Consider the following 114,552-nt stretch of genomic DNA (forward strand, 5'->3'; position numbering starts at 1 on the left):
GCCACCTTCATGATTTTTTTGCATTTACCCATGGCCAGGTCGCCGTGTTTCTCCTGCTGGTCGATAGCAAAAGTCGAGATGATCGGCGTATGGCTAAAAGCGAAAACCATCACGGGAATGGAGATCCAGACCTGGTGGAGCGTCTGAGTGCTGAACTGCATCTGGCTGGTGAGATGCTCCGGATGCCAGTTGCGGATTAAATAGAGGGAGAGGAACAGAAAGCAGGCAATAAGCGGGAAAACCAGAAAGCCCATCACCTTGATGGTGACCTGCCGTCCCATGAGAAAGATCAGATTGAGAACCAGCACAACCCCCAGACTCAGCAGCGCGCGCAGCGCAGGCGTTATTGGGGTGTGATGCGCCACCTGTTCGGCCAGCGAGTTGGTGATGGCCACGGCATAGATGAGCACCACCACAAAGAAGGCGAGAAAATAGAGACCGGTGATCAGGTTGCCTATTTTCTTACCATAGTAGTGATTGACCGCGCCGGTGATCCCGGTACCCGGCGCGATATTAGCCGACAGAATAAACTGGCTTAACGCTTTATGGGGCCAGTAAGTGAGCGGCCACGCGACCAGCGCGGTGATGAAAAGGACAATGGCGCCAGCCGAACCCAGTTGGATCGGTAGAAATAGCGTCCCAGCGCCTACTGCAGTGCCATATAAGGCAAAACTCCAAAGAGTTTCTTCTTTAGACCAAATTTTAGACATTATGCGACTTTATCAACCGTCAAACCAAAAAAAAGGAGTGCAATTTACCATATTTATGGTTTGCCTGTTGCGATAGTTTTTGGTGATAAAGTCGCGGCGGATCGCGCAGGATCCGCTCCGGGATTACCCGCGCGCAGCCTGGCGCGGGCGGCGATGACGGATAACGCGCTCGCGCAGCGTGTCCCAGAGCCAGTTAAAGACCATGGTGTAGGGCAGGAAGAAGAGCATAAAGCCGATCTCCAGCATAAACGCCTGCAGCAGCGACACGCCCAGCACAATCGCTACCATGGTGACGCCGATAATGACGAATCCGGTCTCGAAGCCCAGCGCATGCAGCGCACGCACTTTCAGCTGGCGGGGAAAGCGGGAGACCGGCCACAGGCGATCGAAAACCGCGTTGTAAATAATGTTCCATACCATCGCCAGAGTAGCGAGCAGAATGCTCAGCCCACCCATCTCGACCACCGAGCGTTGCATCAGCCAGGCGGCGGTGGGGGCGAGGATCAGCGTCGCCAGCCCTTCGAAGGTGATGGCGTGGATAATACGTTCCATGAGCGTCTTGCGCTGATGTGGGGTCTGTTGCATGGCGAGCTACCTCCAGTTTTAGCCTGAACAGGAAATTACCCGGCATTTTATGGAAAAATATGATAAACAAAAGATAGAATCCATCGATAAAGTAGATACTTCATGCGTTATTCACCGGAAGCCTTAACCGCCTTTGTGGAGGCGGTCGACAGCGGATCGTTCTCCGCCGCCGCCCGCCGCCTGCGCAAAAGCCAGTCGACGATCAGTACCGCCATCGCCAACCTGGAGGCTGACCTCGGCGTGACTCTCTTCGATCGGGCAACGCGCCAGCCGACGCTGACGGCGCAGGGAGAGCAAGTGCTGAGCTATGTTAAAGCGATCCTCGCCGCCAGCGAGCGGCTGGATGAGCTGGCGGTGTCGCTGTCCGGCGAGACGGAGCCGCGGCTGACCTTTGTGCTCTCGGATACCCTGCACCCGGACGTGCTGGAAGATCTGCTGGTGCAGTTTGACCGCCGCTTCCCCCACACCGAGTTTGAGTGTTTGATTGGCGAAGATGAAGATGTCATCGATCTCCTGCAAAAAGCCCGCGCTCAGGTCGGGCTGATTGAGGCGCGGGACCGCTATCCGACCGATATCGGCAGCACCCGCCTGCCGCTGCAGACGGCAATGGGCATTTATGTGGCCCCTGAGCATCCGCTGGCGACGCAGGGCAAGGTCGCCTGGGATGAGCTGCAGAGCTGGCGCGAGCTGCGTTTAAGCACCTTCCTGGCCAGCGCCACGGAGCCGGCAGGCGGTCAGGTCTGGTCGGCGCCGAACTACCTGCTGTTGCTCAGTATGGCGGCGCAGGGATTCGGCTGGTGCATTTTGCCTTGCGCGCTGGTGGCGGAGTTTGCACCGCAGGGCAGGCTGGTGGCGCTTGATATTCCCGGCTGGCCGCGCTCGATTTCGGTCGACCTGCTGTGGAATAAGAAAGCGCCGCCGGGAGCGGCCGGCAGCTGGCTACGTGAGCATCTGCAGCGGCGCTAAGGTTAATGAAAGGATATTTCTTTGTGATTGGCTTCACTTTTTTTAAACAATTACAAAGTTTTTTGATAACAATTATCTAGTATATCGCTGTTTCTTTGCGCAAAAGCATGGGCAGGGGTAGAGGATGAAGGATGTCGTGATCGTCGGCGCGCTGCGAACGCCGATTGGCTGCTTTCAGGGCGCGTTATCGCGCCATTCAGCCGTCGAGCTGGGGAGCGTGGTGGTGAAGGCGCTGGTTGAGCAGACGGGGATCGATCCGCACAGTGTGGATGAGGTGATCCTCGGCCAGGTGCTGACCGCGGGAACCGGACAAAACCCGGCGCGTCAGTCCGCTATTCGCGGTGGGCTGCCTAACACCGTATCGGCTATCACCATTAACGACGTCTGTGGTTCCGGCCTGAAAGCCCTGCACCTCGCCACCCAGGCGATCCAGTGCGGGGAAGCGGACGTGGTGATCGCTGGCGGTCAGGAGAACATGAGCCGCGCTCCGCATGTCCTTACCGATAGCCGCACCGGCGCCCAGCTGGGCAACAGCCAGCTGATTGACAGTCTGGTGCATGACGGCCTGTGGGACGCCTTCAACGATTATCATATGGGCGTCACGGCGGAAAACCTGGCCCGGGAATATGGCATCAGCCGTGAGCTGCAGGATGCCTGGGCGCTCAGCTCGCAGCATAAGGCGCGCAAGGCGATTGATTCCGGACGCTTTCGCGACGAGATTGTCCCGGTGATCACCGAGTATAACGGTACGCCACGCACCGTGGATACTGATGAACAACCGCGGGTGGATGCCAGCGCGGAAGGGCTGGCCAGCCTGCAGCCCACCTTCGATCGCCTCGGGTCGGTGACCGCTGGCAACGCCTCCAGCATCAATGACGGCGCGGCGGCGGTGATGATGATGAGTGAATCCAAAGCCCTTGAGCTGGGGCTGCCGATCCTCGCGCGGATCCGCGCCTTCGCCAGCGTCGGGGTCGATCCGGCGCTGATGGGCATCGCCCCGGTGCACGCCACCCGCCGCTGTCTGGAGCGGGCCGGCTGGCGGCTGGACGACGTCGATCTGATCGAAGCCAATGAGGCCTTCGCCGCTCAGGCTATCTCGGTGGGCCGGGTTCTGGAGTGGGATGAGCGCCGGGTCAACGTCAACGGCGGCGCGATCGCCCTCGGCCATCCCATCGGCGCCTCCGGCTGCCGGATCCTGGTGTCTCTGGTACACGAAATGATCAAGCGCGATGCGCGTAAAGGACTGGCGACGCTGTGTATCGGCGGTGGCCAGGGCGTGGCGCTGGCGGTAGAGCGCGCCTGACGCTCTGTCTTGATCTCCATGGCCTCCTGCGGGAGGCCTTTTTTATGCGCTGCGCTTTGCCGAACCCTGCTTCTTTCTCCTGTATTTCACTCTCCCACCTGCGGATTTATTGAGCTTCGTCACGTCTTGTTGTGCCACCTTTTTTGAAACAAATAACTACGATCTCGGTCACTAAAACAACGGTACTTAAAAAATAAAATAATGTTTCATAAAAACGAAATGACATTTTATTTATTGTAAGGGTACCCTATGTTAAAACGATCTCTGGTGCTTGCCGCCCTCTGCGGTATGTCTTTTGCGGCAACTGCGGTAACGATAGATTTACGTCATGAATTTATTGATGGCGGAAAAAGCGATAAAAGCAATGCCGACCGCGTCGCCGTTTCCCACCGCTTTGCCAACGGCTTAGGCTTTACCGTCGAAGCCAAATGGCGTTCGGGTGGCGACAACGGGTCGCAACCCTATTCGGACGTGGTGGGGAATGGTCATGAAGACACCATCAGCTGGCGCTGGAAAGCGACGTCGAACCTGTTCCTCACCCCCGGGTTTACCATTGAGAGCAACGACAGCCGCTCGATCTACAAGCCGCACCTGCACGTGCAGTACAGCTTCGACAGTGGCTTCTATGTTGCCGCTCGCTATCGCTATGAATACACCCGCTACCCGAACAACGCCGGCAAAGATGACGACAAAGTGAACCGCGGTGATGCGTGGGCCGGGTTTGCCCTCGGCGACTGGCGCACAGAGCTGAACTATGTCTATGCCCGCAGCTCGGAAGGGGTGAGCCGCAACGATAACAAACCTTACTCGCAGGAATATAACGTGAAGGTGGCCTATAAGCTGGATAACAACTGGTCGCCATATGGTGAGATTGGCAACGTCGGCGTGAATGACCGCAGCGATCGCCAGACCCGCTTCCGCGTCGGGGTGGCCTACTCATTCTGATAAATCACCCGACCCTCATCGTTTGTTTTCCCCGGCGCGGTCAGTCGGGGTTTTTTATGGGCGAAAAAGTGCAGGAACAAAAAAGCCCTCCGCGAAGGAGGGCAAGGCCAGTTACAGAAATAAGTGTGGCGTGGATCAGGCGTTCAGCATTGACGGATGCTCGGGTAATTTCGCGATATAGATGGCCGGTTTACCGTCTTTATCGGAGCTGAACAAAATGGCGCTGTCGTCCGGGGTAAACGAGGGGTGCGGGTGCGTCACCTGGCGGCTGTTGGCCACCGTCGCCCACGAGGTATCATGGCGCGCGACGCGGAAATAGCGCTTTTGCGCCACGTTAAAGACATACAGCCAGGGATCGTTATCAATGGAATAGCTGCCGGTGTCTTTGACATCCACCGGCGTGCCTGAGCCATCGCCCACCAGCAGCGTGCCGTCGAAATTGCTCATCAGATGCGAGCAGGCCGGCATGGTCATCAGGGCTTCGTTAACGCCGCTTTCAGGATCGAAGCGATAGATGGTTCGCCCCTGCTGGCCTTTCAGATAGGAGACATAGATCAGCGCCGAACCGTCCGGCACCCAGAATTCATGGGTGCAGCTTTCGCCCGGGGCGTGCGCTTTAACTTTGCGGACGTGGCTGCCATCTTCATTAACCAGCCACATGCGGGCGTCCACCAGATCGTGCGGCCCCTCATGGCAGAAGGCGACGGTGTGGTCGTCGAAGGGACGATAGATCGGGTGTCCCAGCCAGATTTTTTCCTCATGGATCACCTGGCTCTCCCCGCTGTGGAGGTCGACGCGCAGCAGGCGACAGTGTGGTCCTTTGTGAAAGAAGTCGTGGAAAATCTGCCAGTCGTTGAGCGGCGTCCAGTCGCGTTTCGCAATCTCAATGCCTACCAGTTTGCTGCAATCGCTGTTTGCTACCCAGGTGCCATACCCGACCCAGTCATCGCTGACGCGATACACTTCACGCTCGACGAGGGTGGTGAGGTTTACCTCCAGCAGCGTGCGGTCATTTTTCACGTAATAGAGCGACTTATCGTCCGGAGAGAGGAAGCCGCCGAAGGTGTTATCCCCTGCGCCTTCCGTCAGCTGGATGGCCTCGGCGCTGGCGATATTCAGCAGATAGTAGTTCCAGTGGCCGTCAAACTCGCCGGCGAACAGTAAATGGCTGCCATCGTTAAAAAAACACTTCTGATAGAAGTAGTTGCGATGACAGGTGACCTCCGGAGGGGTTAAGCGGGTAACTTCCGCTCCGGTATCCGGATCGTGGCTGACCTGATAATTCAGTTTGACCCGCATGCCTTTAGCCATGTAGTGCTCCTTTCTTTCCTGCGATGCCGCTGGACCAGAGGCGTGTCGCTGAGTGATGTGTTTTAAAAGATGAGTGTTAATTTATCAAAACATCGTTTCATTATTTGTGATGCTTCACGCAGTTCAGCGTAATTCCCGCATTTTCAGCGGCCTGTTGGCCTGTCTTCTGCCGTCTCTCCAGACAACCGATTGAATCATCAACCTTTTAAAATCGCTTCCGACCCGGCGCGTGCCGCCAGGTGCCTTCGCTTTTTCTTTTTTTGTAATCGCCATCATAAAAAATGAAACATCGTTTTAAATATTATTGAAAATGATAGGGGGCAGGGCTAAGATGGCACCCATCAGCAAAAACGGAACTCTGTTTTATTTTCATTATGGTGGGCTATGCCCGAGAGTTCACCCCACGCTCAGCTCCGCCATCGGCGTGGGCAGGGCCGAGAGAACCTTGCCTGCAAGCTGCAGGCTCTGAACGACAAAGGAACACATTATGATTCTTGATGCATTCTCCCTGCAGGGAAAAGTGGCCGTCGTGAGCGGATGCGATACCGGTCTGGGTCAGGGCATGGCCCTTGGGCTGGCGGAAGCGGGTTGCGATATTGTCGGTATCAATATCGTCGAACCGGTGGAAACCATTGAACGGGTAACGGCCCTGGGACGCCGCTTTCTCAGCCTGACCGCCGACCTGCGTCAGATCGACGGTATTCCCCGGCTGCTGGAGCGTGCGGTGGCGGAGTTCGGCCATATTGATATTCTGGTTAACAACGCTGGCCTGATCCGCCGCGAAGACGCGCTGGCGTTTAGCGAAAAGGACTGGGACGACGTGATGAACCTCAACATCAAGAGTGTATTTTTTATGTCCCAGGCGGCGGCGAAGCACTTTATTTCCCAGGGCAGCGGCGGAAAGATCATTAACATCGCCTCCATGCTGTCATTCCAGGGCGGGATCCGCGTGCCGTCCTATACGGCATCCAAAAGCGCAGTCATGGGCGTGACCCGCCTGCTGGCGAACGAATGGGCCCAACACAATATCAACGTCAACGCCATCGCCCCGGGGTATATGGCGACCAACAATACCCAGCAGCTGCGCGCCGATGAGCAGCGTAGCAGTGAAATTCTCGACCGTATTCCCGCCGGGCGCTGGGGACTGCCGGCCGATTTGATGGGGCCAGTGGTGTTCCTGGCCTCCTCAGCCTCCGACTACATCAATGGCTACACGGTGGCGGTGGACGGCGGTTGGCTGGCGCGCTGACCCGTTGCAATGGCCGGGGCGGGGAGTCACGCTCCGGCCGTTTGAGTAATAATTGTCCATACCGCAAAATTCTGATCGTCCATATCCATGACCCGCCTGATTAATGTTAGCGCCCTGTATTAGCAGGGTTATAAACTATGGGAAACGCATTTTTTGTTACTTTGAAAGTTTAATGTCCATCACAAAACCCGTCCTGCCAGCAATATAGTCCATATCTTTGGCTTATCCTGCCTGACTAATTTATCCACCAGTCACGTACTTTCGTCTTATGTCTTACTCTGTGTGGCAGGAAAAAAATGACTTCAATCAGTAACGACTCTACATTATCGCCGCGGACGCAACGTGATACCCGGCGGATGAACTGGTTTGTTTCCATCGCCGCGGCGGTGGCGGGGTTGCTCTTTGGCCTGGATATCGGCGTGATTGCCGGGGCGCTGCCCTTTATTACCGATCACTTCACCTTATCCAGCCAGCTTCAGGAGTGGGTGGTCAGCAGCATGATGCTGGGGGCGGCGATAGGCGCGCTGTTTAACGGCTGGCTGTCGTTCCGCCTCGGCCGTAAATACAGCCTGATGGCAGGGGCCGTGCTGTTCGTTGCCGGCTCTATCGGCTCCGCTTTCGCCGCCAGCGTGGAAGTGCTGCTGGTAGCCCGCGTGGTGTTGGGGGTAGCCGTCGGGATTGCTTCCTATACCGCGCCGCTGTATCTCTCCGAGATGGCCAGCGAGAACGTGCGCGGGAAAATGATCAGTATGTACCAGCTGATGGTGACCCTCGGCATTGTGCTGGCGTTTCTTTCCGATACCGCCTTTAGCTACAGCGGTAACTGGCGCGCCATGTTGGGCGTGCTGGCGCTGCCGGCGGTGATCCTGATTATTCTGGTCGTCTTTTTGCCGAACAGCCCGCGCTGGCTGGCGGAGAAGGGGCGCCATATCGAAGCGGAAGAGGTGCTGCGGATGCTGCGCGATACCTCGGAAAAGGCGCGCGACGAGCTTAACGAGATCCGCGAAAGCCTGAAGCTGAAGCAGGGCGGCTGGGCGTTGTTTAAGGTCAATCGCAACGTGCGCCGGGCGGTGTTCCTGGGCATGCTGCTGCAGGCGATGCAACAGTTCACCGGCATGAATATCATCATGTACTACGCGCCGCGAATCTTTAAAATGGCGGGCTTCACGACGACTGAACAGCAGATGATCGCCACCCTGGTGGTGGGCCTGACCTTTATGTTTGCCACCTTTATCGCGGTGTTCACGGTGGATAAAGCAGGCCGTAAGCCGGCGCTGAAAATCGGCTTTAGCGTGATGGCGCTGGGCACCCTGGTGCTGGGCTACTGCCTGATGCAGTTCGACAATGGTACTGCCTCCAGCGGCCTCTCCTGGCTTTCGGTCGGCATGACCATGATGTGTATTGCCGGGTATGCGATGAGCGCGGCGCCGGTGGTGTGGATCCTCTGCTCCGAGATCCAGCCGCTGAAATGCCGCGACTTCGGTATCACCTGCTCGACCACCACCAACTGGGTGTCGAACATGATCATCGGCGCCACTTTCCTGACGCTGCTTGACGCGATTGGCGCCGCCGGCACCTTCTGGCTCTACACGGTGCTCAATGTGGCCTTTATCGGCGTCACCTTCTGGCTGATCCCGGAAACCAAGAATGTCACCCTCGAGCACATTGAGCGCAACCTGATGGCGGGCGAGAAGCTGCGCAACATCGGTAATCGTTAATGTGAGGCGCGCGGCAACCACGGGCTGGCGACTTTACGCGTCTCCCGATGGTTGTCGCCGTGAATGATATGCAGGGCGCTCAGGCGCCCGATGTCGTAATGCGGTAGCTGCACCGTGGAGAGTGGCGGCAGAAACAGATCGCCAATGCCCACCATATTGTCGTATCCCACCACCGCCACGTCCTGTGGAATGCGTAACCCCTGGCCCAGCAGCGTCTGATAGACCATAAAGGCGATGCGATCGTTGCCGCAAATCACCGAGTCAAAGCCGGGTTTACCCTCGCGAATATGCGCCAGTACTACCCCCGGAATATCACGATAATGTTCATCGCCCTGGCCCATATACGCATGGATCAGATGGTCCGGTTCGATACCCGCCTCCCGGCAGGCGCGCTCCAGCCCCTGGCGACGGCGGATCGTCGCCAGCTGGCTGGCGGGTAAGTGCAGGCACAGCGGACGACGATAGCCCGCGCCCAGCAGGGCTTTTACCGCGTCGTACTGGCCCTGTTCATCGTCCGGGATATAGCTGGCCACCGGCTGGCTGAGGCTTTCGCAGTTGGCCAGCACGCAGGGCAGGGTCAGCAGTTTGTCCGGCAGCGGCACCTGACGCAGGCCCATAGTGGTAAAGATAATGCCGTCCGGACGGTGGGAGAGGAGCAGGTCGACCACGGCTTCCGGACTATCGTCCGAAAACATGTTGACCACAAAGCTGTTCCAGCCGTGGGCGCGGGCGGTTTCTTCGATCGAGAGGGTGATCTCCACCGAAAAGGGCGTGGTGACGGTATCCAGCGCCAGCACGCCGATGGTGCTGGGGGTAGCACGCGCGCCGCGGATCTTCTTCGCCGACAGGTCGGGAACGTAGTTGGTCTCGGCGATGGCGGCCTGCACGCGGGCCAGTGTCTCCGGCTTGAGCCGCTCAGGGGTGTTCAGCGCCCGCGAGACGGTCATCAGAGATACATTCGCCAGTTTTGCTACATCTTTCAGGGACGCCATTTTTTCCTCCGCCGTTGCTGCAGCGTACAGGCTATACAACTAAGTCGCTGATGTAAAAGAGTGAAACGATTTTCTGTTATCGCCGTCGAGAGCGTTGTCGCGGTTAATTTTTGATCGCGATCGCATCTTCATTATGTTAACGTTAACTTTTGTGATTAACATCATGTATCGCAGCAAATCCCCCTGCGTTTTGTTTTTTGTTAACGTTACCATAATCGCATTCCTCTAACACGAGAATGTCATGATGAAAGCGCATCACTCACACAGCTATCCCTTGCTCAGTGCCTTACTGTTTTTCTTTTTCGTGACCTGGTCGTCATCCGGCTCCCTGCTCTCCATCTGGCTTCACCAGGAGGTAGGGCTGAAAGCGGGCGATACCGGCTTCATTTACGCCGTCTTGTCGGTTTCCGCGCTGTTTGCGCAAGTTTGCTATGGCTTTATCCAGGACAAGCTGGGGCTGCGCAAACATCTGCTCTGGTATATCACCGCGCTGCTGATCCTCTCCGGTCCGGCGTATCTGCTGTTCGGCTACCTGCTGAAAATCAACGTCCTGCTGGGCAGCATCTTCGGTGGGATCTACATCGGCCTGACCTTTAACGGCGGTATCGGCGTGCTGGAATCCTATACCGAGCGCGTGGCGCGTCAGAGCCAGTTTGAATTCGGCAGGGCGCGGATGTGGGGATCGCTGGGCTGGGCGGTGGCTACTTTCTTCGCCGGTCTGCTGTTTAACATTAACCCGCAGCTTAACTTCCTCGTCGCCAGTTGTTCCGGGCTGGTGTTCTTTATCCTGCTGGCGCGGCTGCGGGTCTCCTCGGCGCCGCATGCGATGCAGGAGGCGGTATCGGGCGGTAAGGTGACGCTGGAAGATGCGCTGCGCCTGCTGACGCTGCCGCGGTTCTGGGCGCTGGTCTTTTTCGTCATCGGCACCTGCATCTACGGCGTCTATGATCAGCAGTTCCCGGTCTATTTCTCATCGCAGTTCGCGACCCTGCAGCAAGGCAATGAGATGTATGGTTATCTCAACTCCTTCCAGGTGTTCCTCGAGGCGGCCGGCATGTTCTGCGCGCCGTGGCTGGTGAACCGCATCGGCGCCAAAAACGGCCTGATTTTCGCCGGGATGGTGATGGCGATGCGCATGGTGGCCTCCGGCCTGGTGGAGGGGCCGCTACTGATCTCTATTACTAAGCTGCTGCACGCGGTGGAGCTGCCGATACTGCTGGTGGCTATCTTTAAGTACAACAGCCTCAACTTCGATAAACGCCTCTCTTCCACCCTCTATCTGGTGGGTTTCGCCTGCACCAGCTCGATCATTGCCAGCATTTTGTCGCCGCTGGCGGGCTACAGCTATGAAAAATATGGCTTCGCTCAGTCCTATCTGATCATGGGCCTGCTGGTGTTCTGCACCACCTTTATCTCCATCTTCTTGTTGCGCTCCGGTAAATCCTCCGCCGATCCGCTGGTGTCGCAACCGACTGCTATCTGAATCAAAAAGAGTGAAAATGATGACTTACACAATCTCCAGGGCTGAACAGGTCCTCCAGACACAACGCCAGGCGCTCAATCTGCGCTGGTATCCACACTATCACCTGGCGGCCCGCGCCGGGTGGATCAACGACCCTAACGGTCTGGTGTGGTTCGACGGCTGGTACCATGCCTTTTATCAACATCACCCGTACTCCACCCAGTGGGGGCCGATGCACTGGGGGCATGCGCGCAGTAAGGATCTGGTGCACTGGGAGCACCTGCCGGTAGCCCTGGCGCCGGAGGGGCCGGAAGATAAAGACGGCTGCTTCTCCGGTTCGGCAGTGGTGGATGGCGATACCCTGGCGCTGATTTACACCGGGCATAAGTTCCACGGCGATCCTGGCGACGAAGCCAATCTGTATCAGGTGCAGTGTCTGGCCACCAGCCGCGACGGGATCCATTTTGAGCGCCAGGGGATGGTGGTCGACACCCCGCCGGGCATGCACCACTTCCGTGACCCGAAGGTCTGGCGGGAAGGGGATAGCTGGTACATGATCGTCGGCGCGCGCGAAGGCGATACCGGCCAGGTGCGGCTGTACCGTTCAGCGGATCTGCGCCAGTGGCAGGATGCGGGCGTGCTGGATGAAGCGGAAAGCACCATGGGCTACATGTGGGAGTGCCCGGACTTCTTCACTCTCAACGGTAAGCGCGTCCTGATGTTTTCTCCGCAGGGGATGCAGGCCGAAGGGTTCCGCAACCGCAATCTGTTCCAGAGCGGCTATCTGATCGGTGAGTGGCAGCCGGGGCAGCGTTTTATTCGCCACGGCGACTTCCGGGAGATGGACCATGGCCACGATTTCTATGCTCCGCAAAGCTTCGCCACCCCCGATGGCCGACGGATCGTGATTGGCTGGCTGGATATGTGGGAATCGCCGCTGCCGGAGCAGCAGGACGGCTGGGCGGGCATGCTCTCCCTGCCGCGGGAGCTGAGCCTCAGCGCGGATAACCGCCTGCAGATGCGCCCGGCGAAAGAAGTGGAGAGCCTGCGCGGCGCCTGGTTCCCGTGGCCGGTCAGCACCCTGAACAACCAGCAGACCACGATGGTCGACAACTGCGAGGCGATGGAGGTGAATCTGCGCTGGGACTGCGCCCACAGCAGCGCCGAGCAGTATGGTCTGCGCTTTGGCGATGGCCTGCGCCTCTACGTGGATGCCCAACAGCAGCGTCTGGTGCTGGAGCGGCATTATCCGCAGTATGGCCTGTGCGGGACGCGCAGCGTGCCGTTGACCGCCGGGGCGGATCTCAACCTGCGGATATTTTTCGATAGCTCTTCGGTGGAGGTCTTCGTCAATGATGGCGAAGCCTGCCTGAGCAGCCGTATCTATCCGCAGGCCCCTTGCCGTGAATTAGCGTTATTTGCCTGGAGCGGCTCGGCGGCATTAACCGAAGCCGGCGCCTGGCAGCTCGAATAATAATAAGGCTGTTGTCGTTAATAACCCGTCTTTGACGATGGGCGGGTTATTATTGCCTGCATCGTCGTGCGTTACCCATTAATAACAAATTCAGTTCATTCCATAATAAAAGGGTTTACCGATGAATAAAATCTGGGTCGGGTGTTTTCTCACGTCTCTGTATCTGCCATCCGTTATGGCGCAGGCGCCGTTATCGCTGGAGGATCGACTGGCGCAAATGGAGCAGCGGCTAAAGGCAACGGAGGCGCGCGCCGCCAGCGCAGAGGCGGAAATTAAGACACTGAAAGGCCAGCAGCAGGCCGCGACGGTCGCCCGTGTGGCGCCTGCTTCGCCGCGTTTGCAGCTAAATGACAATGGCGAATTAAAATTTTATGGCGACGTCGAATTTAACCTCGATGGCGCCAGCCGCACCGGCAGCCTGACGTCGGTCAAAACCAGCGCGAATAAAAGCTGGGCGCCCGGCGATAAAGAGCGCTGGGATATTAACGGCCGTATTCTGCTGGGTTTCGATGGCAGGCGAAATGGCGCCGACGGGCAATATGCCGGTTTCAGCGTACAGCCACTGGCGGATATGGATGGCAAAATGAATCTTGATGATGCGGTATTTTTCTTTGGCCAGCAGGATGACTGGAAAATAAAAATAGGCCGCTTTGAAGCCTGGGATATGTTCCCCCTGAATCAGGACACCTTTATTGAATATTCAGGTAATACCGCCAACGATCTCTATTCCGACGGCTATGGCTATATTTACATGATGAAAGAGGGACGCGGGCGCAGCAGCAGCGGCGGTAACCTTCTGTTCAGCAAAACGGTGGATAACTGGTATTTCGAGGTTAATACCCTGGTGGAGGACGGCAGTTCGCTGTTTGTCGATCAGAACTATCACGGTAACGCGCTGGAAAACCGCAAAAATGTGGTGTACGTGCGGCCGGTGGCGGCGTGGCAGTCCGGTGCCTGGTCGGCGGCCGCGGCGATAGAGAGCAACCTCGTCAACAATGCTTACGGCTATGAGAACCAGAGCGGACGCTGGGTCGACCAGTCAAACCGCACCGGTTACGGGCTGACCATGAGCTGGAACACCCTGAAAAGCGATCCGCAGGATGGGGCGGTAGTCAATCTGAGCAGCGCCCTGCTGGACGCCGAGGACGAAACCGACTTCAGCGCCGGGATCAACGCCCTGTGGCATCGCGTGGAGCTGGGCTATATCTACGCGCATAACAAAATCGACCAGTTCAATATGGCTGGGGTGAGCAGCGAATGCGATGGCGACTGCGCAATTCTCGCGCCGGGACGCTATGACATCCATACCCTGCACACTTCCTGGCAGTTGCCGAATATGATGGCGATGCCAAACTTCAATATTTACCTTGGCGCCTACGCTTCGTGGCTCGATTCCACGGCGGCGAAGAGCGGGAATCCCGATGAACGCTATGGCGCCCGGGTGCGCTTTAAATATTTCTTCTGACAGGCTACTCAGGCAGACGCTCCCGCGGCGGACGCCGCGGGAGCGTTCAGACGGGCAGGTTAGCGCATTGCGCGGCGCAGAATGCGGTCGGTCTGGCGCTGGAAGTCCTCGGCCGCTTCTTCCACCGACTTTTTACCGTAGTCGATGTACTGCAGGGTGGTGCCGAACTGGGCGACGATCTGCGGGTCGTCGAAGTACGGCGAGACCGACAGCGTGGTCGGCAGGGATTGCGCCAGCTTCAGGCCAGATACCGCCGGATCGTCGGCTTTGATTACCCCGTCCTCAGTCAGGTAGTTAACCGCCGCTTTACTCAGCGGCACCCCGCGCTCCAGTCCGAGAATATCCACCCCTTCTTTACTGTTCAGCAGGAAGTTAATCACTTTCGCCGCCGCCTGCGGGTTTTTCGTCGATTTGCCAATCGACAACATCTGCGCGGGCTTGAAGAACAGTCCGGCGTCGGTGGCGCCCGGCAGCATCGGGTATTCCCCCAGCACCAGCTTCGCCGGCGGTTTCAGGTTATCGGAATATTTGTTGATGGTGGAGTTCCACATGTAGGTCCCGCCCCATTCCCCCTGGATCCACGGCTTCATCTCGTACATGTTGCTCTTGCCGAACGAGGCATAGTAGCGGGTGTCCGGCATCACATGGCTGTCGATAAGCTTCTTATACATCCCGAAGAAATCCGCCCACTGCGCTTTGCTGTAGGAGAATTTACGCCCTTTCTCATCGATGGCCGGCTGGTTGTATTTTTGCACCATATAAGAGTTGAGCAGGGCCAGCACGTCCTGGTGTTCGAGCACCACCGGGTAGTACTGTTTCCCGAGCTTGCTTTCGAAGGTTTTGCCCGCCGCCAGTAGCTCATCCCAGGTTTTCGGGAAGGGGATGCCCGCCTTTTTCCACGCTTCGTCGTTAAAGTAGAAGACGCGGGCGGTGACCGACACCGGGATGCCGTTGAGCTTGCCGTTGACCGTGGTGGACTGCAGCTCTTTGGCATCGAACTGGCTGAGATCGATCTCGTCTTTCAGGGTATTCAGATCGTAAAAGCCATCGCCATTTTTCGAAAAGATCGGCAGCCAGTTCCAGTTAGTCTGCATCACGTCAGGCTCGGTGCCGCCGGCAATCTGGGTGGTCAGGCGCGAAAGATGGCCGTCCCAGCCGGTGTATTCTGCTTTAACGTTGATGTCTGGATGTTGTTTGTGGAATTCCTCCAGCGCCTTGAGGGTCACCTGATGGCGGCCATTGCCCCCCCACCAGGACATGCGCAGGTCGACATCCTGCGCCAGCGAGGAGAAGGCGCTAAGGCCCAGAGTGGCGGAGAGAGTAGCGCTTATCAGCACGTTTTTCATTGTTATGCTCCAGGGTTTACAGAGTGAGGTTCTGTTCAGTTTTGGCGTCAAAGATGTGACACTTGTTAAGATCAAAGGTGAAATAGACTTTGCGATTCAGACCCCTGGCAATCATCGGCCTGGCGTCGTCTGAAGGAATGCGAGCGGTCAGCTCATAGCCCGCGACCTGCAGATAGACGAAGAACTCATGACCCATGTTTTCCACGCGTACCATTTCACCCGTACAGGAACTTTCGGCAAAGGGTTCATCGGAGAGAGAGACAAACTCCGGGCGCACGCCAAAGAACACCTGCTGATTCTTATGGGTCTCAACTTTGCTTTGCAGCCGATCGTTGAGCGGCAGTCGCTGATCGCCCAGCGTCAGATGCAGACGACCGTTGTGCTCAACCAGCTGGCTGGGGCGAATATTCATCTCCGGCGCGCCGATGAACCCGGCGACAAACATATTTTTTGGCTGGTGGTAGAGGTTGTCCGGGGTATCAACCTGCATAATATGGCCAAGCTTCATTACGCAGATGCGGTCGCCCATGGTCATCGCTTCCGTCTGATCGTGGGTGACGTAGACGGTGGTCGCCGGTTTGCCGGATTTTTTTAACTGCTTGTGCAGATCGGAAATGCGGATCCGCATCGAGGCGCGCAGCTTGGCGTCAAGGTTGGAGAGCGGTTCGTCGAACAGGAAGACGTCCGGTTTTTTGACGATCGCCCGGCCCACCGCCACGCGCTGCGCCTGGCCGCCGGAGAGCTGGCGCGGCAGGCGCTCCAGCAGGTCCTCCAGTTCGAGAATTTTCGCCGCTTCTTCCACCTGTCTGTCGATTTGCGCCTTCGGCAGCTTGCTCAGCTTGAGGCCGAAGGCGAGGTTTTCCCGCACCGTCATATGCGGATAGAGGGCGTAGTTCTGGAACACCATCGCGATGCCACGGGATTTTGGCGCCAGGTTGTTGACGATTTTGTCCCCAATCCGCACTTCGCCGCCGCTGATGGTTTCCAGGCCCGCCAGCATGCGCAGGGTGGTCGATTTGGCGCAGCCGGAGGGGCCGACAATCACCATAAATTCGCCATCAGCAATCTTCAGGTCGATACCATGCACCGCTTTAAACCCGTTGGAGTAGACTTTTTCCAGTTTGTTGAAAATCACTTCAGCCATGCTATTTCCCTCTTAACCTTTGATTCCGCTGCTGGTCACGCCCTGCACGAAGTAGCGTTGAGCCAGGAAGAAGACGATGATGGACGGCAGAATGGAGATACTCGCCATTGCCAGAATTTCGTTCCACGGCGCGCCTTCCGTGACGTCGATAGACATTTTTAACGCCAGCGCGATGGGATACTTATCGACGCTGTAGACATAGATCAGCGGGCCGATAAAGTCGTTCATCGACCACATGAACTGGAACAGCGCCACCGAGATAATGGCCGGCTTGAGGATCGGCACCACCACGTACCACAGCACCTGGATGGAGTTGCAGCCGTCGATCTGCGCCGCCTCTTCCATATCGCGCGGCACGCCGCGCAGAAACTGGATCAGCATGAAGACAAAGAATCCCTGGGTGGCGAAGGCCAGCGGCAGGTACAGCGGCAGATAGCTGTTCAGCATCCCCATTTCGCGGAACATCAGGTACTGCGGGATCAGCAGGACGGTGCTTGGCAGCAGCATGGTGGTGATGAGCGTCGCGAACCAGAACTTCTTCCACGGGATCTCAAAGCGTGCAAAGCCGTACGCCACGATGGTGGAGGAGATGATCGTTAACACCACCTTCGGGATCACATACTTAAAGGTGTTCAGCATATAGTGGCCGAAATGGTACTCGGTGCCGGTCTTCCAGCCATTGATAAACCCGTCCCAGGTGGCGTGGGTAGGCCACAGTCCGAGGGTGGTGAAGATCTCATGGTTCGGCTTAAACGAGGCGGAGAACATCCACGCCAGCGGATAGAGCATCAGCAGGCCGACGAACACCAGCACGACGTAGCGCACCACCCGGCTCACCTTTTCCCGACGCAGCGTACGCGCGACTTCACGATCGGCGTCGCTCATTACCGGCGCCATCTGTTGAATATCAGCCATTTTTGCCTCCCTTATCGGCGGAGTAGAAGACCCAGTATTTCGATGACTTAAAGGCTATCGACGCAAAGACGGCGACCACGAGGAACAGCACCCACGCCAGCGCGGCGCCATAGCCCATGTCGAAGTACTTAAAGGCGGTGTCGTAGATGTAGAGTGAGAACAGGTAGGTGTAGTAGGTTGGGCCGCCGCCGGTTATCACGTACGGGCCGGTAAACTCCTGGAACGCCTGGGTAGTCTGCATAATAAAGTTGAAGAAAATCACCGGGGTGATCAGCGGCACGGTGACCTTCATGAACATCTGCCACTTCGAGGCGCCGTCGATCATCGCGGCTTCATACTGCGACTGCGGCACGTTCTGCAGCGCGGCGAGGAAGATGACCATCGCGGAGCCAAACTGCCAGACGCGCAGCAGGGTGACCGACATCAGCGCCAGCGACGGTTCCCCCAGCCAGTTGACGGCATCAATGCCAAAGACGGCGAGAAAGCTGTTCAGCAAGCCGTCAATAGCGAACAGGGCGCGCCACAGCACGGCAATCGCCACCGAGCTGCCGAGGATCGACGGAATGTAGTAGGCGGTACGGAAAAAGCCGATGCCGCGCAGTTTGAAATTGAGCACGAAGGCAATGCCGAGGGCAAAAGCCAGTTTTAAAGGAATGGTTAAAAAGACGTAGGCAAAGGTCACCCCCATCGATTTCCAGAACAGGCTATCCTCGGTCAACATATAGCGATAGTTTTCGATGCCGTTAAATACCGGCGGGCTCATCAAGTCGTACTCAGTAAAACTGAGAAAGAAAGATGAAACAAAAGGAAAAGCGGTAAAGACAATCAGCCCGATGATATAGGGCGATATCCATGCCAATCCCAGCAGCTTGTTTTCATTCATACATACCTACCTGGCTTACGAGTTGTAATACGGATCCGCTGACGCGGCACGGTTGGCTTTGTGCCACCAACAACGCAAAATGTCTGAACGTTTCCTTTGATTAACATATCCTTGTTAATTAAATGGTTAGAGTGAATGGAGCCCGCAGAAGAGAGACTCACAGGCTCGCTTTTATGCTGCTCTATTTTTTATAAAACACCGTTTTAATTTCATTTTATTGCGATTTATTTCTGCGTCATGCAGATCTGAATGGAAATGTGATCAAAGTCGAAACGATGTTTCAAAAAGGTGAGGTGGTAAGCATTTTGCTCGTAAAAGGCGGCCTGAAAGGAATGAAAAATTAGGCTTAACTGAGCGGGAAATATTATTACCAGGATAATGATTGGGACAGCATCTTTTTATTAGCGGGCGCAGGGCGGTAACCGGGGACGTCCTGCGCCCCCGTTATGGATTAGGCTTCAAGAAAATCTTCGCGGATGGGAGTAAAGGTATCGAGCAGCGTGCCAGGCTGCAGGCAGACGCAGCCGTGCATGATCCCCGGCCGCTTATACAGCGTATCGCCGGCGCTGACGACGCGCGTCTCCTCGCCGATGGTGAACTCAAACTCACCGGAAAGTACATAGGTGAGCTGTTCATGGGGATGGTTATGCATCGGGCCAATGGCGCCGGCGGCAAAATTTACCTCCACAGCCATCATTTTGCCGTCATGGGCCAGAATGCGGCGGGTCACGCCGTTACCGAGGTCTTCAAGAGTGGTGTCTTTATGCAAAATAAACATCTGGCGATCCTGTTGTTAAAGTGAAACATTGTTTCAATTAACTTATCTTACTCTTCGGCAAAAAGAAATGTCCGGCCAGAGAAGTGGAAAGTTGATCACAAGTTTGCTTCACTGGCAGAAACGACATAAGGAGCAGAAGATGAAAACCATTGGCCTGTTAGGCGGCATGAGCTGGGAGTCCACGATCCCCTATTATCGGTTGATCAATGAAGGGATTAAGGCGCGGCTGGGTGGGCTGCACTCCGCCAGCCTGGTGCTGCACAGCGTCGATTTCCACGATATCGAAGCCTGCCAGTCCGCCGGCGACTGGGATCGCGCCGGGGAGATCCTTGCTGAAGCCGCGGTCGGGCTGCAGCAGGCGGGGGCCGAAGGCATCGTCCTGTGCACCAACACCATGCATAAAGTCGCGGATGCCATCGCCGCCCGCTGCCAGGTTCCCTTCCTGCATATCGCCGATGCCACCGGGCGGGCGATTGCCGCCAAAGGCCAGCGCCGGGTCGCGCTGCTGGGCACCCGCTACACCATGGAGCAGACCTTTTACCGCGGTCGTCTGCAGGCGCAGTTTGCCATCGAGACGCTGATCCCCGAGGCTGACGATCGGGCGCGGATCAATCAGATCATCTTCGATGAACTCTGTCTCGGCACCTTCAGCGAGGCGTCGCGGGATTATTATCTGCAGGTGATCGCCGCCCTGGCGGAGCAGGGGGCGGAAGGGGTTATTTTCGGCTGTACGGAAATTGGCCTGCTGGTGCCTGCCGAGCTCAGCCCGCTGCCGGTCTTTGACACTGCGGCGATCCACGCAGAAGACGCGGTCAACTTTATGCTCTCTGCAGGACCGACGCCAGCGGCGTGAGGATCTGCGGCAGACTCTCCTGCAGGTGTGCAACAAAGGCGTCGACCAGCGCCGATCGCGGGCGGTGGAGGGGGCGGATCAGGCTGACGGTAAACGGCACCTCGACGCTAAAGCGGCGCACCACCACGCCGCTATCGGCATAGTCCAGAGCTGTCAAGGGATTCACCACCGAGATCCCGGCGCCGGCGCGCACCATGGCACAGATCGAGGCCGCGCTGTGGGTTTCGACCACCATCCGCCGTTTAACCTGATGCTCAAGGAACAGGGCGTCAAGCAGCTGGCGATAGCTGTCGGTGCGCGACAGGCTGATGTAGTTTTCGCCCTGAAAATCGGCGGGGGTCAGCGTTGTCTGCACCGCCAGCGGATGGCCGGCAGGCAGCACGCAGACTTCATTCAGCGTCAGCAGTGGGGTGCGTTCGGTGCCCGCCGGGGTATGCAGGGTCTCCGTCAGGCCGAGGTCATGGCGCTGGGCGGAGAGCCACTCCTCCAGCAGCGGCGACTCCTGGGGGACGATCTGCAGGCTGACCTCCGGGTAGCGAGCGAGAAACGGCGGCAACAGCAGCGGCAGAAAGGACTGGGAAAAGACCGGCAGGCAGGCGATCGACAGCTCGCCCTGGCGGAACTCGCGCAGGCTCTCGGCGGCGCTGACGATGCGGTCCAGGCCGTACCAGGAACGCTGAACCTCCTCAAACAAACGCAGGCCCTGCACCGTCGGCTGCAGGCGACCGCGGGTCCGTTCAAACAGCTTCAGGCCGAGCACTTTCTCAAAGCGCGCCAGCTCGCGGCTGACCGTGGGTTGCGAGGTGTGCAGCATCCGCGCCGCTTCGGTCAGATTGCCGGTGGTCATCACCGCGTGAAAGATTTCGATATGACGCAAATTAACGGCTGGCATGCGGTCTCCATGAGGCTCGGCTGTAACCATATCATTTTTGCATAGAGTCGCGATAAAACGATATTTTTTATTCGTCCGCCACTGTGGCGTAATCGAAAAAAAACAGCGACCAACACACGCACTGCACCGGAGTTCTTATGCCACACTCGCTTTACGCCACCGATACTGACCTGACCGCGGATAACCTGCTGCGCCTGCCCGCGGAATTTGGCTGCCCGGTCTGGGTCTATGATGCGCAGATTATTCGCCGCCAGATTGCCCAGCTCAGCCAGTTTGACGTGGTACGTTTTGCGCAAAAAGCCTGCTCTAACATTCATATCCTGCGTCTGATGCGTGAGCAGGGGGTGAAGGTGGACTCGGTGTCGCTGGGGGAGATCGAGCGGGCGCTGGCGGCGGGCTACGATCCGCAGCAGAACCCAGAGGATATCGTCTTTACCGCCGATCTGATCGACGACGCCACCCTCGATCGGGTGAAGGCGTTACAGATCCCGGTGAACGCCGGCTCGATCGACATGCTGAGCCAGCTGGGCGAGGTGTCGCCGGGCCATCGCGTCTGGCTGCGCGTCAATCCGGGCTTTGGCCACGGCCACAGCCAGAAAACCAATACCGGCGGTGAGAACAGTAAGCATGGCATCTGGTACAGCCATTTGCCGGCGGCGCTGGAAGTGATGCGTCGCTATCAGCTGCAGCTGGTCGGGATCCATATGCATATCGGCTCTGGCGTTGACTATGGTCACCTGGAGCAGGTGTGCGGCGCGATGGTGCGTCAGGTCGTCGACTTTGGCCAGGATCTGCAGGCCATCTCCGCCGGCGGCGGTCTGTCGATTCCTTACCGCGAAGGTGAAGAGGCCATCGACACCGCCCACTATTATGGCCTGTGGAACCGTGCCCGGGAGCAGATCGCGGCCCATCTGGGGCATCCGGTGAAGCTGGAGATTGAGCCAGGACGCTTCCTGGTGGCCGAGTCCGGCGTGCTGGTGTCGCAGGTGCGCAGCGTGAAAGAGATGGGCAGCCGTCACTTTGTGCTGATTGACGCTGGCTTTAACGACCTGATGCGTCCGGCGATGTACGGCAGCTATCACCATATCACCGCTCTGGCGGCGGATGGTCGGGATCTCAGCGCCGCGCCGCAGGTGGAAACCGTGGTGGCCGGGCCGCTGTGCGAGTCCGGGGATGTCTTTACCCAGCAGGAAGGGGGCAAAGTTGAGACCCGCCTGCTGCCAGCGGTGGCGCCTGGGGATTATCTGGTGCTCCATGACACCGGCGCCTACGGGGCTTCGATGTCATCCAACTACAACAGCCGCCCGCTGCTGCCGGAGGTGCTGTTTGATGGCGGCAAGGCGCGGCTGATCCGCCGTCGCCAGACCATCCAGGAGCTGCTGGCCTTAGAGCTTATTTAAAAAAAGGTCCCGTCGTTACCGACTCGCGCAGCACCAGCGTGCCGGTAAACGGCGGGATCGTTTCTATCGGCTGCTGGTTAGCAAGCTTGATCGCCTGATCGATAGCCGTAGTGATCATGTTGTCGATCGGCAGATAAACCGTCGACAGCCCCGGCTCCAGCCATTTCGCGCTTGGCGCATCGTCGAAGCCAAACAGCGACACATCCTGTGGAATACGCAGCCCCGCCTGATGCAGCGCCTTTGACGCCCCCAGCGCCATATCATCGTTACAGGAAAACAGCGCGCTGAAGCGGGCCTTCTCCTCAAGCAGTTCCCGGCACAGTTCATAGCCGCGGGTCATCGTCGAGTCTCCGTATTTCACCCGGCTCGGATCCCACTCAATACCATGTTTTATCAGCGCGTTGCGGTAGCCCTGCAGGCGAGCCTGGCCGGTAGGGGTATGCATCGGGACGGTGATGCAGGCGATATCGCGGTGGCCCTGGGTAATCAGATACTCCACGGCCTGGAAGGCGGCTTCCTGCTGTTCGAAGAACACGCAGCGTTCGCGGGCCTGCGCCACATCGCGGTTAATCACCACCAGCGGCATGGCGATCGAATTAATCAGCGACATGATCGCCTTTTCGCTCATGTGTCGGGTATAGAGGATGATCGCATCGCACTGCCGGTCGGCGAGCATCTGTACCGCTTCCTCTTCGCGCTCCGGCGTGTCATGGCCGTCGGTGACGATAAGCTGCTTTCCCCAGGCCTCCGTCTGGCGTGACGCCTGCTGCAGCAGACGGCCAAAGTAGAAGCCGTCGAAGGTGGAGACGACCAGCCCGATACTGTTGCTGGTCTGATTGGCCAGCGAGCGGGCAAGGAAATTGGGCCGGTAGCCCAGCTCTTCCATCGCTTTAAAGACCTGTTGGCGGGTGCTCTCTTTCACCTGACCTGTGCCGTTCAACACGCGGGAAACCGTCGCTTTCGAGACGCCTGCGCGAATTGAGACATCCAGCATTGTAGCCATTCATCGATTCCTGATTTCACGTGGTAAGGCGCAGTTTATCACAGACCGAAAAGGGACATATCGACGGGGCGGGGCGGAAAAACCATCGCGATCACGCTTTTGGCAGGAACTGACGAGCCGGCATAGTCTGGTATGCCAAAGTCAATTTTATCGAATATTTGGGATACCACACCGTGCGTTGCGAGCGCTGTCACAGAACTATTTTTGCCTGGCGACTATGTTTTGGTATGCCAAAAGTCTCTGGCTGTTCACCTGGCCGCAATAAGCCCTTTACTCTGAGGTACTCTTTTATGGCATTACAGGACAAACTGATCGACGCGCTGGGGCGTTTCGCGACGACATTCAACAGCTATCGCTACATTATGGCGATCAAATCGGCGTTTATTACCCTGATGCCGGTGATCATCGTCGGGGCCTTTTCGGTACTGATCTCCAACATGGTGCTGGATCCAAAGAACGGGCTCGCCAGCTTTTCCTCGCTCTCCTTTCTTGCAACGCTGAAGCCCATCACCAGCGCGCTGAACTACGCCACGCTCAACTTCCTCAATATCGGCGCCGTGTTTCTGATCGGCATTGAGCTGGGGCGGATCAATGGCATCAAAAGCCTGTTTCCTGGCCTGCTGGCGGTGATCTGCTTTATCTGCGTTACGCCGACCACGGTGGAGATGATGGTCGATGGCCAGATGCACGTGGTGAAAGATGTCCTGCTGCGCCAGTTTTCCGATACCCGCAGTCTGTTCCTCGGGATGTTCATTGCCATTCTGTCAGTGGAGATTTACTGCTGGCTGGAGGGGCGCAAGGGACTGAAGATCAAAATGCCGGATACCGTGCCGCCGAACGTTTCCGCCTCTTTTTCCGCGCTGATCCCGGCGATCATCACCACCACCGCGATCGCCACCCTGGGTTTTCTCTTTCACCAGCTGACAGGGATGTATCTCTACGATGCGGTCTACCAGGTGGTGCAGCAGCCGCTGGAGCGGGTGGTGCAGAGCCTGCCGGGGATCCTGCTGCTGATGTTCGTCGCCCAGCTGTTCTGGGTGATCGGCATTCACGGCAACCAGATGATCAAGCCGATCCGCGAGCCGCTGCTGCTGGGGGCGATCACCGTCAACATGAGCGCTTTTGAGCAGGGGAAAGAGGTACCGAACATCATCACGATGCCTTTCTGGGACGTTTACATGAGCATTGGCGGCTCGGGGCTGACCATCGGCCTGCTGATTGCGGTGATGATCGCCACGAAGCGTAAAGAGATGAAAGAGATTGCCAAGCTGTCGATAGGCCCGGGGCTGTTCAATATTAACGAACCGGTGATCTTCGGGATGCCGATCATGCTCAACCCGATCCTCGCCATCCCGTTTATCCTTACCCCGCTGGTGACCGGCAGCATTGGCTATTTCGCTACGCTGACCGGCTTCGCCGGCAAGGCGGTGGTGATGGTGCCCTGGACCACGCCGCCGCTGATCAACGCCTGGCTCTCCACCGCTGGCTCAATGGGGGCGGTGGTGACCCAGCTTATCTGCATCGTCGTCGCGGTGCTTATCTATCTGCCTTTCGTCAAAATCGCCTCCCGCCGTGCCGATGCCGCGCAGCGTCAGGCCGACAATCAACAGACCGCCAACCCTGTCTGAGGAGCTTATGACTACCGTACGGATGACCATTCCCGATGATTTTATCCTTGGCGCGGCGGCTTCCGCCTGGCAGACCGAGGGCTGGAGCGGAAAAAAACCGGGGCAGGACTCCTGGCCCGATCTCTGGTACAAAAACGACCGCCACGTCTGGCATAACGGCTATGGCCCGGCGGTGGCCACCGATTTTATTAACCGCTTTCAGGAAGATGTGCAGTTGATGAAGCTGGCCGGGCTGACCCACTACCGCACCTCAATCAACTGGTCGCGCTTTCTGACCGACTATGAAAACATCACGGTGGATGAGGAGTATGCGGCCTATTACGACCAGCTGTTCGACGCGCTGCTGGCCAACGGCATCACGCCGATGATCTGCCTTGAGCATTATGAATTGCCCGGCTATCTGCTGGAAAAGTATGGCGGCTGGGGGTCGAAAAAAGTGGTTGAGCTGTTTGTGCGCTACGCGGAGCAGGTCTTTGCCCGCTATCACTCGAAGGTGACCCGCTGGTTTACCTTTAATGAGCCGATCGTGGTGCAGACCCGGGTCTATCTGGATGCCCTTCGCTGGCCCTATGAGCAGAACACCAGCACCTGGATGCAGTGGAACTACCATAAGGTGCTGGCGACCGCCAGCGTCGTGAAGCGGTTTCGCGAGCTAGGTTATCCCGGAACCGTCGGCTGCATCCTCAATCCGGAGGTGACCTATCCGCGCTCCCGTGCCCCCCATGACCTGCGCGCGGCGGAGATCTACGATCTGTTCTACAACCGCATGTTCCTCGACCCGCTGGTGCACGGGGTCTGGCCGCCGGAGCTTCTTGCACTGCTTGAGCAGCATCAGGTGACATGGGACGCCAGCGCGGAGGATCTGGCGATTATCCGCGAGCACACCGTCGATGAGCTGGGGATTAACCTTTACTATCCGCACCGGGTCAAAGCCCCATCGCGGGCCTGGCACCCGCATACTCCGTTCCATCCGGCCTGGTATTATGAGCCGTTCGAGCTGCCCGGCCGGCGAATGAACGCCTCCCGCGGCTGGGAAATCTACCCGCAAATCATCTTTGATATGGCGATGCGTATAAAAAATGACTATCGCAACATCCCCTGGTTCGTGGCGGAGAGCGGGATGGGCGTGGAAAACGAAGGCCAGTTCCGTAACCGCGAAGGCGTCATCGATGACAGCTACCGCATCCGTTTTATCAGCGAACATCTGTGGCACACCCTGCGCGCCCGCGAGGCAGGGGCCAACTGCCAGGGTTATATGCTGTGGGCGTTTACCGACAACGTATCGCCGATGAACGCCTTTAAAAACCGCTACGGGCTTATCGAAATCGACCTGCAAAACCATCGCGCCCGGCGACCCAAAGCCTCGGCGCACTGGTTTCGTCAACTGGGCGAACGGCGTGAACTGGTGCTGGATATCGATGATGAATACCGCTAGCCGGGGGGAATCTTTGCTAAGATAGCGGCGTATTTGACTCCCAGGCATGTAAGGCACAGGTGATTTTGTGGAAAAAGCGATAATTCCGCCGGAAAAGAAGCCCTATCAGGAGATTGGTGATGACCTGCGCGCCCAGATCGCGCAGGGGCGCTACCCGGTCGGGTCGCGTTTGCCGCCGGAACGCCATATTGCCGAAACCTATGGCGTCAGCCGGACCATCGTGCGCGAAGCGCTGCTGATGCTGGAGCTGCAGGGGACGGTGGATATTCGTCAGGGATCCGGGGTGTACGTCATGCGCATTCCCCACGAGAACGACAGCGAAGAGGAGCAACTGCTCAGCAGCGACGTCGGTCCGTTTGAAATTCTGCAGGCGCGCCAGCTGCTGGAGAGCAACATCGCCGCCTTTGCCGCGAAAATGGCTACCCGCGCCGATATCGACAATCTGAAGCGGATTATCGAACAGGAGCAGCGGGCTATCGCCCTCAACGACACTGCTCAGGATAACGCCCGTCTGTTCCATCTGGTGCTGGCCGGGGCGACGCAGAACCAGATGCTGCTGGCGACGGTAGAGCGGATCTGGCTGCAGATGGACAGCAGCCCGCTGTGGCAGCAGTTCAATGTGCATATTGCCAGCCGCGCCTGGCGGCTGAAATGGCTCGGCGACCGGCAGACGCTGCTTGCCGCGCTGCGGCGTCGCGATGTGATGGGCGCCTGGCAGGCGATGTGGCAGCATCTGGAAAACGTTAAAAACAGTCTGCTGGAGCTGTCCGATGAAGACGCCCCGGATTTTGATGGCTATCTGTTCGACTCGGTGCCGATTTTCCAGGGGAAGCTGGTATGACGATCCTGCCGCTGTACGCTGCGCCGCAGTTCGCCCCGCAGGTGACCGACTGGCTGTGGCACGCCTTTGGCGGCGAGACGCTGCCGCGGGAATTCTTCGCCAGCATTGTGCAGCATAGCCAGACGGCGGAGGCGCTGCCATTGACCTTTATTGCCGTGGAAGGCGAGCAGTTGCTCGGAACGATTGGCCTCTGGCGCTGCGATTTAATCAGCCGCCAGGATCTGTTTCCCTGGCTGGCGGCGCTGTACGTCGCGCCTGCCGCCCGCGGTCAGGGGCTGGCCGGGAAACTGCAGCGGCATGTGATCGATTATGCCCGCCGCGCGGGCTTTCGGGAGCTCTATCTCTATTCCGCCTGCCGGGATTTCTATGAACGCTACGGCTGGCGCTACCTCGGCGAGGGGCTGGATTACCCGGCCACCGCCGTGCATCTCTATCGCTACGACTTATCGCCTTCCTGCGGGGCGACCACCGAGTGACGGCGCACCAGCGTCGGGCTGAACAGATGGGTGATCTCCGGCGCCGGGCGCTGCTCCGCCAGCGCTAAGGCCAGCTCGGCCGCCTGGGTCGCCATGGTGACGATCGGGTAGCGGACGGTAGTCAACCGCGGGCGGACATAGCGCGAAATCAGGACATCGTCGAAGCCAATCAGCGAAATCTCCCGCGGAACGTCGATGCCGTTGTCATTCAGCACCCCCATCGCGCCGGCGGCCATCGAGTCGTTATAGCAGGCGACGGCGCTAAAGTGGCGGCCGCGGCCAAGCAGTTCGGTCATCGCCTGTTCGCCACCGCTTTCATCCGGCTCGGCAAAGGTGACCAGCCGGTCGTTGCACGGCAGGCCGCTCTCTTCCAGCGCCGCGTAGTACCCCTGCAGCCGATCTTCCGCATCGGAGATATCATGGTTTGAGCACAGATAGCCGATACGCGTGTGCCCCTGCTGGATCAGATGGCGGGTCGCCAGCCAGGCGCCGTAGCGGTCGTCCAGCGCCACGCAGCGGGTTTCATACCCGGGCAGGATGCGGTTGATCAGCACCATGCCGGGGATCTGCTGCATCAGCCCGGCGAGTTCCTCATCGGGGATCATTTTGGCGTGCACCACCAGCGCCGCGCAGCGATGGCGAATTAACTGCTCTATCGCCTGGCGCTCCTTCTGCACGTTGTGGTAGCCATTACCAATCAGCAAAAAATTGCCGGTACGGTAGGCCACCTGTTCGACGGCTTTGACCATCGCGCCGAAAAAGGGGTCGGAGACATCGCCCACCACCAGACCGACGGTTTCCGTGGACTGCTGGGCCAGCGCCCGGGCGTTTGCGTTGGGATGATAATTGAGGGTTTCCATCGCCGCGCCTACGGACTGGCGTGAGGCTTCGCTGGCTTTGGGAGAGTTGTTGATGACGCGGGAGACGGTAGCGACGGAGACTCCTGCGAGTCGGGCTACATCCTTAATAGTCGCCATACCATGCCTTTTATAGGGTAAGCGTTTACATACTGCTATGTTACGGGAAAGAGCGGCAGATTCAAGGCACAGCGGCGAAGGAATGGCGCAAATGTGATTCAGACCGGGCTAATGGGTAACTTGTTTACATTGACGCCATCGCTAATTGAAACCGGCGCAGGGAAATACAAACCTTTGCTTACACTTTGCGATGCGCTGTTGCGAATGTTCGCTGGTTTGTTCGCGGACCCGGTTGATATTCTGGCTATCCCAGAGGTATTGATAGGTGGAGTCAACGTCACGTTGACCACTTTACTTACACCAGCCTGCGCAGATGCGCAGGTTTTTTTTTGCCCGTCGTCGACGGTGTTACAGATAGCGAAAATCGTAATACCTGGTTGCACTTAGGCTCACTCCCTTGCGTTTTCCCGCTGGTCCGTTACGGGCGAAAAACGCGACAATCGAGATCCCAGAGGTATTGATAGGTGAGTTTCTTAGGTACGCTCTTCGTACTGAATGTCTTACACCAACCTGCGCGGATGCGCAGGTTTTTTTTATTCCGAAAATCTCCCCGCTGCACTGCTTTCCCATGCCTTCTCGTGTAACCTGCTTTGACTCATCAACCGGTCACATGGAGTTGTTATGCTTTTGGGATTTTTCAGACTGCTGTTCAAGGGGTTATACCGGGTCAGACTGACCGGCGACACGCAGGCTTTATACCAGCAAAAGGTCTTAATTACCCCGAACCACGTCTCTTTCCTCGACGGCATTCTGCTGGCGCTGTTTTTGCCGGTCCGACCGGTTTTCGCGGTCTATACCTCGATCAGCCAGCGCTGGTTTATGCGCGCGCTGACGCCAATTATCGATTTTGTGCCGCTGGACCCGACCAAACCGATGTCGATCAAACATCTGGTGCGCCTGATTGAGCAGGGGCGGCCGGTGGTCATCTTCCCGGAGGGGCGAATTTCGGTCAGCGGCTCGCTGATGAAAATTTATGACGGCGCCGCCTTTGTCGCCGCTAAATCGCAGGCGACCATCGTGCCGCTGCGCATTGAAGGCGCCGAACTGACGCCGTTCAGCCGGCTGAAGGGGCTGGTGAAGCGTCGCCTGTTCCCGCGTATTCAACTGCACCTGCTGCCGCCCACCCATCTGCCGATGCCCGAGGCGCCGCGCGCCCGCGACCGGCGCAAAATTGCCGGAGAAATGCTGCATCAGATCATGATGGAAGCCCGGATGGCGGTGCGTCCGCGGGAAACCCTGTATGAGTCGCTGCTGGCGGCGCAGGACCGTTTCGGCGCGCGCAAACCCTGCGTGGAGGATATAAACTTCCAGCCGGATACCTATCGCAAGCTGCTGACCAAGACCCTGTTTGTTGCCCGCATTCTGGAAAAATACAGCCAGCCGGGTGAGAAGATCGGCCTGATGCTGCCTAACGCCGGCATCAGCGCGGCGGTGATTTTCGGCGCTATCGCCCGCGGGCGTATTCCGGCGATGATGAACTATACCGCCGGGGTGAAAGGGCTCAGCAGCGCGATAGCCGCCGCGGAGATCAACACCATTTTCACCTCGCGCACCTTCCTCGATAAAGGCAAACTCTGGCATCTGCCGGAGCAGCTGACCCAGGTGCGCTGGGTATTCCTCGAAGATCTTAAAGGCGATATCACCCTCGCGGACAAACTGTGGATTTTCGGTCATCTGCTGGCGCCGCGTCTGGCGCAGGTTAAGCAGCAGCCGGAAGACGCAGCGATGATCCTCTTCACCTCCGGCTCGGAGGGCAATCCGAAAGGGGTGGTGCACAGCCATAAGAGTCTGCTGGCCAACGTCGAGCAGATCAAAACTATCGCCGACTTTACCGCCAACGACCGCTTTATGTCGGCGCTGCCGCTGTTCCACTCCTTTGGCCTCACCGTCGGCCTGTTGACGCCGCTGTTTACCGGGGCGGAAGTGTTTCTCTATCCCAGCCCGCTGCACTATCGCGTGGTGCCGGAGCTGGTCTACGATCGTAATTGTACCGTTTTGTTCGGTACCTCAACCTTCCTCGCCAACTATGCCCGCTTCGCTAACCCCTATGATTTCTACCGCCTGCGCTACGTGGTCGCCGGGGCGGAGAAGCTGCAGGAGAGCACCAAACAGCTGTGGCAGGATAAATTCGGCCTGCGCATCCTCGAAGGCTATGGCGTGACCGAGTGCGCGCCGGTGGTCTCGATTAACGTGCCGATGGCGGCGAAGGTCGGCACCGTGGGCCGCATTCTGCCGGGGATGGACGCCCGCCTGCTGGCGATGCCCGGCATTGAGCAAGGGGGACGGCTGCAGCTGAAGGGACCGAACATCATGAAAGGCTACCTGCGGGTGGAAAACCCCGGGGTGCTGGAAGCGCCTGCGGCGGAAAACCAGCACGGCGAGCTGGAAGCGGGCTGGTATGACACCGGCGATATCGTGACCTTCGACGAGCAGGGCTATGTTCGCATTCAGGGCCGCGCGAAGCGTTTCGCCAAAATCGCCGGCGAGATGATCTCCCTGGAGATGGTGGAGCAGGTGGCCCTCGGCGCGTCGCCGGACAAGATGCACGCCACGGCGATTAAACAGGACGCCAGCAAAGGCGAGGCGCTGGTGCTGTTTACTACCGATAATGAACTGACTCGCGAAGCCCTGCTGCGCTATGCTCGCCAGCACGGAGTACCGGAGCTGGCGGTACCGCGAGATATACGCTGGCTGAAACAGCTGCCGGTGCTCGGCAGCGGCAAGCCAGACTATGTCACCCTAAAAAACATGGTCGACGAGGCGGAAACAACCCATGAGTGAGTCAGTACATACTAACCCTTCGTTGTACTCGAAAGGGATGATGGCGGTAATCGGCGCCCAGTTCCTGTCGGCCTTCGGCGACAATGCGCTTCTCTTCGCCACCCTGGCGCTGATGAAGCAGCTCTATTATCCGGAATGGAGCCAGCCGGTCCTGCAGATGTTGTTTGTGGGCGCTTACATTCTTTTTGCCCCCTTTGTCGGCCAGTTTGCCGATAGCTTTGCCAAAGGCCGGGTGATGATGGTGGCCAACGGCCTGAAGCTGCTCGGCGCCGGCTGCATCTGCTTCGGCGTCAATCCGTTTATCGGCTATACGCTGGTGGGGATTGGCGCCGCCGCCTACTCGCCGGCCAAGTATGGCATTCTCGGCGAACTGACTACCGGCGATAAGTTAGTGAAGGCTAACGGACTGATGGAGTCCTCGACCATCGCGGCGATCCTGCTGGGCTCCATGGCCGGCGGGATCCTCGCCGACTGGCACGTGCTGGCGGCGCTGATCGTCTGCGCGCTGGTCTACGGCGGGGCGGTGGTGGCAAACCTATGGATACCCAAGCTGCCGGCGGCGCGCCCGGGGCAGTCGTGGCGTTTTAAGCCAATGACGCACAGCTTCTTCAGCGCCTGCCGCACGCTGTGGCGCAACGGCGAAACCCGCTTTTCGCTGATGGGGACCAGCCTGTTCTGGGGCGCTGGCGTGACCCTGCGCTTCCTGCTGGTGATCTGGGTGCCGGTGGCGCTGGGCATTACCAGCAACGCCATGCCTACCTATCTTAATGCGATGGTGGCGGTGGGGATTGTGCTGGGGGCCGGGGCGGCGGCGAAGCTGGTGACTCTGGAGACGGTATCGCGCTGTATGCCGGCGGGAATATTGATCGGTATCGCGGTGATGGCCTTTGCGGTGCAGCAGTCGCTGCTGCCGGCGTTCGGTCTGCTGTTACTGCTCGGGGTGTTCGGCGGGTTCTTTATCGTACCGTTGAACGCGCTGCTGCAGGAGCGTGGGAAACATTCGGTCGGGGCGGGTAACGCCATTGCGGTACAGAACCTGGGCGAAAACGTGGCGATGTTGCTGATGCTGGGGCTCTATTCCCTGGCGGTGAGCGTGGGCGTTCCGCCGGTCGCCGTCGGCACAGGATTTGGCGCGGTGTTTGCCGTGGCCATCGCCGCGCTGTGGATCTGGGGCCGGCGTAAATAACCTCCCGGCTTGCGCTGCGCTTAACCGGGCGACGGGTTCACCAATATCTGCTCTTCGATAGCCCGGGTAAGGCGTATACGCCGTCACCCGGGGCTTTACTTTCTTACGGTGCCGGGTAGGTATAAACCTGATGCACCGCTTCAATCTCCGCTAATACCTCTTCACTCAGCTCAAGCTGCAAACTTTCCACGTTGGCCTGCAGCTGCGCCATGGTCGTCGCCCCCAGCAGGGTGCTGGCGACAAACGGCTGCCGACGCACAAAGGCCAGCGCCATTTGCGCCGGATCGAGGCCATGGCGTTTGGCGATATCCACATAGGCCGCAACCGCTTTCTGCGACTGCTCGCTGCTGTAGCGCGTAAAGCGGCTGAACAGCGTATTGCGCGCCCCCGCCGGCTTCGCACCGTTGAGATACTTGCCGGTCAGTGTGCCGAAGGCAAGGCAGGAGTAGGCCAGCAGCTCCACGCCTTCAAACTGGCTCACTTCCGCGAGGCCGACTTCAAAGCTGCGGTTCAGCAGGCTGTAAGGGTTCTGAATGGTCACGATCCGCGGCAGGTCGTGCTTATCCGCCAGGTGCAGATAACGCATCACGCCGAAGGCGGTTTCGTTCGACACGCCAATGTAGCGGATCTTCCCGGCGCGCTGGAACTCGGTCAGCGCTTCGAGAGTATCCAGCAGGGTCACGGCGGGCGCGGCGTCAGCCCAGGTGTAGCCCAGCTTGCCAAAGCAGTTGGTTGGGCGCTGCGGCCAGTGTACCTGGTACAGGTCGAGGTAATCGGTCTGCAGCCGCTTCAGGCTGGCATGCAGCGCCTCGCGGATATTTTTACGGTCCAGGACGTGGTTGGGCCGAATGCTGCTGTCGTTATTGCGCGCGGGCCCGCTGACTTTCGAGGCGAGCACCAGCTTTTCGCGATTGCCGCGTTTCGCCAGCCAGTTGCCGACGTAGGTTTCGGTCAGCCCCTGAGTTTCCGGGCGCGGCGGGACCGGGTACATTTCGGCGACATCGATCAGGTTGATGCCATTGGCAACCGCATAGTCGAGCTGCTGATGGGCATCGGCCTCGCTGTTCTGTTCGCCAAAAGTCATGGTTCCCAGCCCGAGGGTGCTGATTTCAAGAGAACTGTGTGGGATACGGTGATACTGCATAGCCAGCTTCCTTTTTATTTATAAGGTCAGGCATTCCCCGACAAAGGAGTATCAACATGGCAGAGGGTGAGAAAAAGAGGAAGTAAAAAATCAAAAAAGCCGGGTGACGAGGAGGGGCGGTGGGTGAAACCCGCGGCGTCCTGGTATATCCCGACTCTTCTCAAAAGACTGGTGGTCGGTAAGCGCAGCGTCAACAGAAGCTGGGGCCGACAGGGAAAGATTAACGCTTAATGATTTGCGAAACGTCGTCACGATTGATCTGCATTTTATTACCCTGCTGATCTTCGTAACTGATAAGACCGGTATCGTCATCCACGGTAGGTTTACCGTCGGTCAGGATCATTCGCCCATCTTTGGTCGCCATGACGTAATCGCTGCTGCAACCGGAAACCGAGAACGCCAGTCCTACGGCGGAAATCAATACTGCCCATTTTTTCATCGTCATCACCTCTTCAGTAGCTGCACCCCATACCCGTCTATTAATAGCCTGATTTGTGAGACATAAAAAGCAGTAAAGTCTGAAAAAGGGTTGCAGCCTGTGACCAGGCTGCAATTTTGTGGTTTACAGCGGGTTTTTCTTATTACGCAGCAGGTTAAGGCTCTCCACCGCGATAGAGAAGAACATGGCGAAATAGATGTATCCCTTCGGCACATGAACGTCGAAACTTTCCAGCATCAGGGTAAAGCCGACGAGGATCAGAAACGACAGCGCCAGCATTTTCACGGAAGGATGACGGTCAACAAAATCGCCGATAGGTCGCGCGGCGAACATCATCACCCCCACCGCGATCACCACCGCCGCCATCATAATGAACAGATGATCTGACAGGCCGACGGCGGTGATGACGGAGTCGAGGCTGAAGATGATATCCAGCAGCATGATCTGCACGATGGCGCCGAGGAAGGAGTGAACGTTAGTTTTCAGCCCCTCCTCTTCACCTTCGATAGATTCATGGATCTCTTTACTGGCTTTCCAGATAAGGAACAGTCCGCCGAGCAGCAAGATCAGATCGCGAAACGAAATCTCCTGACCGAGGACGGTGAAGAGCGGATTGGTCAGCTTAACGACCCAGGCGATAGAGGCCAGCAGCGCCAGACGCATGACCATCGCCCCCATCAGACCGATCCGCCGCGCATGGGCGCGCTGGGCGGTAGGTAGCTTGGCCACGACCAGAGAGAGAAAAATAATATTATCGATCCCGAGCACGATCTCCAGCAGCGTCAACGTGCCCAGCGCCAGCCAGGCGTTAGGATCGGTTATCCATGCAAATAACATTGTTCAAAGTCCTGCAAAATAGAAAGCAGCAATTATATGCAACCCCAACGCAGAACAAAAAATTAATCGTGTTGTAACAAGAAATGGCGGGCGAGCAGGGCGGCGGTAAAATTCTTTTTCAGATAGAAACCGCGCGGCAACGTGAGGATCGTCTCGCCGCGGGCGCCGATGGCTTCGGTCAGCGCCTTGCTGTTGGCGGCTTTCGGTCTTAACTGCAGCACCTCGCCGTGGCGGGCGGTTATGCGCTCTACCTCACCGAGGACAATGAGATCCATCAGTTCTTCCCAGTCCATGCGCAGCTGGCGCTCCTCATCTTCGTCCGGGCTCCATAACAGCGGTGCGCCGACGCGCCGCGCCGCCAGCGGGATGGTGCGTTCACCCTCCACCGGGATCCACAGGACACGCTGCAGCTTATGTCGTACATGGCTGCTCTCCCAGGTGACGCCGCTATTGCCGGTTAACGGGGCGACGCAGACAAAGGTGGTCTCCAGCGGGCGTCCCCGGCTGTCGATGGGGATCGTTTTGAGCTCCACCCCCAGCGCGGCGAAGTCCTGCTCGGGTTTACTGCCCGCGCTGGCCCCCAGCCATAGCTCCAGCAGAATGCCCGTCCAGCCTTTATCACGCTTCAGATCGCGGGGAATGGGGATCCCCGCCAGCGCCGCCAGCTCGCCCAGCGAATAGCCGGCCAGCTGGCGGGCCTGGGCCAGCAGCTGTTCCTGACTTTGCGGCGGTGAGGAGAGGGGAGCGATAGCGGGCATAGGGCAATACCTTTGGTTAAAAAGTGAGCGCTAATTTCGCGCGTTGTGGATAGAGTTTACCGTTTTCTGAGTAACTATACCAATCACATGATTTATATGACTTTTTAAACTTATCAGGCCGCTGATGAAAACCGTGAAAATGGGTTTTCCAGAACTGGTCACTGACAATAAACAGGATCTTACACCATGTTATCCACAGAAAAGTGGGATAACTGGGGAAAAGCCCCACTACTGGTTCGATTTACAGCCTTGACGTGCGACGAAAATCGAAATTTTAGAGAAAATCTGCCCGCGGCCTGCGCGTAATCTGTGGATAAAATCGACATTGCTCGATCTTTCATCAGTCGCCGGATCGCATATGTGATGATCGTCACGTTATGCTGTAATAAGTGAAAGGAATATATTCTAACTTAATGAATATGCTATCATTATTTTAAGGTGCTAGCGGTGCGATGTTCGGATTACTCCGGGTTTTCCCGGGTTAATTCCGTACTTCTTCACAACTCTATCCACAGAAAAAGTGAATAAAATGGGGCGTCACGCACTTTCATTGTTTATAACTCTGGCAATTACTGTGAGTTATTCAAATGTTATCCGTTCTCAGTGTGCGAACAGAGTGGTTTACCGTTTCCGGCGAGTGTGAAACAATCATTCACATTGAAGCTTATCTTGAGGTAGTCCGGTGATTGATGACGATGGCTACCGCCCAAATGTCGGTATTGTAATCTGTAATCGTCAGGGCCAGGTGATGTGGGCCCGACGCTATGGTCAGCACTCGTGGCAGTTCCCGCAAGGGGGCATAAATCCAGGAGAATCCGCAGAGCAGGCGATGTATCGGGAGTTATTTGAAGAGGTCGGGCTAAGCCGTAAAGATGTGCGGATCCTGGCCTCGACCCGTAACTGGCTGCGTTACAAGTTGCCTAAACGTTTGGTGCGTTGGGACACAAAGCCGGTTTGTATCGGCCAGAAACAAAAGTGGTTTCTTTTGCAGTTGATCGGCAACGATGCGGACATCAATATGCAAACCAGCAGTACACCTGAATTTGATGGTTGGCGCTGGGTGAGTTACTGGTACCCGGTTCGCCAGGTGGTGTCGTTCAAGCGCGACGTCTACCGCCGGGTGATGAAAGAGTTCGCCAGCGTGACCATGTCGCTGGCGGAGAGTGCACCTAAGCCGCAAAGCGCGCCTGCTTATCGACGTAAAAGAGGTTAAGCCACGCACATTATGCTCACTCGGTTGCGAGAAATAGTCGAGAAGGTCGCGAGTGCGCCGCGTTTAAACGAGGCGCTGGATATTCTGGTGACGGATGTCTGCCAGGCGATGGAGACGGAAGTCTGCTCGGTTTACCTGGCTGACAATGACCGACGCTGCTATTACCTGATGGCCACCCGCGGGTTAAAAAAACCTCGCGGGCGCACCGTTGCGCTGGCGTTCGATGAAGGCCTGGTGGGGCTGGTTGGCCGCCTGGCGGAGCCCATCAACCTCGCCGATGCGCAAAAACACCCCAGCTTCAAATATATCCCTGCCGTCAAAGAGGACCGCTTCCGCGCCTTCCTTGGCGTGCCGATCATTCAGCGCCGCCAGCTGTTGGGCGTGCTGGTGGTCCAGCAGCGCGAGCTGCGTCAGTTTGATGAAAGCGAAGAGTCTTTCCTCGTCACCCTCGCCACCCAGATGGCGGCGATCCTCTCCCAGTCCCAGCTGAACGCCCTGTTCGGCCAGTATCGTCAGACGCGTATTCGCGCCCTGCCGGCCTCGTCCGGGGTGGCGATCGCCGAAGGCTGGATGGACGTCAGCCTGCCGCTGATGGAGCAGGTGTATGAGGCCTCGACGCTGGATACCGCCTCGGAACGCGAACGCCTGACCGGCGCGCTGGAAGAGGCGGCCAACGAGTTTCGTCGCTACAGCAAACGCTACGCCGCCGGCGCGCAAAAAGAGACGGCGGCAATCTTCGATCTCTACTCGCACCTGCTCTCCGACGCCCGCCTGCGTCGCGAGCTGTTTGCCGAAGTCGATAAAGGCGCGGTGGCCGAGTGGGCGGTCAAAAAGATCATCGAGAAGTTCGCCGAACAGTTTGCCGCGCTGAGCGACGGCTATCTGAAAGAGCGGGCCGGCGATCTGCGTACTTTGGGCCAGCGTCTGCTGTTCCATCTCGACGACAGCATTCAGGGGCCCAACACCTGGCCGGCGCGCATTATTCTGGTGGCGGACGAGCTGTCGGCCACCACCCTCGCCGAAGTGCCGCAGGATCGTCTGGCTGGCGTGGTGGTGCGCGATGGCGCCGCCAACTCCCATGCCGCCATTATGGTGCGAGCCCTCGGGATCCCGACGGTGATGGGCGCCGATATCCAGCCCTCTCTGCTGCATGGCCATACCCTGATTGTTGATGGCTATCGCGGTGAGCTGTTGGTGGATCCAGAACCTGTCCTGTTGCAGGAATATCAGCGCCTTATCAGCGAAGAGAACGAGCTCAGCCGCCTGGCGGAGGACGATCTCCAGCGCGCGTCGGAGCTGAAAAGCGGTGAGCGGGTGAAAGTCATGCTCAACGCCGGCTTAAGCCCGGAGCACGAAGAGAAGCTTGGCAGCTTTGTTGACGGTATTGGCCTCTACCGTACTGAAATTCCTTTTATGCTGCAGAGCGGCTTCCCGTCGGAAGAGGAGCAGGTCGCTCAATATCAGGGCATGCTGCAGATGTTTAACAGCAAACCGGTGACCCTGCGTACCCTGGACATCGGCGCCGATAAACAGCTGCCGTATATGCCGATCAGTGAAGAGAACCCGTGCCTCGGCTGGCGCGGGATCCGCATCACCCTCGATCAGCCGGAGATCTTTTTGATCCAGGTGCGGGCGATGCTGCGCGCCAACGCCGCCACCGGCAACCTCAGCATTTTGCTGCCGATGGTGACCAGTCTGGAGGAGGTGGATGAGGCCCGTCGGCTGATCGACCGCGCCAGCCGGGAAGTGGAAGAGATGATCGGCTACGCCATCCCACGGCCACGCCTGGGGGTGATGCTGGAGGTCCCGTCGATGGTCTTTATGCTGCCGCAGCTGGCCAGCCGGATCGATTTTATCTCGGTAGGGACGAACGACCTGACCCAGTACCTGCTGGCCGTCGATCGCAACAATACCCGGGTCGCCAGCATGTATGACAGCCTGCATCCGGCGGTATTACGGGCGCTGGCGATGATCGCCCATGACGCCGAGCGCTTTGGTATCGATCTGCGACTGTGCGGCGAGATGGCGGGCGACCCGATGTGCGTAACGATCCTTATCGGCCTCGGTTATCGTCATCTGTCGATGAACGGCCGCTCGGTGGCGAGGGTGAAATATCTGCTGCGCCGCATCGATATCGAAGAGGCGCAGGAGCTGTCGCGTCGTAGCCTCGATGCCCAGATGACCGCCGAGGTGCGCCATCAGGTGGCGGCCTTTATGGAGCGTCGCGGTCTTGGCGGTCTGATCCGCGGCGGGCGGTAGCGGCAGCCCGGGTGAGGTGTAAGCCGTAACCCGGGGATCCCCTGTTCGCGCCATCCGGCAAAATAGGGCTTCGTCGGGAAAACGGCATTCTGTTAGCATCCGTATACATATCTTTTACACGTTCGGCGCGGATCGCTTTTGTGGCTTATGCTATGATTCGCCTCCTTCGGCGTGCCCATTTTATGCGGGCATGGATCATCACCGCTGTCCACTTTCGGCGGAATAACAAGTCTTTATGGTGACAGATGAATAGTGGCTACCTGCATTTTCCGGAGTTCGATCCGGTCATTTTTTCTCTAGGCCCGGTCTCCCTCCACTGGTACGGTTTGATGTACCTGGTGGGCTTTGTCTTTGCGATGTGGCTGGCCACCCGTCGGGCGAATCGTCCGGGCAGCGGCTGGACGAAAAATGAAGTGGAAAACCTGCTTTACGCGGGCTTTCTCGGCGTCTTCCTGGGCGGCCGTATCGGCTACGTGCTGTTTTACAACCTGCCGGTATTTCTTGCCGATCCGCTGTATCTGTTCCGCGTCTGGGACGGCGGCATGTCGTTCCACGGCGGCCTGATCGGTGTGATCCTGGTAATGATTATCTTCGCCAGACGCACCAAACGCACCTTCTTCCAGGTCTCCGATTTTATCGCCCCGCTGATCCCGTTTGGCCTTGGCGCCGGGCGTCTGGGCAACTTTATCAACGGTGAACTGTGGGGCCGCGTGGACCCAAGCTTCCACTACACGATGATTTTCCCGGGCTCCCGTGCCGAAGACCTGGCGCTGCTGCCGACGCATCCGGAATGGCAATCGCTGTTCGATACCTACGGCGCGCTGCCGCGTCACGCGTCGCAGCTGTACGAGCTGGCGCTGGAAGGCGTGGTGTTGTTCCTGATCCTGAACCTGTTTATCCGTAAACCGCGCCCAACCGGCTCCGTTTCCGGCCTGTTCCTGATTGGCTACGGCCTGTTCCGCATTATCGTGGAATTCTTCCGCCAGCCCGACGCCCAGTTCACCGGCGGTTGGGTGCAGTACATCAGCATGGGGCAGATTCTTTCGATCCCGATGGTGCTTGCGGGTATCATTATGATGGTTTGGGCTTACCGCCACCGTCCGCAGCCACAGAATTCTTGAGGAACCATGAAACAGTATCTTGATTTGATGCAGAAAGTGCTCACCGAGGGCACGCCAAAAAATGACCGCACCGGCACTGGCACGATCTCTATTTTCGGCCATCAGATGCGTTTTAACCTGCAGGAAGGCTTCCCGCTGGTGACCACCAAGCGCTGTCATTTACGCTCCATCATCCATGAACTGCTGTGGTTCCTGCAGGGCGATACCAACATCGCCTATCTGCACGAGAACAACGTCACCATCTGGGACGAGTGGGCAGATGAAAACGGCGACCTGGGGCCGGTTTACGGCAAACAGTGGCGTTCCTGGCCTGCGCCGGATGGTCGTCATATCGACCAGATCACCACGGTGATGAACCAGCTGAAAAACGACCCGGACTCCCGCCGGATCATCGTCTCGGCGTGGAACGTCGGCGAGCTGGATAAAATGGCGCTGGCGCCGTGCCACGCCTTCTTCCAGTTCTACGTCGCCGATGGCAAGCTCTCCTGCCAGCTGTATCAGCGCTCCTGCGACGTATTCCTCGGCCTGCCGTTCAATATCGCCAGCTACGCGCTGCTGGTGCATATGGTGGCGCAGCAGTGCGATCTGCAGGTCGGTGATTTCGTCTGGACCGGCGGCGACACCCACCTGTACAGCAACCATCTCGAGCAGACCAACCTGCAGTTGAGCCGCGAACCGCGTCCGCTGCCGAAGCTGGTCATCAAGCGCAAGCCGGCGTCGATTTTCGACTACCGCTTTGAAGACTTCGAGATTGAAGGTTACGATCCGCATCCGGGCATTAAAGCGCCGGTGGCGATTTAACCCCCTGCTGATATGACCAACCGGCGCCCGATGGCGCCGGTTTTTTTATGCCCTTTACACCCCATCCCGATGGGGGGATCTCCCTTGCCACAGGGACAAGGTCGTTTCCACCCGCCCCAGGTCACAGGCGGTTGCGGTGGGCGAAGTTGGGTAGACGTTCGCAAAAAAATGTTCTGCTGGTGGTAATACAAACCTTTTTTGCGTATCTGGCCGGGAAAGCTATTTTCCATCATCGCGTCAGGGGCAATCGCCGCGGCATACTCAACGCCATGAACAGAGAACATGGCTACACCCTGATGGAAACCCTGGTAACGCTGACGTTAATGATGATCCTCAGCGTCGGCGGCCTGTACGGCTGGCAGCGCTGGCAGCAACAGCAACGACTGTGGCAAACCGCCGCCCAGGTGCGGGATTTTCTGGTCTTTCTGCGCGATGACGCCAACGCGTACAACCGTGACCGTGTGCTTCGCATCGGCCAGGACGAGGCGGGCTGGTGCCTGAGTGCGCAGGGGGAAGGGTCGGACTGCACCGCCGGGTCGGCCTTCACGCTGCGTCCGCGCTGGCCGGGGATCACGCTGGTCGGTGTTACGCCTGGTCTGGGGTTTTATGGTCTGCGCAGCACCGCCTGGGCGGGGAATCTGCGGCTGCAGAGCGCGGCCGGCAGCTGGAGCATCGTGATCTCACACTGGGGGCGGATTCGTTTATGCCCCAGCGACAGCGCAGGGGGATGTCAGTGAACAGTCGCGGATTTTCCCTGGCGGAGGCGCTTATCGCCATGGCCATCGGCTCGCTGCTGCTGATGGGGGCCTGCCGTTTTCTGCCTGCCCTGCAGCGTCATATTCTGCGCCAGGGCGAACAGCTGGCCCTGGAGAACGAGCTGTGGCAGCGCGTGCATGCCGTGGGAAAACATCTCCAGCGCGCCGGGTACTGCCGGGGAGCGTGCGGCGGCGCCGGGCTGGAGCTAGCCGCTGGCGGCGAGTGTCTGATTGTGCGCTGGGACGCGAACAGCAACGGGAGATGGGAAACCTCCCCTGCGGCAGCGGCGGAGAGCACCGGCTTTCGCCTGCGCGACGGCGCGCTGGAGACCTTGCGCGGGGCCAGCGACTGCCGCGGCAGCGGATGGGAGAAAATCACCAATCCGGCCGCCATCGTGGTGACGCGCTTCTCGGTACAGCGACTGGTCACCACCCGCTTCGCGCCGGAGCTGAGCGTGACGCTGGCGGCGCGCTCTGCCCGGTGGGCGGGGCTGGTGAGTGAGGTGGAGCAGCGGGTGACGGGGTATAACCTGTGATCCGCCAGCGTGGGATGTCGTCGCTGCTGATGGTGCTCCTGCTGCTGACCCTCGGCAGCCTGTTACTCGAGGGGCTTAACCTGCAGCAGCGGGCGCTGCTGGCGCAAACTGCCAGCGAAACGCAGGCGATCCGCGATACGGCCATCGCCCATTCGGCGCTGCAGTGGGGAAAACAGCAGGTCTGGTCGGCGCAGGAGCCACTGGCCTGCCGTACCGAGCCACAGCAGGGCTGGCACACTTGTCTGCGCATCTTCGGCGACGGCTCGCTGTTGCTCAGTAGCGCCAGCGGCGAGGTGCAGGTCTGGCAGTCCGGCGAGGTGCGCGGCGGGCAGGTGTATTTCTTCGCCCACGGTTGGAGCGATTTTTGCCCGCTCAGGGAGGTGAGCTTATGTCAAATGCCCTGAAGCGTCAGCGGGGTTTTAGTTTGCCGGAGACCGTGCTGGCGATGGCGCTGATGGTGCTGACGGTTGCCGCGCTGGGCGGCTATCAGCGCGGGATGGCGCAAGGGATTGTTCAGATGAATCAGACGCGTCAACTGTGGCGCGACGCGTGGCGCTTTAGCCAGCTTTCTGCGCCGCCATTGCCGGCACGCGCGCAGGTAAGCCGTATGCAGACATCGACGCAAAGATGTGTCAGCATCACGGTAACGATCAGTATGCCCGTTGCAAAGCGGGTGCAGATGACCCGGCTGCATTGCCCGGTCAGCCAGTAGTCAGGAGCTATTATGTTAAGGGTATACCACTCAAACCGGCTGGATGTTCTCGAGGCGTTGATGGAGTTTATCGTCGAGCGCCAGCGGCTGGATGACCCTTTTCAGGCCGAAATGGTGCTGGTGCAGAGTACCGGCATGGCGCAGTGGCTGCAGATGACCCTGGCCTCGCGCTTCGGGATTGCCGCCAATATCGAATTCCCGCTGCCGGCGAGCTTTATCTGGGACATGTTCGTACGCGTCCTGAAAGATATTCCCGGCGAAAGCGCCTTCAGCAAGCAGAGCATGAGCTGGAAGCTGATGACCCTCCTGCCGCAGCACCTCGATGAAGACGATTTTATCTTGCTGCGCCAGTATCTGAGCGATGACGGCGACAAGCGCAAGCTGTTTCAGCTGGCCGCCCGGGTCGCGGACCTTTATGACCAGTACCTGGTCTATCGCCCGGAGTGGCTGATGCGCTGGGAAGCCGACCAGCGGGTTGATGGCCTCGGCGACGCCCAGCAGTGGCAGGCGCCGCTGTGGAAAGCGCTGGTGAGCTACACCGCCGAGCTGGGGCAGCCGCAGTGGCACCGCGCCAATCTCTATCAGCGCTTTATCAGCACCCTGGAAAAGGCGGATGAACCGCCTGCCGGGCTGCCGTCGCGCGTCTTTATTTGCGGGATTTCCGCGCTGCCGCCGGTCTATCTGCAGGCGCTGCAGGCGTTGGGTAGGCATGTCGATGTCTACGTATTGTTTACCAACCCCTGCCGCTACTACTGGGGAGATATTAAGGATCCGGCATTCCTGGCGAAGCTGCTATCGCGCCAGCGGCGCCATCATCGCGAGGCGCGCGCGCTGCCCCTGTTCCGCGACACCGAGCAGGCGCCGGGGTTGTTTAATGACGCCGGGGAACAGGATGTCGGCAACCCGCTGCTCGCTTCCTGGGGCAAGCTGGGGCGCGACTATATCTACCTGCTGGCAGGGCTGGAGCGCTATGAGGAGCTGGACGCCTTTGTCGATATCACTCCCGATAACCTGTTGCATAACCTGCAGTCGGATATCCTTGAACTGCGCAACGCGGCGGTGGCCGGTCAGAGCGCAGAGGCGTTCGCCCACAGTCGCGACAAACGTCCGCTGGCGCTGAATGACCGCAGTCTGAGCATTCACGTCTGCCACAGTCCGCAGCGCGAAGTGGAAGTTCTGCACGATAGGCTGCTGGCGATGCTGGAGGCGGATCCGACGCTCACGCCGCGGGATATCATCGTCATGGTGGCGGATATCGACAGCTACAGTCCCTATATTCAGGCGGTGTTTGGCGCGGCCAGCGGTGACCGCTGGCTGCCGTGGGCGATCTCCGACCGTCGCGCCCGCGAGTCGCACCCGGTGCTGCAGGCGTTTATTACGTTGCTCTCGCTGCCCGACAGCCGCTTCGCCAGCGAAGATGTGCTGGCGCTGCTGGATGTCCCGGTGCTGGCGGCGCGCTTTAATATCACGGAAGAAGGGCTGCGCTACCTGCGCCAGTGGGTGAACGAGTCCGGGGTGCGCTGGGGAATGGATGACGACAACGTCCGCGAGCTGGACCTGCCGGCGACCGGGCAGCATACCTGGCGGTTCGGCCTCACCCGCATGCTGTTGGGCTACGCGATGGACAGCCGCGAGGGAGAGTGGCAGTCGGTGCTGCCGTATGATGAATCCAGCGGTTTGATCGCCGAACTGGTGGGCAACCTCGCGTCGCTGCTGATGCAGCTTAATCTGTGGCGACGCGGCCTGGCCCAGCAGCGGCCGCTGGCGGAGTGGCTGCCTGTCTGTCGCGATCTGCTGAATGACTTTTTCCTGCCGGACAGCGAGACCGAAGCGGCGCTGGCGTTAATTGAGCAACAGTGGCTGGCGGTTATTGATAGCGGTCTGGAAGCACAGTATGGCGACCAGGTGCCACTGACGCTGCTGCGCGACGAACTGGCCCAGCGTCTCGATCAGCAGCGGATCAGTCAGCGCTTTCTTGCCGGCCCGGTCAACATCTGCACCCTGATGCCGATGCGCTCTATTCCTTTCAAAGTGGTTTGCCTGCTGGGGATGAATGACGGAGTCTATCCGCGAACGCTGCCGCCGCTGGGCTTTGATTTGATGAGCCAGAAGCCGCAGCGTGGCGACCGCAGCCGGCGCGATGATGACCGCTATCTGTTCCTCGAGGCGCTGATGTCCGCCGAACAGACGCTGTATATCAGCTATATCGGACGTTCGATCCAGGACAACAGCGAGCGCTTTCCTTCGGTGCTGGTGCAGGAGCTGGTGGATTACATTGGCCAGAGCCACTGTCTTGCTGGCGACGAAGAGCTTGACTGCGACGCCAGCGAAGCCCGGGTCAAAGCCCATATCACCCATCTGCATACGCGCATGCCGTTCGACGTCGCCAATTTCCAGGAGGACGAGAACAAAAGTTACGCCCGCGAATGGCTGGCCGCTGCCGGTCAGCAGGGGGAAGCGCATAGCGACTTCATTCAGCCGCTCACCGCGCCGCCGATTGACAGCCTGCCGTTCGAGCAGCTCTTACGCTTCTGGCAGCACCCGGTACGCGCGTTCTTTCAGCAGCGTTTGCGGGTCAATTTCCGCGCCGAAGAGGACGATATACCTGACGACGAGCCCTTCACTCTTGAAGGGCTGAGCCGTTATCAACTGAATCAGCAGTTGCTCAATACGCTTATCGAGGAGCAGGACGTCTCGGCTATGTTCCGCCGCTTTCGCGCCGCCGGCGAGCTGCCATATGGCGCCTTTGGCGAACTGGTCTGGGAGACGCAGCGCCTGGAGATGCAGACCCTGGCCGAGCGGGTGATGGCCGAGCGCCAGCAGGCGCAGAGCATGGAGATCGATCTCCAGTGCGGTGGCGTGAACCTGACCGGCTGGCTGCAGCAGGTGCAGCCGGACGGTCTGCTGCGCTGGCGACCTTCGCTGCTGAGCGTCTCTCAGGGAATGCAACTTTGGCTGGAACACCTTGTCTACTGTGCCAGCGGCGGTACTGGCGAGAGCCGGCTGTTTGTGCGTAAAGAGGGGGAATGGCGTTTTCCGTCGCTGGCGCCCGCCGAGGCGCAGGCGTACCTTAATGCGCTGGTGGATGGCTATTTGCTGGGGATGTCTCAACCGCTGCTACTGCTGCCGGAAAGCGGTGGCGCCTGGCTGAAAGCCTGTTACGACGCCGAAAAGGATGTCATCTTAATGGACGAAGAGACGCAGCAGAAAGCGCGGAGCAAATTCCTGCAGACCTACGAAGGTAACATGGTGGTCAGCGGGGAGGGTGCCGATATCTGGTATCAACGCCTCTGGCGTTCGCTGGAGCCGGCGCATTACGAAGAAATCATTGCCCAGACGCAGCGTTATCTGTTACCGCTATATCGTTACCATCAGTCCACACAAATTTAAATAGTATAAAAATTGCGCAGTGAATGGCGGTTCATTTATTATGCGCAACGTATCACGGACTGATGGACATAAAAGGCTGCACGCTGTGCAGCGCAAGTTTGTTAATGATGAGGTTCGTGAATGCCCCGCAGTTTATGGTTCAAGGTTTTTGTTGTGCTGGCCGCCCTCTGGGCGCCGTTTAGTCAGGCCGACACCGGATGGCAGCCGATTCAGGAGACGATCCGCAAAAGCGAAAAAGACACGCGTCAGTATCAGGCGATCCGCCTTGATAACGACATGGTCGTGCTGCTGGTTTCCGATCCGCAGGCGGTGAAATCGCTGTCGGCGCTGGTGGTGCCGGTGGGATCCCTGCAGGATCCGGCCGATCATCAGGGGCTGGCGCATTTTCTGGAACATATGACGCTGATGGGGTCGCAAAAATATCCCCAGCCTGACAGCCTTGCAGAGTTTCTTAAGCTACACGGCGGCAGCCATAACGCCAGCACCGCGCCCTACCGCACCGCGTTTTATCTTGAAGTGGAGAATGATGCGCTGGACGGGGCCGTAGACCGCCTGGCCGACGCCATCGCCGCGCCGCTGCTGGATAAGAAATATGCCGACCGCGAACGTAACGCGGTCAACGCCGAGCTGACGATGGCCCGGACGCGAGACGGGATGCGTATGGCCCAGGTCAGCGCGGAGACCATCAACCCGGCTCACCCGGCGGCCCACTTCTCCGGTGGCAACCTCGAGACGCTCAGCGATAAGCCCGGCAGCCCGGTACTTGATGCGTTGCATACCTTCCGCGATAGCTGGTACTCCGCCAACCTGATGAAAGCGGTGATCTACAGCAACAAGCCGTTGCCGGAGCTGGCGCGGATGGCTGCTGACACCTTTGGCCGCGTGCCGAATCGTCAGATCAGCAGGCCGCAAATTACCGTCCCGGTGGTCACGGATGCGCAAAAAGGCATCATTATTCACTATGTGCCGGCGATGCCGCGCAAAGTGCTGCGCGTCGAGTTTCGCATCGACAACAACAGCGATCGCTTCCGCAGTAAAACCGATGAGCTGGTCACCTATCTCATCGGCAACCGCAGCCCGGGCACGCTCTCTGACTGGCTGCAAAAGCAGGGGCTGGCGGAAGGTATCCGCGCCGATTCCGATCCGGTGGTAAACGGCAACAGCGGCGTACTGGCGATCTCTGCCACCCTCACCGATAAAGGCCTGGCGCACCGCGATGAAGTGACGGCGGCCATTTTCAGCTACCTCGACCTCCTGCGTACTCAGGGCATCGACAAACGCTATTTCGACGAACTGGCGCATGTGCTGGCGCTGGATTTCCGCTATCCGTCAATCAACCGCGACATGGATTACGTGGAATGGCTGGCAGACACCATGATCCGGGTGCCGGTCGAGCATGCGCTGGACGTAGTCAACATTGCCGACCAGTACGACCCGCAGGCGATCAAAGACCGGCTGGCGATGATGACCCCGCAGAACGCCCGCATCTGGTATATCAGCCCCCAGGAGCCGCATAACAAGACGGCCTATTTTGTCGATGCGCCGTATCAGGTGGATAAGATTAGCGAGCAGACCTTCGCTGACTGGCAGCACAAATCGCGGGCCATCCAGCTGCAGCTGCCGGCGCTCAACCCCTATATTCCGGATGATTTCACCCTCATCAAAAGCGATAAAGCCTGGCCGCATCCGCAGCTGATCCTCGATGACCCGACGCTGCGGGTGGTGTATGCCCCGAGCCAGTATTTTGCCAGCGAGCCGAAGGCGGATATCTCCCTGGTGCTGCGTAATCCCCAGGCGATGGACAGCGCTCGCCGGCAGGTGATGTTTGCTCTCAACGATTATCTCGCCGGCATCGCCCTCGATCAGCTCAGTAACCAGGCGGCGGTCGGCGGCATTTCGTTCTCCACCGGCGCTAATAACGGATTAATGGTCAATGCCAACGGCTATACCCAGCACCTTCCGGCGCTGTTCAGCGATCTGTTGCAGGGATACTTCAGCTATACGCCGACCGAGGAGCAGCTGGAGCAGGCCAAATCCTGGTATGCGCAGATGATGGACTCCGCCGAGAAAGGCAAAGCCTACGATCAGGCGATAATGCCCATCCAGATGGTCTCCCAGGTGCCGTACTTCCAGCGCGAAGTGCGCCGGGCGCTGCTGCCCTCCATCACCCTTAAAGAGGTGCTCGACTACCGCGCCAACCTGAAAACCAAGGGGCGTCCTGAACTGATGGTGATCGGCAATATGACCGCCGATGCCGCCACGACGCTGGCCCGCCAGATCCAGCAGCAGCTGGGCGCTGACGGCAACGAATGGTGCCGCAATAAAGACGTGGTGGTGAACCGTCAGCAGCTGGCGATCTTCAACAAAGCGGGCAACAGCACCGACTCCGCGCTGGCCGCAGTGTTCGCGCCGCCCAATGTCGATGAGTTCAGCAGCACCGCCGCCAGCACTCTGCTGGGGCAGATCGTTCAGCCATGGTTCTACAACCAGCTGCGTACTGAAGAGCAGCTTGGCTACGCGGTCTTTGCCTTCCCGATGAACGTGGGGCGCCAGTGGGGTATGGGCTTCCTGCTGCAGAGCAGCGATAAGCAGCCAGCCTTCCTCTGGCAGCGGTTCCAGGCCTTCTTCCCCACCGCGGAGGCGAAGCTGCGGGCGATGAAGCCGGAAGAGTTTGCCCAGCTCCAGCAGGCGGTGATAAGCCAGATGCTGCAGGCGCCGCAGACGCTGGGCGATGAAGCCTCGAAACTGAGCAAAGATTTCGATCGCGGTAATATGCGTTTTGATTCACGTGATAAAGTAGTGGCTCAGATTAAACTGCTGACGCCGCAAAAACTTGCCGACTTCTTCCATCAGACGGTGGTGGATCCGCAGGGCATGACGATACTGTCCCAGATTTCCGGTAGCCAGAATGGCAAAGCGGACTATGCCCAGCCGAAAGGCGGCAAAGTGTGGGAAAATGTCAGCGCATTGCAGCAATCCCTACCCCTGATGCGAGAGAATGAATGACCGACACCGCTGAGTCTTTGGATCCCCTGCGCTTGCCCCTGACGGGCGAGCGCCTGATAGAAGCCTCTGCGGGCACCGGAAAAACCTTTACCATCGCCGCGCTGTATCTGCGGCTGCTGTTGGGGCTGGGCGGCGAGTCCGCCTATCCCCGCGCCATCAGCGTTGAAGAGCTGCTGGTGGTGACCTTTACCGAAGCGGCGACCGAAGAGCTGCGCGGGCGTATCCGCAGCAACATCCACGAACTGCGCATCGCCTGCCTGCGCGGCGAATCTGACAACCCGCTCTACAGCGCGCTGCTGGCGGAGATCGCCGACAAAGACGACGCCGCGAAGACCCTGCTGCTGGCCGAGCGGCAAATGGACGAGGCGGCGGTATTCACCATCCACGGCTTTTGCCAGCGGATGCTGAGCCTCAACGCCTTCGAGTCGGGCATGCTGTTCGAGCAGCAGCTGATTGAGGATGAATCCCGCCTGCGCTATCAGGCCTGCGCCGACTTCTGGCGTCGCCACTGCTATCCCCTGACCCGCGATATCGCGGCGGTGATCCACGATGTCTGGAAAGGGCCGCGCGATCTGCTGAAGTCCCTTGACCGCTGGCTGCAGGGCGAAGCGCCGCAGCTCAAGTCACCGCCAGCCGCTAACGAGACGCTGGCCGAGCGCCATCAGCAGATCATCAGCCGCATTGACTCGCTTAAGCAGCAGTGGCGTGAGCAGGTGGGTGAGATCGAAGGCGTGCTGGAAAATTCCGGCCTTGACCGGCGGAAGTTCAATCGCGGCAATCAGGGCAAGTGGATTGAGAAAGTGAACGCCTGGGCGCAGGAAGAGACGTTGAGCTACCAGCTGCCCGACGCGCTGGAGAAATTTGCCCAGTCGTTTCTGTACGAGCGCACTAAAGCCGGCGGCGAACCGCCGGTACATCCGTTGTTTAGCGCCGTTGAGACGCTGCTGTCCTCGTCGCTCACGCTCACCGATCTGGTGCTGGCGAGAGCAATGGTCGAGATCCGCGATGCGGTCGCGCGCGAAAAGCGCCGCCGCGGCGAGCTGGGGTTTGACGATATGCTCAGCCGGCTTGACGAGGCGCTGCGCGGCGACAGCGGCGAGGCGCTGGCCAGCGCCATTCGCCAGCGTTTTCCGGTGGCGATGATCGATGAATTTCAGGACACCGACCCCCAGCAGTACCGAATTTTTCGCCGTATCTGGCGCCAGCAGCCGGAGACGGCGCTGCTGCTGATCGGCGACCCAAAACAAGCCATCTACGCTTTTCGCGGCGCCGATATCTTTACCTATATGAAGGCGCGCGGCGACGTTGCCGCGCACTACACCCTCGATACCAACTGGCGCTCCTCGCCGGGCATGGTCGGCAGCGTCAACCGCTTGTTCAGCCTCAGCGATAACCCCTTTATGTTTCGCGAGATCCCCTTCCTGCCGGTGAAGGCAGCGGCAAAGAACCAGGGGCTGCGCTTTAGCGTTGACGCGGCGGACGTACCTGCGATGAACGTCTGGCTGATGCCCGGCGACACCGTCGGGTCTGGCGATTATCAGACGTTTATGGCGCAGCTCTGCGCCACGCAGATCCGCGACTGGCTGAGCGCCGGCCAGCAGGGGCGCGCGCTGCTGTGGCGTGGGGAAACCTCGCGCCCGGTGCAGGCTTCGGATATCACGGTGCTGGTGCGCAACCGGCTGGAGGCGGCACAGGTGCGTGAAGCGCTGCAGACGCTGGGCATCCCCTCGGTCTACCTCTCCAACCGCGACAGCGTTTTTGAGACGCTGGAGGCCCAGGAGCTGCTCTGGCTGCTGCAGGCGGTGCTGGCCCCGGAGCGGGAAAATACCCTGCGCAGCGCGCTGGCGACCTCCATGTTTGGCCTGACCGCGCTGGATATTGAAAACCTGAACCAGGACGAGCAGGCATGGGACGCGCTGGTAGAGGAGTTCAGCGAATACCGCCAGATCTGGCGGCAGCGAGGGGTGATGCCGATGCTGCGGGCGTTGATGACGGCCCGGCATATCGCCGAGAATCTGCTGGCGACCCGCGGCGGCGAGCGGCGCTTAACCGACATTCTGCACATCAGCGAATTGCTGCAGGAGGCGGCCAGCCAGCTGGAAAGCGAGCATGCCCTGGTGCGCTGGCTGGCGCAGCACATCGCCGAGCCGGACAGCAACGCCGCCAGCCAGCAGATGCGTCTCGAAAGTGATAAGCACCTGGTGCAAATTGTCACCATTCACAAGTCAAAAGGGCTGGAATACCCCCTGGTCTGGCTGCCGTTTATCGCCCGGTTTCGTAAACAGGACCAGGCGTTTTACCACGATCGCGAGACGTTCGCGGCGGTGCTGGATCTGGGCCAGGATGAATCCAGCCTCGAGCTGGCGGAGGCGGAACGGCTGGCGGAAGATCTGCGCCTGTTGTACGTCGCCTTGACCCGCGCGGTCTGGCACTGCAGCCTCGGCGTGGCGCCGCTCAGTAGCCGGAAATCCGGCAACAGCGATTTCCATCTCAGCGCGCTGGGGCGTTTGCTGCAGGCAGGTGAAGCCATGGACGCCGCCGGGCTGGCTGCGCAGCTGGCAGACTTCTGTCAGGGCGAGATTGCATTACAGAGACCGGGCGAGCTGGATCTCACCCCGTGGCAGGCGCCCGCGGCGACCATCCCCCCGCTGTCGGCGCGTGAGCTACAGCGCCGTATCGCCGACGACTGGCGGGTGACCAGCTACTCCGGGCTGCAGCAGCATGGTTTCAGCGGCGGGCAGGATCTGCTGCCGCGTCTGGATGTCGATGCCGCCGGCGTCGGTGAAGTGGTGGAAGAGCCGCAGTTGACTCCGCACCAGTTCCCGCGCGGCGCCGCGCCGGGGACCTTCCTGCACAGCTTGTTTGAGGAGCTGGACTTCACCCAGCCGGTGCCGGACGGATGGATGGCGGAGAAGCTGCAGCTGAGCGGGTTTGACGCGCAGTGGGCGCCGGTGCTGACCGACTGGCTGGGGGGCGTGCTGAAGACCCGCCTGCCGGGGCCGGATATCGCGCTCAATCAGCTTGCGGCGCGGGATAAACAGGTGGAGATGGCGTTTTACCTGCCCATCGCCCAGCTGCTGACGGCGGAGCGCCTTGACGCGCTTATCCGCCAGTACGATCCCCTCTCCGCCGACACGCCGCCGCTGGATTTCCGCCAGGTGCGCGGCATGCTGAAGGGCTTTATCGATCTGGTCTTCCGCCACGAAGGCCGCTATTACCTGCTGGATTACAAATCCAACTGGCTGGGGGGAGATCGCGAGGCCTATACCCGGCCGGCGATGGAGCAGGCGATGCGTGCCCACCGCTACGATCTACAGTATCAGCTGTATAGCCTGGCGCTGCACCGCTATCTGCGCCACCGGCTGGCCGATTATGACTATGACCGCCACTTCGGTGGCGTGATTTATCTCTTCCTGCGCGGCATGGACGGGCAGGAGGGGGGGCAGGGGATCTTCACCACCCGGCCGGTGAGACCGCTGATTGACGGTCTGGATCAGCTTTTTGCCGGAGAAACGCAGGAGGAGGCCTCATGACTTTCGAACAACTACTGCTGGCCGCGGTGGAGCAGCGTCTGCTGCGGCCGCTGGACGTCCAGTTTGCCCTGATGGTGGCGCAAAACGACCCGCCGGCGGTCAAGCTGGCAGCGGCGTTACTGAGCCGGGATGCCGGCGAGGGGCACGTCTGCCTGCCGCTCTCGCGGCTGAGCGGCGACGAGGCGCTGAGCGGAAAAGCGGGGGAGATCCGCGATCGGCTGCTGGCCGAAGCCGGCGCGCCGGAGGACTGGCCCGCGCTGCTGCTCGCGTCGTCGGCGGTAAGCTGCGGCGATGCCCCGGCGCCGATGATTTTGTGCGGCGACCGGCTCTACCTGAACCGGATGTGGCGCAACGAGCTGACCGTCGCCCGCTTCTTCAATGACGCCAACCGGGTGCTGGAGATGGATGAGGCGCGGCTGGCGGCCACCCTGAATGCGCTGTTTCCCGCCACTGGCGAAACCGACTGGCAAAAAGTGGCCGCGGCGGTGGCGCTGACCCGCCGCATATCGGTGATCTCCGGCGGTCCCGGGACCGGGAAGACCACCACCGTGGCGAAGCTTCTGGCGGCGCTGATCCAGATTGACGACAGTCCACGCTGTCGTATTCGCCTCGCAGCGCCGACCGGTAAAGCGGCAGCGCGCCTGACCGAATCGCTGGGGGCGGCACTGAGAAAGCTGCCGCTGACCGACGCGCAGAAAGCGTTAATTCCCACCGAGGCCAGCACGCTGCATCGTCTGCTCGGCGCCCAGCCCGGCAGCCAGCGCATGCGCTATCATGCCGGCAACCCGCTGCATCTGGACGTGCTGGTGGTGGATGAAGCCTCGATGATTGACCTGCCGATGATGTCGCGGCTTATCGACGCGCTGCCGGCTCACGGGCGGGTGATTTTCCTTGGCGATCGCGACCAGCTGGCCTCCGTGGAAGCCGGGGCGGTACTGGGCGACATCTGCGCCTGGGCAAGCTCGGGTTACACCGCCGCACGGGCGCAGGAGCTGACCCGGCTGACCGGTTCGCCGGTGCCTGCGGGCGAGGGGACTATCGCCGGCGCGCTGAGAGACAGCTTGTGCCTGCTGCAAAAGAGCTATCGCTTCGGCAGTCACTCCGGTATCGGGAGCCTGGCGCGGGCGGTGAACGCTGGTGCGCGCGCGGAGGTGAAGGCCACGCTGCGCCAGCCGTTTGACGATATCGCGCTTCATCCCCTCAGCACGACTGACGAGTACGAGGCCATGCTCGGCGCGGCCCAGCAGGGCTATGAGCGCTACCTGCAGCTGCGCCGCGAGCGGGCCGAACCGCAGGCCATGCTGGCCGCTTTCAGCGAATTCCAGCTGCTGTGCGCGCTGCGCGAAGGGCCGTACGGCGTGAGCGGCGTCAATGAGCGGCTGGAGCAGCGGCTCAACCGCCAGCGGGCGATCGCCCTGCCGCGCCACTCCCGCTGGTATGACGGCCGACCGATCATGATATCGCGCAACGACAGCGCGCTGGGGCTGTTTAACGGCGATATCGGCATTGCGCTGGAGCGCAACGGCGAGCTGCGGGTGTGGTTCCTGATGCCCGACGGCGCCATCAAGTCGGTACAGCCGAGCCGCCTGCCGGAGCATGATACCGCCTGGGCGATGACCGTGCATAAATCGCAGGGCTCGGAGTTCGAACATGCGGCGCTGATCCTGCCGGCGCGCAGCGTCCCGCTGGTGACGCGCGAACTGGTCTATACCGCCATCACCCGCGCGAAACAGCGCTTGTCGCTCTATGCCGACGAGCAGGTACTCTCCCAGGCCATTGTGACGCGAACCGAGCGGCGCAGCGGTCTGGCGGAGATTTTTGCCGGGCGCGAAGCCTCCTGAGACGCCGCGTCCGGGCGATAGGGACAAGGGTGACCCCCGTCCCGGACTGGCGAAGAATCAGTAGCTGAAGAACAGGGGGATGAGCCAGAACACCGATATCGAGTTCATGGCACAAAAATAGGCCCCATAGCGCATGGGGAGTGATGACGTTGAGAGATCGGCAATAACGATAACCACCAGTGAAATAATCAGGTTGGCTATCGATATGACGATGAACAGCAAGAACACCATCATCCCGGCCGCCATGGCGCCGGATGAGGGGCCTCCGCTACCCGCCATAATCATTATCAGCAACAGCGCCCAGGGATAGAGGGAAATGACCAGCACGATGTTTTTGATGTTTCTGATCACCCAGTTGGGCTGCTTTTTCTTAGCCATTATCAGTCCTTAGCGTAATGAATGATTTATCGTGTGTTTCGCCTGAATCATGATGACGGAGGGGCGCTTTAAGGTCATATGGCCAGCAGTCCGAGCCACCATAGTGATATCGAATTCATCGCGAAAAAGCGGACTGTCGCGCCGCCGGCCAGCGGTGGAGTGGAACAGCGGGCACAAAAAATGACCAGCGAGGAGATGAGGAAATTAATGCCGGATGTCAGGGCCAGCAGAAATAATATCGCGATGGCGGCGCCGAGCGCGGCATAGCCGTGCTGATGATGGCGCTGGTTATCCCAGAGCAGCAAAATCAACAGCAACCACGGATAGAGGGCGACCGCGGTGGTGATGAGGTTGATATGTCTGACCAGCCAGTTCGGTTTGGTTTCCATTCTTTAAGCGATCCTTGCAGGGTGGGTAGCGGCCGTTGCGCCAGTCGACCTCCTGTCGACAGCCTGTAGCATATCGTTGGGCCAGCGTTAAAGGAATGGTCTGCGTGGAAACCAGGAATTTCGCCCGCGTGCCGCACACTGTGCCCGCGCGAAGCGATGCTGGAGAGCGGCCGGGAATAAGGCGATAAACGCCGCTTTTTCCCGGGCCGTTAAAAAGGGTAGGGAAGGGCTTAGGCGAGGTCGGCCATCAGCACCTTCGACCGGCGCTGATAGTTATACATCTGCTTTTTACTCTCCGGCAGCAGGTCAATATCCACCGGCGTGAAGCCGCGCTCCTGGAACCAGTGAATGCTGCGGGTGGTTAGTACGAACAGCTTGCTCAGCCCCATCTGCCTGGCCTGGGCGGCAATACGCTCCAGCAGCACCTCACCCCGTGACGAACTCCGGTAATCCGGATGCACCGCCACGCAGGCCATCTCGCCGATCTTCTCTTCCGGGAAAGGATAGAGGGCGGCGCAGGCAATAGTGGTGTTATCGCGCTGAATAATGGTGAATTTGTCGATTTCCATTTCCAGCTGCTCGCGAGAGCGGCGCACCAGGATGCCCTGCTGCTCAAGCGGGCTTATCAGCTCAAGAATACCGCCGATATCATTGATGGTTGCCCGACGGATTTGCTCCGCGCTCTCCATGACGATCTGAGTGCCGATGCCGTCGCGTGAAAACAGTTCCTGCAGCAGTGCGCCATTTTCCTGATAGCTGATCAGGTGGCAGCGCCGCACGCCGCTGCGGCAGGCCTTCACCGCCCCGCGCAGGAAGCGCACGGTACCGGAGTTATAATCTTCATCTGCCTCCAGCTCTTCGACGCGGGCCTGCGCCTCATTAGGGAACAGTTCGGAGACAATTTCTCCCGCCTGGTTGTACACTCCCTGCGACGAACAGAAACCGATCATTTTCTCCGCCTTCAGTTTGATAGCCAGCTGGGTGGCGATCTCTTCCGAAGTCAGGTTAAAGCTCTCGCCGGTGACCGACACCGCGACCGGCCCCATCAGCACAATGGCGCCGCTGTCGAGCTGACGATGAATCGCCTCTTCATCAATGCGGCGAATACGCCCACTGTGGCAATAATCGACGCCGTCATCGACGCCCAGCGGCTGGGCAATGATAAAGTTGCCGCTGACGACGTTGATATGGGCTCCCTGCAGCGGGGTGTTGTTGAGGCTCATCGACAGACGGGCGGTGATCTCCAGCTGCAGCATGCCCGCCGCCTGCTTCACCAGCTCCAGCGTTTTGGCGTCAGTCACTCGCGTCTGCTTGTGATAGATCGGCTCGTGATGGTGCTCGGCGAGGTTCGCGTCAATCTGCGGTCGAGCGCCATAGACCACCACCAGGCGAATGCCCAGGCTATGCAATAACCCTATATCATTGACAATATTAGAAAAATTCTCATGCTCAATGGCTTCGCCGCCCAGCATGATGACAAACGTTTTTCCCCGATGGGCATTAATATAGGGAACAGAATGGCGGAATCCTTCTACCAGTTCAGTGCGACGTTCCTTCACCATGACAAACCCTCAATGCATGATTATTCGTAATTATTGTATTTTTATTCTGTTTTGCCGTTAAACGCAAGTGCCAATTTTAGGCTAAGTCGCGAAAAACATGTGACCCGGCGCAGGGTGTCAATGAATGTTTACCCTTTTATAGATGACAGGTTATATGCCTTTCGTTAAAGTTTCTGGTCAATCTGTTTGTTTTGGGTACAAATGCGTTTTTATTGCTTGGGAGTGGCATGTCGGGAAACAACTCAGGATTAAGCCGTCGCCGTCTGTTGCAGGGCGCGGGCGCCATGTGGTTAATGAGCGTGAGCCCTGTGGGGCTGGCTGCCGATGCGCGAGTGGTCGCCGTTCGCGTCTGGCCAGCATCGACCTACACGCGCGTCACGGTAGAATCGAATCATGTGCTGAAATACCGGCAGTTTGCCCTCAGTAATCCGGAACGAGTGGTAGTGGATCTGGAAGGGGTTAACCTGAACTCTGTGCTGAAAGGCATGGGCGGCCAGATCCGCGATGACGATCCCTTTATTAAGTCCGCCCGCGTGGGCCAGTTTGATCCACAAACCGTGCGCATGGTCTTTGAGCTCAAGCAGAACGTCAAGCCGCAGCTGTTTGCCCTCGCGCCGGTGGCCGGCTTTAAAGAGCGTCTGGTGATGGACCTCTACCCCGCCAACGCCACCGATGTTCAGGATCCGCTGCTGGCGCTGCTCGAGGATTACAACAAAGGCGACCTGGAGCGTCAGGTGCCGCCGGCGCAAAGCGGACCACAGCCGGGCAAAGCCGGGCGTGACCGGCCGATTGTCATTATGCTCGATCCCGGACACGGCGGCGAAGACTCCGGCGCCGTGGGGAAGTATCGCACCCGCGAAAAAGACGTGGTGCTGCAGATTGCCCGCCGCCTGCGGGCGTTAATCGACAAAGAAGGCAATATGAAGGCCTATATGACCCGCAACGAAGATGTGTTCATCCCGTTGAAAGTGCGTGTCGCGAAGGCGCAGAAGCAGCGCGCCGACCTGTTCGTGTCGATTCACGCCGATGCCTTTACCAGCCGCCAGCCCAGCGGCTCTTCGGTGTTTGCCCTCTCCACCAAGGGGGCCACCAGTACCGCGGCAAAATATCTCGCCCAGACGCAGAACGCCTCGGATCTGATCGGTGGGGTCAGCAAGAGCGGTGACCGCTATGTCGACCACACCATGTTCGATATGGTGCAGTCCCTCACCATCGCTGACAGCCTCAAATTTGGCAAGGCGGTGCTGGAGAAAATGGGCAATATCAATAACCTGCACAAGAACCGGGTAGAACAGGCGGGCTTTGCGGTGCTGAAGGCGCCAGACATCCCCTCCATTCTGGTGGAGACGGCGTTTATCAGTAACGTGGAAGAAGAGCGGAAACTGAAAACGGCTAAATTCCAGCAGGAGGTGGCCGAGTCGATCCTCGCCGGGATTAAAGCCTACTTTGCCGACGGCGCGACGCTGGCCCGCCGCGGATAACCACACAGGAAAGGGACATGGCCTTACTGAAAAGCGCCCATGGCGGTAACATCCGCGAGGCCGCCGCCCTGCTGGGCATTGCGCCCGGCGAGCTGCTGGATTTTAGCGCCAACATCAATCCGCTGGGGATGCCCGCCTCGCTCAGGCAGGCGATCATCGACAACCCAGGCTGCGCCGAACGCTACCCTGACGTCGAGTATCAACAGCTGCATCAGGCGCTGGCTGCCCACCATCAGCTGCCGGCGGCGCAGATCCTCGCCGGCAACGGCGAAACTGAATCAATCTTCACCCTCGTCCACGGCCTTAAGCCGCGACGGGCGATGATCGTCATTCCTGGTTTCGCGGAGTACCGGCGGGCGCTGCAGACGGTGGACTGCGAAGTAGTGGAGTATGCCCTGCGGGAGTGCGATGGCTGGCAGCTGACTGACGCCATCCTCGATGCCCTGACTCCGGCGCTGGACTGTCTGTTTCTTTGCACCCCGAACAACCCCACCGGCCTGCTGCCGGAGCGGGGCCTGCTGGAAGCCATTGCGCAGCGCTGCCGGGCCCTGAATATCAGCCTGATCCTTGATGAGGCCTTTCTTGATTTTATGCCCGACCAGCCGGGATTTATTCCCCTGCTGGCGCAGTACCCGCACGTCTGGGTTCTGCGCTCGCTCACCAAATTTTATGCTATTCCGGGGCTGCGTCTCGGCTATCTGCTCAACGCTGACGCGCAGGCAGTGGCCCGACTGCGCGAGCGACAAATGCCGTGGTCCATTAATGCCTATGCCGCCCTGGCCGGGGAAATTATTCTCCAGGACCGGGCGTATCAGCGGGCCACCTGGCAGTGGCTGCAGGAAGAGGGAACGCGCTTCTATGCGCGACTGAAAGAGATTAACGGGCTGACCGTGTGGCCCGGGCGCGCCAACTACCTGTTTTTACGCTGCGACAGACCAGAGTTTGACCTGCAATACGCTCTGCTGCGCCAGCACGTGCTGATCCGCAGCTGCGCCAACTACCCGGGGCTGGATAGCCGCTATTTCCGGGTGGCGATCCGTAGCGCCAGCGAAAACGACCAGCTGCTGGCGGCGCTGCGCCGGGCGCTGGCCTGATCCCTACTGCAGGGTGACGCCCCCGGGCACCATCGCCAGCAGATGCTGCTGCGGCCAGTGGGCGGCGATTTTACTGTCTGCCAGCCGCCATTGCAGAAATTCGACGTCATGACGGCGGCGGTCCAGTAGCAGGCCGACGACGCTGCCGCTGTGCGCCACGTTAAGGCCATACAGTCCTGCGCTTTCCACCAGTTCCAGCAGCGCGCTAAATCCCGGTTTGGGCAACAGCTGCTGGCTGGCGACGGCGCTGATGGTCGCCGCTTCGCCCAGCAGCTGCGGGCTGCCGCAGTGGCAGGCCTGCTGTACTTTCTCCCACGCCAGCTGCAGCCGGGAGGCGTTTGCTAACAGGCCAGGCTCGCGCGGTAGCTGGTGATAGTCGGTGGTGCGCAGCGTCAGCGGGCTCTCCAGCACTAACAGGTCGAGCGCTGGCGGAGGGGGACAGGCGATTTGCGTGGCGGCGGTATTATGGTCGAACAGCGTCAGCTGGCGAAACAGGGTGCTGTCGGTGGGCTCCAGCGCGACGCACAGGCGCGCCAGCGTCGGCTCATCCAGCGGATGGCCCAGATGGTGGGCGGTGGCCACCGCAGTGGCGGCGATATCGGCAGTGCTGCTGGCCATTCCTTTGGCCACCGGGATCGTCGAGTGCAGGGTAATGCGGATCTGCTGGCTCAGCCCTGGAGGATAGCCCCAGTGGGCCAGCAGCTGGTCGACCATTGCTCGCGACAGCGGCCGCTCATCCTTTCGCGGCACCCCGGTCTCGACCTCGACGGTGCTGTACCAGTCCACCGGGCAGGAGACCAGCTTTTCGCTGCCGAGGATCCAGCCCTGGATAAGTTCTCCGCACGAGGCGGGACATTGTGCAACTGCCACGTTTTCACCTTTCCGCTTACCTTCGCCAGGGCGCATAGTGGCATGGCGACCCGCCGGTTACCATGATTCTCCGCAAGAGGAGGTACGTCGTTTATGCCGACACCGCCAGCTCGCGCGCCTGCGGCAATGCAAGACGCATGACGTCGCGGGCAATCATTAGCTCTTCATTGGTGTTGATCACTGCCACTTTGACCAGCGCATTATCCGCCTGAATAAAGGTCGCGCTCCGCTGGTTTTTCTCGTCGTCCAGCGCGAGGCCGAGAAAGTGCAAATTGCGGCAGATCGTCGCCCGCGCCCGGGCGGAATTCTCGCCTATGCCGCCGGTAAAAATCAGCGCGTCCAGACCTCCCATCTGCATGATATAGCTGCCGATAGTCGCGCGAATGCGTTCGGCAAACAACGACAGCGCCAGTGCCGCCCGTTCGTTGCCGGCGTCGGCTGCCTGTTCAACGTCGCGGTAATCAGAGGACACGCCGGAGACGCCAAGCAGCCCAGATTCATTATTCAGCAGCTGGTTGAGCTGCTGGGCGGATTTCCCTTCTTTCTCCACCAGCCAGGGAAGAATCGACGGATCGATATCGCCGCTGCGGGTGCCCATCATCACTCCGGACTGCGGGGTAAAGCCCATTGAGGTATTCACCGACTGCCCGCCTTTGATGGCGCAGACGCTGCAGCCATTGCCCAGATGGCAGCTCACTACCCGCAGGGCGCTCAGCGGTACGCCCAGCTTTTCCGCCAGCGTGCTGCTGACATAGTGATGGCTGGTGCCGTGAAAACCGTAGCGGCGAATGCCCAGCTCGGCGTAATAGCGCCAGGGCAGGGGATAGAGCCAGGACTCCGGCGCCAGGGTCTGGTGAAAAGCGGTATCAAAAACCGCCACCGCCGGTACCGCCGGCAGCAGCTGGCGAAAGAGACGAATGCCCAGCGCATTGACCGGGTTATGCAATGGCGCCAGCTCCGCCAGGCGTTCGATCTCCCGCAGGGTGTCGTCGCAGACCAGCGCGGCGTCTTTGAAGCGTTCGCCGCCGTGGGCGACGCGGTGGCCAACACCGTCTATCTCCTGCAGGCTGCTCAGGATCCCGCGGCCGGTCAGCGCCTCCAGCAGCAGCGTCACTGCCTCGTGGTGATCGGCGATGGGCAGCGTCTCCTGCCATTTCTGCGCCGGCGTTTTCAGCGTAAAGCGGGCCTCGGGCAGGCCGATACGTTCGATCAATCCCTGACAGATCAACGCCCCCTGCGGCATGTTAAGCAACTGAAACTTCAGGGAAGAGCTGCCGGCGTTAATCGCCATTATTTTATATGACATTGATATTCCTCTGTATTCAGGCAGGCGAGCAGGTCATCAAGCCCGTCACCGGTTAACGCGCTGGTGATAAAGATATGTTCGGCTCCTGCCGCCTCGAGCCATGCCCGGACCTGTTCCAGACGGGGCGGAGCGGCCAAATCGGCTTTGGTGATCACCCCGATAACCGGGCGGTTCATTGGGGCGGTAAACCCCGGAGAAAAGGGTGACCAGGGCGCATCGGCATTCAGCACCAGCGCGATGACATCGGCCTCGCAGGCGCTGGTTAACAGCGCGCTGTACAGGCAGCGGTTTTCCAGATATTCCCCGGGGGTGTCGATTGCGGCCGGCGTCCAGACGATGGCCTGCGTTTTTTGATAACGCAGCGTTTCGCCACGCAATACCTGGGTCAACGAGGTTTTGCCGCACTGGCTGGGTCCGATAAGCATCAGGCGTTTCATGGGCTCAGGTCCGGGTAATTGGGCAGGCGGTGAAGCGCATCAGCTCACCAAGGGTGCGTGTGACCTGCCTGAGCGCGTACTCCACCGCGGAGACATCGCCGGTCAACACCACCGCGCCGGTGAAGCGATCGAGAAAGCCGATCTCCACCGCGCCGGATTTGGTGGCGATGTCGCAGGCGATAATTGATGCCTCACTGGGGGTAATAGTAAGGATGCCGATAGCGGAGACCGCGTCCGGCAGGCCCAGTTTTTTGAACAGATCTTTGCCCGGATTGGCGATGAGATGCGCCAGAGTGACCTGTTTACCCGGGACATACTCCTGGATCATGCGTTCGGTAGGGGTTTGCGGTTCCATTATCCCTCCATCAGCTGTTGCCACAGCGCGTCGTGTGGTCGCGGGATCACTGCCCGGTAAACCAGTAATCCTTTCTCGCCTGCGCTGTCGCTGGCCACCGTGACGGCGTTGTCGACATCAGCGATATCGCCAGCTACCACCATGTAACACTTGCCGCCGATACCGAACGCCATATGGACGCGCACCAGGGTGACGTTGGCCGCTTTCACCGCGCGGTCGGCGGCGCTGATGCACGCCGCCACGCTCCAGGTTTCGACGATCCCCGCCGCCTGACGCTGCTCGACCACGTTGAGGCCACTGATCGCCGGCAGTACGCTGGGGTGAATGTTGGCCAGCACCAGGCTGTCCACCAGCATTTCCCCGGCGCGCGCGGTACCGGCGGCGATTGCCTGCTGCACGGCGCCGACGTCGCCGCCGAGCATCAGCAGGTATTTTCCGGGACAAAGGGTTCTGCAGAGCAGGAGCTGTACGTTCGCACTTTTCAGCATGACGTCGCCTAACTCTATGCCCCTGGCGATGCTGGTCAGTTCTAAAATTCCGATAGCCTGGGTCATGATTAACCTCTTACAAGCGTAATGGCCTGCTCCGTGATGGCGGAGACCAGGCCGTCAATACTGGCGTGTACCGGCGCGCCGAGGGCGTCGGCAGGGATATCTGCCAGCAGCTGGCCACGCGTCACCTGTTCTCCCGGCGCGACGCAGGGCACGGCGCTGATGCCGATATGCTGGCGCAGGGGCAGGGTGACGCAGGTCACCCCCGGTTCGACCGCCGTTAGCGGCGCCTCCTGATACCAGGGATCAAGCCCCAGCTTGCTAATGAGCCGTTTGACCGGCACCAGGCGATGCTTCGCCATCTCGTCCGCCGGACGCAACGGTCCTTCGTAGCGCAGATTTTTCGCCCTCAGTTCACGTTTCAACAGACGGTTGATGCGCATGGGTGAAATACCCACCGGGCAGGCGACGCTCTCGCAAACGTTGCACTCCGAACAGGTCAGGGCGCTGAGCAGCAGCGACGGGGTGGCCGCCTGGCGATAGTTCACCGCCCGCACCAGCAGATGAGGGGAAAGCTCATGACCGATCAGGTGCCGGGGGCATAAATCTGTGCATAAACGGCACTGTTCACAGACGGTGCGGGCGATGGCGAGCAGCGTTCGCTCATCCTGCCGCCGTCGCTGGATCAGTGGATGATTGCCCGGGAGTACCAGCAGCCCACCGGTGGTTTTGGTGACCGGTGTCTCCAGGGAGGTAATAAGCGAGCCCATCATCGGTCCGCCGTTGATAAACCCTGGATCGTCAACCGTCGCGCCGCCGGCCAGATCCAGCACCTCGCGCAGCGACATGCCCAGCGGTACGGTCAGCGTCAGCGGACGGGCGACGGCGCCATTGACGGTCAACGTCCGGCGAGTCACCGGATAGCCCTGCTCCACGGCTCTGGCGATATTGAGTACCGTCTGCACGTTATTGACCACCACGCCGACGCTGACCGGCAGCGCGGCAGGCGGCACGCGGCGCCCCGTTGCCAGCCAGATAGTGAGCACCTCATCCCCGGCCGGATAGACGTCAGGCAGAATATGCAGCCGGGCCCATTCCGGGAGCCGCGGGGTTAAGGCCGCAATCGCCGCAGCATATTTCGCCTTCAGGGCAATGATCCCTTCCCGGGCACCGGTGGCGGTCATCGCGTAACCCAGGCCGCGAATCAGTCGGTCAGCCTGTTGCGCCATCAGCTGTTGATCAACCTTCAGCATCGGTTCGCATTCGGCGGCGTTCACCAGCACGGTGTCCACCTGGGCCTGCAGTTTGATGTGGGTCGGAAAGCCTGCGCCACCGGCTCCCACGACGCCGGCAGCCCGGACGCGCTCGCGGATCTCCGCCGCGTCCATGTCTGGTAGTGGCACTATCGCTTCACTCATTGCAGGCTCTCCAGCAGTTGCGCAATGGCCGCGCCATCGGCCGGGCGCGGGTTGGTGCGCAGGGTGGCGTCGGCCAGCGCGGCCGGCACCATGGCGGGAATTCGCGATAAGAACAGGGGATATTTTTCCTGCAAGGCGCCCTTGAGGGTGGGAATGGCACACTGTTGTTTCAGCATTTCCACCGCGGCGATCAGCGCCTGGAAAGCCTCCTGCTCGCCAGCTTCGGGCGGGCAGAACCGGCAGGCCCTGGCCAGGCGCGCATAGCGCTTCGCCGCTCGCGGCTCGCCGGCGTTGAAGCGGATCACTGCGGTCAGCAGCAGCGCGTTGGCCAGGCCATGGGGGAGGTGAAACTGGCCGCCAAGCTGATGGGCGATAGCATGATTGAGCCCAAGGCCAGCCTGGCTAAAGGCCATGCCGGCAAGGGTTGAGGCATTGTGCATTTTACTGCGGGTCGCGACGCAGTCGCCCTGGCGAACCGCAACGGGCAGGGCGCGAAACACCAGCCTGGCGGCTTTTTCCGCCAGCGCATCGGTAAAGTCGGTGGCCTGCGGCGATACCCATGCCTCAAGCGCGTGGGTTAGCACGTCCAGCCCGGTATGGGCTGTGATCGTGGGCGGTACGCTGACCACCAGCGTCGGGTCGAGGATCGCCATGTCGGGACAGAGTGCCTCATGGAACAGCGGGTACTTGATCCCTTTTTCCGGGTCGCTGATGACGCAGGCGCTGGTTACTTCCGAACCGGTACCGCTGGTGGTGGGGATCGCCACGCAGGTGTCGACAGGCAGCCCGCCCTGCTGACTGAACCAGACGATAGCCTTGGCGGCGTCCATTGCTGAGCCGCCGCCGAAGCCGATCACCACCTGTGGACGCAGGGAATGCATCTGCGCTATCCCTTTCGCTACGGTGTGAATGGTCGGATCCGGCGTAATATCGCTGAACACGCTGACGCGGTTGCTGGCGGGCAGCGCGGCGCGCAGCCGGTCAAGCAGCGGTGAGCGAGCCAGGAAGCCGTCGCAGACGATCCAGATGTGCTGATGGCTAAAGCGCTGCAGCGCGGCCAGGCTGCCCGGGCCGCTGTAGAGGCGCGTTTGCAGAGAAAAGGTGTGCATGGCGCCCCCGGTTAGCGAATGGAAAAACCGTTAGTTAACACGCAGCGCCGCAGGCGGGCGAACGTCCGTGCGGAGGTGGTGCCTTCTCCGGTTGGTGTGGCGATGGTGAAGGTGGTAAACCCTTCGCCCCCGACGCCGATTCCTGCGTAAGACGGGCCATTTTTGACAAAGATGGAGGTCTGTAGCGTGCGTGCCGCCAGATTGAGCCGCGAGACATTCTGCGAATGCATGGTGGCGGTGTGGTGCAGACCCTCCTCGACGTGCAGGGCCAGCGCCAGGGCGCTGTCAAAGTCAGCGACCCGAACGATCGGCAGCACCGGCATCAGCTGCTCGCAGGTCACCCAGGAGTCGTTCGCCTCCACCTCGGCTATCAGCAGGCGAGGGGCGCGCGACGGAACGGCGAGACCGGCCGCCGCCAGCAGCGCAGCCGGGCTTTTACCGACCAGTTTTTTATTCGCCGCGCCGTCGGGCAGGCAGACGGCGCGCAGGGTATCGGTCTCCTGTCGGCTCAGCAGCAGCGCGTCAAAATCCTGCATTTGCTGGATCAGGCGGTCAGCGACCGCGGCGACGACGATCAGGCTTTTTTCGGCGATACAGGGCAGGTTGTAATCGAAGGAGGCGCCGCTGATGATATCTTCCGCGGCTTTGACGAGATCGGCGGTTTCATCAACAATGCACGGCGGATTGCCAGCGCCAGCGCCGATCACTTTTTTACCGCTTTTCATACCCATCGCCACAATCCCAGGACCGCCGGTGATAGCCAGAACGGCAATCCGCGGGTGGGACATCATCTGCTGGGTGGCTTCAAAGGTCGGTTCGGCAACGGTTACCACCAGGTTACGGATGCCGCTGCAGCGGTAGGCGATCTCTTCGATCCTGGCGATAAGCTTTAACGAGACCTTTTTCGCGCCGGGATGAGGGCTGAAATAGACGCTATTACCCGCCGCCAGCATGCTGATACTGTTATTGATAATGGTTTCTGTTGGGTTGGTGCTGGGCGCCACGGCGCCAATGACGCCAAACGGTGAGTACTCAAACAGCACCATCCCGCCATCGCCGGTTAGGGCGTTGGTAGTGAGATCTTCAATGCCCGGTGTGTTCTCAAGGGCAGCTTTATTTTTCAGATACTTATCTTCTTTGTTGCCCATGCCCGTCTCTGTGGCGCTCTCTTCCGCCAGTATCGCCAGCTCAGGAGCCAGCGTCTCCCGCAGGGCGCTGATAATGGCGCTACGGGTTTTTAGCGGACACTGCTGATAGCGGACAAAAGCCTGATGAGCGGCGTCGATGGCGCTGCCGACGTCACGGAAAATGCCCTGCTGATCCTGAGAGGCGATTGCAGGAGCGAGCTTTTCGCTGAGGATGGTGCGGATAAGGGTTTCCAGTTCTGCTGTATTCATTGATGTGTTCTCACGTTAATGGCCGCCATGGCAGCCTGTGCAATAGCCATATCCTGCTCGACGCTGCCGCCGCTAATACCGAGGCCGGCTATCAGCTGGCCATCGCGCCACAGCGGATAACCGCCGCCAAAGGTGACGACTTTTCCCTGCAGATGGCTCTCCAGACCGTACAGCGCAGCGCCTGGCTGTACGGTCGCCGCGAGTTCGTGGGTCGCGGTTTTCATGGCGACGGCGGTCCAGGCTTTCTTCGGCGCCAGCTCGCTACTGACCAGCAGCGCATCGGGCATTCGCCAGGTCACGGTTTCGGTGCCGTGTGCGTCAACGATGCTCACCACCACCGGCACCTGTAGCTGGCGGGCGTGTTCGATGGCCTGCCGTATAAGCTGATGCAGCTCGTGGAAGGAGAGCGAGCCGGGTTGTGCTTCGGGCGCGTCGGGCGAAAGCGACCCGCTGGCGGTCAGATAGCGGGCCGCAATCTCCGCGACGAGCCGACGCTGGTGATCGGCATGATCCTCGCCGCGCGCCAGCGCATACAGACAGTCAGATAAGCGATTCAGATAACGAAGCAGAATCTGACGGATGGTGACCTCTGCCGCCAGCTCTACCAGCCGGCGTTCCGCCCGACGGGCAACGGTGCGGGCCAGGTGCAGGCGACTGGCGGCTTCGCAGCGTCCGGGCAACACAAACTGGTGCAGCGCCGGCACGCAGGCCATCTCGCGATCGATCGTCTGCTCCAGCAGGGCAATCTCTTCGCTGCTGATATAGCGCTGGTCGGGTGATGGCTGTTCGCTGTCGCTGGCAAGTTCTGCGCTGAACCAGAAAATGTGCTGCTGCAGGGCTTCGAGCAGGGTGCGATGTTTCTCTTCAGCGACGGCGCAGACGCACAGGCTCAGTATGGCGTTCAGTTCATCCAGCGTGCCGTAAGCTTCGACGCGCGGATGCGTCTTGCTAACCCGCTGGCCGGTAAAGAGTGATGTACTGCCGGCATCGCCGGTTCGGGTATAGATAGCCACAGGCGCCCCCTTAGCGTGAAAGTGAGTCAACAATGCCCACGACGGCAAGATCGATGGCTTCATTCGGGCCACTGAAGACGTGGCGTGCGCTCGAGCCGCTGCAGAGCAGCACCAGCTCGCCGACGCCAGCGCCAACCGAATCTACCGCCACTTCATCACCGCTTGTGGCTAGAATCGGATGGTCGTCGTCCGCGCTTACCCGGCGAACCAGCAGCAGTTTTTTGCCGTTCAGTGAGGGGGACTTTTGCGTCGAGACGACGGCGCCGGTCACGCGTGCCAGATGCATAGTTCACTCCTGCTTAATTAATTGAACATGCCGCGCGACGGCCGCTTCGCGGGCGAGGGCGGTAATAATGGGGTGGCGGCGCAGTACCAGATAACCTCCGTGGAGGCGGGCTACATCGGCGTAGGTGACCACCGATGCGGCGTGAAGCCTGACGGGCTGGCCAAGCGGGTCGCTGAGCGTCAGCGGCAAGCGGGCGAGTTTTTTCACCGCCAGCGCGGGGAGCAGTGCGGGAAGCAGCGTTAGCTGTACCCGAACGCCCCAGGCCATGGCCTCATGCAACGCGCAACCGGCTGCCGTCAGCGCACGCTGGCCGGCAAGCTGCTCCAGCAGCGGTAAATCCACCTGCACGATGCGCAGCGAAGCGTGCTGGCACAGCAGGCTGTGGATATCCGCTTCGCCGAGCTGGGCCACGCTGAGCGTGGCCGTACTGAGGGCGCGACGGCGCAGGCGGGCGGCGACCTCCTCGACGATACGCTGCAGCATCTCGTGGTTCATGGCTTCGTCACCAGCCTGGCCCATGCCTGCGCAGCGTCAGCGCCTGCCGCATTAGCTTCGTCAGTATCAATATGCATCTCAAGGCGCATATCCGGGGCTACGCGGACCGCCACGTTGTCGAAGATAAGCCGCCTGTCGCTGCCTTCGATCGCCACCGCGACGCTATCGCCATGGGCGACGCGCAGGATCAACGCATCAAGCGGCGACATATGAATATGTCGCTGGGCGACGATCGTCCCGCTACGCAATTCCAGTTCGGCAAACGGGCTAATCAGGCGGATCCCCGGCGTGTCCTGCAGATTGCCGGACATGCGTAGCGGCGCGGCGATACCGAGGGTCCGGGCGTCGGTGCGTGAGATTTCCACCTGGCTGGTCTGGCGCAAAGGGCCGAGCAGGCGCACGTTATTTAATCGCCCTTTGGGGCCAACCAAAGTCACCGTCTGCTCTGCAGCATATTGTCCTGGCTGCAGCAGCGCTTTTTTCGGCTGGATGGGCTGCGCGGGAAAAAGCCTGGCGTAGTCCGCCGCCGATAAATGGATATGGCGACTGGAGATACCAATGGGGATGGGACGCTGGCGCATCTCATCCAGAACTTTGTTGACTGTCGAAGCCAGCTGTTGTTTATCCATTACGCGTCACCTCGTTTACCGGCGTGCAGGCACTGCGAGCGGGGATCGCCTTTTTGTCGCGGGCAGTGCGGGTCCAGGCACAGGTTGCAGGTCACCAGCTCCGTAGAGTGGGAGGGGGTATCTGTGGGGGCCGTGTTCTCCTCCGTCACGGCGATGTCAGGCGCGGGTGAAGGCGCCTGGACGCGGGCTGGCAGCAGGCCTTCACCAGGCCTGGCAATAACCTTCTGTGCCACCAGCCCCTGCTGCCGTTCGGCGAGTTCGGCCCCGGTCATCACCGCCGCCTGGACAGAGGCCACATCACCGGCGATCTTCACCACCATCCAGCCGGAACCGTTGGTCTTTTCCAGGGCGAGCAGCGTGATGGCGGCCGCTTTCGCCATGGCGTCGGCGCAGGTGATGGCCAGAGCCAGGCCGCTGACCTCAAGTAATCCCAGTGATTGCTTCACGCGGTGCTCCTTTTTTCAGGGTCAGACAGATTTCGGCAGAATGGCCTCAACATCGCTATGCGGGCGCGGGATCACATGGCTGGACTTGACCTCGCCGACCACGCTGGCCGCCGCGCTCCCGGCGTCAACGGCGGCTTTGACCGCGCCGACGTCTCCGCGAACCATTACGGTAATCAGACCGGAGCCAATTTTTTCGTAACCAATCAACTGCACGTTGGCGGATTTCACCATTGCATCAGCGGCTTCAATGGCGCCAACCAGGCCTTTCGTTTCAACCAGTCCTAGTGCGTTATTCATACTGCGTTCTCCTGTGGATTAAGCATTGCGATCCCGAAATGGGATCCCTTTGACGAGACGAGCCGCATTGTTGCCAGTGTTTCGCCGGTCCAGCCTGTCCTGGTGATACATCAGCGAAAACAGCGGAGTTGATGCGGGTAAATTTTTGTAGTGCACGATGAGCCGCTCCCGGTCGCAGGCGATCCCCACCTGCAGCGGCGAACGCTGCGCCGCCTGCCAGGCGTGATGGACAAGATCGCCGTCGGTCTGTGGCTGCAGAACAAAAGGAATGCCTTCCTCTTCAATGCCCAGCAGGGCATCTCGCCACTGTTCGCTGCATTCGCCAGTGACGGCAATGACGATGGCGGGGGCGAGTACGCTACTCTCCATGCATGCCTCCGTTTTGCCAGGAAAGGAGCAATCCGCTGGCGACCGCATTGCGCGGCCCTTCACAGCCGCGGATGTTGCCGCGCCCGGCAACCAGCCGGTAGTGCGCCAGCGCATCGGTGACCAGCTGGGGGATTTCAAAATCGAGGGACGAGCCGCCCACCAGCACCACGAACGGGATGTCGCGAATATTGCCGGTAGGGCTCACCTGGCGTAACGCCCGCAGGGCGTTGGTGACAAAGACGCGTGATTTGGCGCTACGACGAATGGCGCGCACTTTCTCCAGCGGCAGATCGCCAGGCAGGGGAACCAGTTCATCCGGTTTCACCACGCAGACGCGGGCAAATACAGCCGGCGGTAAGGCCGACGGAAAAAACTGTACGCTGCCGTCTTCATGACGCAGATGAAACAGACTTTCGACTTTTGCCAACGGGTATTTTTTGATCTCTTCCGCCAGATAGCGGTCCTCAAGCCCCAGCTCGCGGGCAATGATCATCGTGACCATATCGCCGGCGCCGGCCAGGTGAGTAGCGATGATCTCTCCCTGCGCATTGATAATTGAGGCGTCGGTCGACCCGGCGCCGAGATCGAGGATTGCCAGCGGGCGCGTAGTGCCGGGAGTGGTGAGCGCCCCAAGAATGGCCGCTTCTGCCTCGGCGCCGCCCACCTGAACCGTGATCTGCAGTTTGTGCTCAATTTCACGGGCGATCAGGGCCATCTGCAGGCGATCCGACTTAACCATGGAGGCGATACCCACCGCCTGCTCCAGCGAGAACTCACCTGCCAGGCCGCCGGTCACGCTGACCGGCACCGCCGTATCAACGGCCAGCAGATCCTGAATGCGGATCTCCTGAGCTGGCTTATTGGTGAGCTCCGCCATGGTCTGGCGCACGTGCTCAAGCATGCCGCCGATATTGGTGCCCGCTTCCCCCGCGACGTTGTCCAGTTTGCCGCAGCCGTCGATCGCCTTCATGATGGCTTCCGCACCGGCGGCAACATCAACCTGTACGCTGCGCCCCTGAGCCATAAGCAGCAAATTACCTGCCGGAATAGTCCGCGCCTTGACGTCGCCGGAGGGGGTTTTCACCACCACGGCCGAGCGATTGCCAATCAGCGCCCGCGCCATTGGCACGATATTTTTGGTCTCTTCGGCGTTGAGATCGAAAACGGTGGCAATACCGTAGGGGTTCGAGAGTGTTTCGATGATCTTACCGGGTAAAGCGACCTCGACGGCCGCCAGCATGCCAAGTGGAATGCGGTCGATATGCTGAACTTCGTCGATCACCGGCAGCGGTTGCTGTAGCCGGTTATTAACCAGCACGCCGTCATCCTGCTGCAAAATAATGCCGGTAATCTGATAGCCCGCTGCCGTCGCCGCATTGACCATCGCAGCGACATCGGCAAAGTCAAAGGCCGAGGAGACCACCAGAATATAGGGCGTGTCCGCGGAGCAGGACAGCAACGCCTCTGGCGTTATGGTGATACCGACCCCCAGTCCGACGCCGCCGGGTGTCTTCGGGTTGTGGCCGATCATGGTGGACTCGGTGATGATGGTTTCCGTAATGGTCTCCATCGCCACATCGCCAATGACCGGCGTGGCTTCGTTAATGCGAATAAGCGAGATATCGCTGACCTGAATGCCTGCCGCTTTTGCCGCCTGGGTTAGCGCCTCCTGAATACCGAACACATTACGTAATGTGCCTTTAATTCCGGTGGTTTCAGCCAGCGCGCTGTGGCGGATGTTCAGCACACCTGCGTCATCAACCGTCGCCAGGGCGACCTCTGTCGATGAGTTGCCAATATCAATGCCAGCGATATAGCGCATGCTTGCCCCCTGTTAATCGTCGCCTTTCAGTTTTTTACGCTCGACGTACAGCCCGGCCGCTTCCCTAACAAAGGCGGCACAGAGTCGAGCCTGGTAGCGCTGCTCGAGGTCATCAGCGATCGCCAGTAGCTCCGCCTGGGTGGAACGGTATGGGCGTAGGGCGTTGTAGATCTCAAGGATCCGGTCGTCAGGAACCGCGGTCAGCTCTGCGGCCCGCTCAAAGTTCATCGCCAGCCGATCGCGTCCGGCATCCTGAGCGATTGCCGCCTGCATGCGCAGCGTTTCCGGGGTAATGCGCATGTCCTGCGCCGTAACGCGATCGCTTAATACGTTCTCCAGCGTCAGGTCATCGAGCGTTTTGTTAGTGGCGGTTTTGACCCACTCCGGATGGCGGGTGGCTAACGGGTAGTCGCTGACTTTAGGCTGCCGAGCGGCGTCGTTTGTCGGCGCGGCTGGTGCGACCGTCGTCTCGTCCTGCAGACTGTTCATCCGGCTCAGCACGTCGCGTACCATGGATTCAATTGCGTCGGTATTCATCGGGTTTTCCTTTGTTAAAGCGCCACGCGCAGTTCCTGCGGGTTTTTGCCCGTCACCACGTATTTGGTCTCTTTAATGTGCAAAATGGCCGACTTCGCCTGGTATTTGGGACGAGCCATCTGATCGTTAAGCGTCGGCACCGGCTGCGGCGACTCGCGTTTGGCGTAGCGGGCGGCGTTTTTGCCAATCTGGCGGTAGGTTTCCAGCGTCAGCAGCGGTGCCTGCGGGAAGAGTTCCAGATTGGAGAGCGGCGGCAGGCCGCGCTGGTGGATGACGGTGGTGCCTTTCGACTGAATACCGATAGAGATGCCGGAACCGCTCAGGCGGTTGCCTTCCACCGCCACGAAGGCAACATCAGAAGACTTAAAGCAGCGGATCACCCGCGCTTTGATGCCTTCTTCCTCAATACCGGCGATCAGTTCGCGCAGGATATTTTTATGCGGAATGCCGACGATATTGGTGGTCTGCGCCAGACCAAACGCCGGCCCGACGGCAATAATGACTTCATCCTGCTGTGTGCCGGGTTTGGCTTCGCCGATTTCCGTCAGGAAGCTGTCGCCGGACACAGGCGCAACGGCGACCGACGCGGTAGAGGCGACAGAAGCCGCAGGCGCGTTAAAGGAGACCGGCTTATCAGCGCCTGTTTTCATCTCCACCAGCACCTCTTCGATAATCTGGCGCAGCAGCTTTTCGTTAATTTCCATTTTTCACCCCTTAGCCAAGTTCATTGGGATCGAGCGCGCCCGGGATATTTTTAATCTCTTCCCAGCGCTCGCCTTGCAGGCGGTAGCCTGTTGCCGGACCGGCATAATCGTTCACGTCATTCACGGCCGAGAGCACCTGGCCCTTGCCGACGATGATGGCGGAGGTGTGCAGGTAGTCGCCGGTGAGCTTGGCTTTCTGAATATTGAGCATGTCCTGGGCGACATCGGGGAAGCCGCCTTTCGCCAGGGCTTTCACCACTTCCAGGCCGTTGCGGTTCTTGTTGATGATCTCCTGGGCGAACTTGATGTCCTCGACGATATTGCGCTCAGGCATATCTTTTGAACCGTGGGCGTAAGTGGCGGCCTCCACTTCTTCATCCGTAATTGGTGGCAAACCCATGCCGGCAAATACCGCTTGCAGCGCACGGGCGGCTTTATTACGAATGACGATCACGTCCTCTTCACGCACCGGCCGCAGGCCGCCATCGACCTTCAGGTCGCGCTGGATCACGTTGTAGTCGTCGAAGTCTTCGGCATCTTCATTGGAACCGGCGAACATGTTGTCGTAGTTCGGCACCGCTGAGTAACCAGAGGAGATAAAGTCGGTACCAGGCAGGAACTGCATCAGCAGGCGCGCGGTACGTCGCATATCCGAGTGGGTAAAGGTTTGATCGTTGCTGGAGGCACACTCCAGATCCAGTGCCGAGCAAATCAGGTTTTCCGCCAGTACGGCGCGGATCCCCGACGGCACGGCGGACGGCACGCCGATGCAGCTGACGGAGCCATTCTGCAGGCCTTGTACCCCGGCGGCTTTGGTGATGTAGATGCAGCGCGCTTCGAGATAAAGCATGGACTTACCTTCGGCATAGCCCATCTGCACTTCAGAGCCGGAGCCGGAGGTAAAGCGCATTTTCAGGCCGCGTGAAGCGTAGGAGGAGGCGAGGAAGCCTTTTGACCACGGAGTGTCATCGCCATCGGTAAATACCGGCTCCGTGCCGTAGACCGAAATGGTTTCGGCATAGCAGGTGTGGCCCAGCATGCCCAGTTTCAGCTCGGTGGCTTCTTCCAGCGAACATTGGGTGAGCACGCCGGGGCGGCCTACCTGTGAACCGACCAGCAGGGCGATGGCGTTGAACGGCGCGTAGCGCGCCACGGCGACGGTGGTCTCCTGCTCGTCAAAGCCGCGCCATGCGCCTTCGGCGGCATCGGCAGCTATCTGTACCGGATTATCTTTGATATTGGTGACATGCGCCTGCTGGGATGGCGTGCGGCGGGCGCGCATTTTTTGCATCGCCATCATCATCTCTACCACGTTCATATGCGACACCACTTCGACGATTTTCGCCGGGGTCATCGCGGTGGTGAGCGGGACGATGTCGCTGCGTTTAACGTTCGGATCGCAGAGCATGTTGGCGAGCTTGACCGAATCCATCGCCATGACCTCTTCGGCCCGGGCGAGATTAATGCCGTAGCGTGCGATAAAGTGGTCAATCAGGTCGAACTGGGCAACCGGTTTGCCGTCGAGTTCGGTCACTGCGCCATTGACAATGCGAATAGAGGGTTTGGGATCGTTAGGGCTTTCCATCGCGATAAAACCCTCTTCGATCCACTCCTTAACGAAACCATCCTGATTCACAGGGCGTTTCGCCAGTGCTTCAAATCTTTTCGATCTCATGAATCAGCCTCGCGGGTATTAAATGTAGGAGGGGCGATCGTTTTTCGGTTCCGCGCCCAGCGTCGCTAGTACGGTTTTGCCGATCTCTCTGGCGGAGATCACCGCCTGGCGCACCGCGCCGGAGTCGCCGGAAATCACCAGGATGGCTTCGTTGCTGAAGCTGGTGCCGTGCGCCGGTGAGCTGTAAGCCACCACCTCGACGTTGGCTGATTTCAGCGCAGTATCAGCCATCAGCACGCCGACAGACGCCGGGGCGCCGACGATAATGCCGCAGGCGCGGCCCAGCGGAGCGCCGAAGGCTTTTTCAAGGGCATAACTGGCGCGCGCGGTATACTGCAGCTCGATATGACCCGCCTCGTTGCCGTAGACATCGCCGAAAGTACGGTCCAGCTCTTTCAGTGCGACCTCAATACCGCGTTTGACGTCGGAAACATCGTTCCCGCCCAACACAATCAGCGAGCCATGGCCGGCGCCGCCTTTGGTGTCGCGAGGAAGCTCAATGCTGACCACTTCGGTATTGGTAGCTTTTACCGCTTCATCAGCGGCCATAATGTGCGGGCCGGCGCCGGTGCGGGCGCCGAGGATGCCGATAGAGCGATAGCGTTTTTCAAGCTTCATCGCTTCCAGCAACGCGGCATCCACGTTGGCGATGACCAGTCCGAGGGTGTCGCCAATGGCGGTCCCGACAAATTCCGTTAAGCTGCAGCTTTTCTCTGCCATAGCCGTCTCTCCTGTGGGATGGGGGGTATCGGGAAGCGCCTGCTGCTCTGGCGTTGCCACACGGGCTATTACTTGCGCCATGATCTGTTCAACCAGCTCATTGCTGCTCATTGGCTATTCCCCTTCGGTAAGATTTTTTCAACATCGGTATGGGGGCGGGGAATAACGTGTACGGCTTTCACCTCGCCCACATGGCGGGCTGTGGCGGCACCGGCGTCGGTGGCGGCTTTTACGGCCCCCACGTCGCCACGAACGATGACGGTCACCAGGCCTGAACCGATCCTTTCATAGCCAACTAATAAGACGTTAGCCGACTTAACCATTGCGTCAGCGGCCTCTATGGCTGCGGTTAAGCCTTTGGTTTCTACCATTCCTAATGCTTCTTGTTGCATAAAGACCTCGCAGGGTATGTTCCAGTGGGGAAACTATATGGCGCGGCGGCGAAAAAGAATGGCTGAGTTGATGGTGAAGAGTAAAAAAATAGTGGTTTTCTGATAGTATAAAATTAAAGTTATTTATTTTATGTATTTGTTTTTAAATGATTTTAACTTCATTATTAATATGATTATTTTGCACTGCTTACTCCGTATTTACATTTTTATGAATGCTTTTTTTAATTTTTTTTGTTATGCGAGTTTAGGCGTGATGTGATATTTGTTGGAAAATAAACATGTTGATTTCGCAATTTTTTATTATTGAAAAGGGCATTGAAATATCCCTTCATGGCTTGTCAATGCTGAAAAGAAAGATCAGTTAAGAGCAATAAATTATTCTTCTTCGGCGACTTTACGCCGCCTGTTTTTAGCAGGATGCCAACACTTTGCCGCCGCCGGTTTCTATAGTGGGCCTCGCCGTACCCAACGAGCCAGCGGATGGTTGGCTGGCCTGGACACGAACTTCGTCACGAGGTGTCACAATGAATGGTTCTTTACGCGCGCAATGCATTGCCGAGTTTTTAGGCACCGGGCTGTTTCTGTTTTTTGGTATCTGCTGCCTGAGCGCCCTGAAACTGACCGGCGCCAGCCTGGGGCTGTGGGAGATCTGTATTATCTGGGGACTGGGTATTTCTCTGGCGGTATATCTGACCGCCGGCATTTCGGGGGGGCACCTTAACCCCGCGGTCACCGTGGCGCTGTGGCTGTTTGCCTGCTTCCCGGGCAGAAAAGTGGTGCCTTATATCGTGGCTCAGGTCGCCGGCGCGTTTGGCGGCGCTGTACTGGCCTGGATACTTTACAGCACCCTGTTTACGCACTTTGAAACGGTGCATCATATGGTGCGCGGCAGCCTGGAAAGCCTGCAGCTGGCCAGCATTTTCAGTACTTATCCAGCGCCTGAGCTGAGCGTCTGGCATGCGGCGCTGGTGGAGGTGGTAATCACCTCGATGCTGATGGGAATGATCATGGCGCTCACCGATGATGGTAACGGCGTACCCAAGGGGCCACTGGCGCCGCTGTTGATTGGTATACTGGTGGCGGTGATCGGTGCCTCGACCGGGCCACTTACCGGCTTCGCGATGAATCCAGCGCGCGATTTTGGTCCGAAATTGTTCACCTGGCTTGCCGGGTGGGGCAATATCGCCATGACCGGGGGAAGAGATATTCCCTATTTTATCGTGCCTGTCATCGCGCCGTTGTTGGGGGCCTGCCTCGGCGCTGCAATTTATCGTTTTCTCATTGCCAATAATCTGCCCTGTCATACCTGTGTGGAGGAAGAAAATACGCGTTAACGTCATAGAAGGAATGTATCAGTGAAATAGCCAGGCTATTTTCATGAACCGATATCACGAACCGCTCAAAAAGTCTCCCCGGGTTGGGAGACTTTTGTTATTGTCAATGCACTTTTTTATCGTCGACGGGATCTGATGCTAAAAAAGGTAAATATGAAAAATATGTTTTATTTATAACAAAAAATTAACTGAGGGGTTTTATCATGATTTCTGCGAGTACCCTGAACTCAGAACTCATCAATAAAATCGCACAGGATTTTGCGCAAGCCACCAGTCTGGCGGTTGTGGTCGTCAATATTCACGGTGATGAGATTTCTGAACTGTTTAATTTCACGCCGTTTTGCCAGCTGATGCGTCAGCACCCGGAGCACAGCGGACGCTGTCGCATGAGCGACCGCTGCGGCGGACTGGAAGCCTCGAAAAATGACCAACTGTGCATCTACCGCTGCCACGCGGGCTTAACCGATTTTTCCATACCGCTGGTGATCGCCGGCCACCTGGTCGGCTTCGTGCTCTGTGGTCAGGTTCGTCTGAGCAATGATGTTGAACTGGTTGATATCCTGAACGTTGATGACCGCTGGCAGAACGATCCGGCGCTGGTTCAGGCGTTCCGCAATGTGCCTGAGATGGACTATTCCCGGGTTATCGCCTCGGCGGATTTGCTAAAGTTGATTGTGGAAAATTGTCTGAAAAAACAGCTTAATTTCGTGGTCATCAAAGATAATCCGTCACAGAACGACCCGGCGCAAAGCAACCGGGCGCCCTCGCCGCACGACGGCAAAATGAAGAAGGCGCTGCGCTATATCGACGCGCATCTCTCCGATGAACTGCGTCTGGAGGATGTGGCGGCGCACGTCTATCTTAGCCCATACTATTTCAGTAAATTGTTTAAAAAATATCAGGGGATCGGCTTTAACGCCTGGATCAATCAGCAGCGAATGGCGAGCGCAAAAGAGCTGCTATGCCACAGCGACTGGAGCATTGCCAGCATCGCGCGGAATTTAGGTTTTTCGCAAACCAGCTATTTTTGCAAAGTGTTTCGCCAGACCTATCAGGTCACGCCGCAGGCATTTCGTCAGCAAATTAATGCCGGATCACAAACTGAGTCTTTTTAAATGACAATATTTTGCTATTGCCGATTTTTGATATCCCGGAGTATCTTCATCATTATAAAATGAAAAAAACGACAGTAGAGCAATAAATTGTCATAGCGCAACAAAATAGTGATATTCGAGGGATAAACTACACCAGTTTTTATTTTTGTGATGGGATAGAGTGTCCGTTAATACGAGACTACTGATTATTACAAACCGGTTTCCCTCACTGACGTCATTGTGACGAGTGATGAAACGGTAAAACAAAACATAAAGCATTAGCCGTCGATGCAGGGCGCATCGGCGAAAAAAACCGACAGGTTCGACACCAACCAGGTGTCAGGGAAGGGGGTGTAAATCCCCCGCAGCCCCCGCTGCTGTGATGCTGACGACCCCGCAAAAACCACTGATCGAAAGATTGGGAAGGGCGGGCGAGAACGAGGCTAAGCCAGAAGACCTGCCTGCCGGTAACTGACCAACAACTTCGGTGGGAAGTGGGTGGCTTAGCGGTGCGTGGTCGCAGGACCAGGCATGCGTGCAGCTATACCCTGACCACCTGGACAGGACAGGGTATGGTAACCAGGCGTGCGTTCATTCTTGCGGGTACCGGCAGCGGTTGTGGCAAAACCACCGTTACGCTCGGCCTGCTCAGCTTGCTCCAACAGCGCGGTATGCGGGTGCAACCCTGTAAAGTAGGGCCTGATTACCTGGACACCGCCTGGCACACCGCCATCAGCGGCGTCGCCTCCCGCAATCTCGACAGCTTTATGCTTCCCACCCCGATACTCAACGCGCTGTTTACCGAACAGTTGCAGCAGGCCGACATCGCGGTTATCGAGGGGGTGATGGGCCTGTATGACGGCTACGGCACCGACCCCAACTATTGCAGCAGCGCGGCGATGGCTAAGCAGCTTGGCTGCCCGGTGATTTTGCTGGTCGATGGCAAAGCGGTGTCGACCTCCATCGCCGCCACGGTGATGGGCTTTCAGCACTTTGATCCTGCCCTCAACATTGCCGGCGTTATCGTCAATCGCGTTAACAGCGACGCGCACTTCCAGCTATTGAAAAGCGCCATTGAGCGCTACTGTCAGGTGCCAGTGCTCGGCTATGTGCCGCGCGTGGAAGGCGTAGCGCTGCCCGAGCGGCATCTGGGGCTGGTCACCGCCCGCGAGTCGGTGGTCAATCAGCAGGCATGGCGGGATTTTGCCAGCCAGCTGGGGCGCACCCTCGACATAGACCGGCTGCTGGCCATCAGCGAACTAGCGACCTTGCCGGTGGGCGAGTGGGGGGAGACGCTTGCCGCCGATGCCGGCGAAGGACTGACGCTGGCCCTCGCCGACGATGAGGCCTTCAATTTTTATTACCCTGATAACCTGGCGCTGCTGGCGCGCTGCGGCGTGAAGATTGTGCGCTTTAGCCCACTGCGCGATCGCCAGCTTCCGGCCTGCCAGATGATCTGGCTCGGCGGCGGCTACCCGGAGCTGCACGCGGCCGGGCTGTCTGCCAACCACGAGATGCTGGCGCAGCTTCGCGCGGCGCACCGGCGCGGAGTGGCAATCTACGCCGAGTGCGGCGGCCTGATGTATCTGGGCACGACCCTGGAGGTCACCGGTGGCGAGCGCTACGCGATGGCGGATATTATTCCCGGACACAGCCGAATGGGGACGCGTCTGACCCGGTTCGGCTACTGCGAAGCGCAGGCACAGCAGCAGACGCTGCTGGCCGCGCCCGGCGAGTGGCTGCGTGGCCATGAATTTCATTACTCCGATTTTTCTCCCGCCACCGCTGCCGTACTGGCCTGCCGTAAACAGCGTGATGGTAAGACGCTCCAGCAGTGGCAGGGAGGATGGCAGTCCGGCAGCGCCTTTGCCAGCTATCTCCATGTCCACTTTGCCCAGCGTCCCACCATGCTCAACCACTGGCTGCGGGCAGCAAGGAGGGCGCAATGACCCTTCTCGCCTGGTGTGTGGCCTGGATACTTGATGTCGTCATTGGCGATCCGCCGCACTGGCCGCACCCGGTGCGCTGGATAGGCCGCCTGATTACCGTCAGCCAGCGCGTGGTGCGGCGTGTCTGCCATAGCGATCGGGCGCTGCGTATCGGCGGCGGGGTGATGTGGCTGGTGGTGACCGGGCTGACATGGGGTGTGGCCTGGGGCGCACTGGCGCTGGCGCGGGGGATCCATCCCTGGCTCGGATGGCTGGTGGAGGTGTGGATGATCTTCACTGCGCTGGCGGGGCGCTGCCTGGCGCAGTCGGCGATGGCGGTGGCCCGGCCGCTGCAGGCCGGGGATCTCGCCGAAAGCCGGCATAAGCTCTCCTGGATTGTCGGGCGCGACACCTCTCAGCTCCAGCCTGCGCAGATCAACCGTGCGGTGGTGGAGACCGTGGCGGAAAACACGGTGGATGGCATTATCGCGCCGTTCTTTTTTCTGCTCCTTGGCGGTGCGCCGCTGGCCATGGCCTATAAAGCGGTCAACACCCTCGATTCCATGGTCGGCTACAAACACGAAAAATACCGGGCGATCGGCATGGTCAGCGCCCGTCTTGATGATGTGGCCAACTTCCTTCCCGCCCGGCTGAGCTGGCTGCTGTTCAGCCTTGCCGCGGTGCTATGTCGGGAAGATGGCGCCCGGGCGCTGCGCACGGGCTGGCGCGATCGCTATCAGCACAGCAGTCCTAACTGTGCCTGGCCAGAAGCGACCGTCGCCGGCGCGCTGGGGATCCGCCTTGGCGGCCCGAACGATTACTTCGGCCAGCGCGTTGAAAAGCCCTGGATAGGCGACGCCGTCCGCGACATCGCGGTGGGCGATATTTCCCGAACCATTCGATTGATGTGGGTGGCGTCAACCCTGGCGCTGGCGCTGTTTATCGGCGTGCGCTACTGGCTGGTCGGCGCAGCCTGAGGAGAACCTGATGCAGTACATACAACAACCGCAGGCGATCGAGGCAAAAAGCTTCGACATCATCAGCGAGATCATCGCCGAAACGCGGCCGGACTACCATTTTGCCAGCCCACTGCACGAGGCGATTATCAAGCGGGTGATCCACACCACCGCTGACTTCGACTGGCTGGATATTCTGTGGTTTTCTCCGGATGCCCTGATCGCGCTGAGCGAGGCGTTGAGCCGGCCCTGCACGCTGTATACCGATACCACCATGGCGCTGTCCGGGATCAACAAAACCCTGCTGGCCCGCTTTGGCGGCGAATGCCGCTGTTATATCAGCGACCCGCGGGTGGTGCGCGAGGCACAGAGCCGGGGGATGACCCGCTCGATGGCGGCGGTGGATATTGCGGTGCAGGAGCCCGGGGAGAAAGTGTTCGTCTTCGGCAATGCGCCAACCGCGCTGTTTCGCCTGCTGGAACATCGCGAGACGGCCATCGGCGGCGTGGTGGGGGTGCCGGTCGGGTTCGTCGGCGCGGCGGAGTCGAAAGCGGCGCTCAGCGAGAGCGGCCTGCCGGCCATCGCCGCGCTCGGCCGCAAAGGGGGTAGCAACGTGGCGGCAGCGATTGTGAACGCTCTGCTTTACCACCTGCGGGAGGCGCAATGAGCGATCAGACCTTTGACGCCCCGGTGTGGCATCACGGCAAAGCGCTGCGCAAGGGCTACACCACCGGCTCCTGCGCCACGGCGGCGGCAAAAGTGGCGGCGCTGATGGTGATGCGCCAGCATCTGATCCACCAGGTCTCGATCGTCACCCCCTCCGGCGTCACCCTGTGCCTGAACGTCGAGTCTCCGCACGTCGAAGGGCAGCAGGCGGTCGCCGCGATCCGTAAAGACGGCGGCGATGATGTCGACGCCACCCACGGCATGCTGATTTTTGCCCGGGTGACCCTCAATGACAGCGGAGAGATTAGCCTGTTGGGCGGCGAGGGCATCGGCACGGTGACCCGCAAAGGGATCGGCCTGCCGACAGGCAGCCCGGCGATAAACCGTACTCCGCGGCACACCATCGAGACCGCCGTGCGCGAAGCGATTGGCCCTTCCCGCGGCGCGCAGGTGGAGATCTTTGCCCCGGAAGGCGCAAGCCGCGCGCAAAAAACCTATAACGCCCGGCTGGGGATCCTCGGCGGCATCTCGATTATCGGCACCACCGGGATCGTCACCCCGATGTCGGAAGAGAGCTGGAAACGCTCGCTCTCCCTCGAGCTGGAGATAAAACGCGCCGCCGGGCTGGAGCGCGTGGTGCTGGTGCCGGGCAACCACGGTGAGCGCTTTGTCCGCGAGCAGATGGGCATCGACCCGCAGATAGTGGTCACCATGAGCAACTTCGTCGGCTACATGATTGAAGAGGCGGTTCGGCTCGGTTTTCGCCAGATTGTGCTCATCGGCCACCCCGGCAAACTGATCAAAATCGCCGCCGGGATCTTTCATACCCACAGCCATATCGCCGATGCGCGGATGGAAACCCTCGTCGCCCATCTGGCGCTGCTTGGCGCGCCGCTGCCGCTGCTGACGCTGGTCAGCGAGTGCGACACCACCGAAGCGGCAATGGAGCATATCGACGCCTGGGGATACCAGCGCCTCTATAACCATCTGGCTGAGCGAATCTGCCAGCGCGTTCTCGAGATGCTGCGCTTCACTCAGCACCCGCCTACCTGCGACGCGGTTCTCTTTTCTTTTGATAACCAGGTGCTGGGCAGCAGTCGTCCCCTGGAGACGATTGCCCGGGAGCTGGCATGTTGACGGTCGTGGGGATGGGCCCGGCGGGGCTGCAGTGGCTGACCCCGGCCGCGCGCGAGGCGATCGCCGCCGCCGAGGCGCTGGTGGGCGGCAGCCGCCATCTCCAGCAGTTTCCCGCTTTCGCCGGCGAGCGCTACGCGCTGGGGGCTGATATTCCGGCGCTGCTGGCGTGGATCGAGGCCCGCGCCGGGCGCCACGTCGTGGTGCTGGCCTCTGGCGACCCGCTGTTCTATGGCATTGGCACCCGGCTGATTGCCCATTTTGGCCGGGAACGAGTGCAGGTGATCCCCGGCATCAGCGCGGTGCAGTACCTCTGCGCCCGGGCGGGCATCGACATGAACGACATGTGGCTGACCAGCAGCCATGGCCGGGCGGTGAGCGTCGATGCGCTGGCCGCCCACCGGAAAGTCGCCATGGTGACCGACGGTCGCTGTGGTCCGCGGGAGATTGCCGCCCAGCTGACGGCCCGCGGCAAAGGCCATCGCTGGATGGTGATTGGCGAGAACCTGGCGATGGAAAACGAGCGGATCCACTGGCTGCCGGTCAGCGCAGTGGAGGACGAATATGAGATGAATGCGGTGGTGATCCTCGATGAAAGATGAGCTGTTTTTGCGCGGCGCCCAGGTGCCGATGACCAAAGAGGCCGTGCGCGCGCTGGCGCTGGCGAAACTGGAGCTGCACCGGGCGCGCCACCTGATTGATATTGGCGCGGGCACCGGCAGCGTCAGCATTGAGGCCGCCCTGCAGAATCCGGCGCTGCGGGTGACGGCGATTGAGCGTCAGGCCGACGCGTTGCGCCTGCTGGCGGATAACCGCCAGCGTTTTGGCTGCGACAACATCGCTATCGTGGCGGGCATCGCGCCGCTGGCGGTCGCCGACAAAGCCGACGCGATCTTCATGGGCGGCAGCGGCGGCCACCTGACGGCGCTGATCGACTGGTCGCTGGCGCAGCTACATCCCGGCGGCCGGCTGGTGATGACTTTTATTTTGCAGGAAAACCTTCATAGCGCCCTGGGGCATCTGCAGCAGTGCGGCATTCACAAGGTGGACTGCCAGCAGCTCGCGGTCTCCACCCTGGCTACCCTGGGCAGCGGCCACTATTTCAAACCCCATAATCCCGTTTTTGTTATCGCCTGTCAGAAGGAAGAAAACCATGGCTGAGACTTTTGATCCCCATTGTGTGTGGTTCGTCGGCGCTGGTCCTGGCGATCGTGAACTGATTACTCTCAAAGGCTACCGTCTGCTGCAGCAGGCGCAGGTGGTGATCTACGCCGGGTCGCTGATCAACACCGAGCTGCTGGACTACTGTCCGCCACAGGCAGAGTGTCACGACAGCGCCGCGCTGCATCTGGAGCAGATCCTCGACCTGATGGAGGCGGGGGTGAAGGCGGGAAAAACGGTGGTGCGTCTGCAGACAGGCGACGTCTCGCTGTACGGCTCGGTGCGCGAACAGGGCGAAGAGCTGACCCGCCGCGGGATCCGCTGGCAGGTGGTGCCGGGCGTCAGCGCTTTTCTCGGCGCCGCAGCGGAGCTGGGGGTGGAGTACACGGTGCCCGAGGTGTCGCAAAGTCTGATTATTACCCGTCTGGAAGGGCGCACGCCGGTACCCGCACGCGAACAGCTGGAGGCCTTTGCCAGCCATCAAACCTCGATGGCGATTTACCTGTCGGTGCAGCGTATTCACCGGGTGGCGGAGCGGCTGGTTGAGGGCGGCTACCCGGCGACCACTCCGGTCGCGGTGATCTACAAGGCCACCTGGCCGGAAAGCCAGACCGTCCGCGGTACCCTCGCGGACATCGGCGACAAAGTACGCGACGCCGGGATCCGCAAAACGGCGCTGATCCTCGTCGGTCCCTTCCTCGGCGATGAGTATCACTATTCAAAACTGTACGCAGCGGATTTTAGCCATGAATACCGTAAAGCCTGAATCCATTGCCCTGTTTTGCCTGACGCCCGGCGGCGTGCGGCTGGCAAAACGGCTGGCGGCCATGCTGCCGCTCACCTGTTACACCAGCGAGGCACTGCTGGAAGAGGGGTTTATCCCCTTCAACGGCGGCTTTGCCAACGCTGCCCGCGAGGCGTTCAGCAGCTTCTCGGCGCTGATTTTTATCGGCGCCACCGGGATCGCCGTGCGGGTGCTGGCGCCGCTGGTGAACGACAAGCTCAGCGACCCGGCGGTGGTGGTGATTGATGAGCGCGCCCGGCACGTCATCAGCCTGCTCTCCGGCCATGCCGGGGGCGCCAATGCGCTGACCCGCTATCTCGCCGGGATGCTCGATGCCGATCCGGTAATCACCACGGCGACTGACGTCAACGAGCTGGCCGCCCTTGACACGCTGGCCTTTCAGCTGAACGCCCGGATGAGCGATTTTCGCGCGGCGGTGAAAACCGTCAACCAGATGCTGGTGAGCGGTAAGCGGGTGGGACTGTGGTGCGACGCTGAATTCACCGAGGCGCTAAGTCGCTGCGACCGGCGCGGCTTTATCCCGGTGAGCGACCTGGCGCGCTTGCCGACGATTGACGCCCTGATCTGCGTCACCCTGCGCCGGTCGCTGCCGCCGCTGCCGGTGCCTCACTGGAAGCTGGTGCCCCAGCGGGTGGTGGCGGGGATCGGCTGTCGGCGCGACACCCCTTGTTCCCTGCTCTGTACGCTGCTGGAGCGCCAGCTTGCCGCTCAGCGTCTTGACCCGCTGGCGCTGAAAGCGATTGGCAGCGTGAGCCTGAAGGCAAACGAGCCGGGGTTGCGCCAGCTGGCTCACCGCTGCCGGGTGCCGTTCGAAACCTTCAGCGCCGAGGCGCTGCGCGAGCACGAGCACCACTTTCCGGCCTCGTCTTTTGTCCGGGAGACGGTCGGGGTCGGCAGCGTCTCCGGCCCGGTGGCCTGGCTGCTGAGTCAGGGAAACCTGTCCGGCGAAACCCTGCGCGAGCAGGGCGTGACTATTACTTTGGGAGTAACACACTGATGTTAAGCGTAATCGGAATTGGCCCTGGCTCGCAGGCGATGATGACCATGGAAGCCGTGGAAGCCCTGCAGGCGGCGGAAATTGTGGTGGGCTACAAGACCTACACCCACCTGGTAAAAGCCTTCACCGGCGACAAGCAGGTGATCAAAACCGGCATGTGCAAAGAGATTGAACGCTGCCAGGCCGCCATTGAGCTGGCGCAGGCCGGGCACAACGTTGCGCTTATCAGCAGCGGCGACGCTGGTATCTACGGCATGGCGGGGCTGGTGCTTGAGCTGGTTAATAAGCAGCAGTTGGACATTGAGGTCCGTCTGATCCCGGGGATGACGGCCAGTATCGCCGCCGCCTCACTGCTCGGCGCGCCGCTGATGCATGATTTCTGCCATATCAGCCTCAGCGATCTGCTGACGCCGTGGCCGGTGATTGAAAAACGCATAGTCGCCGCAGGGGAAGCGGACTTCGTTATCTGTTTTTACAACCCCCGCAGCCGCGGCCGCGAAGGGCATCTGGCGCGCGCCTTTGCGCTGCTGGCGGCCAGCAAAAGCCCGGATACGCCGGTTGGCGTAGTCAAATCCGCCGGGCGCAAAAAGCAGGAGAAATGGCTGACCACCCTCGGAGAGATGGATTTTGCCCCGGTGGATATGACCAGTCTGGTCATCGTCGGCAACAAAGCGACTTACATCGACAACGGTCTGATGATCACCCCGCGAGGCTACGCGCTGTGAATCACGGCGACGTGCTGGTTATCGGGGGCACCAGCGATGCGCGGGCGATCTGCCAGCAGCTGGACGCCGCCGGCGTGCGCTACACCCTGTCGGTGGCGACCACCACCGGCGAGCGGCTGGCCGGCGATATCGGCGGGCGGATACGCTGCGGGCGTATGGAGTGGCAGCAGATGGCGACGTGGCTCAGGGCACAGCGCACCCGCTGGGTGATCGACGCCTCTCACCCCTACGCCGAGGTGGTCAGCCAGAATATTGTGCGCGCCTGCGCCAGCGTCGGGGTCCTGCTCAGCCGCTATCAAAGGCCGGAGCAGTTGAGCGATCTGCGCCATCAGTTACTTCACGTGGTCGGCGACCTGAACGAGGCCTGCGCGCTGGCCCGTCGCCTCGGGGAGCGGATCCTGCTGACCACCGGCAGTAAAGATCTGGCGGCCTGGCGGGCGGGACTGGCGGAGAAAACGCTGCTCGCCCGGGTGCTGCCGGTGCCGGAAGTGGTTCAGCACTGCAGCGATCTGGGGTTTGGCGTTGGGGAGATCTTTGCCCTCTGCGGGCCGTTCAGCGCCGAATTTAACGCCGCCTTTTATCGCCAGTGCCGGGCCGATGTCGTGGTGACGAAAGCCTCGGGCGCGGAAGGAGGCTATCAGGAAAAAGTACAACCCTGTCTCGATGCGGGGATCCCCTGCATCGTCATTACCCGCCCGGCGCCGCTGGTGAAGGGCGATGAATTACTGCAAAGCCAGGCCGATTTCACCGCGCGGCTGACGCGCTGGCTGTCGGCGACTTGAGGAACAGGATATGAAAAAAGCACTTCTGGTGGTGAGCTTCGGCACCAGCTATCACGACACCCGCGAGAAGAACATCGCCGCCTGCGAGCGCGATCTGGCCGCCAGCTGCCCGGACCGCACGCTGTTCCGCGCCTTCACCTCGGGGATGATTATTCGCAAACTGCAGCAGCGCGACGGTATCCATATCGATACTCCGCTGCAGGCGCTGCAAAAGCTGGCCGAGCAGGGATATCAGGATGTGGCGATCCAGTCCCTGCACATTATCAACGGCGACGAGTACGAGAAGATTGTTCGCGAAGTGCAGAGCATGCGCCCGCGCTTTCAGCGTCTGACGCTGGGTGTGCCGCTGCTGAGCGGGCATGGCGATTATGTGCAGCTGATGCAGGCCCTGCGCCAGCAGATGCCGCCGCTGGCGGCGACGGAGCGAGTGGTGTTTATGGGCCACGGCGCCAGCCACCACGCCTTCGCCGCCTACGCCTGTCTGGATCATATGATGGCAGTGCAGGGTTTTCCGGCGCGAGTGGGGGCGGTGGAAAGCTATCCCGAAGTGGACATCGTGATTAACGAACTCTCCCGCCAGGGCGTGACCGGCGTGCATCTGATGCCCCTGATGCTGGTGGCCGGCGATCATGCCATTAATGATATGGCCTCCGACGAAGACGATTCGTGGAAAACCCGCTTCAATGCCGCCGGCATCCCCGCTACCCCGTGGCTGAACGGGTTAGGGGAAAATCCGGCGGTGCGGGCGATGTTTGTCGCCCATCTGCAGCAGGCGCTGAACGACGCGATGGAGAAAGCAGCATGAGCGGCAAACTATATGCCCTGAGCACCGGGCCGGGGGCGGCCGATCTGATCACCGTGCGTGCGGCGCGGATCCTTGGCCAGCTGGATGTGCTGTACGCGCCAGCCGGCCGCAAAGGCGGCGACAGCCTCGCGCTCTCCATCGTGCGCGAGTACCTCGGCGAACAGACGGAAGTCCGCTGCTGCCATTTTCCGATGAGCGCCGACAGCGCGGAAAAAGAGGCGGTGTGGAACGATGTCGCCGCGGCCCTGGCCCAGGAGGTGGCGGCGGGCAGGCAGGTCGGGTTTATCACCCTCGGCGACGCCATGCTGTTCAGCACCTGGGTCTTTCTGCTGCAGCGAATTGGCTGCCCGGACTGGCTGGAGATTGTCCCCGGCGTCACCTCTTTCGCCGCCATTGCCGCGCGGGCGAAAACCCCGCTGGCCATGGAGCAGCAGTCGCTGGCGGTGATCTCCTGTACCGCGCCGGAAGCGGACATTGCCGCGGCGCTGCGCCAGCACGACAGCCTGGTGCTGATGAAAGTCTACGGCCGCTTCGCCCGCATTAAGGCGCTGCTGGCGCAGGCGGGGCTGCTGGATGCGGCGCTGATGATGTCAGAGGCCACCCTGCCGGGCGAGCAGTGCTGGCGTCGTCTGCGCGAGGTCAGCGATGACCAGCCGCTGCCCTATTTCTCGACCATTCTGGTGAATAAACAGTGGGAGGAGGCGTAATGAATCAGGTGAAATCGCTGAAGCAGCTTTCGTATGGGGGGCTGGCGGCGGCTGTTCTGCTGATCATCGTCCCGCAGGAAGCGTTCGCCATGCATATCATGGAGGGCTTTTTGCCGCCGATGTGGGCGCTGGCGTGGTGGCTGCTGTTTTTACCCTGCCTGTGGTACGGCCTGGTGCGCCTGCGGCGTATCGTCCAGGAGGAGAGCAATCAGAAAGTGCTGCTGGCTCTGTGCGGGGCGTTTATTTTTGTCCTTTCGGCGCTGAAGATCCCGTCGGTGACCGGCAGCTGTTCGCACCCGACCGGCGTCGGTCTGGCGGTGATCCTCTTCGGGCCGGGCGTGGTGGCGGTACTGGGGGCGATCGTTCTGCTGTTTCAGGCGCTGCTGCTGGCGCATGGCGGCCTGACCACCCTTGGCGCTAACGGGATGTCGATGGCGGTGATCGGCCCGATGGTCGGCTATCTGGTGTGGAAACTGGCCTGCCGGGCGGGGATCCGTCGCGATGTCGGGGTCTTTCTCTGCGCGATGCTGGCGGATCTGATGACCTATTTTGTCACCTCCGTCCAGCTCGGGGTGGCCTTTCCCGATCCGGCCACCGGGGCAGGTGGATCGATCCTGAAGTTTATGGGGATCTTCTGCCTGACGCAGATCCCGATCGCCATCGCGGAAGGATTGCTAACTGTGATGATCTACGATCAACTGACCAAACGGCGGCTGATCGTCGCGGAGGGACATTAATATGAAAAAGACCCTGATCCTGTTGGCGATGGTGGTCGCCCTGATGATCCTGCCCTTTTTTATTAATCATGGCGGTGAGTTTGGCGGCTCGGACGGCGAAGCGGAGAGCCAGATCCAGGTGGTGGCGCCGGATTATCAACCCTGGTTCCAGCCGCTGTACGAACCGGCGAGCGGCGAGATTGAGAGCCTGCTGTTTACCCTGCAGGGCTCGCTGGGCGCAGCGGTGATTTTTTACATTCTCGGGTATGCGAGGGGCAGACAGCGCCGTGATGACCGGGTTTGACCGACTTAGCTACCAGAGCCGCTGGTTGCACGTGGCGCCGGAGCGTAAGTTTCTGCTCTGGCTGCTGCTGATGGTGCTGGCCTTTACGCTGCCGGCGTGGGGGCAGGCGCTGACGCTGGCGCTGACCGCCGCGCTGACCTGCTGGCTGCTGCGGGTCTCATTCTGGCGCTGGTGCCGCTGGATGGCGCTGCCCTTTGGCTTTTTGCTGGTCGGCGTGCTGACCATTGTGTTCAGCGTCAGCCGCGACCCGCAGATGCTGTTAGCCAGCATCCGGCTGGGCGCTTTCTCTATAGGAGTGTCCACTCCGGGGCTGGCCGTGGCCGGGGAGACCTTCTGGCGCAGCCTGGCAGCGATGGCGGCCACGCTCTGGCTGGTGCTTAATCTGCCTTTCCCACAGCTGATTATCTTGCTCAAGCGCGGTCGCGTACCGCGACTGTTGACGGAGCAGATCCTGCTGACCTGGCGCTTCATTTTTATTCTGTTGGACGAGGCGATGGCGATTCACCGCGCGCAAACCCTGCGTTTTGGCTATGGTAGCGTGCCGCAGGGCTATCGCTCGCTGGCGATGCTGGTGGGACTGCTGTTCACCCGCGTCCTCCTGCGCTATCAGCAGATGAGCACGGCGCTGGATATCAAATTGTACCAGGGTGATTTTCACCTCTAAGGATAAGTATGCTTGCCACAACCGATCTCTGGTTTCGCTATCAGGATGAGCCGGTGCTTAAAGGGCTGACGCTGGATTTTTCCCGCCACGCGGTGACCGGCCTGGTGGGGGCCAACGGCTGCGGAAAGTCGACGCTGTTTATGAACCTGAGCGGCCTGCTGCGCCCGCAGCAGGGGGCGGTGCTGTGGCAGGGAGAGGCGCTGAATTACAGCAAGCGCGGTCTGCTGGCGCTGCGCCAGCAGGTGGCGACGGTGTTTCAGGATCCGGATCAGCAAATCTTCTATACCGATATCGACAGCGATATCGCTTTTAGTCTGCGTAACCTCGGGATGGCGGAAGAGGAGATCGTCCGCCGGGTGGATCAAGCATTGACCCTCGTTGATGCCCAGGGGTTTCGCCAGCAGCCGATCCAGTGCCTCAGCCATGGGCAGAAAAAACGGGTGGCGATCGCCGGGGCGCTGGTGCTGCAGGCCCGCTACCTGCTGCTTGACGAGCCCACCGCGGGCCTCGATCCTCGCGGACGGGCGCAGATGATCGCCATCATCCGGCGCATTGTCGAACAGGGCCGGCATGTGGTGATCTCCAGCCACGATATCGATCTGATCTATGAGGTGAGCGACACCGTTTACGTTCTGCGTCACGGCGAAGTGCTGGCCGAGGGGGATCCCGGCGAGGTCTTTGCCTGCGCGGAGATCATGGACCGGGCAGGATTGACCCAGCCGTGGCTGGTGAAACTTCATAGCGAACTGGGGCTGCCGCTGTGTAAAACCGAGGCGGAGTTTTTTCAGCGGATGCACAACAACGCAATAGGCGCGATAAAGGAGGCATCATGACGCTGGCAGTGATGTTACAGGGCACGGCTTCCGATGTCGGAAAAAGCGTGCTGGTGGCGGGACTGTGCCGCATTTTTCATCAGGACGGGCTGCGTACCGCGCCGTTTAAATCCCAGAATATGGCGCTGAACTCCGGCATTACGCCGGATGGCAAAGAGATGGGCCGGGCGCAGATTTTTCAGGCCGAAGCGGCCGGGATCGCGCCGGATGTCCGCATGAACCCGGTTTTGCTCAAGCCCACCAGCGACCGTCAGGCGCAGGTGGTGCTGATGGGGCAGGTGGCGACCAGCATGGACGCGGTGAGCTATCACCAGTACAAGCCGCGCCTGCGCGAACAGATCCTCGCGGTTTACCAGAGCCTGGCCGGAGAGTATGAGGCGCTGGTGCTGGAAGGCGCCGGCAGTCCGGCGGAGATTAACCTGCGCGACCGCGATATCGTCAATATGGGCATGGCCGAGATGGCGCAATGTCCGGTGATCCTGGTGGCCGATATCGACCGCGGCGGGGTGTTTGCCGCGATTTACGGCACGCTGGCGCTGCTGCAGCCTCAGGAGCGGGCGCGGGTGAAAGGGGTGATCATCAATAAATTCCGCGGCGATGTGGCGCTCCTGCGCTCGGGAATCGAGCAAATCGAGGCGTTGACCGGGGTGCCGGTGCTGGGCGTTATGCCGTGGCTTGACGTGGATCTTGAGGATGAGGACGGCGTCGCGCTGCAGGCCGGGAAATACCATCGCACCGACCGGCGCGATATCGACATCGCCGTCGTTCACCTGCCGCATATCGCCAATTTTACCGATTTTAACGCCCTGGCGGCGCAGCCAGACGTCCGGGTGCGCTATGTCCGCGATCCGCAGGCGCTGGCCGACGCCGACCTGGTCATTCTCCCGGGCAGTAAAAATACCCTCGGCGATCTGTGCTGGCTGCGCGAGAGCGGTATGGCGCATGCAGTCGAGCAGGCCCGGCAGCGCAAGGTGCCGCTGCTGGGGATCTGCGGCGGCTATCAGATGCTGGGCGAAACCATTATCGATGAGGTGGAGTCTGGCCTTGGCACCCAGCCCGGACTGGGGGTGCTGAAGACTGTGACCCACTTCGCCCAGCACAAAACCACCACCCAGGTGCAGGCGACCCTGGGAGCTAACCTTCCGGAATGGTTAGCCGACGCGGCGGGTCTGCGCGTCAGTGGCTACGAAATTCATATGGGCGAGACGCGCCGTGAGGCAGGCTGCCCGCCGCTGCTGCAGCTGCATAAAGCGGGACAGTCAGTGGACGACGGGGCGATAAGCGACGACGGCCTGGCGTTCGGCACCTATCTCCACGGCCTGTTCGACAGCGATGCTTTTACCCGGGCGCTGCTCAACGGCCTGCGCCAGCGCAAAGGGCTGGCGCCGCTGGACAGCGCGCTGGAGTATGCCCGCTATAAAACCCGGCAGTTTGATCGGCTGGCGGAGGCCATGCGCGAACATATCGCCATCGATAAAATTTACGCCATCATGCGCCAACATCAGGAGCCCCTATGCTGACTCTGGTTACCGGCGGCGCGCGCAGCGGTAAAAGCCGCCATGCCGAGGCGCTGATTGCCGATGCGCCGCAGGTGTTATATATCGCCACCTCGCAAATCTTTGACGACGAGATGGCCGCAAGGATCCAGCATCATCGCGACGGCAGGCCCGCCCACTGGCGCACCGCCGAGCGGTGGCAGCAGCTTGATGAACTGATCACCCCGGCTATCGCCCCAGAGGAGGCCATTCTGCTGGAGTGTATCACCACCATGGTTACCAACCTGCTGTTCGCGCTCGGCGGCGACAGCGACCCCGACGGCTGGAATTACGCCGCCATGGAACGGGCTATTGATGACGAAATTGGCGTGCTGATTGCCGCCTGTCAGCGCTGTCCGGCGCACGTGGTGCTGGTGACCAACGAGGTGGGGATGGGCATTGTGCCGGAGAACCGCCTGGCGCGGCATTTTCGCGATATCGCCGGGCGGGTCAATCAGCGCCTGGCGGCAGCGGCGGATGCGGTCTGGCTGGTGGTCTCCGGCATCGGCGTCAAAATCAAATAACATTACCGCTGGCCGACCGGCCAGCCCTACAGGGATTCTGTATGCAAAATTTAAACACGGTTCTGCGGGCGATCCCCGCACCGGACGTCGACGCCATGGCGCGGGCACAACACCATATCGACGGCTTACTCAAGCCCCCCGGCAGCCTCGGGCGTCTGGAGGCGCTGGCGGTGCAGCTGGCGGGAATGCCCGGCCTGGGCGGTCAGCCGCAGGTGGCGAAAAAAGCCCTGCTGGTGATGTGCGCCGACCATGGGGTGTGGGACGAAGGGGTGGCGATTTCGCCGAAAGCGGTCACCGCTATCCAGGCGGCAAATATGACCCGCGGCACCACTGGCGTCTGCGTGCTCGCAGCGCAGGCCGGAGCGAAAGTGCATGTAATTGATGTCGGTATCGATAGCGAACCGCTGCCCGGGGTGGTGAATATGCGGGTGGCGCGGGGCTGCGGCAATATTGCCCGCGGTCCGGCCATGACCCGCGAGCAGGGGCAGGAGCTGTTGCTGGAGGTGATGCGTTATACCCGCGTCCTGGCACAGGAAGGCGTCACGCTGTTTGGCGTCGGCGAGCTGGGGATGGCCAATACCACGCCGGCGGCGGCGATCGTCAGCGTCCTGACCGGCAGCGATGCGCAGGAGGTGGTCGGAATTGGCGCCAATCTGCCGTTGGCGAAGGTCGGCAACAAGGTTGAGGTGGTGCGGCGGGCTATCGCCGTCAATCAGCCCGACCCGAATGATGGCCTCGATGTGCTGAGCAAAGTCGGCGGTTTCGATCTGCTGGGGATGGCGGGCGTGATGCTGGGAGCGGCGACCTGCGGGCTGCCGGTGGTGCTGGATGGCTTTCTTTCCTACGCCGCAGCGCTGGCGGCGTGCCAGATCGCGCCGGAGGTAAAACCGTATCTGATCCCGTCCCACTATTCGGCGGAGAAGGGGGCGCGTATCGCGCTGGCGCACCTGGGACTCGAACCGTATCTCAATATGGGTATGCGACTGGGCGAAGGCAGCGGCGCGGCGCTGGCGATGCCGATCGTCGAGGCGGCCTGCGCGATGTACCATCGCATGGGCATGCTGGCGGCAAGTAATATTGAGTTACCGAAGGGATAAGCCGGTGAGGGGGCGGCAATAGCCGTTCCCGTTTTCGGCAAAAAAGGAAAAAGCGTGGTTTTTCCTCCTTTGTGGTTATCAGCCGAAAATCAATAAATTGATTTTCCTTGTTACTTTTCTGGCGCAATCAGCAAGCTCAATCAAGGTGCGCGACCTGACATAAGTCACGCGCGCTCCTGCTGTTTGAGATGACGCAGCACAATCCGGCCTTCCGCAGAAAATATACCATCAAAGCGTATCCAGCCGGTATCGGGAAGTTGGGCATGAATAAGGTAATTAAGGTGACCCGGACGGGGCTGCGGCTGCAACTCCACACGCAACTGGCTCAGGCGGGGTTCATAGCGCAGTAACGTCTCTTCTATCTGGTGTATCAAACCATGAATACCCGCGGTCATTCCCTGATGAATCATGCTGAGATCCGGCAAACCATAATCCGGTAAATGCGCCAGCGTTCCTGCCCGGCAGTTGATGATGCGCTGCATGTTGTCCATAACGGAAAGAATAAGCTGATCCCGCTCGCTGACCTGCTCCAGCGGCAGCTCACCACTGAAGCTGAAAGTCAGCATTTCAAATAAAGAAGATGCTGCCATCGGTTACTTATCCTGAAGGGGGAGCAGGCGGAGATCGCTTCTCATCAGCTCTATGGTGCGGGGCCTGTCAGCTTCCAGTTCATCCCTTTTGAGTACCAGTCGCCAACTGTTGCTTTGTTCATCGGGGTGATAAAACTGACCAACGATGGCGACAAACTGGGTCTCTTTATCCAGAGGGACATTCAGGGAAACCGCACCCGCTGGCTTCATCCAGACGGTATGTTTGGCCAGTACATCTGATTTCAGCGTTTTTTCTTCCTGCATAAGCAGCGTGTCATAGTTGGCCTCGTCAAAACGCTCACGTGTTTTCAGTTGCCAGACATGGATCATCGTGGAAAGCGGTGTGTCTTGTGCATCTGTATTCAGCGCGCTGCGCGATACAAAATCGAGATGCAGCGTTTTGATCTGCTTGTAGAAAATCGCCGATGCTACTTCTTTAGTGCCGTCAGTCACTCTCTGGGTCAGACCGCAGCCGCTCAGCAGCGTCGCGGCGGCAAGTACGCTGACAGCATGTCGTTTATAGGGTGTAAGAAACATGAGTAACACTCTCCCTGTTGCGGGTGGATGATGTGGGCATGAGTCCCTGATAACGCCCGAGACTGACCGTGACCGTACCGGCGACTGGGGCAGCAAAAGATGCCCGCAGCACGCCCGTTCGGCTTACCTGAACGCGCTGTTTTCCCAACTGTGCCGGAGGCAGCAGACTGACGGGCAAGGTCAGTTGCAGGCGGGCCTGGTAGCGCCAGCCCAGATAGACACGCAACAGCACCAGCAGGTCGGTATGTAGTTGCCCGCCCGGCAGCCAGCCGCGTGCCTCTCCGTCGTCTTCGGTATATAGCTTCAGCAGTAACTGGCTGTTAACGTCAGTGCCGGTGTTGCCCAGCAGTGCCCGAGTTTTCAGGCAAATACGCGATCTTTTTGATAAACCCGCAGGTTCAGGCAGGACAATCTGTTGTGGATCGTGCGGGATAACTGTCGCTTTCGTCTGGGGGGCCAGTAATCTGACCAGCGCCGTTATGCCTTCTGCTGTACGCGTCGGCAGACGCATCACGCTGAGTAATGCCAGAAAACGCGAGACCGGCGTGGCGATATGATTTTCGCTGCCGGGAATGCCCAAACCAATCAACCCCAGCAGGCAGCGGGAAATATTATCCACGGCTCCCGGTTCAAACGACGTAGGGTAATTATATTTGCGCCAGATACGATAGTACTGAGTGATAAAGCGATGGTTAAAAATGTCCAGAAACGCCATCATCGCTTCATGGCCGTCCCGGCGCTGCGCGATGTAGTCGAGATAGGCTGTCGGCAGCGGTGAATCCACACCGTACAGCCCCAGAAACATGGTGCGCACCGTGGGTGGCGCGTCAGGATGATCCAAATCCTGTTCGACGCTTTTTAGTTCGCTTACCGGGAACCCCATCCCCGGATGTGGACGAAAACGGACGGGATCGTCTGCCGGATTGGTTGTGCTCCCCAGCAGTGGCGTCTGTGGTTGGCTTTGTTCAAGAAGCTGGCAGAAACGGTAAAAGTTAATTCGGTTAATGTCCGGAGCAAGCCTTTCCGTCAGCCCGGTACGCGCTGGCTGTGGTGTTCTGTCCATTGCAAACATTTTCCTGTAGGTTGCAGAATCAGCGTCAACTGAGTAAATAAGTGGATGTCGGCATACAGGGCGAAAAAGCGGTGCAGCAGTTCGCCAAACAGGGTGATATCGCCTTCGCCGGCGAAACCGTTGCTGTCCAGCGTGACCTGAATATCCACGCCGCGCAGTAGAAAACCTTTTTCAAAACGCTGAATCAGGTGATGCTGAACGTCAACGATTGCCTCCAGACGGCGTCGGTTCATTTCGCTTTCCGTCCAGTCGTACAGCGCCAGCGTGCCGCGCAAGATTTCGGCGTTGTCCATCATTGACAGGAAGTTGGAGCCTAAGTGGCTGAGAACCCGCCAGTGGAAACGGTCACGCGCCGGGGGATAACAGGGCTGCGTCGGCGCGCACAGGTTGCGCACCCGCAGTGTATGCTGCGTGGCGTAGACGGGGGTGTCCAGCACCGTGCTCTGCAGCGCTTTACGCGGAAGCTGACCGTTGGTGCCGGTCAGACTCAGGGACAGGGTTTCGTCTTCCAGCAGGCGGTCGATATCGAATGCGTCGCCCCCAAGGATCAGCCAGGTATCATGCAAACCGGAAGGGCCGCGTTTTACCCGCGTATGGTAATAACGTTCCGGCGAATCATGACGCAACATCCCGCCCCGGTGGCGAAAACTGGAAAAGGGCACATATGCCTGACTGCCGGTGTGTCGCGAAGAAATAATATTATCAACGGAGTAAATTTCCGTATGCCCGTCCTGAATACGCATGGGGCGCAGCAAGTATTCATTTTCCAGCGGAGAAAGATGCAGTGGATCGGCTTCCAGGGGGAACAGGTTGATCACCGGTACGCAGTGCAGGCGGATATTTTCGGTGCTGAACGGCAGATCGTGAGACCAGCTTTCCGCGAGCACCACGTCAATTTCGAATCCACTCATTCCTGCCGGCCAGACCACATTCTCCAGCCCGTTGAGGGCGACAAACATAAACTTCTCGCGGAAGGTGAAATACTCCAGTAGTAGTTGGTAGCCGCTGAAGGCCGATTCGCCTTTTGGCCAGAGCGGATCGTCCTTACCGAACCCCATCGGGGAAAAATAACCGTCCAGTGTCCGACGTTCCTCCCCCGGCAGGCGAAACCAGATTTGCTGCACCCCCAGCGTCAGCGCCCGGTGTAATGCACAAGCCAGCGGACTGTCCGCATTGAGATAGAGCGGCAGTCTCGATAAATCAATCTGTGACCCGTCGCCAGCCAGCGGGCTGCACTCAAAGCGCAGACGGATAACCGAGCGTCCATCCTGTTCGTACTGTAACGACACCTCTGGTAAAGCCAGCGGAAGCAGGGTGATATCCCGCGTGGCGCTGTAGCAGCAACGTGCCCGGTGTTCGCCGACGGGCCTCGAGAGCACCTGAAAATCCCTCAGTGTTTCGCTCTGCTTCATTTGCCGATGATCGGTTAACAGTTCCACCACCGACAGCGACGGGATTGTACGCAGATAATGAGGCCACAGGAGGCTCACCAGCCCCTCAGTCAGTTCAGGTAGATCGTCATCCAGTTTTTCCCGCAGGCGGCCCATCAGGAAGGCGAAACCTTCGAAGAGACGTTCGACATAAGGGTCGCGCGCGCCGGGCTTATCGAGATTGAGCATAGCGGCGCGATCAGGATACGCTTGCGCAAACTCTTTACCCGCTTCACGCAGGTAGCGCATTTCGGCTTCGTAATAGCGTTGGGTCAGGTCGTCCATAAGCAGGAGTTATTCTCCTTTCATTAAAAGTAAATATAGTGCAAGTCTTCAGATGTAAAACAGATGTTGATATTATTTTACGAAAAATATATCGCGAGCAATTATCAATATATAATAATTAAATCATGTTTTTTACGGTTGCGTTTATTTAATTTTTTCCTTATTCAGATACTTTCTGTATGAATATGAGGCGGGAAATCTTTCATGCCAGTATCCGGCTTTTTTCACCGAACCCTCGAATACCCAATAATGATATTTATTCCCCGAATACTCCCTACGGATCGGCACCTCATACCTCTTATTATTGTAGATAAAATAGATAAGAAAGAAATCAATAGTTGGCGTTAAGGTCTCTTTGTCAAACTGGGTTTCGAGATATTCAGAGGATAGCTTATCTTTCATTAGTTCCCGAAACTCTTGATTATCCAGATCAGATAATACAGATAACTCTGAAAATCTTTTTTCTGAACCATTAATACCTTTCTTCAGATAAAATATTATCTGATCGCTGTTAAGATCACCAATTGGAACATAGCGGGTATTTATCACATAAAAATCATTGATTTTTATATACTGTGGAGTACTTAACCATTCACTGGCATCAAACCACTTCTTTTTCGACGGCCACTCCGGATCGTTTTCACTCTCCGGTGTCACATGCACCGCCATTCTGTATTGCTGTTGATACATAACATATCCTCCACCACATAAGGCTGTCAGCAAAAGAACAACCAGAAAGTAATATCCCTTCATTTTTAAAGAGTTCACAATGTCCACTCTCCGGGTTGATAGGTCTGTAATCCTTCTTTCAGCCCCTCTGGGCTATCCCCGGTTCCCGGCATACGCCACGCACCATTTGGCGCAATTGGACCAGCACCGCGTTTAGCGTTAGCATCTCTCGCTGTGACATCATCATAGCGTTTTGACATCTCATCATAATTTTCGGGTTTCTGGGGCGGCGTAATATCGACATCACTATTCGCCTTTTTCTTATTATATCCACTCAGGCTTTCCTCGTATTCTTCAATAACATCTTCATAATTTTCTGCTGCACGTATTTCTTTTTTCGTTCCGTAAATCGATGAATAATCCGACCGCATTTCAAACGCTCTGACACTCACGTCCCAGCAATCCGCCATCTTTTGTGCCGGACTGTTTTCCTGTCCGGCATCCATTCCGGTCAGGTCTTTTCCATCAACAGAAATACCGGCCCGGCAGGCATAGGTTGTGACAACGGCATCATAATCAAAGACAGCCTCCTGAACGTCAACGACATCTCTGGATTTAAACTCACCGGTCTTTTCCTTTCCTTTATTTTCATGATGATAATGGAATGATGCAGTGTCGATAATTCCGTGACACAGAATAACCATCTCCTTAATTACTCTGTTCTTGTCTTTTCTGCTGTTCAGGAATTTAATAAATTCAGCCTTGTCTTTCACATAAACCACGCGACCACTTAATGCTTCAACATATTCATTAATTAATTCAATGTCTTTCTCCACATATCCCTGCTGAAACATCAGGAAAATACGCTGTATAGAATAATTATCTTTATTCACTTCAGGAAAAAGCCGTAGCTGTCTCAATCCGCAGTTTACAAAACGATACTGATTCCCCATAGAATCTTTAAATTTCGTTCTTGCGGCCACCACCACAATATAATCCCGGCCAGTAATCCACTGAACATTTTCAACCGGCTCCTGCTCAGCTGTCATCAGTTCAATTTTTCTTTCATTTATCTCCTTTAATGAACCGAAGTTGCCGCCTCTTTTTTCCCAAGAATACGCCAGCTTACCAACTAACACCGTAACCTTCTCCGGCGCATCCGTATAAATTCGCTCCGTTTCCCCGTTCGGATTCGTTTTCCCTTTTCTGAAGGTACTATCACTCAGAATGAATACATAAGGGATACCCTCTAAACCAACGTCATCCTCTTTCGTTAAAAGTTTTATCTGATGGCTGTATTTTTTATTCTGCGGCTTTGTACTTGCTGCGGTAAGATTATTCGTCTTGCCTGATGTGGTATGGTTTTCCGTGCCACCACATTCATCAAACAAATCCGAAGTGGCAATCACCTGATTGTTCGCGCATTTACACGCCACACGGTCGCCGTTACCGACAAAGAGCGAATCCTCAGACCACCCACGCGCCGTGCCGACAATCCCGAACATCCCTTTGCACTTGTTACACCACGCCCTGTCGCCATTCAGCGCCAGTTTTTTGCCGTCTATGATCGATGACGTAGCGCTTGCCACATAGCCGTATGTCGTTTTATCTCCCAGTCTTGCCAGCCTTCGCGCCATAACTCCTTCCCTCTTAGTCCCCCTATGCCCTTGATCACAGACAGCAGGTATTAGTCCTTCTGATAAACGCCATCAGTCCTTATGCTGCGTGTCGCGCAGTACCGCCGCCCGTGCCGGATCCATTACCACCAGCGTTCCCAGCAGGTTTCCCATTTTCCGGGCAAGCGCCGCTTTGTCCGCGTGGCGGTGCGCCCGCAGGCGCAACAGCTTCAGTTGCCGCGTTTTTACCTCAAACAGCAGTTCCGATTCCCACTGCGTCAGCGTCAGCCCCTGCGCGGTGGATTTGTTCATTTCGTCGCGCATCAGCAAAAAAACGTCGTGATAGCAGGGGTCTTCACCCACCGGCGAATCCTCCGTCACCGGCAGCAGCCAGCTCTGCCACAGTGCAGCCTGCTCCTGTGCGACGGTCGTCGCATCCCGGTCAGAGAAACAATTCCGGGTTAACTGTTGCAGTAACTCACTCATCTGCGTTGTCCCTGTATTCTTCTGCATCACTTATGGCTTTCCCGGTCAGAAACACCTGTCCCGGCAGGCGGAAGTTTTTCAACGCCAGCAGCGCCAACGGCCCTTTACCCTGTTCGACGCGCATCAGGTAATGCAGCGGCAGGCCGTCCGGTGCTTTCCACTGCAGCTTAAAGTTACTGCTGTCCAGTTGCATCACCTGCGCCTGCTCCAGCAGACGGATAAAGCTCCAGCTTCCCCGGTGGTCGGCCAGAATTCGTTCCATATTCTGCGTGCTGGTCCAGCTCAGCGACGCACCGGGCTGCCACTGTTCATCCGGCCAGTTGAAACGCTGCCAGCGTTCTTTCTGGTTGAAATATTCCAGTTCCTGCCCATCAATCACCAGATGCGTTTTCATTACGTCGCGCGCCGGTTTTGCCCGCAGTTCAAAATGTACCCCGGCATCGCCGCTGGCAAAGACTGTGTCGGCCACATCGCGCAGGCGATTCAGGGCGCGTAAAAACGCCGGGTTGATCGCCAGTCCTTGCGTGTTCATGGTGTCAGCCACCCAGTACCGGCCTTCGCGTTTCAACATTCCGGTGAGGTTGGAGGCAATAAACTGATTTATCCGCCCGTCGTCACGCAGGTACTGCGCCAGCAGGGGAAGTGAGGCGTCATTCGCTGTGTCTTTGAACGGGTAGCGCCCGGCAAAATCCTGCTCCCAGAGGTTGACAATAGCGCGCTGCCACTGCCGGTTAAGGCTATCCGCTGCGGGCGTCAGCACCTGTCGCCATGCCTGCTCCACCGGGCTAACAAACAACGACTGGCCAAAACCACTCCATTCTTCACCCAGGCTGGCGGCTATCAGACGGCCATAATCGCGGGTATCGGTGAGGTCGACGGTTTTGCCCTGCAATACCGTCTGCGCCAGCTGCTGCATCATCTCCTGCGGGTCCGGGGCGTTGGTGACCTGTTGGAGCTTGAGGCGCACGCGGGTCACGCGGGTGAGATAAGTTTGCAGGCTGAGCTGGCTGTCGCCAGTGCCCACGGCTTTATCACCGGTCAGCCGCAGCAGCGGGGCAAAGGTTTTGTCCATCGGTCCTGTTGGTGCTTCTTCACGGGCGGCACGGGTGTTCTGCAGTGTTTTTTCTTTACCGTTAAACAACTCTTTTGCTGATTGTGTCAGCGAGTCTGACAGACTACGGCTTTCCCTTCCTGCCGCCGCCTGCCATGCCACCGTATCTGTGAGCGCAATCAGCGGCGACTGGCGGGCATCAGCCATCAGCGTCAACTGGTCCAGCACGCCGGAAAGTGAATCTTCGTGCTTCCAGCGGAGACTGTTAAGAAACGCCAGCCAGCTTCCGGCGAAGTCGGTAAAGTAGCGTTCCGTCAGGCGGGCGCGCAGCACCTCAGGCGAGATAACGGCGGATGCGTCCTGGCGACGGTCGCTGAGCACCCAGTCGATTTCCTCGCGCCGGGCGGTGACCACCTGTTCTATTGCCTCTTTTACCTGTCCTTCCCATGCCTGACGGGTAAACATTCCCGGTACGGTCTGTTCGGTACTGAAAAGCGGGTCTGTCAGCGTGTCGCCGGTCATGTCTGCCAGCGTGATATCGGCGTAGTTACGGGAGACCTGTTTCAGGACGTTCTGATAGAGGGTGTTTTCCGCATTGCGCACCCCAATCTGGCGCAGCAGAATTTTGCGTACCTCACCGGTCAGTTGCGGCTGCGGGGCGATTTTCCACTGTTGATGCTCCGGCAGATTCGCCATCCAGAAGGTCAGCAGCGACGGCAGTACGCTTTGCTGGGTGCCTTCCGGTACATCTGCATAGCGCAGATGCTCTGCCATCAGCGTGGTGCTGAAAAAGGTGGCGTCAGATTTTTCCGGGCGGGACATCATCAGCAGCGCCTTAAGCTGTTTATAACGCTGTTCTGCCGTTGCGGTGCGTTGCGGACTGTTCGGCGGCAGGGCGACAAAGGCGTTCAGTTGCTGCTGCAGGTGGGCGACCGCTACATCGCGTACCAGTCGGTTTGCCGCCTGCGCATAGCCGGGGAACGCCGCGTTCAGCATCTGAGCATTACGCTCCAAACCGAAACTCTGATACCACGGCGTACCGTGGCGGATACGATACTGCAGACGCTCAAGCTCGCCCTGCAAGGTGTGCAGCGCAACCAGTTGCTCTGCCAGCGGCAGTCGGGTATTGATGGCCCGCGCTGTGTGCGTCCCGGTTTCCTGAATCAGGGCGCGGTTGGCAAAAAACGAGGTCATCATTCCGGTCCACCATATCGCCAGCACGCAGAAGCAGGCCATCAGCGCGGTGCGCAGCCACGGAAAGCCCACGGTGCGGCCTTTTGCATTGTCGCCAGTAACGCCCGCCCACACCAGCGATGACAGCCACGCGTGGGGAGCCGCTTCCGGCACGGCGGCCAGTGGAGGGCTGAACATCAGGCCGCGCAGGTGCAGAGAAGGGAATGCGCCGCCTGCCAGCAAGGGCTTCAGGACGGTTTGCCAGTGAACGATGCCGCGCTCTGTAAGAGTGTGGGCAAGACGCAACAGAAAATCGTGCCGGTTATTGGTCAGCAACTGCGACATTCCCTGTTCCGTCAGTTGCGGGGTTTGTGCTTCCAGTTGTGTAGCCAGTTGTTCCGGTGTGCTTCGCTCCGGCAGCAGGCAGCCGACGCTTTGTAGTGTGCGCCCGGCCTGATAACCTCCGTCATCACAGACCAGCCACAGATACAGCGGAGCCTGAAAGCCAAGCAATTTTCCACCATTACCCAGTTCGCGCCAGCCCTTATCCAGTTGCGCCGTCTGGCAACTCTGTTTCTCCGTCAGCGGCCAGATAATACCGTCCAGCGGGCGGAAGCGGCGCAGTTTTTTCAGGGAGGCCAGCAGGGTGGTATCCGGCTCTGCCGACGCCTTGCCGCCATATATCAACACCGTATGGTCGCCTTCCTGCCAGCGCTGCTCTGTCAGCCCCGGCGCGATGGCTTCCACCTGCTCAGGCTCGCCCGTCACCAGCAGCAGACGGACCTGACGCTGCCAGAACAGACCGTAACGGTCGCGAAGATGAAAAAATAGTTCAGAATACAAAGATGTTCTTTGCCCAGGTTCATAACGAATTTCTTTTTCCGGGTATTCCCCCTGTTCCTCAGACTGCCGCCGTTCCCTGCGAACCCTGTATAAACGGGAAAAATACCAGGATGCCCGCAGAAAAATAAACGACATTATGCCAGCCAGCCATATATAAAACTTATTTTTATCCCCGGTTAATCCAAAAAGATCACCAAAACGCCAGATAATAAAACCCAATACAGCCGCAAAAAGCAGGAGCAGCAATACGTCTGCAATAATCGTTAACTTATTGTTTGCAGATTTCATGAAGCCTCCACCGGGTGGACAGTAGTAATTATCCAGTCGTCTTCATATCTGGCCATCATCAGATAATCTGATTTTTGATAAGACGCCGCCGAGACTGCTAACGCCGCAGTTAACCAGACCGAATTCAATCCGGGTAGACCACTGAGGCTTTCCATTACGTGGATATTATCAACTTGTAATTTCCCTTCTTTTTCGTTGAAGCATTGAAGAATACTGCCGCTGACGGGTAACAGACCAGCGCAGTCCCCTGTCAGTCCTGTGGCATTTCCGGCTATTTTTTGCGTATCAATAAAAATATCCAGATCTTTATCAAAACGATCGGCTACCACAACCATCGGACGAAAAATTCTGGCTTTTTCATCCAGTTGATATTTTTTTACTACATCATCTGCTGCGAATAAAAAGGAAACTATGCCATCTGAATAATTTTCTTTGCCGTTAAGCTGTAAAACCAGAACAATATATATTTTTTCTTCTGTCACTTTCAGCCAGACGTCAAGTTGTTCAAATAAAAGAGAAGGAACAAGACGGACAGATCCGGACGGCAACATGATGTTCATCTCCTCCAGCACTCTGGAAAAATCGGCCTCCATACGGGTATATTCTCTTTCATTACAGTCCGTAAGGATAATAAACTCTTTTGCAATCCGAACGGGAAGATTAAAAATATCATTTTCATCAATAAGAAGAGTAAAGAAAGAAAACCAGTCATTAGTTTTCCATGTAAAATAATCAATCCTCACGGATAAACCATACATTACCTCTGACTGATTGTCTGATAGTGACGATCCATCCACTTCGCCGGGAAGGAAAAGTTTACTGCCCAGCACAGAGACATAACGGCCTCCCCATTTTTCCCATTCTGTGTTGATATTATTGATGTTATGCATTATTACCGTATAATTTTGCATGGCTCTGGCATAAAAATATATTTGTAAACAGAAGAGGAAAAGACACAGGATTAGAGGAGAAAATAAGATTAATAAAGTAACATTATCTCTAATGATTTCATCACGAAAGAGATAAAAGAGTAGCAATAAAAACGCACTAAGAATAAGGAAGGTGAGAAGCCATTTATAAAGAGGTATTTTCACTGGGCTATCTGGTTCTTCAATATGTTTTCTTTTCCATGCCATAAAGTTTATCCATTTAATAAAAATAAGTCATCAATCGGTGGAAGGTATTGGCAGTGAGCTATTTAAGAATGTAAATATGCTCACCTTCACCAGTCATATTTACCTTGCGATCTATAAAAACCAGTTTCCGCCCACATGTATCTTCCATCTTTCATTATTGATAGCGCCTGAAGTATGATTTTTGAAAATGAATTCATTAAAGCCAACTTCATTCAACTCGAAATAAACAGCTTCACCACCGTTTGAACATGATTTTATCTTTATCAGGTGGCGTGATTAAACGGAAAAATACGTTACGCTAAATGTCACTGTGACACATTCCAGTTATTGAGCGCATCTGTCAGATTACAGCGCCCCGTTTTCGTCTCCATCACGTCATACATATTAAATACATAATTGCCATTTCCGGTATCTTTGACGTTTCCGATAAACGCAAAATACATCGACTGGCTTTTACTCTGATTAAACGTCTGGTACGCTTTTTCTATATTTTCTTGATTAGCATCTGCGGTCCTGACTATTTTCATTTTTAATGGCGGGCTGTCGCAACGGACAAAAAAATCTCCTGATTTTCTTTTTTTAACATGCCCCAGAAAATATCATTATAATCCTCAGCATATGCATTGCCTGCTAGAAAATATATAAAGAACAGTCCTGTCAATAATGATTTCAGCATTACGCTTTCTCCTGTCAGAATAAAATCCCTTTTATGTCCCCAGTGAATGTAGGGGACATTATTTCTTTCTGCGTTTTTATCCCCGCCTGCCATTTCTTTCTGACGGACGTTATCCCGCTTCAGAAACCCACACCGGGCCGCCGTCGTGTCGCGCCATCAGGGACCACAAAACATGAAACTTTTCGCCTTGTTTATGCTCCTCCTCCATTATTCTGTCTTCCCATTCCGGCATCAGTTCCCCCTGCTCCAGCGTTACCGTGACCGGTTTGTCCTCCACAAAAATCGACCATTCACCGCCGTGTGGACAGGGTTCGCCGCTGGACGCGCTTATCCGCTGCTGTTCCGTGATGTACTGTTGCTGGCGTTGCGGCCAGTTGTAAAGCTCCTCCAGGGTTCCCCGCGGGAAAAAGCCTTCCAGCGGCACGTTGATAAACCGGTTTTTCACCCGCCGTATCCGTATCCAGTTGGTTTTTGTCCATGCCCCTTCCTCCCAGTAATACTCCTGCTGACCAACATCATTGACATACTGAGTTCGCATACGTCCCTGCCATGCATCAGGAATATTCTCCCTCAGATACATCAGGCGCGCCCCCGCATCAAGTAGATCCGGCAGGTACAAACCGTCAATCGTCACCGGATCGCCTTCCCGGAGATACACGCTGTGATCCAGTTCATAGAGTGGCAGTTGCATAGGTAGCGCCAGTGGACCATAAAGACTCTCTTCATAGTAATAAGTCAGCGAACCTTCGTACCAATAACCCGTCGAAGTGTCTTTTATCAGATCATCATAGAACCCCGCCCGCCAGAGTAGTTTCTGATATTGCTTCTGAGCTACATCAGGCATCCAGTTCGGGAAATAATCTATCAACCCCCGCCGATCACTACTGATATTTCCCCCAGAATGCAGTGCATTTGGATCGTTTTGCTGACGCTGTAGAAAATCATAATGTACCGACTTTAATGTACCGCGAATATTGGGCAGTACCCGCCCCCCCCAGACAGCATCAATCTGTTCATACAGCGGGCGCCGACGGATATCCAGAGGCATGCTTTTTGCCCATTCAGCCACCTGATACTCACATAACTCAACCAATGTCCGCCACGCCTCATAACGCTTCCGATAATATTCCACCGACATTGCTCGCTCTAGCAGCCAGCACTCTTGGGGGTGCAATATCGCCATATTACCTCCTTCTTTATTTATCAATCTTTCCTGTGGTTATCACTCTTCAGGCACGAAAATTTTAGTTTGCAACTGGGGAATGCCGATATACATATCTACTTCATCAGAAAAATCCCTATATCCCCACCCTGTGTGCTGACGTTTCCCCAGATAATTCAGATTCAGATCGGCCGGGTCTATCACTATCTGAATTCCCCCACCTTCCAACACTATGTCCACATTTTTACCATTATCAGTCACTCTACGCGACTGTGAGGCAGCGGGACCTTCCCAGACTTTCATTGTGGTGCCTGGCGGGACGGTATACACCACATATTCGCCATTTTCATTCCAGCTCTTCCATACCGCAAAACGTCGCCGCCACTGCGATTTGCTTTTCAGAGCCATAAACTCAGCCTCACGCATCCAGCAAAAACTGTTATCACTACTGGCAGGATCCAATACACGGTACAATTTTTCATTCTGTGGCAGCTCAACATAACGCATTTGATGAAAGCTTTTTATATTATCTTCCGACAAAGCAGGCCAGCCTTCCTTATCCTTTTCCAGTCGCATCAGACTCTTCTGCTCTGCGCTCGCCTGTTTCAGCCCTGGATATTTCTCAGTTACCCCCACATCCACCCAGTCCGGCTTATTATGAACCAATAACTCAGCCTCTTCTGCATCTTTAAGACGAGCCGGGCGATGCGGATTAGCGCCAGTATGAGCCTTATAATAATTATCGCCTTCCTGTCGTAGACGCGAGGCCAGCTTTTCCAGTGTCTCATTCAGCGGAGCCAGTGCCTTCTCCAGCATAGTATTGGCCTGACTACGAATAGAAACCAGCAATTTCCAGGTCGTCTCAATCGGCTGGCGAATAGATTCCGGCCCCCAAGATTTGGCTTTATCCAGCAGGCTTCCAGTGACTTCCATTAATTCATCAAATTTCGTCAACAGCACGGACACATTTAGCTGCGCAATCAGCTCTCTGACCTGCTTCTCGGCATATTGGTAGGGGTTATAAATCTTCATATATTTCATTGTGGCCTGCACTACGGTCATATCAATGAATCTGTTAAATAACGAGACAGCAGCATCAATAGCTTTTAAGGTTATCTTCCCAGAAAGAGCAGCTTTTCTTATCGAATTAAATAGCACTTTGAAAATCCCTTTAATCAGGGAACCCGCAACTGGAATAAGACCAACCAGAGTGAGGATCATTGCCACCCATGCCCAGGTGGTATCTGTTTTTTTATCGTTTCCTTCCTTTATTTTCATGCAGTTAGCAACCAGATCACGGACATCGCAAATCTGATCCACCAGAGGGATCATAGAAATAACAGTACCTGTTACTACCTGCCCGGTACTCTGGTTATCGTTAAAATCTCCCTGAATGGTTTCCCAAATCCACTGCCCGGTCGCTTCAATTTTCTTCTGTATGCCAGAATACCAGCTTTCTGGTGGCGGCTGATAAAAAGCCAGCGCTCTGTCTAAATCAGTGTCTGTATCCATTATTATGCTCCCTGTCCATCCGTCCCTAATTCAGCATCTACTGCGGCAAGCAGGGACGAATAGGGATCCCAAGGTTTGTCCGGTTCCGGCTCTGGAAATTCGTATTCCACCGTTGCTGATTCGGGGGGAACATTTGTATGCAGTGCGTACCCTTTATCATCTAACATGCCCGACAATACAGCCCCTGACTCAAAAGCGATTTTGTACTTCGCGCCACCAATGGGAATACCATCCCAGTCCCGCAGATCCAGCGACAGATCGTAATTACCTTTTCCCGGCAGCACAGGCATCTCAACCGGCAACTGCGCTTTACTCATCTTCTGTACATTCGCTGATTTCAACAGGATATTCTTCGGTCCTCCTACCTCCACCCCGCCGCCGCTCAGCCTGATGTACGCCTTGCCGCATTTCAGCACAAGTTCCTTCTCTGCCTCTATCTCCACCACATCTTCCGTACTGCTTATCTTCATCCCATGGCGCGATGTCAGCCGCATTCTCTCGTTCTGAGCCTCCACTTCAACTTTTCCCTGGTTTGCGTACAGCTTCATCCCTCCCTTGCGCGCAAATACACTCACCGCGTCTCCCGCCGAGACAGTCACCTTCTCCATCGCCCCTGCATCAATATTTGTTCCCGCCATCAGCCCTATACTGCTCTCTCCTGAACCCAGTCTGACGCCCTTTGGACTTACAATCCCCACGCCTTCCGGCGCGCTCAGCACTATCCCTGCCTTTACAAGCTCCGACAGCGCGCCGTTCAGCGACGTATGCCCATCAAGATCCGCACCATGCGCATTCGCCACCTCCGCCGCCTGTGACAGACTTTTTGCTATCGATAACGCATTTTCCAGTTGCGTTATTGCTGCCTGCATATCCAGTACCTGCCCCTGCGCCTTTTCCTGCGCATCGGCGCTGATAAAGACACCTTTTTTCGCTCTTATCGCACCCCACATATCGGTGCGCAGTTCGAAACCCTCACCGCGCTGCTGCTTCCCAGCATCCACCAGATGTCCCAGGTTCAGCTGGCTCTTTCCGCCGTACTCTGTGCTAACCTTGATGTGCTCCTTACCCCGCTCATCGTCCAGCCGGATTTTGTTATTCGCCGGGGTGCGCAGCACGTTGCGCTTATAGTTCTGGATGGTCACATGGTCGGTGTGCGCCGAGTCGTGTTTCACCCCGGCGATATATGGCCTGTCCGGGTTGCCATCCTCAAACGCGATGCTAACCTCGGTTCCCGCCAGCAGCGGCAGGTGCAGACCGTAAGTATCTCCCGCATAGGGGCGTGACTGCCGTACCCACAGGCTCTCGAAACCCGGCTTCCACGTATCCCGGTCAAAGTCCAGGTTCACTCGATAGCGCCCGTCTTTGTCGATATGAGCGTAGATATCATTTGCCGTGGTGCTGGTCACCCGCGCCGGGAGTGTCCCTGCCATCACAGGCCTGCGGATGAGAGGAGGGCGGTAGCCGTAGCGTTCGGAATAGGGGATGGCGGTGAATGTCAGTTCGTAGCTGCGGTCTCGTGCTGCGCTGGCGGTAATCCCGGTTATCAGAATGCCCTTGCGGAATACCTCTGGCGCATCATTACCCTCGACCTTTATCTCCAGTCCCGGCATCAGCAGAGAACTGGTGCTCTGTCCCTTCAGGATGGCGCGTCCGTTCAGGTAGCGTTCGTGGCGGATACGCGCATAGAATGCACCACTCTCCGGCGTCGCTTTGTCACCCGTTTTCAGAAAATTGTCAGCGTAATGATAGGCTTCACCGTAGGTGGTGTTATCCCCGCCTGTTACGTCAAACTGGCCTGTTGTCATCTCCGCCATCGCTTCACGGTAGTTGTAATCCCGCGTCGTGACGGACCTCGATACCACGCTGTAGGCCGTGTTCAGACCCCACACTGCTTCGGTTCCGCTGTCGCTCATCCCCGAAGGGTGACGCAGCGGCAGCGTCAGGCCGCGCTCATAGCCACTCTGGTCGTCGTAAAACTCGATAACCCCGATTTTCAGTCGGGCGTCGGTACTGAACCGGAACCAGATACCCACCTCCGACAGCAGCCGTGAGATGAATGTCAGATCGTCTTCGTCGTACTGCATGACCTGCTCGCGTGACGGGTAGTCGCTTTTCAGGTCAAACACAAAGTCCTGACCGCGCATCTCATGCCGCTCGCGAAGTATTTTCTCCACGATTTGCGGCACCGTCTGGTTCTGATAAATCGCGTTCTGATGACTGCGGGACAGCAACGCCAGACGGGGCTCCAGCCGCACCTCATACCGCGCCTCGTCCCGTGAGGAAGACAATTGCTTAAATCCGGTGATCACCCCGTACAAGGTACGCAGGGGAGTCTGAACCGGCATTCCCTGCACCGGCGGGGCGGTCAGGCTGAATGCCCCGTCCTGCATCAGTACCGACTCGGGCGCAATAAACTTATCGCTGCTGGTAAACTGAATGTCATAGCGGAACGGGGCGCTTAATTGCTCCTTGCCTTCAAAGGACAGTACGTCCACGCCGCTGCTCAGGCTGCGGATTTTTAACGCGTGGTGTGAGTGGTCGAAGTTCTGTGCATCCATCGTGGGCTTCCTTATTTCGTAACAAATTCCACAGAAGTTCCTCTTGCGGGGCCCTGTTCAGGCACGCTACCGCCCATAGCCATGACCTCGTGCCCATCAGGTTTACATCAGGCTAAATTGTGAGTAGCGGTTGCTCGGTACCGGTACCACCGATATTCAGCGAGCCGTATATCGAACCCGTGCCAAAAAAGCAGAAGGCTGCCTGCCAGCCACGGTTAGCTGGCTGAAACTCCTTGTGGATTTAACTGAGATAATGCCGGTTCTGGCAGCATGTTCTGTTTCACGTCCTGACAGGCGTCAGTGCGGGGTGCCAGACTGATTTCGACGCGCCGGTTAGCGGCCCTGCCTTCCGGCGTGTCGTTAGTTGCCGCAGGATGGCTTTCGCCCAGCCCCTGTACGGCAAAACAGGTGGCCGGAATGTCGCTGGTCTGTAGCATCCAGTCGCGCACGGCTTCCGCGCGTCGCAGCGACAATTGCTGATTGGCTTTTTTATTGCCGGTGGTATCGGTATATCCGGTGACCACAATCAGCCAGCCCGGCCTTGCCCTGATATTTACCAGCGCGTTAATCAGCACTTTTGTCGAGCCGTCTTTCAGACGGGCCTGTCCGACGTCAAACAACGCCATGCTGTCGAGACGCACGCTCTGTACCGGTAATGCGTCTGCTACATCCCTTTTTTTCTCAGGTGGACGGTAATCGCGAATAACCCGCCATACCGGCTGGCGTAGCCGTTCGCCGGGATATAAGCCCAGACTGAGACGTAATGGCTCCCCTTCGCGAAAATAGCTATCCAGAATATTTGCATCGTCCTTCAGGACCGACAGGTGGTGGGCTTTAGCGGCGTCGTTGTCTGCCGGAACGGCATCATATTTATGTAGATCGTCGCTCACCTGCAGCAGCAGGCTGCGGTTTGCGGTTGCTGACAGACAGAGCGCAGCCACTCCTGCCACGGTGGTCATCAGCAGCGCCGCCACGCAGGCGCGGCGCACTGGCGTAAATCCTGATTGACGTGGTAACAGCGGCAGCATCATGTCCGGGAACGGCAGGGGAGATGCGCCGATCTTCGGTATCGCCTCCGGCGTCAGTCCCGTTTTTGCCGTTGTCCATGTCTGCCACAGATTGCCTTCCAGCGCAGGCAGCGATGGCGCCTGCCCCATGCCCGCCGCCAGCGGCGGATACCCGTTCAGCTCTGGTAACACCATCTGATTGAGCCACTGCATCAGGCTTTCCATCCGCAGAAGATGGCAAAGCCGCAGGCTGCTCCCATCGGTTCCGGGCTGTGCCGCCCATGCCGTCGGAGAGCTTTCTCCGGCGGGCGTCACCACCTGAACCTTGCCGCCGGCGCAGATAAACCACGGTAGATCATCCTCTCGCCCTGTGCCGGGCAGCCAGCTCCACAGCAGCAGCGGCACTTTTATGCCCGCCCTGCGGCGCACTGTCGCCAGACCGCCGACAAAGCGTCGCAATTGTCCCGCCAGAACAGCCATATCCAGATGAACAACCGGCACGACCGTGCAGGCCACACACAACTGAGAAGCCCATGCGGGGCGGTCAGCCAGCAGCACTTCAGCCTGTCTGATAAGTTGCTCTTCATCCGCAACGTGCAGGTACAGCCCTCCCGCGACCTGCCGCAGCGGGTTTTCTGTGAATAACGATGCTGCCGCGTCGCCGCACACCAGCACTACGGGCTGCCGATATGTTTTGGGCGGCAATCGGGACAGCCATGCGCTGTCGGCCTCAGTCTGTCTTTTTTTTCCGCGCCAGCACGCCAGCAGGCCTACTGCGATGACGATAAGCGCCACTGTCACGCCAAATTTCATCGCCGTAGAGGCCTGATTGAATCCCAGCCATAGCGCCAGCACCAGCAGCATGCTCCACAGCAAAAGCGCCTGTTTCAGCGTGTTACTCACCCGGCTCATCTTCAAGACTTGCCTGTTGGCAGCAGTTCATCCACCAGTACATTCAG

107 protein-coding genes, 1 pseudogene and 1 riboswitch (2 of these 109 cut by a window edge) are annotated in these 114,552 nt (G+C 58.6%); of the genes and pseudogenes, 52 read left to right on the top strand and 56 right to left on the bottom strand.

Going from position 1 to position 114,552, the window contains the following annotated elements; genetic code table 11:
- Both B8P98_RS04675 and B8P98_RS04680 read right to left on the bottom strand, forming a co-directional pair.
- Positions 1 to 710: the 5' portion of an amino acid permease gene (locus B8P98_RS04675; RefSeq protein ID WP_095032786.1), read on the bottom strand. Its footprint begins 520 nt before the window's first position; the window shows 710 of its 1,230 coding nt (coding positions 1-710); it begins with the start codon at positions 708 to 710; its stop codon lies beyond the left edge, outside the window.
- Between the two features lie 123 nt (positions 711 to 833).
- The gene (locus tag B8P98_RS04680; RefSeq protein ID WP_025711271.1) at positions 834 to 1,295 is read right to left on the bottom strand and encodes a multidrug/biocide efflux PACE transporter; all 462 of its coding nucleotides are present in this window, start codon (positions 1,293 to 1,295) and stop codon (positions 834 to 836) included.
- Between the two features lie 102 nt (positions 1,296 to 1,397).
- Between B8P98_RS04680 and B8P98_RS04685 the strand changes: the two genes are divergently transcribed.
- The 3 genes from B8P98_RS04685 to ompK26 all read left to right on the top strand — a co-directional run bounded on the left by B8P98_RS04685 (position 1,398) and on the right by ompK26 (position 4,509).
- Positions 1,398 to 2,261: a LysR family transcriptional regulator gene (locus B8P98_RS04685; RefSeq protein ID WP_025711272.1), complete on the top strand. Its 864-nt coding sequence runs from the start codon at positions 1,398 to 1,400 to the stop codon at positions 2,259 to 2,261.
- 124 nt (positions 2,262 to 2,385) lie between these two features.
- Positions 2,386 to 3,564 carry an acetyl-CoA C-acetyltransferase gene (locus B8P98_RS04690; RefSeq protein ID WP_095032787.1) on the top strand — a complete coding sequence of 393 codons (1,179 nt, stop codon included), beginning with the start codon at positions 2,386 to 2,388 and terminating at the stop codon, positions 3,562 to 3,564.
- Between the two features lie 249 nt (positions 3,565 to 3,813).
- A complete protein-coding gene (ompK26, locus tag B8P98_RS04695; RefSeq protein ID WP_025711274.1) occupies positions 3,814 to 4,509 on the top strand; it encodes a KdgM family porin OmpK26 in 696 nt (231 codons plus the stop codon).
- 135 nt (positions 4,510 to 4,644) lie between these two features.
- Here ompK26 and B8P98_RS04700 read toward each other — a convergent pair whose 3' ends face one another.
- The gene (locus tag B8P98_RS04700; RefSeq protein ID WP_095032788.1) at positions 4,645 to 5,820 is read right to left on the bottom strand and encodes an oligogalacturonate lyase family protein; all 1,176 of its coding nucleotides are present in this window, start codon (positions 5,818 to 5,820) and stop codon (positions 4,645 to 4,647) included.
- A gap of 487 nt (positions 5,821 to 6,307) precedes the next feature.
- On the opposite strand from B8P98_RS04700, the gene kduD reads away from it, so the two are divergent.
- Together kduD and araE are read left to right on the top strand one after the other, a co-directional pair.
- Positions 6,308 to 7,069: a 2-dehydro-3-deoxy-D-gluconate 5-dehydrogenase KduD gene (kduD, locus tag B8P98_RS04705; protein ID WP_025711277.1), complete on the top strand. Its 762-nt coding sequence runs from the start codon at positions 6,308 to 6,310 to the stop codon at positions 7,067 to 7,069.
- A gap of 296 nt (positions 7,070 to 7,365) precedes the next feature.
- The gene (araE, locus tag B8P98_RS04710) at positions 7,366 to 8,787 is read left to right on the top strand and encodes an arabinose-proton symporter AraE (protein WP_095032789.1); all 1,422 of its coding nucleotides are present in this window, start codon (positions 7,366 to 7,368) and stop codon (positions 8,785 to 8,787) included.
- Here araE and B8P98_RS04715 read toward each other — a convergent pair.
- Positions 8,784 to 9,779 carry a LacI family DNA-binding transcriptional regulator gene (locus tag B8P98_RS04715; RefSeq protein ID WP_095032790.1) on the bottom strand — a complete coding sequence of 332 codons (996 nt, stop codon included), beginning with the start codon at positions 9,777 to 9,779 and terminating at the stop codon, positions 8,784 to 8,786. The genes araE and B8P98_RS04715 overlap by 4 nt on opposite strands.
- A gap of 94 nt (positions 9,780 to 9,873) precedes the next feature.
- On the opposite strand from B8P98_RS04715, the gene B8P98_RS30695 reads away from it, so the two are divergent.
- The 4 genes from B8P98_RS30695 to B8P98_RS04730 all read left to right on the top strand — a co-directional run bounded on the left by B8P98_RS30695 (position 9,874) and on the right by B8P98_RS04730 (position 14,180).
- A complete protein-coding gene (locus tag B8P98_RS30695; RefSeq protein WP_167382643.1) occupies positions 9,874 to 10,008 on the top strand; it encodes a hypothetical protein in 135 nt (44 codons plus the stop codon).
- A 12-nt stretch (positions 10,009 to 10,020) separates the two neighbouring features.
- Complete coding sequence (locus B8P98_RS04720; protein ID WP_095032791.1) at positions 10,021 to 11,262, top strand: MFS transporter; 1,242 nt, start codon at positions 10,021 to 10,023, stop codon at positions 11,260 to 11,262.
- A 19-nt stretch (positions 11,263 to 11,281) separates the two neighbouring features.
- Positions 11,282 to 12,715 (top strand): glycoside hydrolase family 32 protein, encoded by a 1,434-nt coding sequence (locus B8P98_RS04725; RefSeq protein WP_095033609.1) that lies wholly within the window; start codon positions 11,282 to 11,284, stop codon positions 12,713 to 12,715.
- A gap of 121 nt (positions 12,716 to 12,836) precedes the next feature.
- A complete protein-coding gene (locus tag B8P98_RS04730; RefSeq protein WP_095032792.1) occupies positions 12,837 to 14,180 on the top strand; it encodes a carbohydrate porin in 1,344 nt (447 codons plus the stop codon).
- Between the two features lie 59 nt (positions 14,181 to 14,239).
- Here the strand turns inward: B8P98_RS04730 and B8P98_RS04735 are convergent, their stop codons facing one another.
- The 5 genes from B8P98_RS04735 to B8P98_RS04755 form a co-directional block, all read right to left on the bottom strand.
- Positions 14,240 to 15,526 carry an ABC transporter substrate-binding protein gene (locus B8P98_RS04735; RefSeq protein WP_095032793.1) on the bottom strand — a complete coding sequence of 429 codons (1,287 nt, stop codon included), beginning with the start codon at positions 15,524 to 15,526 and terminating at the stop codon, positions 14,240 to 14,242.
- Positions 15,527 to 15,542: 16 nt separating this feature from the next.
- Complete coding sequence (locus B8P98_RS04740) at positions 15,543 to 16,670, bottom strand: ABC transporter ATP-binding protein (protein ID WP_095032794.1); 1,128 nt, start codon at positions 16,668 to 16,670, stop codon at positions 15,543 to 15,545.
- Between the two features lie 12 nt (positions 16,671 to 16,682).
- The gene (locus tag B8P98_RS04745) at positions 16,683 to 17,585 is read right to left on the bottom strand and encodes a carbohydrate ABC transporter permease (RefSeq protein WP_025711283.1); all 903 of its coding nucleotides are present in this window, start codon (positions 17,583 to 17,585) and stop codon (positions 16,683 to 16,685) included.
- The gene (locus B8P98_RS04750; RefSeq protein WP_004205419.1) at positions 17,578 to 18,468 is read right to left on the bottom strand and encodes a carbohydrate ABC transporter permease; all 891 of its coding nucleotides are present in this window, start codon (positions 18,466 to 18,468) and stop codon (positions 17,578 to 17,580) included. The genes B8P98_RS04745 and B8P98_RS04750 overlap by 8 nt, the downstream gene beginning before the upstream one ends.
- Positions 18,469 to 18,919: 451 nt before the next feature.
- Positions 18,920 to 19,246, bottom strand: a complete 327-nt coding sequence (locus tag B8P98_RS04755) for a cupin domain-containing protein (protein WP_025711285.1) — start codon at positions 19,244 to 19,246, stop codon at positions 18,920 to 18,922.
- A 139-nt stretch (positions 19,247 to 19,385) separates the two neighbouring features.
- On the opposite strand from B8P98_RS04755, the gene B8P98_RS04760 reads away from it, so the two are divergent.
- Positions 19,386 to 20,099: an aspartate/glutamate racemase gene (locus tag B8P98_RS04760; protein WP_080897058.1), complete on the top strand. Its 714-nt coding sequence runs from the start codon at positions 19,386 to 19,388 to the stop codon at positions 20,097 to 20,099.
- Here B8P98_RS04760 and B8P98_RS04765 read toward each other — a convergent pair.
- Complete coding sequence (locus tag B8P98_RS04765) at positions 20,065 to 20,991, bottom strand: LysR family transcriptional regulator (RefSeq protein WP_008806342.1); 927 nt, start codon at positions 20,989 to 20,991, stop codon at positions 20,065 to 20,067. The genes B8P98_RS04760 and B8P98_RS04765 overlap by 35 nt on opposite strands.
- 137 nt (positions 20,992 to 21,128) lie before the next feature.
- Here B8P98_RS04765 and lysA point away from each other — a divergent pair, with 137 nt between their 5' ends.
- Positions 21,129 to 22,391, top strand: a complete 1,263-nt coding sequence (gene lysA, locus B8P98_RS04770; protein ID WP_004181191.1) for a diaminopimelate decarboxylase — start codon at positions 21,129 to 21,131, stop codon at positions 22,389 to 22,391.
- Here the strand turns inward: lysA and B8P98_RS04775 are convergent.
- Positions 22,384 to 23,385 carry a LacI family DNA-binding transcriptional regulator gene (locus B8P98_RS04775; RefSeq protein ID WP_165931855.1) on the bottom strand — a complete coding sequence of 334 codons (1,002 nt, stop codon included), beginning with the start codon at positions 23,383 to 23,385 and terminating at the stop codon, positions 22,384 to 22,386. The two genes, lysA and B8P98_RS04775, sit on opposite strands and share 8 nt — an antisense overlap.
- Positions 23,386 to 23,684: 299 nt before the next feature.
- Between B8P98_RS04775 and B8P98_RS04780 the strand changes: the two genes are divergently transcribed.
- The 4 genes from B8P98_RS04780 (at position 23,685) to B8P98_RS04795 (ending at position 27,774) form a co-directional block, all read left to right on the top strand.
- Positions 23,685 to 25,022, top strand: a complete 1,338-nt coding sequence (locus tag B8P98_RS04780) for a PTS sugar transporter subunit IIC (RefSeq protein WP_025711290.1) — start codon at positions 23,685 to 23,687, stop codon at positions 25,020 to 25,022.
- 7 nt (positions 25,023 to 25,029) lie between these two features.
- Positions 25,030 to 26,457, top strand: a complete 1,428-nt coding sequence (locus B8P98_RS04785; RefSeq protein WP_025711291.1) for a glycoside hydrolase family 1 protein — start codon at positions 25,030 to 25,032, stop codon at positions 26,455 to 26,457.
- Between the two features lie 67 nt (positions 26,458 to 26,524).
- Complete coding sequence (locus B8P98_RS04790; protein ID WP_004205433.1) at positions 26,525 to 27,298, top strand: GntR family transcriptional regulator; 774 nt, start codon at positions 26,525 to 26,527, stop codon at positions 27,296 to 27,298.
- Positions 27,295 to 27,774 (top strand): GNAT family N-acetyltransferase, encoded by a 480-nt coding sequence (locus B8P98_RS04795; RefSeq protein WP_025711292.1) that lies wholly within the window; start codon positions 27,295 to 27,297, stop codon positions 27,772 to 27,774. Before B8P98_RS04790 ends, B8P98_RS04795 begins: the two co-directional genes overlap by 4 nt.
- Here the strand turns inward: B8P98_RS04795 and galR are convergent.
- On the bottom strand, positions 27,735 to 28,751 hold the full coding sequence (gene galR, locus B8P98_RS04800; protein WP_025711293.1) for an HTH-type transcriptional regulator GalR: 1,017 nt from the start codon (positions 28,749 to 28,751) through the stop codon (positions 27,735 to 27,737). The two genes, B8P98_RS04795 and galR, sit on opposite strands and share 40 nt — an antisense overlap.
- Before the next feature lie 621 nt (positions 28,752 to 29,372).
- On the opposite strand from galR, the gene aas reads away from it, so the two are divergent.
- Both aas and lplT read left to right on the top strand, forming a co-directional pair.
- Positions 29,373 to 31,532 (top strand): bifunctional acyl-ACP--phospholipid O-acyltransferase/long-chain-fatty-acid--ACP ligase, encoded by a 2,160-nt coding sequence (gene aas / locus B8P98_RS04815; protein ID WP_080897062.1) that lies wholly within the window; start codon positions 29,373 to 29,375, stop codon positions 31,530 to 31,532.
- A complete protein-coding gene (lplT, locus tag B8P98_RS04820; RefSeq protein ID WP_025711297.1) occupies positions 31,525 to 32,718 on the top strand; it encodes a lysophospholipid transporter LplT in 1,194 nt (397 codons plus the stop codon). The genes aas and lplT overlap by 8 nt, the downstream gene beginning before the upstream one ends.
- Positions 32,719 to 32,821: 103 nt before the next feature.
- Here the strand turns inward: lplT and B8P98_RS04825 are convergent, their stop codons facing one another.
- The 5 genes and pseudogenes from B8P98_RS04825 to B8P98_RS30700 all read right to left on the bottom strand — a co-directional run.
- Positions 32,822 to 33,862: an NADP(H)-dependent aldo-keto reductase gene (locus B8P98_RS04825; protein ID WP_008806332.1), complete on the bottom strand. Its 1,041-nt coding sequence runs from the start codon at positions 33,860 to 33,862 to the stop codon at positions 32,822 to 32,824.
- Between the two features lie 220 nt (positions 33,863 to 34,082).
- Positions 34,083 to 34,301, bottom strand: coding sequence for a YgdI/YgdR family lipoprotein (locus B8P98_RS04830; RefSeq protein WP_002915974.1), 219 nt, complete (start codon positions 34,299 to 34,301; stop codon positions 34,083 to 34,085).
- A gap of 123 nt (positions 34,302 to 34,424) precedes the next feature.
- The gene (locus B8P98_RS04835) at positions 34,425 to 35,138 is read right to left on the bottom strand and encodes a TerC family protein (protein WP_004205441.1); all 714 of its coding nucleotides are present in this window, start codon (positions 35,136 to 35,138) and stop codon (positions 34,425 to 34,427) included.
- Positions 35,139 to 35,200: 62 nt separating this feature from the next.
- On the bottom strand, positions 35,201 to 35,896 hold the full coding sequence (gene mutH, locus B8P98_RS04840; RefSeq protein ID WP_025711299.1) for a DNA mismatch repair endonuclease MutH: 696 nt from the start codon (positions 35,894 to 35,896) through the stop codon (positions 35,201 to 35,203).
- 88 nt (positions 35,897 to 35,984) lie between these two features.
- Positions 35,985 to 36,125: pseudogene (locus B8P98_RS30700) on the bottom strand (hypothetical protein); the annotation flags it as partial.
- 453 nt (positions 36,126 to 36,578) lie between these two features.
- Between B8P98_RS30700 and rppH the strand changes: the two are divergent.
- From rppH to recD, 12 genes are all read left to right on the top strand, one after another.
- Positions 36,579 to 37,109 (top strand): RNA pyrophosphohydrolase, encoded by a 531-nt coding sequence (rppH, locus tag B8P98_RS04855; RefSeq protein WP_004205443.1) that lies wholly within the window; start codon positions 36,579 to 36,581, stop codon positions 37,107 to 37,109.
- 12 nt (positions 37,110 to 37,121) lie between these two features.
- Positions 37,122 to 39,368 carry a phosphoenolpyruvate--protein phosphotransferase gene (gene ptsP, locus B8P98_RS04860; protein ID WP_002915935.1) on the top strand — a complete coding sequence of 749 codons (2,247 nt, stop codon included), beginning with the start codon at positions 37,122 to 37,124 and terminating at the stop codon, positions 39,366 to 39,368.
- A gap of 245 nt (positions 39,369 to 39,613) precedes the next feature.
- Positions 39,614 to 40,489 (top strand): prolipoprotein diacylglyceryl transferase, encoded by an 876-nt coding sequence (gene lgt / locus B8P98_RS04865; protein WP_004174524.1) that lies wholly within the window; start codon positions 39,614 to 39,616, stop codon positions 40,487 to 40,489.
- A gap of 6 nt (positions 40,490 to 40,495) precedes the next feature.
- A complete protein-coding gene (gene thyA / locus B8P98_RS04870) occupies positions 40,496 to 41,290 on the top strand; it encodes a thymidylate synthase (RefSeq protein ID WP_015958927.1) in 795 nt (264 codons plus the stop codon).
- Positions 41,291 to 41,475: 185 nt separating this feature from the next.
- Complete coding sequence (locus tag B8P98_RS04875; RefSeq protein WP_025711301.1) at positions 41,476 to 42,027, top strand: prepilin peptidase-dependent protein; 552 nt, start codon at positions 41,476 to 41,478, stop codon at positions 42,025 to 42,027.
- Positions 42,024 to 42,581 (top strand): prepilin peptidase-dependent protein, encoded by a 558-nt coding sequence (locus tag B8P98_RS04880; protein ID WP_025711302.1) that lies wholly within the window; start codon positions 42,024 to 42,026, stop codon positions 42,579 to 42,581. Before B8P98_RS04875 ends, B8P98_RS04880 begins: the two co-directional genes overlap by 4 nt.
- Entirely contained in the window at positions 42,578 to 42,985 is a 408-nt protein-coding gene (locus tag B8P98_RS04885) for a DUF2509 family protein (RefSeq protein ID WP_025711303.1), read from the top strand. Before B8P98_RS04880 ends, B8P98_RS04885 begins: the two co-directional genes overlap by 4 nt.
- On the top strand, positions 42,970 to 43,293 hold the full coding sequence (locus B8P98_RS04890) for a prepilin-type N-terminal cleavage/methylation domain-containing protein (RefSeq protein WP_025711304.1): 324 nt from the start codon (positions 42,970 to 42,972) through the stop codon (positions 43,291 to 43,293). The genes B8P98_RS04885 and B8P98_RS04890 overlap by 16 nt, the downstream gene beginning before the upstream one ends.
- 12 nt (positions 43,294 to 43,305) lie before the next feature.
- On the top strand, positions 43,306 to 46,683 hold the full coding sequence (gene recC / locus B8P98_RS04895) for an exodeoxyribonuclease V subunit gamma (RefSeq protein ID WP_025711305.1): 3,378 nt from the start codon (positions 43,306 to 43,308) through the stop codon (positions 46,681 to 46,683).
- Positions 46,684 to 46,803: 120 nt separating this feature from the next.
- The gene (ptrA, locus tag B8P98_RS04900) at positions 46,804 to 49,689 is read left to right on the top strand and encodes a pitrilysin (RefSeq protein ID WP_095032795.1); all 2,886 of its coding nucleotides are present in this window, start codon (positions 46,804 to 46,806) and stop codon (positions 49,687 to 49,689) included.
- Positions 49,686 to 53,222 carry an exodeoxyribonuclease V subunit beta gene (gene recB / locus B8P98_RS04905; protein ID WP_095032796.1) on the top strand — a complete coding sequence of 1,179 codons (3,537 nt, stop codon included), beginning with the start codon at positions 49,686 to 49,688 and terminating at the stop codon, positions 53,220 to 53,222. The genes ptrA and recB overlap by 4 nt, the downstream gene beginning before the upstream one ends.
- Positions 53,219 to 55,063: an exodeoxyribonuclease V subunit alpha gene (gene recD, locus B8P98_RS04910; RefSeq protein WP_025711308.1), complete on the top strand. Its 1,845-nt coding sequence runs from the start codon at positions 53,219 to 53,221 to the stop codon at positions 55,061 to 55,063. The genes recB and recD overlap by 4 nt, the downstream gene beginning before the upstream one ends.
- Before the next feature lie 57 nt (positions 55,064 to 55,120).
- On the opposite strand, the gene B8P98_RS04915 is transcribed toward recD, so the two are convergent.
- The 3 genes from B8P98_RS04915 to argA form a co-directional block, all read right to left on the bottom strand.
- Positions 55,121 to 55,441 (bottom strand): hypothetical protein, encoded by a 321-nt coding sequence (locus B8P98_RS04915; RefSeq protein ID WP_025711309.1) that lies wholly within the window; start codon positions 55,439 to 55,441, stop codon positions 55,121 to 55,123.
- Positions 55,442 to 55,515: 74 nt separating this feature from the next.
- On the bottom strand, positions 55,516 to 55,830 hold the full coding sequence (locus B8P98_RS04920; protein WP_025711310.1) for a hypothetical protein: 315 nt from the start codon (positions 55,828 to 55,830) through the stop codon (positions 55,516 to 55,518).
- Between the two features lie 230 nt (positions 55,831 to 56,060).
- Positions 56,061 to 57,392, bottom strand: a complete 1,332-nt coding sequence (gene argA / locus B8P98_RS04925; protein ID WP_009308565.1) for an amino-acid N-acetyltransferase — start codon at positions 57,390 to 57,392, stop codon at positions 56,061 to 56,063.
- A 227-nt stretch (positions 57,393 to 57,619) separates the two neighbouring features.
- Between argA and amiC the strand changes: the two genes are divergently transcribed.
- The gene (gene amiC / locus B8P98_RS04930) at positions 57,620 to 58,873 is read left to right on the top strand and encodes an N-acetylmuramoyl-L-alanine amidase AmiC (protein ID WP_025711311.1); all 1,254 of its coding nucleotides are present in this window, start codon (positions 57,620 to 57,622) and stop codon (positions 58,871 to 58,873) included.
- A gap of 17 nt (positions 58,874 to 58,890) precedes the next feature.
- The gene (gene cobD, locus B8P98_RS04935) at positions 58,891 to 59,967 is read left to right on the top strand and encodes a threonine-phosphate decarboxylase CobD (RefSeq protein ID WP_025711312.1); all 1,077 of its coding nucleotides are present in this window, start codon (positions 58,891 to 58,893) and stop codon (positions 59,965 to 59,967) included.
- Between the two features lie 3 nt (positions 59,968 to 59,970).
- Here the strand turns inward: cobD and B8P98_RS04940 are convergent, their stop codons facing one another.
- The 21 genes from B8P98_RS04940 to pduA form a co-directional block, all read right to left on the bottom strand.
- Positions 59,971 to 60,837 (bottom strand): GHMP family kinase ATP-binding protein, encoded by an 867-nt coding sequence (locus B8P98_RS04940; RefSeq protein ID WP_042929086.1) that lies wholly within the window; start codon positions 60,835 to 60,837, stop codon positions 59,971 to 59,973.
- 91 nt (positions 60,838 to 60,928) lie between these two features.
- A complete protein-coding gene (locus tag B8P98_RS04945) occupies positions 60,929 to 62,143 on the bottom strand; it encodes an acetate/propionate family kinase (RefSeq protein ID WP_025711314.1) in 1,215 nt (404 codons plus the stop codon).
- The gene (gene pduV, locus B8P98_RS04950; protein ID WP_025711315.1) at positions 62,128 to 62,580 is read right to left on the bottom strand and encodes a propanediol utilization protein PduV; all 453 of its coding nucleotides are present in this window, start codon (positions 62,578 to 62,580) and stop codon (positions 62,128 to 62,130) included. The genes B8P98_RS04945 and pduV overlap by 16 nt, the downstream gene beginning before the upstream one ends.
- 4 nt (positions 62,581 to 62,584) lie before the next feature.
- Positions 62,585 to 62,935: a propanediol utilization microcompartment protein PduU gene (gene pduU, locus B8P98_RS04955; RefSeq protein WP_002915850.1), complete on the bottom strand. Its 351-nt coding sequence runs from the start codon at positions 62,933 to 62,935 to the stop codon at positions 62,585 to 62,587.
- Positions 62,935 to 63,489: a propanediol utilization microcompartment protein PduT gene (pduT, locus tag B8P98_RS04960; RefSeq protein WP_025711318.1), complete on the bottom strand. Its 555-nt coding sequence runs from the start codon at positions 63,487 to 63,489 to the stop codon at positions 62,935 to 62,937. Before pduT ends, pduU begins: the two co-directional genes overlap by 1 nt.
- A 2-nt stretch (positions 63,490 to 63,491) precedes the next feature.
- On the bottom strand, positions 63,492 to 64,844 hold the full coding sequence (locus B8P98_RS04965; protein WP_025711319.1) for a 4Fe-4S dicluster domain-containing protein: 1,353 nt from the start codon (positions 64,842 to 64,844) through the stop codon (positions 63,492 to 63,494).
- Entirely contained in the window at positions 64,841 to 65,953 is a 1,113-nt protein-coding gene (gene pduQ / locus B8P98_RS04970; RefSeq protein WP_025711320.1) for a 1-propanol dehydrogenase PduQ, read from the bottom strand. Before pduQ ends, B8P98_RS04965 begins: the two co-directional genes overlap by 4 nt.
- Before the next feature lie 11 nt (positions 65,954 to 65,964).
- Positions 65,965 to 67,350: a CoA-acylating propionaldehyde dehydrogenase PduP gene (pduP, locus tag B8P98_RS04975; protein WP_025711321.1), complete on the bottom strand. Its 1,386-nt coding sequence runs from the start codon at positions 67,348 to 67,350 to the stop codon at positions 65,965 to 65,967.
- Complete coding sequence (pduO, locus tag B8P98_RS04980) at positions 67,347 to 68,363, bottom strand: two-domain cob(I)yrinic acid a,c-diamide adenosyltransferase PduO (protein ID WP_025711322.1); 1,017 nt, start codon at positions 68,361 to 68,363, stop codon at positions 67,347 to 67,349. The genes pduP and pduO overlap by 4 nt, the downstream gene beginning before the upstream one ends.
- Before the next feature lie 10 nt (positions 68,364 to 68,373).
- Complete coding sequence (locus B8P98_RS04985; protein WP_025711323.1) at positions 68,374 to 68,649, bottom strand: EutN/CcmL family microcompartment protein; 276 nt, start codon at positions 68,647 to 68,649, stop codon at positions 68,374 to 68,376.
- A 3-nt stretch (positions 68,650 to 68,652) separates the two neighbouring features.
- Entirely contained in the window at positions 68,653 to 69,144 is a 492-nt protein-coding gene (gene pduM / locus B8P98_RS04990; protein ID WP_025711324.1) for a microcompartment protein PduM, read from the bottom strand.
- Complete coding sequence (locus tag B8P98_RS04995; protein WP_025711325.1) at positions 69,141 to 69,773, bottom strand: phosphate propanoyltransferase; 633 nt, start codon at positions 69,771 to 69,773, stop codon at positions 69,141 to 69,143. Before B8P98_RS04995 ends, pduM begins: the two co-directional genes overlap by 4 nt.
- Positions 69,773 to 70,219, bottom strand: coding sequence for a BMC domain-containing protein (locus B8P98_RS05000; protein ID WP_025711326.1), 447 nt, complete (start codon positions 70,217 to 70,219; stop codon positions 69,773 to 69,775). Before B8P98_RS05000 ends, B8P98_RS04995 begins: the two co-directional genes overlap by 1 nt.
- 21 nt (positions 70,220 to 70,240) lie before the next feature.
- Positions 70,241 to 70,516: a propanediol utilization microcompartment protein PduJ gene (gene pduJ, locus B8P98_RS05005; RefSeq protein WP_002915806.1), complete on the bottom strand. Its 276-nt coding sequence runs from the start codon at positions 70,514 to 70,516 to the stop codon at positions 70,241 to 70,243.
- An 18-nt stretch (positions 70,517 to 70,534) separates the two neighbouring features.
- Positions 70,535 to 70,885 carry a glycerol dehydratase reactivase beta/small subunit family protein gene (locus B8P98_RS05010; protein ID WP_025711327.1) on the bottom strand — a complete coding sequence of 117 codons (351 nt, stop codon included), beginning with the start codon at positions 70,883 to 70,885 and terminating at the stop codon, positions 70,535 to 70,537.
- A complete protein-coding gene (locus B8P98_RS05015) occupies positions 70,875 to 72,707 on the bottom strand; it encodes a diol dehydratase reactivase subunit alpha (protein ID WP_025711328.1) in 1,833 nt (610 codons plus the stop codon). Before B8P98_RS05015 ends, B8P98_RS05010 begins: the two co-directional genes overlap by 11 nt.
- 12 nt (positions 72,708 to 72,719) lie before the next feature.
- Positions 72,720 to 73,244 (bottom strand): propanediol dehydratase small subunit PduE, encoded by a 525-nt coding sequence (pduE, locus tag B8P98_RS05020; RefSeq protein ID WP_025711330.1) that lies wholly within the window; start codon positions 73,242 to 73,244, stop codon positions 72,720 to 72,722.
- Positions 73,245 to 73,258: 14 nt separating this feature from the next.
- The gene (pduD, locus tag B8P98_RS05025; RefSeq protein WP_025711331.1) at positions 73,259 to 73,948 is read right to left on the bottom strand and encodes a propanediol dehydratase medium subunit PduD; all 690 of its coding nucleotides are present in this window, start codon (positions 73,946 to 73,948) and stop codon (positions 73,259 to 73,261) included.
- A gap of 10 nt (positions 73,949 to 73,958) precedes the next feature.
- Complete coding sequence (gene pduC, locus B8P98_RS05030) at positions 73,959 to 75,623, bottom strand: propanediol dehydratase large subunit PduC (protein WP_025711332.1); 1,665 nt, start codon at positions 75,621 to 75,623, stop codon at positions 73,959 to 73,961.
- An 18-nt stretch (positions 75,624 to 75,641) separates the two neighbouring features.
- Positions 75,642 to 76,454, bottom strand: coding sequence for a propanediol utilization microcompartment protein PduB (gene pduB / locus B8P98_RS05035; RefSeq protein WP_002915739.1), 813 nt, complete (start codon positions 76,452 to 76,454; stop codon positions 75,642 to 75,644).
- Positions 76,451 to 76,735 carry a propanediol utilization microcompartment protein PduA gene (pduA, locus tag B8P98_RS05040; RefSeq protein ID WP_025711334.1) on the bottom strand — a complete coding sequence of 95 codons (285 nt, stop codon included), beginning with the start codon at positions 76,733 to 76,735 and terminating at the stop codon, positions 76,451 to 76,453. Before pduA ends, pduB begins: the two co-directional genes overlap by 4 nt.
- Before the next feature lie 524 nt (positions 76,736 to 77,259).
- Here pduA and pduF point away from each other — a divergent pair.
- From pduF to cobT, 21 genes are all read left to right on the top strand, one after another.
- Positions 77,260 to 78,069: a propanediol diffusion facilitator PduF gene (gene pduF / locus B8P98_RS05045; RefSeq protein ID WP_025711335.1), complete on the top strand. Its 810-nt coding sequence runs from the start codon at positions 77,260 to 77,262 to the stop codon at positions 78,067 to 78,069.
- 203 nt (positions 78,070 to 78,272) lie between these two features.
- Entirely contained in the window at positions 78,273 to 79,184 is a 912-nt protein-coding gene (gene pocR / locus B8P98_RS05050; RefSeq protein ID WP_080897069.1) for a transcriptional regulator PocR, read from the top strand.
- A gap of 280 nt (positions 79,185 to 79,464) precedes the next feature.
- Positions 79,465 to 79,642, top strand: a riboswitch (cobalamin riboswitch).
- Between the two features lie 93 nt (positions 79,643 to 79,735).
- A complete protein-coding gene (locus tag B8P98_RS05055) occupies positions 79,736 to 81,112 on the top strand; it encodes a cobyrinate a,c-diamide synthase (protein ID WP_025713325.1) in 1,377 nt (458 codons plus the stop codon).
- Positions 81,109 to 82,068 carry an adenosylcobinamide-phosphate synthase CbiB gene (gene cbiB / locus B8P98_RS05060; RefSeq protein ID WP_025713324.1) on the top strand — a complete coding sequence of 320 codons (960 nt, stop codon included), beginning with the start codon at positions 81,109 to 81,111 and terminating at the stop codon, positions 82,066 to 82,068. Before B8P98_RS05055 ends, cbiB begins: the two co-directional genes overlap by 4 nt.
- 10 nt (positions 82,069 to 82,078) lie before the next feature.
- Positions 82,079 to 82,714: a cobalt-precorrin-8 methylmutase gene (locus B8P98_RS05065; protein ID WP_025713323.1), complete on the top strand. Its 636-nt coding sequence runs from the start codon at positions 82,079 to 82,081 to the stop codon at positions 82,712 to 82,714.
- The gene (gene cbiD, locus B8P98_RS05070) at positions 82,711 to 83,850 is read left to right on the top strand and encodes a cobalt-precorrin-5B (C(1))-methyltransferase CbiD (RefSeq protein WP_025713322.1); all 1,140 of its coding nucleotides are present in this window, start codon (positions 82,711 to 82,713) and stop codon (positions 83,848 to 83,850) included. The genes B8P98_RS05065 and cbiD overlap by 4 nt, the downstream gene beginning before the upstream one ends.
- Positions 83,844 to 84,449 (top strand): cobalt-precorrin-7 (C(5))-methyltransferase, encoded by a 606-nt coding sequence (locus tag B8P98_RS05075; protein ID WP_029884385.1) that lies wholly within the window; start codon positions 83,844 to 83,846, stop codon positions 84,447 to 84,449. The genes cbiD and B8P98_RS05075 overlap by 7 nt, the downstream gene beginning before the upstream one ends.
- Positions 84,439 to 85,008: a decarboxylating cobalt-precorrin-6B (C(15))-methyltransferase gene (locus B8P98_RS05080; RefSeq protein WP_025713320.1), complete on the top strand. Its 570-nt coding sequence runs from the start codon at positions 84,439 to 84,441 to the stop codon at positions 85,006 to 85,008. Before B8P98_RS05075 ends, B8P98_RS05080 begins: the two co-directional genes overlap by 11 nt.
- Positions 85,001 to 85,774 carry a cobalt-precorrin-4 methyltransferase gene (locus tag B8P98_RS05085; RefSeq protein ID WP_025713319.1) on the top strand — a complete coding sequence of 258 codons (774 nt, stop codon included), beginning with the start codon at positions 85,001 to 85,003 and terminating at the stop codon, positions 85,772 to 85,774. The genes B8P98_RS05080 and B8P98_RS05085 overlap by 8 nt, the downstream gene beginning before the upstream one ends.
- On the top strand, positions 85,755 to 86,810 hold the full coding sequence (cbiG, locus tag B8P98_RS05090) for a cobalt-precorrin 5A hydrolase (protein ID WP_025713318.1): 1,056 nt from the start codon (positions 85,755 to 85,757) through the stop codon (positions 86,808 to 86,810). The genes B8P98_RS05085 and cbiG overlap by 20 nt, the downstream gene beginning before the upstream one ends.
- A complete protein-coding gene (locus B8P98_RS05095) occupies positions 86,810 to 87,535 on the top strand; it encodes a precorrin-3B C(17)-methyltransferase (protein ID WP_025713317.1) in 726 nt (241 codons plus the stop codon). The genes cbiG and B8P98_RS05095 overlap by 1 nt, the downstream gene beginning before the upstream one ends.
- Positions 87,532 to 88,317, top strand: a complete 786-nt coding sequence (locus B8P98_RS05100; RefSeq protein ID WP_095032797.1) for a cobalt-precorrin-6A reductase — start codon at positions 87,532 to 87,534, stop codon at positions 88,315 to 88,317. The genes B8P98_RS05095 and B8P98_RS05100 overlap by 4 nt, the downstream gene beginning before the upstream one ends.
- A gap of 10 nt (positions 88,318 to 88,327) precedes the next feature.
- Complete coding sequence (gene cbiK / locus B8P98_RS05105; RefSeq protein WP_095032798.1) at positions 88,328 to 89,122, top strand: sirohydrochlorin cobaltochelatase; 795 nt, start codon at positions 88,328 to 88,330, stop codon at positions 89,120 to 89,122.
- Entirely contained in the window at positions 89,119 to 89,829 is a 711-nt protein-coding gene (locus B8P98_RS05110; protein WP_025713314.1) for a cobalt-factor II C(20)-methyltransferase, read from the top strand. Before cbiK ends, B8P98_RS05110 begins: the two co-directional genes overlap by 4 nt.
- Entirely contained in the window at positions 89,829 to 90,566 is a 738-nt protein-coding gene (gene cbiM / locus B8P98_RS05115; RefSeq protein WP_023323213.1) for a cobalt ECF transporter S component CbiM, read from the top strand. Before B8P98_RS05110 ends, cbiM begins: the two co-directional genes overlap by 1 nt.
- 1 nt (position 90,567) lies before the next feature.
- Positions 90,568 to 90,849 (top strand): energy-coupling factor ABC transporter substrate-binding protein, encoded by a 282-nt coding sequence (locus B8P98_RS05120; RefSeq protein ID WP_012967312.1) that lies wholly within the window; start codon positions 90,568 to 90,570, stop codon positions 90,847 to 90,849.
- Entirely contained in the window at positions 90,836 to 91,513 is a 678-nt protein-coding gene (locus B8P98_RS05125; RefSeq protein WP_080897072.1) for an energy-coupling factor ABC transporter transmembrane protein, read from the top strand. Before B8P98_RS05120 ends, B8P98_RS05125 begins: the two co-directional genes overlap by 14 nt.
- A gap of 8 nt (positions 91,514 to 91,521) precedes the next feature.
- A complete protein-coding gene (locus B8P98_RS05130) occupies positions 91,522 to 92,346 on the top strand; it encodes an energy-coupling factor ABC transporter ATP-binding protein (protein ID WP_025713312.1) in 825 nt (274 codons plus the stop codon).
- On the top strand, positions 92,343 to 93,866 hold the full coding sequence (locus B8P98_RS05135; protein ID WP_080897073.1) for a cobyric acid synthase: 1,524 nt from the start codon (positions 92,343 to 92,345) through the stop codon (positions 93,864 to 93,866). Before B8P98_RS05130 ends, B8P98_RS05135 begins: the two co-directional genes overlap by 4 nt.
- Entirely contained in the window at positions 93,860 to 94,405 is a 546-nt protein-coding gene (cobU, locus tag B8P98_RS05140; RefSeq protein WP_025713310.1) for a bifunctional adenosylcobinamide kinase/adenosylcobinamide-phosphate guanylyltransferase, read from the top strand. The genes B8P98_RS05135 and cobU overlap by 7 nt, the downstream gene beginning before the upstream one ends.
- A 41-nt stretch (positions 94,406 to 94,446) precedes the next feature.
- Positions 94,447 to 95,502: a nicotinate-nucleotide--dimethylbenzimidazole phosphoribosyltransferase gene (cobT, locus tag B8P98_RS05145; protein WP_025713309.1), complete on the top strand. Its 1,056-nt coding sequence runs from the start codon at positions 94,447 to 94,449 to the stop codon at positions 95,500 to 95,502.
- A gap of 164 nt (positions 95,503 to 95,666) precedes the next feature.
- On the opposite strand, the gene tssE is transcribed toward cobT, so the two are convergent.
- The 15 genes from tssE to tssL all read right to left on the bottom strand — a co-directional run.
- Positions 95,667 to 96,092 carry a type VI secretion system baseplate subunit TssE gene (gene tssE, locus B8P98_RS05150; protein ID WP_025713308.1) on the bottom strand — a complete coding sequence of 142 codons (426 nt, stop codon included), beginning with the start codon at positions 96,090 to 96,092 and terminating at the stop codon, positions 95,667 to 95,669.
- 3 nt (positions 96,093 to 96,095) lie between these two features.
- Positions 96,096 to 96,629: a type VI secretion system lipoprotein TssJ gene (tssJ, locus tag B8P98_RS05155; RefSeq protein WP_012540696.1), complete on the bottom strand. Its 534-nt coding sequence runs from the start codon at positions 96,627 to 96,629 to the stop codon at positions 96,096 to 96,098.
- Positions 96,610 to 97,692, bottom strand: coding sequence for a type VI secretion system baseplate subunit TssG (gene tssG, locus B8P98_RS05160; RefSeq protein WP_080897074.1), 1,083 nt, complete (start codon positions 97,690 to 97,692; stop codon positions 96,610 to 96,612). Before tssG ends, tssJ begins: the two co-directional genes overlap by 20 nt.
- Positions 97,656 to 99,416, bottom strand: coding sequence for a type VI secretion system baseplate subunit TssF (tssF, locus tag B8P98_RS05165; protein ID WP_095032799.1), 1,761 nt, complete (start codon positions 99,414 to 99,416; stop codon positions 97,656 to 97,658). Before tssF ends, tssG begins: the two co-directional genes overlap by 37 nt.
- Positions 99,417 to 99,560: 144 nt before the next feature.
- Positions 99,561 to 100,184 (bottom strand): hypothetical protein, encoded by a 624-nt coding sequence (locus B8P98_RS05170; protein ID WP_223862124.1) that lies wholly within the window; start codon positions 100,182 to 100,184, stop codon positions 99,561 to 99,563.
- Entirely contained in the window at positions 100,181 to 101,722 is a 1,542-nt protein-coding gene (locus B8P98_RS05175; protein ID WP_025713303.1) for a PAAR domain-containing protein, read from the bottom strand. Before B8P98_RS05175 ends, B8P98_RS05170 begins: the two co-directional genes overlap by 4 nt.
- 72 nt (positions 101,723 to 101,794) lie before the next feature.
- Positions 101,795 to 102,187 carry a hypothetical protein gene (locus B8P98_RS32110; RefSeq protein WP_023342126.1) on the bottom strand — a complete coding sequence of 131 codons (393 nt, stop codon included), beginning with the start codon at positions 102,185 to 102,187 and terminating at the stop codon, positions 101,795 to 101,797.
- Positions 102,180 to 105,542: an ImcF-related family protein gene (locus B8P98_RS05185; RefSeq protein WP_080897075.1), complete on the bottom strand. Its 3,363-nt coding sequence runs from the start codon at positions 105,540 to 105,542 to the stop codon at positions 102,180 to 102,182. Before B8P98_RS05185 ends, B8P98_RS32110 begins: the two co-directional genes overlap by 8 nt.
- Positions 105,539 to 106,678: a hypothetical protein gene (locus B8P98_RS05190; RefSeq protein ID WP_025713301.1), complete on the bottom strand. Its 1,140-nt coding sequence runs from the start codon at positions 106,676 to 106,678 to the stop codon at positions 105,539 to 105,541. The genes B8P98_RS05185 and B8P98_RS05190 overlap by 4 nt, the downstream gene beginning before the upstream one ends.
- A gap of 529 nt (positions 106,679 to 107,207) precedes the next feature.
- Positions 107,208 to 107,447 (bottom strand): hypothetical protein, encoded by a 240-nt coding sequence (locus tag B8P98_RS31545; RefSeq protein ID WP_223862123.1) that lies wholly within the window; start codon positions 107,445 to 107,447, stop codon positions 107,208 to 107,210.
- Between the two features lie 16 nt (positions 107,448 to 107,463).
- Complete coding sequence (locus tag B8P98_RS05200; RefSeq protein WP_095032800.1) at positions 107,464 to 108,537, bottom strand: hypothetical protein; 1,074 nt, start codon at positions 108,535 to 108,537, stop codon at positions 107,464 to 107,466.
- 39 nt (positions 108,538 to 108,576) lie between these two features.
- On the bottom strand, positions 108,577 to 110,028 hold the full coding sequence (locus B8P98_RS05205) for a hypothetical protein (protein ID WP_025713299.1): 1,452 nt from the start codon (positions 110,026 to 110,028) through the stop codon (positions 108,577 to 108,579).
- 2 nt (positions 110,029 to 110,030) lie between these two features.
- Positions 110,031 to 112,586 carry a DUF2345 domain-containing protein gene (locus tag B8P98_RS05210; RefSeq protein ID WP_025713298.1) on the bottom strand — a complete coding sequence of 852 codons (2,556 nt, stop codon included), beginning with the start codon at positions 112,584 to 112,586 and terminating at the stop codon, positions 110,031 to 110,033.
- A gap of 215 nt (positions 112,587 to 112,801) precedes the next feature.
- On the bottom strand, positions 112,802 to 114,505 hold the full coding sequence (locus B8P98_RS05215) for an OmpA family protein (protein WP_042929537.1): 1,704 nt from the start codon (positions 114,503 to 114,505) through the stop codon (positions 112,802 to 112,804).
- A 2-nt stretch (positions 114,506 to 114,507) separates the two neighbouring features.
- A protein-coding gene (gene tssL / locus B8P98_RS05220) for a type VI secretion system protein TssL, short form (RefSeq protein WP_025713296.1) crosses the window boundary here: on the bottom strand, positions 114,508 to 114,552 show its end. 621 nt of this gene lie beyond the right edge of the window; the window shows 45 of its 666 coding nt (coding positions 622-666); its start codon lies off the right edge, out of view; its stop codon occupies positions 114,508 to 114,510.

The sequence above is a fragment of the Klebsiella quasivariicola genome, from assembly GCF_002269255.1.
Classification (GTDB): Bacteria; Pseudomonadota; Gammaproteobacteria; order Enterobacterales; family Enterobacteriaceae; genus Klebsiella; species Klebsiella quasivariicola.

Bases quoted from the DNA above. Each gene is read 5' to 3' on its own strand.
- B8P98_RS05125 (WP_080897072.1), top strand. From the start codon at position 90,836: ATGACCGGGTTTGACCGACTTAGCTACCAGAGCCGCTGGTTGCACGTG.
- B8P98_RS04945 (WP_025711314.1), bottom strand. From the start codon at position 62,143: ATGTCATATAAAATAATGGCGATTAACGCCGGCAGCTCTTCCCTGAAG.
- B8P98_RS04730 (WP_095032792.1), top strand. From the start codon at position 12,837: ATGAATAAAATCTGGGTCGGGTGTTTTCTCACGTCTCTGTATCTGCCA.
- pduD (WP_025711331.1), bottom strand. From the start codon at position 73,948: ATGGAAATTAACGAAAAGCTGCTGCGCCAGATTATCGAAGAGGTGCTG.
- B8P98_RS05135 (WP_080897073.1), top strand. From the start codon at position 92,343: ATGACGCTGGCAGTGATGTTACAGGGCACGGCTTCCGATGTCGGAAAA.
- B8P98_RS05205 (WP_025713299.1), bottom strand. From the start codon at position 110,028: ATGGATACAGACACTGATTTAGACAGAGCGCTGGCTTTTTATCAGCCG.
- cobT (WP_025713309.1), top strand. From the start codon at position 94,447: ATGCAAAATTTAAACACGGTTCTGCGGGCGATCCCCGCACCGGACGTC.
- B8P98_RS05010 (WP_025711327.1), bottom strand. From the start codon at position 70,885: ATGGAGAGTAGCGTACTCGCCCCCGCCATCGTCATTGCCGTCACTGGC.
- argA (WP_009308565.1), bottom strand. From the start codon at position 57,392: ATGGTGAAGGAACGTCGCACTGAACTGGTAGAAGGATTCCGCCATTCT.
- B8P98_RS04985 (WP_025711323.1), bottom strand. From the start codon at position 68,649: ATGCATCTGGCACGCGTGACCGGCGCCGTCGTCTCGACGCAAAAGTCC.
- B8P98_RS05190 (WP_025713301.1), bottom strand. From the start codon at position 106,678: ATGGCATGGAAAAGAAAACATATTGAAGAACCAGATAGCCCAGTGAAA.
- B8P98_RS05200 (WP_095032800.1), bottom strand. From the start codon at position 108,537: ATGGCGATATTGCACCCCCAAGAGTGCTGGCTGCTAGAGCGAGCAATG.
- B8P98_RS04740 (WP_095032794.1), bottom strand. From the start codon at position 16,670: ATGGCTGAAGTGATTTTCAACAAACTGGAAAAAGTCTACTCCAACGGG.
- B8P98_RS04915 (WP_025711309.1), bottom strand. From the start codon at position 55,441: ATGGCTAAGAAAAAGCAGCCCAACTGGGTGATCAGAAACATCAAAAAC.
- B8P98_RS05110 (WP_025713314.1), top strand. From the start codon at position 89,119: ATGAGCGGCAAACTATATGCCCTGAGCACCGGGCCGGGGGCGGCCGAT.
- thyA (WP_015958927.1), top strand. From the start codon at position 40,496: ATGAAACAGTATCTTGATTTGATGCAGAAAGTGCTCACCGAGGGCACG.
- B8P98_RS04920 (WP_025711310.1), bottom strand. From the start codon at position 55,830: ATGGAAACCAAACCGAACTGGCTGGTCAGACATATCAACCTCATCACC.
- pduA (WP_025711334.1), bottom strand. From the start codon at position 76,735: ATGCAACAAGAAGCATTAGGAATGGTAGAAACCAAAGGCTTAACCGCA.
- pduQ (WP_025711320.1), bottom strand. From the start codon at position 65,953: ATGCACACCTTTTCTCTGCAAACGCGCCTCTACAGCGGCCCGGGCAGC.
- B8P98_RS04700 (WP_095032788.1), bottom strand. From the start codon at position 5,820: ATGGCTAAAGGCATGCGGGTCAAACTGAATTATCAGGTCAGCCACGAT.
- B8P98_RS04825 (WP_008806332.1), bottom strand. From the start codon at position 33,862: ATGCAGTATCACCGTATCCCACACAGTTCTCTTGAAATCAGCACCCTC.
- B8P98_RS31545 (WP_223862123.1), bottom strand. From the start codon at position 107,447: ATGGCAGGCGGGGATAAAAACGCAGAAAGAAATAATGTCCCCTACATT.
- pocR (WP_080897069.1), top strand. From the start codon at position 78,273: ATGATTTCTGCGAGTACCCTGAACTCAGAACTCATCAATAAAATCGCA.
- B8P98_RS32110 (WP_023342126.1), bottom strand. From the start codon at position 102,187: ATGAGTGAGTTACTGCAACAGTTAACCCGGAATTGTTTCTCTGACCGG.
- pduE (WP_025711330.1), bottom strand. From the start codon at position 73,244: ATGAATACCGACGCAATTGAATCCATGGTACGCGACGTGCTGAGCCGG.
- B8P98_RS05075 (WP_029884385.1), top strand. From the start codon at position 83,844: ATGTTGACGGTCGTGGGGATGGGCCCGGCGGGGCTGCAGTGGCTGACC.
- B8P98_RS05185 (WP_080897075.1), bottom strand. From the start codon at position 105,542: ATGAAATCTGCAAACAATAAGTTAACGATTATTGCAGACGTATTGCTG.
- tssF (WP_095032799.1), bottom strand. From the start codon at position 99,416: ATGGACGACCTGACCCAACGCTATTACGAAGCCGAAATGCGCTACCTG.
- lysA (WP_004181191.1), top strand. From the start codon at position 21,129: ATGCCACACTCGCTTTACGCCACCGATACTGACCTGACCGCGGATAAC.
- B8P98_RS05080 (WP_025713320.1), top strand. From the start codon at position 84,439: ATGAAAGATGAGCTGTTTTTGCGCGGCGCCCAGGTGCCGATGACCAAA.
- B8P98_RS04755 (WP_025711285.1), bottom strand. From the start codon at position 19,246: ATGTTTATTTTGCATAAAGACACCACTCTTGAAGACCTCGGTAACGGC.
- B8P98_RS04830 (WP_002915974.1), bottom strand. From the start codon at position 34,301: ATGAAAAAATGGGCAGTATTGATTTCCGCCGTAGGACTGGCGTTCTCG.
- B8P98_RS04765 (WP_008806342.1), bottom strand. From the start codon at position 20,991: ATGCCAGCCGTTAATTTGCGTCATATCGAAATCTTTCACGCGGTGATG.
- aas (WP_080897062.1), top strand. From the start codon at position 29,373: ATGCTTTTGGGATTTTTCAGACTGCTGTTCAAGGGGTTATACCGGGTC.
- B8P98_RS04890 (WP_025711304.1), top strand. From the start codon at position 42,970: ATGTCAAATGCCCTGAAGCGTCAGCGGGGTTTTAGTTTGCCGGAGACC.
- B8P98_RS04785 (WP_025711291.1), top strand. From the start codon at position 25,030: ATGACTACCGTACGGATGACCATTCCCGATGATTTTATCCTTGGCGCG.
- tssE (WP_025713308.1), bottom strand. From the start codon at position 96,092: ATGGCAGCATCTTCTTTATTTGAAATGCTGACTTTCAGCTTCAGTGGT.
- B8P98_RS05085 (WP_025713319.1), top strand. From the start codon at position 85,001: ATGGCTGAGACTTTTGATCCCCATTGTGTGTGGTTCGTCGGCGCTGGT.
- B8P98_RS04735 (WP_095032793.1), bottom strand. From the start codon at position 15,526: ATGAAAAACGTGCTGATAAGCGCTACTCTCTCCGCCACTCTGGGCCTT.
- B8P98_RS04715 (WP_095032790.1), bottom strand. From the start codon at position 9,779: ATGGCGTCCCTGAAAGATGTAGCAAAACTGGCGAATGTATCTCTGATG.
- mutH (WP_025711299.1), bottom strand. From the start codon at position 35,896: ATGCCCGCTATCGCTCCCCTCTCCTCACCGCCGCAAAGTCAGGAACAG.
- B8P98_RS05095 (WP_025713317.1), top strand. From the start codon at position 86,810: ATGTTAAGCGTAATCGGAATTGGCCCTGGCTCGCAGGCGATGATGACC.
- araE (WP_095032789.1), top strand. From the start codon at position 7,366: ATGACTTCAATCAGTAACGACTCTACATTATCGCCGCGGACGCAACGT.
- pduT (WP_025711318.1), bottom strand. From the start codon at position 63,489: ATGACCCAGGCTATCGGAATTTTAGAACTGACCAGCATCGCCAGGGGC.
- pduB (WP_002915739.1), bottom strand. From the start codon at position 76,454: ATGAGCAGCAATGAGCTGGTTGAACAGATCATGGCGCAAGTAATAGCC.
- B8P98_RS05055 (WP_025713325.1), top strand. From the start codon at position 79,736: ATGGTAACCAGGCGTGCGTTCATTCTTGCGGGTACCGGCAGCGGTTGT.
- pduC (WP_025711332.1), bottom strand. From the start codon at position 75,623: ATGAGATCGAAAAGATTTGAAGCACTGGCGAAACGCCCTGTGAATCAG.
- cbiB (WP_025713324.1), top strand. From the start codon at position 81,109: ATGACCCTTCTCGCCTGGTGTGTGGCCTGGATACTTGATGTCGTCATT.
- cobU (WP_025713310.1), top strand. From the start codon at position 93,860: ATGCTGACTCTGGTTACCGGCGGCGCGCGCAGCGGTAAAAGCCGCCAT.
- cobD (WP_025711312.1), top strand. From the start codon at position 58,891: ATGGCCTTACTGAAAAGCGCCCATGGCGGTAACATCCGCGAGGCCGCC.
- pduU (WP_002915850.1), bottom strand. From the start codon at position 62,935: ATGGAACCGCAAACCCCTACCGAACGCATGATCCAGGAGTATGTCCCG.
- B8P98_RS04760 (WP_080897058.1), top strand. From the start codon at position 19,386: ATGAAAACCATTGGCCTGTTAGGCGGCATGAGCTGGGAGTCCACGATC.
- tssJ (WP_012540696.1), bottom strand. From the start codon at position 96,629: ATGTTTCTTACACCCTATAAACGACATGCTGTCAGCGTACTTGCCGCC.
- pduJ (WP_002915806.1), bottom strand. From the start codon at position 70,516: ATGAATAACGCACTAGGACTGGTTGAAACGAAAGGCCTGGTTGGCGCC.
- B8P98_RS04720 (WP_095032791.1), top strand. From the start codon at position 10,021: ATGATGAAAGCGCATCACTCACACAGCTATCCCTTGCTCAGTGCCTTA.
- B8P98_RS04780 (WP_025711290.1), top strand. From the start codon at position 23,685: ATGGCATTACAGGACAAACTGATCGACGCGCTGGGGCGTTTCGCGACG.
- pduP (WP_025711321.1), bottom strand. From the start codon at position 67,350: ATGAATACAGCAGAACTGGAAACCCTTATCCGCACCATCCTCAGCGAA.
- cbiG (WP_025713318.1), top strand. From the start codon at position 85,755: ATGAATACCGTAAAGCCTGAATCCATTGCCCTGTTTTGCCTGACGCCC.
- lgt (WP_004174524.1), top strand. From the start codon at position 39,614: ATGAATAGTGGCTACCTGCATTTTCCGGAGTTCGATCCGGTCATTTTT.
- pduV (WP_025711315.1), bottom strand. From the start codon at position 62,580: ATGAAACGCCTGATGCTTATCGGACCCAGCCAGTGCGGCAAAACCTCG.
- recC (WP_025711305.1), top strand. From the start codon at position 43,306: ATGTTAAGGGTATACCACTCAAACCGGCTGGATGTTCTCGAGGCGTTG.
- B8P98_RS05215 (WP_042929537.1), bottom strand. From the start codon at position 114,505: ATGAGCCGGGTGAGTAACACGCTGAAACAGGCGCTTTTGCTGTGGAGC.
- galR (WP_025711293.1), bottom strand. From the start codon at position 28,751: ATGGCGACTATTAAGGATGTAGCCCGACTCGCAGGAGTCTCCGTCGCT.
- B8P98_RS04685 (WP_025711272.1), top strand. From the start codon at position 1,398: ATGCGTTATTCACCGGAAGCCTTAACCGCCTTTGTGGAGGCGGTCGAC.
- cbiD (WP_025713322.1), top strand. From the start codon at position 82,711: ATGAGCGATCAGACCTTTGACGCCCCGGTGTGGCATCACGGCAAAGCG.
- B8P98_RS04750 (WP_004205419.1), bottom strand. From the start codon at position 18,468: ATGAATGAAAACAAGCTGCTGGGATTGGCATGGATATCGCCCTATATC.
- recB (WP_095032796.1), top strand. From the start codon at position 49,686: ATGACCGACACCGCTGAGTCTTTGGATCCCCTGCGCTTGCCCCTGACG.
- B8P98_RS05210 (WP_025713298.1), bottom strand. From the start codon at position 112,586: ATGGATGCACAGAACTTCGACCACTCACACCACGCGTTAAAAATCCGC.
- B8P98_RS05130 (WP_025713312.1), top strand. From the start codon at position 91,522: ATGCTTGCCACAACCGATCTCTGGTTTCGCTATCAGGATGAGCCGGTG.
- B8P98_RS04995 (WP_025711325.1), bottom strand. From the start codon at position 69,773: ATGGATAAACAACAGCTGGCTTCGACAGTCAACAAAGTTCTGGATGAG.
- B8P98_RS05175 (WP_025713303.1), bottom strand. From the start codon at position 101,722: ATGGCGCGAAGGCTGGCAAGACTGGGAGATAAAACGACATACGGCTAT.
- tssG (WP_080897074.1), bottom strand. From the start codon at position 97,692: ATGGACAGAACACCACAGCCAGCGCGTACCGGGCTGACGGAAAGGCTT.
- B8P98_RS05120 (WP_012967312.1), top strand. From the start codon at position 90,568: ATGAAAAAGACCCTGATCCTGTTGGCGATGGTGGTCGCCCTGATGATC.
- pduF (WP_025711335.1), top strand. From the start codon at position 77,260: ATGAATGGTTCTTTACGCGCGCAATGCATTGCCGAGTTTTTAGGCACC.
- lplT (WP_025711297.1), top strand. From the start codon at position 31,525: ATGAGTGAGTCAGTACATACTAACCCTTCGTTGTACTCGAAAGGGATG.
- B8P98_RS05065 (WP_025713323.1), top strand. From the start codon at position 82,079: ATGCAGTACATACAACAACCGCAGGCGATCGAGGCAAAAAGCTTCGAC.
- amiC (WP_025711311.1), top strand. From the start codon at position 57,620: ATGTCGGGAAACAACTCAGGATTAAGCCGTCGCCGTCTGTTGCAGGGC.
- B8P98_RS05015 (WP_025711328.1), bottom strand. From the start codon at position 72,707: ATGCGCTATATCGCTGGCATTGATATTGGCAACTCATCGACAGAGGTC.
- B8P98_RS04690 (WP_095032787.1), top strand. From the start codon at position 2,386: ATGAAGGATGTCGTGATCGTCGGCGCGCTGCGAACGCCGATTGGCTGC.
- ptsP (WP_002915935.1), top strand. From the start codon at position 37,122: ATGCTCACTCGGTTGCGAGAAATAGTCGAGAAGGTCGCGAGTGCGCCG.
- B8P98_RS04725 (WP_095033609.1), top strand. From the start codon at position 11,282: ATGACTTACACAATCTCCAGGGCTGAACAGGTCCTCCAGACACAACGC.
- cbiK (WP_095032798.1), top strand. From the start codon at position 88,328: ATGAAAAAAGCACTTCTGGTGGTGAGCTTCGGCACCAGCTATCACGAC.
- kduD (WP_025711277.1), top strand. From the start codon at position 6,308: ATGATTCTTGATGCATTCTCCCTGCAGGGAAAAGTGGCCGTCGTGAGC.
- recD (WP_025711308.1), top strand. From the start codon at position 53,219: ATGACTTTCGAACAACTACTGCTGGCCGCGGTGGAGCAGCGTCTGCTG.
- ptrA (WP_095032795.1), top strand. From the start codon at position 46,804: ATGCCCCGCAGTTTATGGTTCAAGGTTTTTGTTGTGCTGGCCGCCCTC.
- pduM (WP_025711324.1), bottom strand. From the start codon at position 69,144: ATGAACCACGAGATGCTGCAGCGTATCGTCGAGGAGGTCGCCGCCCGC.
- B8P98_RS04965 (WP_025711319.1), bottom strand. From the start codon at position 64,844: ATGAGTGAAGCGATAGTGCCACTACCAGACATGGACGCGGCGGAGATC.
- B8P98_RS04680 (WP_025711271.1), bottom strand. From the start codon at position 1,295: ATGCAACAGACCCCACATCAGCGCAAGACGCTCATGGAACGTATTATC.
- ompK26 (WP_025711274.1), top strand. From the start codon at position 3,814: ATGTTAAAACGATCTCTGGTGCTTGCCGCCCTCTGCGGTATGTCTTTT.
- B8P98_RS04775 (WP_165931855.1), bottom strand. From the start codon at position 23,385: ATGCTGGATGTCTCAATTCGCGCAGGCGTCTCGAAAGCGACGGTTTCC.
- cbiM (WP_023323213.1), top strand. From the start codon at position 89,829: ATGAATCAGGTGAAATCGCTGAAGCAGCTTTCGTATGGGGGGCTGGCG.
- B8P98_RS04745 (WP_025711283.1), bottom strand. From the start codon at position 17,585: ATGGCTGATATTCAACAGATGGCGCCGGTAATGAGCGACGCCGATCGT.
- B8P98_RS04835 (WP_004205441.1), bottom strand. From the start codon at position 35,138: ATGTTATTTGCATGGATAACCGATCCTAACGCCTGGCTGGCGCTGGGC.
- B8P98_RS04795 (WP_025711292.1), top strand. From the start codon at position 27,295: ATGACGATCCTGCCGCTGTACGCTGCGCCGCAGTTCGCCCCGCAGGTG.